A 113,765-nucleotide genomic window follows, 5' to 3' on the forward strand; every position below is an offset into this window, starting at 1 on the left:
GTGGCGGTCTCGATGTAGATGACGGCCGCGCCGGGGTTGGTGGTCTTGAAGGTGACGATGCCGGAGATCGTGACGTGGAAGTCGCCGGGGGCGGCGATGACCCGCAGCGTGTCGCCGATCTTCAGGTGGTGCTTGTCGGCGGTGTCGGCGTCGATCACCGCGTCGGTGGGCCCGCGCGGGGTGTTGCCCGAGGACAGCTCGACGGCCTTGGTCTCGGTCGGGTCCCAGTTGCTGACGATGGTCGGGGCGCCGCTGGTCGGGCTGATGCTCTTGTTGTTCGCGTCGGCGACCGTCACCTGGTCGCTGGTGACGTCGGGGTAGGACTTGGCGACGCCCGGCACCTTGAGCAGGGTCTGCTGGAGCGAGGCGGGCACGGTGTCGGGCCGTCCGGTCTCCTGCGCGTCGTCGACCTTCTTGGCGCTGATGGTGACGTCGGAGGCGGTGGAGCCGAAGAGCTTGTCGAAGGTGGCGGTCATGGTGTCGGTGAACACGAGCGTGCCGCACACGAACGCCACCGAGAGCAGGACGGCGACGGCGGACAGCGCCATGCGTCCCTTGTGCGCGAGGAAGTTGCGCACCGATGTCTTCAGGACGGTCACGAGGTCCTCCCGCGACCGTCGAAGGACTTCATGCGCTCCAGGACGCCGTCGGCGGTCGGGTTCTGCATCTCGTCGACGATCCGGCCGTCCGCCAGGTACAGCACGCGGTCGGAGTAGGAGGCGGCGACCGGGTCGTGGGTGACCATCACGATGGTCTGGCCCAGTTCGTCCACCGATTTGCGCAGGAAGCCGAGGACTTCGGCGCCGGCGCGGGAGTCGAGGTTTCCGGTCGGCTCGTCACCGAAGATGATCTCGGGACGGGCGGCGAGGGCGCGGGCGACCGCGACGCGCTGCTGCTGACCGCCGGAGAGCTGCGTGGGGCGGTGCTTGAGGCGCCCGGCGAGACCGACGGTCTCCACCACCCGGTCGAACCAGTCGCGGTCCACCTTGCGGCCCGCGATGTCCATGGGCAGCGTGATGTTCTCCGCCGCGTTGAGCGTCGGCAGCAGGTTGAAGGACTGGAAGATGAAGCCGATCTTGTCCCGGCGGAGCTGGGTGAGCTTCTTGTCCTTGAGGGTGGTGATCTCGGTGTCGCCGATCCAGATCCGGCCCTCGGACACGGTGTCCAGCCCGGCCAGGCAGTGCATCAGCGTGGACTTGCCGGAGCCCGAGGGGCCCATGATCGCGGTGAACCGGCCGCGCGCGATGTCGACGTCCACCGCGTCGAGCGCCAGGACGCGCGTCTCGCCGCTGCCGTACGCCTTCGTCACCGCTCGGCCTGCTGCGGCAACGGCCGGACGCTCTCCGCTGCCCCCGGACTTGGGAATCGTCACTGCCGTTGTCACGTGAATCTCCTGTGAGGTCGATGCGGGCCCTGACCAGGCCCTGTTGAGCCGGTGTGCTCAGCTTGTCGGAGCGGCGTCCCCCGGCACGATGGGGGAGGTCTCCGTCTTGTGGGTGGGGCTATCCCCACCCCGCCTCATGACCGTATGGAACGGACGGCCCGGGATCGTCATCCGCCGGTACGAACCGATGGCCACCAAAAGTAGGTACCTCCCCCTAGGGGTCTGCTACCTGAGGCTCATCCCCGTGTCGGGGACGTCGCCGCGACCGCGCGAAGGTGTCCTTTACACGTACGGGAGTTGAGGGGTCGTCATGGCCGGGGGGACGCCCGCGTCCACGGCCGCGGACGCGGGCGGTCCGTCGTGGACGGGTTCGCCGTGAGCCGGTCTTTCGCGGCTCAACCCGGCGAAGGTCAGTGCATCGTGAGGCGCACCGGGCGTACGCCGCCGATCAGGGCGGTCAGCGCGCGGTCGATGTCGGGGCCCACGTACCAGTCGCCGGTGTGGTCGACGGTGTAGACGCGGCCCTCGGCGTCGATCGCGAGCAGCGCGCCGGACGCGGGCTCCTCGCCGAGCGGGCTGATGTCGGTCTCCAGGGCGCGGCCGAGATCGCCGAAGGTCCGCGCCAGGTGCAGGCCGCGCAGCGGGTCGACGGCGATGGCCGTGGGGGCGATCTGCCGGCCGGGACCCGAGGCGCCGGGGATCAGCAGGCCGCCGAACTCCGCCCACGCCTCGACCGCGGCGGGGAAGACGGCGTGCCGGTGGCCGCCCGGCGACTCGTACGCCCGCAGCCGGTCCGCCCAGAACTCGGCCTGCTTGATGTCCCAGCGCCCCGGCCGCCAGCCCGCGGCGCGCAGCGCGGCGTCGACGCCGACCGGGAAACGGGTGGTGCCCGCCATCGGGATGCTCATACTCCTTCGGCCGCCGGATCCACCGGCTTGACCCCCAGGTGCGACAGCAGCGGCGCGCACGAGCGGCAGGGCGGGGCGTACGCGCCGTGCGTCGGGTCGCCGTCCTCCCGGATGCGCCGCGAGGTGAGCTTCGCCCCGCGCAGCGCCTTGCGGGCCTCACCCTGGGTGAGCGGCTTGCGGGACGCACGCTTGCCCCGGTTTGCCTCGACTGCCGTCAAGTGGCGTGAAATGAGCACCGGTTCGGGACAGCGCCCGGCGAACCGTTCCCGCTGCGCGACCGGCAGCGCGTCCAGGAAGTCCTGAACGATCGGGTGCAGTACGGGCGGTTGCTCACCTTTGGCGCCGGTGCAGGTCAGCACGTCGTCGCGGATCAGCAGCGCCGCGGCGACCGCGGGCATGATGCCGTCCCTGCGGTGCCGCAGCACCGGCGGGCCCACCGGATCGTCCGAACCGCTCCAGCTCAAGCGCGGATCGGCGGCCCCCGCCGCCTGGGTCTGACTTGTCATGATCTGTGTGCGTCCCTCCATCCGCCCGCCTGGGCGGGCGATCCCCCGTATGTCGTTCAGAGTGCCAAACAGGCCATGCGACGGGAAGCCGGACGCGGCACCGCGCCCATCGTGTGTGGGCCATGTCACCGTCGTGTGACGGAGCGTCGGCAACGCGGGCACAGCATGTGCACAAAACCGGCCGCCATACGGTCGCGGGCGATCGTCGTACGGGCGCGGACGGTCGACGCAGGGTGACGGCCGGTCCCCGGCGGGCGCTTCCCGAACACATGTCGGCGGCGGGGGCGCGCACAGCGGGGGGCGTCAGGCACGCACAGCCGCGGCACAGCTTCGGCGCGGCATGGACGCGCGCCCGACATGGCGGGAGTATCGGCAGTCGGTCCGCGCCCGCGGACCCGCTGCCGCCGATCAGGGAACGTGACCCCCCATGCGCAAGACCCGGCTCCGCCTGGCCGCCGCCGTGCTCCCCGCCCTCGTCCTCGCCGCGGCCTGCTCCGGCTCGTCCGACGGCTCCAAGGACGCCGACGGCAAGGGCGGCAAGGCCACGGGCTCCGCCTCGGCCTCCGCTCCGACGAGCGGCGCCGACAGTCCGTCGGACGGCTCGGCGCTCACCAAGGCTCAGCTCACCAAGGCGCTGATCGCCGAGGCCGACGTGCCCGGCTGGACGATCCAGGTCTCGCAGACCGACGACTCCGCCGACACCTCCACGCTGACCGCGGACAAGCCCGCGTGCCAGCCGCTCGCCGACATCACCAGCAGCAAGCCGAAGATCCCGCGCAAGGCGTTCGTCGGCGCGGCCTTCGCGAAGACGACGTCGAGCGCCACCCCCGACGCGATCAACCAGATGCTGGTCGCCAGTCACGCACCCGGTGACGCCGAGAAGGTCATCGAGTCGGTGAAGACGGCGCTGGGCACCTGCAAGAGCTTCACCGCGACGGACAACACCGGCACCAAGACGCCGTTCACCATCGCCAAGGGCCCCGCGGTGCCGACCGGCGACGAGGCCGTCTCCTATGTGATGGCCGACACCGCGGACAAGAAGTCCGGCGCGGCCCTGGTGAGCGTGGTGCGGACCGGCGACACCATCACCGCGTACCTGTCGGTGAAGTCGGCGGGCGGCGCGGGCACCCTGCCCATCGACGTCGCGCGCAAGCAGAGCGAGAAGCTGAAGGCGGCGCAAGCGAAGTGACCGTCCGCTGAAGGGCCTGCGGGGACCGTCTCGGGGCACACCCCGGGGCCGCTTTCGCGCGCCTCTTTGTGAGCGGCCCCACAGGCGAAATCGCGCCCCTGGTGCCGTAAAGTCGCGCGGCAACGGACCGTCGCCCGTGCGATCCCGGGGACGGACACAACACAGGGGAACACCAGATGCCGATACGTGCACGCAGTCGCCTACTGACCGGTAGCCGGGAGTCGGCCGCTGACCTGCGACGCGGCGGCCCGCACACGCGGACCGCCGTGCTGGCGGCCGCCGCCCTGGTGCCGGTGCTCGCGCTGACCGCGGCCTGCGGGGGCGGGGGCGGCGACGACAAGGCGAAGAAGGAGCCGGGCCCGGTCCGCGCGTCCGGCGCGGTGTCGACGGCCAAGCTCACCTCCGCGCTGCTCACGTCCTCCGACGTCCCCCACGTCCAGGTGCTGCCCGCGGGCAGCAAGACGCAGCTCCTCGGCCCGGCCACGACGGTCGACAACGCGGCCTGCCAGCCGGTCGCCGACCAATGGAGCAGCCGGCCCAAGCACACGCGGCAGGTGTACACCGGCGCGATGGTCACCGACACCGCGGACAAGGACAAGAACGCGAAGGCGATCAGCCTGGAGGTGATCGCCTCCTACGCTCCCGGCACCGCCGAGACCGTGCTGGACGAGCTGACCACGGCGCTGAAGACCTGCCGCGGTTTCAAGGCCACCCGCGACGGCGGGGTCACCTCCTACACCGTCCGGCCGGTGGCGCCGCCCGCGGGCCGGCCCGCGCTGGGCGACCAGGAGGTGGCGTACACGATCGCCGACACCGCGCGCGGCGCGGCGGGCGTCGTCTTGGTCACCGTGGTCAGGTCCGGCGGCGCCACGGCCGCGTACGAGACGGTGCGCGCCGACCACAAGACGGCGACGCTGCGGGCGGCGATCGCGCTGAAGCAGGCGGAGAAGCTGCGGGCGGCGGCGACCGGCGACTGAGCCCGGCGGCTGCCGACGCGGGGCCGACGCGGGGGCCGACAGCCGCAGACGCGGAGTCGAGGCGGAGTCGGCGCGGAGTCGACGGCTGCCGACGCGGGCCCGGCGGCAGGCGGATCAGGCAAGTTATCCACAGGCCCTGGCTCTGCCCTGGTGGTGAGGCCCTAGGCTGTGGTCATCAGCCAGACGCAGCAGGGGGCAACCGCCATGACGACAGGTCGGCAAGGGCTGGGCGCACCTCCCGGTCCGCGGGCCGGGGGACGTATCGTGCCGCCGCCGAACGCGGCCTACGCCGGACAGGTCGTGCATTTTCCCGACCCGGTACGCGCCGCCCGCCATCCCCAGGGTGTCTGGGTGGACGACAACGGGATTCCGGACTTCGCGCCGTACGCGCGGGCGGTGGCGGAGATCGCCGAGCCCCCCGAGGGCTTCGGGATAGACGAGCTGCGGCTGACCGACTACGTGTCGGCGAACGCGGCGCTGCACGCCTCGGGCCACGAGCTGTGGGGCAGCCTCTCCCCCGTCGCGACCCCGCACGGCTGGACCTGGCACCACGTCATCGGGACCCGCCGGATGGAGCTGATACCGGTCGAGGTCAAGGCGCTGCTGCGGCACCACGGGGGCCTCGCCGCCTCCTCCGCCGATCACGCCAAGCGCGGCACCCGGCCGCTCCAGGAGACCCGCCCGGTGCACTTCGGACTGCCGAAGGACCCGGTCGCGGTCACCGAGTCGCAGGTCCGTGACGTCGAGGAGGAGCTGGGCTACCGGCTGCCCGGCGGCTACCGCACCTTCCTGAAGGCGGCGGGCGGCTGCGCCCCGAGCGGCGTCGCGCTCGACCCGGACCTCGGCCTGCTGATCGACCAGCCGTTCTTCACCGTCCGCGACGACGCCGCGGTCAACGACCTGGTGTACGTGAACAAGTGCCTGCGCGACCACCTGACCAAGGACTTCCTGGCGATCTCCTACCTCCAGGGCGGCCTGCTCGCGGTCAAGGTCAAGGGCGAGCGGACCGGCTCGGTCTGGTTCTGCGCGTACGACGACGTCCGCGACGGCGACCGCTGGGCCGCCCCCGCCGACCGGGTCGCCGAACTGCTGCTGCCCTGCGGTGAGTCACTCGACGCGTTCCTGCTCCGGCTCGCGGGCAATCCGCCGGAATTGGAGACCGTCGCGAACCTGATGGTGGACGGGGGCTTCGCCAGCGCCGTCCCGGTGGAGGGATGAGGCCGGACATGGTCACTTTCGCGCAGGCCCAGGAGCGGGCGGAGCGCTGGATCAACGGCGACGTCCCCGCGTACGAGGCCCGGGAGATCCGGGTCCGCGAATTCGACCTCGGCTTCGTCGTCTGGTCGGAGCCGCGCGAGGGCGGCCCGTCCGCGGGCGACGGCGGCGACGTCCGCGTCGTCATAGCCAAGGACAGCGGCGAGGCCACCTTGTGGCCCGGCCTGCCCGTCGGCGAACTCATCAGGCGTTACGAGGAGGAGTACGGCCCGGTGCCGAACGACGCGGTGCCCGACCCGCCGCAACGCATCGACCTGGAGGCCACGTCCTTCCTGCTGAGCCCGCCGCAGTGGCTCCAGGACGCGGCCGACAAGATGGGCATCCCCGACAACCGCCGGTCGAGCCGGACCAACGGTGCCGGTATCGCCGCGGGCGCGGGAGCCGACGCTCCCGCGTGGCATGCCGCCGCCCCCGGATCCCACGGCGCCCCGGCCGACCGTGCCCCGGCGGCCGACGCCGACGGCGGGTACGGCCTGGCGGCGGCCTCGGGACCCGCCTCGGGACCGGGCGACGGTACGGGCTCCGCGCCCGGCTCCGGCTCCGGCTCCGGCTCCGGCTCCGGCTCCGGCTCCGGCGGGATCGACTACCGGCGGCCCGCCTCCTCCGGCGCCTCAACGCCCGCACCCGCACCCTCCCCCGCTGACAGCGCTCCCGTCGCACCGGCCGCGTCCGGCGGGATCGACTACCGGCGCCCGGCCCCGGCGGCCGACGCGCCCGCGACGCCCTCGGCGCCCGCGGAACCGGCCGTGCCCGGCGGCAGTTGGGCGGGCAAGACGACCAGCGACAGCGGCGAGGGCCAGTCGGTCCCGGTGCCCGCGACCGTCTTCGCGCCGCCGATCAGCGGCTCCGACCAGGTGGACGTCGCGCAGGACCCCGAGGCCGAGCAGGCCCGCACCGAACTGCTGCCGAGCGGCAGCGGGTTGCCCAAGACCCGGATCGCCCCGCCCGTGGAGCCGCAGGCTCCCGTGCCGCCCGCCAGGCCCGGCGTGCCGCACACCGTGGGGGGTTCGGAATTCCCGCCGCCCGGCGGACCCGCGGTGCCGCTGCCGCCGCCCGGCGGCCTCGGCGCCGGATCCGTGCCTCCGCCCGGTGGCCCCGGTCGCGGTGCCGCCGACATCGCCGACCTGGAGACGGCGAAGGCCGCCCGCGGCAATGTGCCGCCGCCCTCGGGCGGTCCGGTCCGCAGCCCGGACGCGCCGCCGCCCCCGCCGGGAGCCGCCGCTCCTGCGGGCGGTTACCTGCCGACGCAGCTCGTACCGCAGAATCCGCCGGGTGGTCAGAGCCCGCAGGGCCCGCAGGGACCGCCGCCGCCCGGCGCCGGTCGTCCCGGCGGCAACGACCCGCACTACGCGGCGACCATGCTCGCGGGCCCCGGCGGGCCGCCCGGACCTCCCGGACCCACCGGTCCGACGGGACCGCCCCCGCCGCCGCCCGGCCCCGGCATGTCGCCGCCCCCGCCGCCCGCGGGGAACAACGACCCGCACTACGCGGCCACGATGCTGGCAGGGCCTTCGGGTCCGCCCGGACCCCAGGCGCCCGGCGCGGGCCCCGGCGCGCCCGGCCGGCCCGGCGGCAACGACCCGCACTACGCGGCCACGATGCTCGCGGGTCCCGGCGGCGCGCCCATGGGGCCGCCGCCCCCGCCCGGTGGCGGCGGCATGGCCCCGCCCCCGCCGCCCGGCTACGGCTACCCGCAGCCGACGGCGGTGCCCACGGTCGGCCCCGGCTACATGGCGGTGCTCCGGTACCGCGGCCAGGACGGCAGCGAGCAGCAGCTCATCCGGCGTTCGGCGCCCGGCACTCCGCACCCGGAGTGGCAGATCCTGCACGAGCTGCGCTCGATGGGCGTGCGGCCCGAGCAGGTGCTCGAACTGCACACCGAGCTGGAGTCGTGCGACCTGCCGGGCGGTTACTGCACGCGGATGATCCGCGAGACCTGGCCGCAGGTGCGGATCAGCCACACCGCGCCGTACGGCAGGGACCACGCCAGCCGCCAGCAGGGCGTCCAGCATCTGCTGACGCACCAGGGCGAGCTGCACCAGGTGGCGGGCGCGCCCGCGCGCCCGCAGCCGCAGCGGGTGCCGATGCCCGACCCGCACAGGGTGCTGCGGGTGCCGCCGGTGCCGCTCGACGTGATCGGGCAGGAACTGGCGTCGGCCTTCGGGCCGCAGGGCTTGTTCCGCTTCGACCAGCGGGCGGTGTCCCGGCAGGGCGTGCCCGACATCGTGGCGCAGACCCTGGTGTGGGCCGGGCTGCCGGTGGACTTCGGCCCGTTCTTCTGGGCGCAGGCCCAGCCGGGCCAGCCGGTGCCGACGCTGGCGGAGCTGGCCCAGCAGCGCGGCGTGCAGGCGGCGTCGGACGCGGGCTCGTATCTGGTGATGGGCAATGACTTCGGCCGTCAGCTCTGTGTGCAGTACGGCACCGCGCACATCGTGGCGGTGCCGTTGGAGGCCGGTCCGGGCGGACAGCCCGCGCCGCCGCAGTTCGTCAATTCGAGCCTGCCGGAATTCGCCCGCTGCCTGGCGCTGCTGGGCCGGATGTGGCGGCTGCGGATCGGGCTGACGCCCGATCAGGCGGGCCGCTGGACGGTGGACTTCCAGGCGCAGCTCGCCGCGCAGGACCCGGCGGCCATCGCCTCGCCCGACCACTGGTGGTCGGTCCTCATCGAGCAGATGTGGGACGGACTGCTGTAACGGCCCCGCCAGGGCCCGGCCGACAGAAGTTCCGTCCCGCCGGGTCGTAGCAGAGGCGTCAGGGAACGGCCCCGCCGCGGCGGGGCCGTTCGCTGTGCCGTTCAGGCGGGCCGGTCAAGCGTGCCGATCCGGCGGGCCGGTCAGGCGTTCAGGGGTGCGAACAGCGCCTGGACGGTTTCGGTGGCCAGGTCGCGCAGCCAGATGTGGGCGCGGTCCTCGTCGTACCGCTGGTGCCACAGCAGGTACAAGGGGACGTCGGGCAGCGGGAGCGGCGTCGGCAGGGTGAGCAGGCCGAGGTGGTCCCTGGCCTCGCGGGTGACCGCGTCGGGCACGGTGACCACGAGGTCGGTGTCGAGGACCAGCCGCAGTGCGAAGGCGGCGGTGGGCCCGGCGGCGGCGACGCGCCGTTCGAGGCCGTGCGCCGCCAGGGCGTCGTCGACCGAGTCGCGCAGGCTTCCGCGCCGGGAAACGGTGAGGTGTTCCGCCGCCGCGTAACGCTCGGGGCTCAACGGGCCCTCGGCCAGCGGGTGGCCGGGCCGGACGGCGACGACCAGCCGGTCCCTGCCGACGAGGCGGTGGCGGATGTCGGGAAGCGCCGACCGGCCGGAGCTGGATTCGAGGTCGACCTCGCCCCGGTGCGACTCGGGCGTGTCCGTGCCGGGTTCGGCGGACAGGCGCAGCCGGGCGCCGGGCGCCTGCTCGCGGACGGCCGTGGTCAGGGCGGTGCCGCAGGCCGCGGTCAGCGCGTCGTGCCAGCGCACGGTGAAGACCCGGTCCAGAGCCGCCAGGTCGAGGCTCTGCCGGGCGGACAGCAGGCGGTGGGCCTGCTGCACGAGGGCGTGGACTTCGGCGCGCATGGCCAGCGCGCGAGGGGTGGGGAGCATGCCGCGCCCGGCGCGGACCAGGATCTGGTCACCGGTGACCTTGCGGATACGGCCCAGGGACCGGCTCATCGCAGGCGCGGTCACATGGAGGCGGGCCGCGGCGCCGGTGACGCTCCCCTCCTCCAGCAGCGCGTCCAGGGCCGTGAGCAGGTTCAGATCCAGTTGCATGACAGTAAATCTACAAGTGAAAAGCATGCACTTGTTGTTAATCCACGGGCGACCTACCGTCGAAGTGCGGGCGCGAGAAGAACCGCCCCGCGGCCATCGACACCAGGGAGCCCCCCATGAGCACAGCCATGCCTTTCGCCGCCGGCACGACCCTCCTGTCCGACGTGACGGCCGCGGTGCGGACCGCCGGTCGCACGTTGCGGGCCCGCCACACCACGCACGCCCGCGGCGTGAGCCTGGACGAGGTCGTCGCGGAGATCCACGCCAACGACGACGCGGTGCTGAGCGTGCTGCGCGAACCGCTGCTGCGGGCCCGGCCGGGATCGCGGTGGGCCGAGGACGAGTTGGCGGGCGGCGCGCTCCCGCCCGGGGAGTGGTGGGTGGTCGACCCCGCCGAGGGCAACATCAACCACGTGCACGGCATGGACGACTGGGCCGTCACCGCCACCCTGGTCCGCGACAACCAGCCGGTGCTCACCGTCGTCCACCTGCCGCTGACCGGTGACACGTACACCGCGGTGGCCGGCGGCGGCGCCCGCCTCAACGACCGGCCCCTGGCGGTGTCCGCCAAGACCGGTCTGGCCGCCTCGCTCATCGGCACCGGTCAGGCCAGGCCCGGCGAGGACGAGCGCACCTTCCGGCGGATCGGCGACTCCGTCACCGCCATGCTCGTCAACGGCCTGGTCGTACGCGTGTCCGTGCCAGCCACGATGCAGCTCATCCACGTCGCCGCCGGACGGATGGACGCCTTCTGGCAGTTCTCCGACGTCCGCTCGGGACTGGTCGCCGGCGCCCTGCTGGTCTCCGAGGCCGGAGGCACCGTCACCGACCTGGCGGGCGAGCCCTGGAGCACCCGCAGCCGCGACTTCCTGGCCGCGGCCCCCGGCGTCCACGCCGCCGCCCGCGAGGTCCTGTCGCCGATCGTCTGACCGGACGCCCGCCCTTACCCGCTCGACACCGCAAGGAGCATCACCTCATGACCACCATCGGCATCCTGGGCGCGGGCCGCGTCGGGACCCACCTCGCCAACAAGCTCTCCGCCGCGGGACACCAGGTCACCCTCGGCGGCCGGACCCCGGTGGAGACCGCCGCCCGCGCCGCCGGGGCCGCCCCGACGGTCGCCTTCGCCGACCAGCCCACCGCCGCCCGCGGCGCGGACATCGTGATCAACGCGACGCCCGGCGACACTTCGCTGGAACGCCTCACCGGCCTGCGCGCCGAACTCTCCGGGAAGATCCTCGTCGATGTCTCCAACGCCACCCGCGACGCCGAGGACGGGCTGCCCGGCGACCTGTGCTACCCCGGCAGCAGCCTCGCCGAGCACCTCCAGGCCGCGCTCCCCGACACCCGTGTGGTCAAGACCCTCAACACCATGCTGTTCATGGTCATGACCGCTCCCGAGATCCTGGCCACCCCGCCGACCGCCTATGTGTCGGGGGACGACGAGGACGCGAAGAAGACCGTCACCGGTCTGCTCGCCGACCTGGGCTGGCGGCCCGCATGGATCGAGGACCTCGGCGGCATTCGCACCGCCCGCGCCGCCGAGGCCATGATCCTGGTCGTGCCCCACGTCCTGCGCCGGAACGGCTTCACGCCGTTCGCCGTCTCCCTCGCGCGCTGACCCCCACCCCGCACGCGGCGAAGAGCCGGGTGACGAAGGGCACTTCCCTTCTTCACCCGGCCCGTCTGCGTTCGGGGCCATCGGGAAGGGAGTGGATGGGTAGGAGACAGGTCGGAGTGTCGCAGCCCGTACAATTCGGACATAAGCCAAAAATAGGCAGGACGGAACGGCCGACGGCGAGGGGCAGGGCATGAGCAGCAACACCGCATCGTCAGCCCGCAACATCGACACCGCGCGCGGACGCGGCTATCGGCCGGAACAGGTCGACCGTTTCCTCGACGAGTTGTCGGAGGACCGGGACGCCGCCTGGGAGCGGGCCGCCCGGCTGACGGTGCTCGCCAACGAGATGGACGCCGAGTGCGCCTCGTTGCGGCACCAGGTCGAAGCGCTCGGCGCCACCTCGTTCGACGCGCTCGGCGACGGCGCCCAGGAGTTGCTGCGGCTGGTCGAGGAGGAGGCCGCCGCCGTACGCGACCGCGCCGAGGCCGAGGCGCAGCACGCGCGCGACACCGCGGAGACCGCCCGCCGCACCCTTCAGGACGAGGCCCGCGCCGCCGCCTCCGCCCGGCTCGCCGCCGCCGAGGAGCAGGCGGAACGGCTCCTGGACGAGGCGTGCGGACGCGCCTCCGAGATCCTCGGCCAGGCCCGCGCGGAAGCCGAGGCCGTACGCGGCGAGGCGGGCCGCGCCCTGGACGCCATGCGGCAGGACGTCGGCCGGACCCTGGCCGAGGTCGACAAGGAGCGCCGCGAACGGCTCGACACCCTCGAACACGAGCTCGCCGAGCGCGAGGCCGGGGTCGACAGCAGGCTCGCCGACCTCCTCGGCGACGCCGAACGGCGCCTCCACGAGGCGCACCAGGAGCGTGCCGACGCCGAGGAGGCCCTGCGGGTGCAGCAGCAGGAGGCCGAGGAGCGGGCGTCCGAACTGCTCGCCCAGGCGCGCATGCACGAGGAGCGCACCCGCCGCGAGAGCGAGCGCTCGCTGCGCGAGCACGAGCAGCACCGCGACGAGATTCGCGCGCATCTCGCGCACGTACGGGCCACCCTCGCCTCCCTGACCGGCCGCCACCTCCCGCCCTCCGGGCCGGACCACCCCGAAGCCCCGGGCGCCCCCGGCCTCCCCGAACAAGCCGACCCGTCCGACCCGGCCTGACCCCCAGGGCGCGCTGCCCTTGCGCAGGGCGCTGTCTTGAGGGGCGCGGGGAAGGTGCCCTGCCCTTGCGCAGGGCGCTGTCTTGAGGGGCGCGGGGAACTGCGCGGCCCGCCCCCACCGGGCTGTCAGCCCGGGAACAACCGCGTCTGCCCCGCGGGGGCCGGTGGCCAAAGGCCGCGCCACCGTCGGTGGCTGAGCGCGCAGTTCCCCGCGCCCCTCAAGGATCGGCCAGCCGCCTTGGGAGAAGAACCGCCCAGGGCCCCGCCCCCGAAGAGCGGCTTACCGTCCGGCGCCAGGCGGGCGTCAGATCGGGCGGGCTGCCAGGGGCAACAGGGCGGAGACGCGGAAACCGCCGTCGGGGGTGGGGCCCGCGGCGAAGCCCCCGCCGTGGGTGGTGACACGTTCCTTCATGCCGACCAGCCCGTGCCCCCCGCTGGGAAGCGGCGTGGCCGGGGTGCCGTCGGAGGGCCCGTTGAGAACGAGGACGGCGATCTCGAGCTCGCGGTAGGCGAGCCGGACATGGGCCCTGGCGCCCCCGGCGTGCTTGTGGACGTTGGTGAGCGCTTCCTGCACCACGCGGTAGACGGTCTGTTCGACGCGGGCGCCGCAGGGCCGCTCCTCGCCCTCGACGGTGAACTCGACGGTCATCCCGGCGGCCTGGGACTGCTCGACGAGTTCGCCGAGCTGGTCGATGCAGGGCCCCTCGGGCTCCGGCTCCGGCTCCGTAGCCGTATCCGTATCCGGCTCCGGCTCAAGAACCCGCGGCGCGGGAAGCCGCGGCGCGGGCGCGGGTGCCCGCTCGGGCGCCGCCGTACGCAGCACCCCGAGCATCTGGCGCAGTTCGGTCAGCGCCTCGCGCCCCATGTCGCCGAGCAACTCCGCGGTGCTGGACGCCTTGGCCGGGTCCTTGAGGGCGACGGCCTTGAGGGCCGCCGCGTGGACGACCATCAGGCTCACCCGGTGGGCCACCACGTCGTGCATGTCGCGGGCGATCCGGGTCCGCTCCTCGGCGCGGGCCCGCTCGGCGCGCTCGGCCGCCTTCTCCGCGAGGAGTTCCAGCTCGCGTTCCAGGCCGTCGGCCCGCTCCCGCAGGCTCTCCACCAGCCGGCGCCTGGCCCGTACGTACAGACCGAGAAGGACCGGCGGGGCGGTGAGGCCGAGGGCGAGCAGGAGTGAGGTGCTCAGGACGATCGGCAGGGACATCGAGCGGTTGTCGTCCGCGTTGCGCAGGCTGTCGTGGAGGCGGATGAAGGAGACCAGGAAGGTGCCGAGGCCGTTCATGGCGGCGAGCGCGGCGGTGATCCGGCGCGGCACCTCGGAGACGGTCAGGGAGTAGAGGCCGACCACCGACAGCAGGAAGCCCAGCTCGGCGGGGCTCAGGGCGATGCCCACCAGGACCACGGCGATCGGCCAGCGGCGGCGCAGCAGCAGGGTGCCGCCCGCGAGCAGCCCGATCAGCGCCGCCACCGCGGGTGTCACCCCGGTCTTGTGGGCGAAGGTCACGCCCTCGAAGGCGCACTCCACGGCCGAGGCCACGGCCAGCGCCAGGTCCAGGAGGAAGCCGCGCCGCCGCGTCCACCACCACCAGCCGGACCCGGGCCGTCCTCCAGCCCCGTCGTCCGGTACGTGCGCCCCCGTCGTACTCATGGCGTCCAGACTAGGCGGTGCCCGAGGCGGCGTGGCGGCCGTGTCAGCCCCGTATCGGCGCGGTATCGGCCGACGGGACCGGTAAGGGTCTCCAGGGGTAAGCGCGACCGGGTGCCGTGTCCGCCAGATGGGCGGGCCGTCTCGCCGCGGAGGCGGCCACCTATCCTGGAGCGGTCGGACAGCGCGGTCCGCAGCCACGTCTTTCCCTACGCCTTGTATGCCGTCGTCCACTTCCACTGCACAAGGAGCCGCACCTGTGAGCAGCGCCGACACCGCCCCGGAGAGCAGTACCGCCCTGCGAGCCGACATCCGCCGCCTGGGAGAACTGCTCGGCGGCACGCTGGTGAGACAGGAAGGCCAGGAACTCCTCGATCTCGTCGAGCGGGTACGTGCCCTGACCCGCACCGACGGCGAGGCAGCCGCCACGCTTCTCGGCGACACCGACCTGGAGACCGCCGCCAAGCTGGTACGCGCCTTCTCCACCTACTTCCATCTGGCCAACGTCACCGAGCAGGTGCACCGCGGCCGGGACCTGCGCGAGCGCCGCGCGCAGGAGGGCGGCCTGCTCGCCCAGACCGCCGACCTGCTGAAGGACGGCGACCCCGAGCACGTACGCGAGACCGTACGGAATCTGAACGTGCGGCCGGTGTTCACCGCGCACCCCACCGAGGCCGCGCGGCGCAGTGTGCTGAACAAGCTGCGCAGGATCGCGGAGCTGCTGGACGACACCACCGGGCAGGGCACGGGCGACCGGCGCCGCGCGGACCTGCGGCTCGCGGAGAACATCGACCTGCTGTGGCAGACCGACGAGCTGCGGGTGGTGCGCCCTGAGCCCGCCGACGAGGCGCGCAACGCCATCTACTACCTGGACGAACTGCACGCGGGCGCGGTCGGCGACGTCCTGGAGGACCTGGCGGCCGAGCTGGAGCGGGTCGGGCTGCCGCTGCCCGCGGGGACCCGCCCGCTGACCTTCGGCACCTGGATCGGCGGCGACCGCGACGGCAACCCCAATGTGACCCCGCAGGTCACCTGGGACGTGCTGATCCTCCAGCACGAGCACGGCATCACCGACGCGCTCGACCTGGTGGACGTGCTGCGCGGCGCGCTGTCCAACTCGATCCGCAACTGCGGCGCGAGCACCGACCTGCTGGACTCGCTCGCCACGGACCTGGTGGCGCTGCCCGAGATCAGCCCGCGCTACAAGCGGCTGAACGCCGAGGAGCCGTACCGGCTGAAGGCGACCTGCATCCGGCAGAAGCTCGTCAACACCCGCGAGCGGCTGGCCGGCGGCACCCCGCACGTCCCCGGCCGCGACTACCTGGGCACCGGCGGTCTGCTGCACGACCTCCAGCTCATCCAGGACTCGCTGCGCGTCCACCGCGGCGGCCTGATCGCCGACGGCCGCCTGGACCGTACGATCCGGACCCTGTCCGCCTTCGGCCTCCAGCTCGCGACCATGGACGTGCGCGAGCACGCCGAGGCGCACCACCACGCGCTGGGGCAGCTCTTCGACCGGCTCGGCGAGGAGTCCTGGCGGTACGCGGACATGCCGCGCGACTACCGGCGCAAGCTGCTGGCCAAGGAGCTGCGCTCGCGCCGCCCGCTGGCGCCGACGCCCGCCCCGCTGGACGAGGCGGGCGCCAAGACGCTTGGGGTGTTCCACACCATCCGGGAGGCGTTCGAGCGGTTCGGTCCGGAGGTCGTGGAGTCGTACATCATCTCGATGTGCCTGGGCTCGGACGACGTCTTCGCGGCGGCGGTGCTGGCGCGCGAGGCCGGGCTGATCGACCTGCACGCCGGGATCGCCAAGATCGGCATCGTGCCGCTGCTGGAGACCACCGACGAGCTGAAGATCGCCGACCAGCTCCTGGACGAGATGCTGTCCGACCCGTCCTACCGGCGGCTGGTGTCGCTCCGCGGTGACGTGCAGGAGGTCATGCTCGGCTACAGCGACTCGTCGAAGTTCGGCGGCATCACCACCTCGCAGTGGGAGATCCACCGGGCGCAGCGGCGGCTGCGTGACGTCGCGCACCGGCACGGGGTGCGGCTGCGGCTGTTCCACGGCCGCGGCGGCACCGTCGGCCGCGGCGGCGGCCCCTCGCACACCGCGATCCTCGCCCAGCCCTGGGGCACCCTGGAGGGCGAGATCAAGGTGACCGAGCAGGGCGAGGTGATCTCGGACAAGTACCTGATCCCGTCGCTGGCCCGGGAGAACCTGGAACTGACGGTCGCCGCCACGCTCCAGGCGTCCGCGCTGCACACCGCGCCCCGGCAGTCCGACGAGGCGCTGTCGCGCTGGGACGCGGCGATGGACATCGTCTCCGAGGCGGCCCACGACGCGTACCGCAAGCTGGTCGAGGACCCGGACCTGCCGCCGTACTTCTTCGCCTCCACGCCCGTCGACCAGCTCGGCGAGCTGCACCTGGGGTCGCGTCCCTCGCGCCGCCCGGACTCCGGTGCGGGCCTGGACGGTCTGCGGGCCATCCCGTGGGTGTTCGGCTGGACGCAGTCCCGGCAGATCGTCCCCGGCTGGTTCGGGGTCGGCGCCGGGCTGAAGGCCGCCCGCGAGGCGGGGCTCGGCCCGGTGATAGACGAGGCGTTCGGACAGTGGCACTTCTTCCGCAACTTCCTGTCCAACGTCGAGATGACCCTGGCCAAGACCGATCTGCGGATCGCCCGGCACTACGTGGACACCCTGGTGCCCGACGAGCTCAAGCACGTCTTCGCCACGATCGAGGCGGAGCACGCGCTGACGGTCAGCGAGGTGCTGCGGATCACCGGGGAGTCCGAGCTGCTGGCGGGCAGCCCGCTGCTGGCGCAGACCTTCCACATCCGTGACCAGTACCTGGACCCGATCTCGTATCTCCAGGTGACGCTGCTGGCCCGGCAGCGGGCGGCGGCGGAGCGGGGCGAGAGCCCCGACCCGCTGCTGTCGCGCGCGCTGCTGCTGACGGTGAACGGTGTGGCGGCGGGGCTGCGCAACACCGGCTGAGCGATAGGAGAAAGGCGCCCGGCGGACCGATGATCGGTCCGCCGGGCGCCTTCTTCTGTACGCCTGTACGTCTGTATGCCTGTACGTCTGTGCGCCTATGCGCCTGTACGTCGTCGGCCGCCTCAGTTCTTGCGGTGGCCGATCAGCCGCGGCTTGGGCTCTATGCCCGCCAGGCCGTTCCAGGAGAGGTTCACCAGGTGGGCGACGACCTCGGCCTTCTTCGGCTTCTGCGCGTCCAGCCACCACTGGCCGGTGAGCGCCACCATGCCGACCAGCGCCTGCGCGTACATCGGGGCGAGCTTGGGGTCGAAGCCGCGCCGCTTGAACTCGTGGCCGAGGATGTCCTCGACCTGGGTGGCGATGTCGCTGATCAGCGAGGCGAAGGTGCCGGTGGACTGGGCGACGGGTGAATCGCGCACCAGGATGCGGAAACCGTCGGTGTACTGCTCGATGTAGTCCAGCAGCGCGAAGGCGGCCTGTTCCAGCAGCTCCCTGGGGTGGCCGCCGGTGAGGGCGCCGGTCACCATGTCGAGCAACCGGCGCATCTCACGGTCGACGACGACGGCGTAGAGCCCTTCCTTGCCGCCGAAGTGCTCGTACACCACCGGCTTGGAGACGCCCGCCTTGTGGGCGATCTCCTCGACCGAGGTGCCCTCGAAGCCGCGTTCGGCGAAGAGCGTGCGGCCGATGTCGAGAAGCTGCTCGCGCCGTTCCTTGCCGGTCATACGGACCCGGCGGGCGCGCCGGGCGGTGGGTCCCGCCACGCCTGAGGCCGTGGCCGGACGTGAGCCCGACTTCGCACCCGAATCCGTACCCGAGGCCCTGCCGCTTCCGCCGTCGCCGTTCGATCCGCTGCCGTCGCTCACGCGTCAATCATGCCGCTTCACTGATGTTTTCCTTACGGCGGGCCGCGATACGGTCCGCGCTCGGCCAGCGGACGTCGGTGGCCCAGCCGAGCTGTTCGCACCAGCGGATGATCCGGGCGCTGGAGTCGACCTGGCCGCGCAGCACACCGTGCCGGGCGGAGGTGGGGTCGGCGTGGTGCAGATTGTGCCAGGACTCGCCGCAGGACAGCACCGCCAGCCACCACACGTTGCCGGAGCGGTCACGGGACTTGAAGGGGCGCTTGCCGACCGCGTGGCAGATCGAGTTGATCGACCAGGTGACGTGGTGCAGCAACGCCACCCGAACGAGCGATCCCCAGAAGAACGCGGTGAACGCGCCGTACCACGACATGGTGACGAGGCCGCCGACCACCGGCGGGATGGCCAGCGAGATCACGGTCCACAGCCAGAAGTCGCGCGAGATGCGGCGGATCGCGGAGTCCTTGATCAGGTCAGGCGCGTACTTCGCCTGCGAGGTCTGCTCCTCGTCGAACAGCCACCCCATGTGGGCCCACCACAGGCCCTTCATCAGCGCGGGCAGCGTCTCGCCGTACCGCCACGGGCTGTGCGGGTCGCCCTCGGCGTCGCTGAACTTGTGGTGCCTGCGGTGGTCGGCCACCCAGCGCACGATCGGGCCCTCGACGGCCATCGATCCGGCGATGGCGAGCGCGATCTTCAGGGGGCGGTTGGCCTTGAACGAACCGTGGGTGAAGTGCCGGTGGAAGCCGATGGTGATGCCGTGGCAGCCGAGGAAGTACATGCCGATCATGAGGCCGAGATCCAGCCAGCTCATGCCGCGGCCCCAGGCGAGCGGGATGGCCGCCACCAGCGCCACGAAGGGGATGCTGATGAACAGCAGCAGCGCGATCTGCTCGATCGACCGCTTGCTCTCACCACCGCGGGTGGCGCTGTTCAGCGCGTCTTCCTGTCCCGAGGGCCCGGGTTCCCGGGACTCGGGCCTCACGTCCGTGTGCGTGGTCATGTCTGTCCCTTGGGGATCTGAGGGGGCTGGTTTCAGCCGGTCAAGCCGTAACTTACGCCGCCGTAAGTATTGCAGCGGCCGACGACGAGCGACAGAACCACTTCGCGCGGCCCGTCGTGCGATCTCTACCCCGGATCTACGTCGCGTCCACCCCGGCTCGTACGGCATGATGGTGAAGTCCAGCCCGCCCGGCTCGCCAACGGGTCGAAAGCGCGGCTTGATCCGCCGTGGTGTAATTGGCAGCACTGGGGCTTTTGGTGCCTTATGTCCGGGTTCGAGTCCTGGCGGCGGAGCACCTCACCGGGGCCCCGGCCGGTCCGGCCGGGGCCGCCCGGCGTCCATCCGGGAACCCGTCGGTATCCTGCGGATGTCCAGCACCCGAAGCCGAGGAGTCTCCTCACGTGAGCCCGAACCGTCCGGCTGCCGTCGTCGTCCTCGCCGCGGGTGAGGGCACCCGCATGAAGTCGGCCACCCCGAAGGTCCTCCACCCCATCTGCGGCCGTTCCCTGGTCGGCCATGTGGTCGCCGCCTCCCGCGAACTGGCGCCGCAGCACCTCGTGGTGGTCGTGGGCCACGCCCGCGAGCGGGTCACCGAGCACCTCAACGGCATCGACCCGCAGGCGCTCACCGCCGTGCAGCACGAGCAGAACGGGACCGGGCACGCGGTCAGGATCGGCCTGGACGCGCTGTCCGCGCAGGGCGTCGTCCTGGACGGCACCGTGGTGGTCACCTACGGCGACACCCCGCTGCTCACCGCCGAGACCCTGCACACCCTGGTCGGCGCGCACGAGGGCGACGGCAACGCCGTGACGGTCCTCACCGCGAAGGTGCCCGACCCCACCGGCTACGGCCGGATCATCCGCTCCTCCGACGACCGGGTCACCGCGATCGTCGAGCAGAAGGACGCCGGACCGGCCCAACTGGCGATCGCCGAGATCAACTCCGGGGTCTACGCCTTCGACGCGGCCCTGCTCGCCGACGCGCTCGGCAAGATCACCACGGACAACTCGCAGGGCGAGGAGTATCTGACCGACACCCTCGGCATCCTGCGCGAGGCCGGCCACCGCGTCGGCGCGTACGTCGCCCCCGACCACCGCGAGATCGCCGGGGTGAACAACCGGGTGCAGCTCGCCGAGGCCCGCCGGGTGCTCAACGACCGGCTGCTCCACCGCGCCATGCTGGACGGCGCCACGGTCGTCGACCCCGCCTCCACCTGGGTCGACGTCGACGTCCGCTTCGAGCAGGACTGCCTGGTGCACCCCAACACCCAGCTCCTGGGCGCCACCAGCGTCGGCGCGGGCGCCGAGGTCGGCCCCAACTGCACGCTCACCGACACCGCGGTCGGCCCCGGCGCACGGGTGTCCAACACCGTCGCCGACCAGGCCGAGATCGGCGAGCAGGCGACCGTCGGCCCGTACGCGTATCTGCGGCCCGGCGCCAAGCTCGGCCCGAAGGCCAAGGCGGGCACGTACGTGGAGATGAAGAACGCCTCGATCGGCGAGGGCACCAAGGTGCCGCACCTCAGCTATGTGGGGGACGCCACGATCGGCGAGTACACCAACATCGGCGCCGCCAGCGTCTTCGTGAACTACGACGGCGAGGCCAAGCACCACACCACCATCGGCAGCTACTGCAAGACCGGCTCCGACAACATGTTCGTGGCGCCGATCACCGTCGGGGACGGCGCGTACACCGCCGCCGGATCGGTGATCACCAAGGACGTTCCCGCGGGGTCGCTGGCCGTCGCCCGCGGTCAGCAGCGCAACATCGAGGGCTGGGTGGCGCGCAAGCGTCCCGGCAGCGCCGCCGCCGAGGCCGCCGAACGCGCACAACGAGGAGACACGCCGCAGGGCGAGTGAGGGACGTCTCATCCGGGCCTCTTGAGGTGCACAGATGCGCCGGTTGGGGCGTACCGTGTGGCTTGCACACAATTCCGCCAGCACGCCTAACCGAAGGCGACGCTGTGCCGAACACCAGTCGAAAACTCCAAGGAGACGGTGCAGTGACCGGGATCAAGACGACCGGTGAGAAGAAGCTGATGCTCTTCTCCGGCCGCGCCCACCCCGATCTGGCGGAGGCGGTGGCACACAGTCTCGGAGTCGGCCTGGTGCCGACCAAGGCTTTCGACTTCGCCAACGGCGAGATCTATGTGCGGTTCCAGGAGTCGGCCCGCGGCGCGGACTGCTTCCTCATCCAGAGCCACACCGCTCCCATCAACAAGTGGATCATGGAGCAGCTCATCATGCTCGATGCTCTCAAGCGGGCCTCCGCCCGGAGCATCACCGTGATCGTGCCCTTCTACGGCTACGCCCGGCAGGACAAGAAGCACCGCGGCCGTGAGCCGATCTCGGCCCGGCTGATGGCGGACCTGTTCAAGACCGCGGGCGCCGACCGCATCCTCACGGTCGACCTGCACACCGACCAGATCCAGGGCTTCTTCGACGGCCCGGTCGATCATCTCTTCGCCCTGCCGGTGCTCGCGGACTACGTGGGCGCCAAGGTCGACCGCGCCAAGCTCACGGTGGTCTCCCCGGACGCCGGCCGGGTACGGGTCGCCGACCGCTGGTGCGACCGGCTCGGCGCGCCGCTGGCCATCGTCCACAAGCGCCGTGACCCCGACGTCGCCAACCAGGTGAAGGTCCACGAGGTCGTCGGTGACGTCAAGGGCCGGGTCTGCGTCCTGGTCGACGACATGATCGACACCGGCGGTACGATCTGCGCCGCCGCCGACGCGCTGTTCGCCAACGGCGCCGAGGACGTCATCGTGACCGCCACCCACGGTGTGCTCTCCGGGCCCGCCGCGGACCGGCTGAAGAACTCCCGGGTGAGCGAGTTCATCCTCACCGACACCCTGCCGACGCCGCGCGAGCTGAACCTCGACAAGATCACCGTGCTGTCCATGGCGCCGACCATCGCCAACGCGGTGCGCGAGGTGTTCGAGGACGGCTCGGTCACCAGCCTGTTCGAGGACTCCGAGCACTGAGCTAGATCGATTTCTCCCGGGGCCTCCCCGCCGGTTACGCTGTCCGCGTTGCTCGGCGAGGGAGGCCCCGGTTTTTCCGGCGGACCTCCGTTATCGGCGCGCTCCTCGTAACGGTCTCCGCGCAAGCGGGGGTGAGTCGTGGAACGGCCCGTCGTGGGTCGGGCGACCGTATGACCCCCCTTTCGCGTACCGAGTTTTCCGTATCGAGGAGTTGAGCATCATGGCCGAGGTCAAGATCGCCGCAGAGCCGCGCACCGAGTTCGGCAAGGGCGCCGCCCGCCGCGTGCGCCGCGCCCACCAGGTCCCCGCCGTCATCTACGGTCACGGCGCCGACCCGCAGCACGTCACCGTCCCCGGCCACGAGCTGCTGCTCGCGCTCCGCACCGCGAACGTGCTGATCTCCCTCCAGCTCGACGGCAAGACCGCGCTGGTCATCCCCAAGGCGGTCCAGCGCGACCCGCTGCGCGGCACCATCGAGCACGTCGACCTGCTGTCCGTGAAGAGCGGCGAGAAGGTCACCGTCGAGATCCCGGTGCAGACCGAGGGCGAGCTGGCCGTCGGCGGCAACCTGCTGGAGCACGTGCTCAACACGCTGCCCGTCGAGGCCGAGGCGACCCACATCCCGACCGCGGTCACCGTCTCCATCGAGGGCCTGGAGGCCGGCGCCTCCATCCTCGCCAAGGACATCACCCTGCCCAAGGGCTCCACCCTGGCGATCGACGAGGACGCGGTCGTCATCCAGGTCGTCTCGGCCCAGGCCGAGGCCGCCGACGAGGCGGGCGACGAGGACGCCGAGGGCACCGAGGACGCCGCCGCCGAGGCGTAGTCCCCCGCGCTCCCCCGGTCCTCGCGCGCTTATGCGCTCGTGTGCTGACGTGCTCGTGTGCGTACGCTCACGTGCCCGCGCGCTCGCGTGCTGACGTGCTCGCGTGTGACCCCGGCCGCCGCCGCACCCTCACGGAGTGCGGCGGCGGCCGTTTTCCCGGTACGAAGTCGGCGACACGGAGTCGGAGACGTGGATGAGTGACACCTCAGGGCCCTGGCTGGTCGCGGGCCTCGGCAATCCGGGCCCCGAGTACGCGGGGAACCGGCACAACATCGGCTTCATGGTGGCCGATCTGCTCGCCCAGCGGGTCGGCGGCAAGTTCAAGCGCGCGCAGAAGGCGCAGGCCGTGGTCGTGGAGGGCCGGATCGGCCCGCCCGGTCCCGCGAACCAGCGGGTGGTGCTGGCGAAGCCCCAGTCGTACATGAATCTGTCCGGTGGCCCGGTGACCGCGCTGCGCGACTTCTACAAGGTGCCGACCGAGCGGATCATCGCCGTCCACGACGAGCTGGACATCGACTTCGGCACGCTGCGGCTCAAGCTGGGCGGCGGCGACAACGGCCACAACGGCCTCAAGTCGATGACCAAGTCGATGGGCCCCGACTATCTGCGGGTGCGCGCGGGGATCGGCCGTCCACCGGGCCGGATGGACGTGGCGGCCTTTGTGCTCAAGGACTTCTCGTCCACCGAGCGCAAGGAGCTGGACTGGTTCGTGGACCGGGCGGCGGACGCGGTCGAGGCGCTGATCACCGAGGGCCTGGAGCGCGCGCAGAGCACGTACAACACCTGACCGGACGCGCGACCGGTCAACCGCCGGACACGGCGCTCACCCTTGTCGAGGGCGGGCGCGTACCGAGGTTGACCGGACGGCATGCGATGGCCAAAGATCGCCCGCATGGTGAAACGCAGCCGTTCCCGCCGGATGGCCGAGGGCACCTGGGGGCTGGTCCTGCTGGCCCGGGTGGTGGGCGGGTGGGCGCTGGTGCTGCTGCTCCTGGCGTCCGGCGCCTGGGACTCGTGGAAGACCGCGCAATACGTGATGCTCACCAAGGGGCACGAGCACGGCACGATGACGCTGACGAACTGCGGCGACTCCACCTGCACCGGACCCTTCGCGCCGAAGGGGTCGGCCGTCGCCCGCCCGAAGGTGGTCATCAGCCTGCCGGTCACACACCATGTCGGCGACCGTGTGCCGGTCGTGGTGAAGCCCGGGACGAACACGGTCGTACGGTCCGACTGGGGCGGCCTGTTCTTCTCCTGGGTGCCGCTGGCCGGAGCCCTGCTGCTGGCCGCGGTCGTGGCCGGCGGGGCGCTGCGGATGCGGCGCACGGCGTGGACGCTGGCGGCGCTGGGGGCGGCGCTTATCGGTGCGGCCTTCTTGCTGCTGTAGGACGCGTGGGGGCGTCGGGCACGCTCGCCCGACGCCCCCGCGCGCGGACGTCAGGCTCTCATCGCCGTCGGCTCCAGGAACTCCAGCCGGTTGCCGACCGGGTCCTCGGAGTAGAAGCGGGAGTGGCCCGGCAGGTCGTCGTCCCAGACGACCTTGGCGCCGCGCGCCTGGAGCTCCTTGCCGAAGGCGTGGATCCCGGTGACGCGGATGCCCGGGTGGGCCTTGCGGGCGGGCCTGAAGTCCTCCTCGATCCCTAAGTGCAGCACCGCGTCCCCCGCCGCGAACCAGCAGCCGCCGCGCGCCGCGAGCACCGGCGGCTTGGTCAGCTCGGCCATCCCCAGCACCCCGACGTAGTACGCGCGCAGCGCCTCCTCGCTGCCGGGCGGCGCGGCGAGCTGGACGTGGTCGACCCCCGCGATCCCGAAGCCGTCGGCGCCCCCCGCCGTCCCCCCTGCCGCTCCCCGCGTCACGCCGCCGCCTCCTGCCCCTGTTTGCGCGCGACGGTGAAGATCCGCCGGAAGGGGAAGACCGTCCCGTGCGGGCCCGGCGGGTACGCCTTGCGCAGCAGGTCGCGGTACTGGCCGACGAATTCCGTCACCGCCCCCCGGTCGCCGTCCAGCGCGGTCAGCACCGGCCGCAGCGCGGTGCCCTTGGTCCACTCCAGCACCGGGTCCTCGCCCTGGAGCAACTGCACATACGTCGACTCCCACACATCGGCCGCGCAGCCCAGTTCGGTCAGCCGCTCCAGATAGTCGGCCGGGCTGAGGATGTGGACGTAGCGGCGGCCGTGTCCGTCGAGCCGGTCGCGCCACCGCGGGGTGTCGCACAGCTCGCCCAGCAGCGCGTGGCTGGGCGCGGTGAAGTTGCCCGGCACCTGGAAGGCCAGGGTGCCGCCGGGCGTGATGTGGTCGAGCCAGCCGGGGAAGCGGTCGGCGTGGCCGGGCACCCACTGGAGCGCGGCGTTGGAGACGATCAGGTCGAAGGACTCCTCGGGCGCCCAGTGCGCCGCGTCGGCCTGCCGGAAGTCCAGCTCACCGCCGCCCGCCGTGGGTCCCGCGTACCGCGCCGCCGCGTCCAGCATTTCGCGGGAGCTGTCGAAGCCGGTGATCCGGGCTCCGGGCCAGCGGTCGGCGAGCAGCGCGGTGACATTGCCCGGACCGCACCCGATGTCGGCGATCCGGGGCGCGTCGCCGCCCGGCAGATCCTGGATACGGGTGAGGAGGTCGAGGAAAGGGCGGGTGCGGTGGGTGGAGTGCCGGAGATACTGTTGCGGGTCCCACGTTGGCGCTGCGTGCATCGTCGTACTCCCTGGCTTTTCATAGCCGGCTGCGCACAGCCGCTACCGAAACGGAGGGCGAGGTTCTGCCCTCTGGTCGGTGTCCAGGCTCCTCCGACATATCTCTTGAAGTCAAGAGGCTTCATATCAAGAGACTTCATATCGACAGACCTACTACACTGAGCGCATGGAGGACGAGGTCGACCGGCTGGTCGCTGCATGGCGCCGAGAGCGCCCCGACCTCGACGTGGAGCCGCTGGAGGTGCTCAGCCGGGTCAGCAGACTCGCCCGGCACCTCGACCGCGCGCGGCGGCTGGCCTTCGCCGAGCACAGTCTCGAACCGTGGGAGTTCGACGTGCTCACCTCGCTGCGCCGCGCGGGACCGCCGTACCAGCTCTCGCCGGGCCAGCTCCTGACCCAGACGCTGGTCACCTCCGGCACGATGACCAACCGGATCGACCGGCTCGCCCAGCGCGGGCTCGTCGAGCGGCTGCCCGACCCCAGCGACCGGCGCGGCGTGCTCGTCCGGCTCACCGTGGAGGGCCAGGAGCGCGCGGACCAGTCACTGGCCGGACTGCTCGCGCAGGAACGCGCGATCCTGGGCGAGCTGTCCGCCCGGCAGCGCGGTGAACTGGCCGGGCTGCTACGACAGTTGACCGCGCCTTTCGACAACGTCCCCGGCTGACGGCACCAGCTCCACCGGCCCCACGCCCGCCCTGCGGGCCAGCGCGACCGCCGCCAGCGTCGAGTGCACGCCGAGCTTGCCCAGCACATTCTGCATATGGGTGCGGACGGTGTGCGGCGACAGGAACAGCCGCTCGGCGACGGCTTTGCGGCCCAGGCCCGCGACCATGCAGCGCAGCACCTCCTGCTCGCGCGGCGTCAGCGACTCCACCAGCCGTTCGCTCTCGGTGCGGTGCCTGCGGGCGGCCGTCAGCTCGCGCAGCACCCCGGTCAGCAGCGCGGGCGGCAGATGCGTCTCGTCGCGCAGCACCCCGCGTACGACCGCGAGCAGCCGTGACAGCGAGCAGTCCTTGGCGACCCACCCCGACGCCCCGGCCTGGAGCGCGCGGGCCGCCCTGCGGGCGTCGTCCCGCTCGGCCAGCACGACGGTACGGGTCCCCGGATACTCGGCCCTGACCCGTTCCACCAGCGCCAGGCCGTCCAGGACCGGTTCCTGCTCGACCGGGATGCGCGGCACCGCCGCGAGCGTCACCGGCGGTCGCGGACCGTCCCCCAGATCGGCGTCCACCAGCAGGACGTCGTAGCGCCGGTTGTCGGCCGCCGCGCGGTCCAGGCAGCGCTGAGCGGCCGGGCCGCTCCCCGCGGCCGAGACGTCGACGTCGGGCTCCGCCGCGAGCGCGGCGGCAAGCGACTCGGCGAAGATGCGATGATCATCGACGACGAGAACGCGGATTCGTCCCACGGGTACCACTCCCGGTGTTGGGCACTCCCCCAGTGGCGGGGCGGCATTCGCGCGGGATCCGGCACCCGGATCGGGACCGCCGCCCCTCCCCGGGTGCCGAACCCCTTGCGTCTCGCCCCCTGATGCACGCCGGCCCCCACCGGCGCTGTCTCAAAAGCGTAGGGCGTCGCGCCCCCGTTAACACCGTCTTGACGGAAGTTCTCCGTCGCGGAATTCCGGATTCCCTCGTCTTGTGGTACCGGAGTGACCACGGTGACGGGAGCGGCCCCGCGCGCGCCGAACGGGCCGGTCCGCGCGTGCCGAGCTTCACACGGACCGACCCGTCCGACAGCGGGGAACGGGAGTGGGGAACGGGATTTGAGCACGGGGTGGGAGAACGGGGTCTGGGAACCGGGTCTGGAAACCGGGTCTGGGAACGGGGTTTGAGATCCGGGCCCCGCTAAACCAGCCGGTGCGCTCCAGGGCCCGCCGTCGTCGGGAAGAGCCGGGCCGCCGGAAGGGCGGCCTGGATGGTCGCGGACAGCGCCGGGATGTCGGCGGCCTCCGCCAGGACGATGGCGGAGCCGCCGAAGCCGCCGCCGGTCATACGGGCGCCCAGGGCGCCGTTGGCGAGCGCGGTGTCGACCACGAGGTCGAGTTCGGCGCACGAGATCCGGAAGTCGTCGCGGAGCGAGACGTGCCCCGCGGTCAGGACGGGCCCGATCTCGCGGGTGCGCCCGGCGTCCAGAAGCGCGATGACCTCCTCGACGCGCCGGTTCTCGGTCACCACGTGCCGGGTGAGCCGCCGCAGCCGCTCGTCGGGGAGGGCGGCCAGCGCGGCGTCGAGCCCGTCGTAGGGGACGTCGCGCAGGGCGGGGACGCCGAGGGCCGCGGCGGCGGCCTCGCAGCCCGCGCGCAGTTCGCCGTACGCCCCGTCGGCGTGCGCGTGCTTGACGCGGGTGTCGACCACCAGCAGTTGCAGCCCCTGCGCGGCCAGGTCGAACGGCACCTGGCGCTGCGTGAGCCCGCGCACGTCGAGGTGGAGCGCGTGCCCCTGCGTACAGCAGGCGGACGCGGTCTGGTCCATGACGCCGACGGGCGCGCCGACGTAGGTGTTCTCCGAGGACTGGCAGAGCAGGGCCAACTCCTGACGGGGCAGGTCCAGGCCGTGCAGTTCGGTGAGGGCCAGGGCGGTGACGACCTGGAGGGCGGCGGAGGACGAGAGCCCGCCGCCGACCGGCACATTGCTGTCGTAGTGGATGTCGGCGCCGCCGATGGCGTGGCCCGCCTGCCGCAGCGTCCACAGGACGGCCGCGGGGTAGACGGCCCAGCCGCCGGTCGTACCGGGAGCCAGTTCGTCGACGCGCAGTTCGACGACGCCGCCGTCCATGTCGGCGGAGTGCACGCGCAGCAGCCCGTCGTCGCGGCGGGCGACGGCCGCCCGGGTGCGGTGCGGGAGCGCGAACGGCATGACGTAGCCGTCGTTGTAGTCGGTGTGCTCGCCGATCAGATTGACCCGGCCGGGCGCCGCCCATATGCCCTCGGGCGCGCGCCCGAAGATGTTCTTGAACGCGATCTCGAACGCGGCTTCCGTCGTGGCTTCCGTCATCGTCCGTCCTCCCCCTGCGTCGGCGAGTGGTCCTGCGACAGCGACCGGGTGAAATTCCATGCGTCGCGGATGATCTCCGCGAGGTCGGTGCGGCTGGGCTGCCAGCCGAGCCGCTGCCTGGCGCGCTCCGCGGAGGCGACCAGTACGGCGGGGTCGCCCGCGCGGCGCGGCTCGTCGGTGGCCGGGATGGGGTGGCCGGTGACCTGGCGGGCGGTCTCGATGACCTCGCGGACCGAGAAGCCGTTGCCGTTGCCGAGGTTGCAGATCAGGTGCTCGCGCGCGGGCGCCTTGTCGAGCGCCAGCAGATGCGCCTCGGCCAGGTCCGCGACGTGGATGTAGTCGCGCAGGCAGGTGCCGTCCGGCGTCGGGTAGTCGTCGCCGAAGACCGAGACCGCGCGGCGGCGGCCCTGCGCGACCTGGAGGACCAGCGGGATCAGGTGCGACTCGGGGTCGTGCCGCTCGCCGTGGCCGCCGTACGCGCCCGCGACGTTGAAGTACCGCAGGGAGACGGCGGACAGGCCGTGCGCCGCGCACTCGCTGGTGATCATGTGGTCGACGGCGAGCTTCGTCGCGCCGTACGGGTTGGTGGGCGCGGTCGCCGCGTCCTCGGTGATGGGAATGGCGGTGGGCTCGCCGTAGGTGGCGGCGGTGGAGGAGAAGACGAGGGTGCGTACGCCGGAGTCCCGCATGGCGGCGAGCAGTTCGAGGGTGCCGCCGACGTTGTTGCGCCAGTACTTCTCGGGTACGGCGACGGACTCGCCGACCTGCGAGGAGGCGGCGAAGTGCAGCACCGCGTCATAGGTGCTGTCGAGCACCTTGTCCGCGTCCTGGACGCGGCCCTCGACGAAGTCGGCGCCCTTGGGCACGCCCGCGAGGAAGCCGGTCGACAGGTCGTCCAGCACCGTCACCCGGTGCCCGGCCTCCAGCAGATGGGCGGCGACGACCCCGCCGACGTATCCGGCGCCGCCGGTGACCAGGACCTTCTTGGGCCGGGCGGCCGTCTCCCGCTGGGCGGTCGTCGACTCGGTGCCCGCTCGCTCGGTGCTCACTGACTCGCTACCTCTCGCAGTCGCAACGCCGCGGACTCCGGCGGCACATCGTTGATGAAAGCGCCCATTCCGGACTCGGAGCCCGCGAGGAACTTCAGCTTGCCCGATGTGCGCCGGATAGTGAAAAGCTCCAGATGGAGCGCGAAATCGCGGCGGTCCGGCGCGTTGAACGGCGCCTGGTGCCAGCCGGAGATGTACGGGGTACGCGGCTGGCCCTCGCCGAAGATCCGGTCGAAGCGGCGCAGCAGCTCCAGATAGACCCGCGGGAACTCGGCGCGCGCGTCCTCGTCGAGGCCGAGCAGGTCGGGCACCCGGCGGTGGGGATACAGGTGCACTTCGTACGGCCAGTGCGCGGCGTACGGCACGAAGGCGGTCCAGTGTTCACCCGTGAGGACGATTCGGCGGCCGTCCGCCCGCTCGTCGGCGAGGACGTCGTCGAAGAGGTTGCGCCCGCCGGTGCGCTCGCGGTGCTCGGCGAGCGAGCGCAGCATCAGGGCGGTGCGCGGTGTGACGAACGGATAGGCGTAGATCTGGCCGTGCGGGTGGCCGAGGGTGACGCCGATCTCCGCGCCGCGGTTCTCGAACGGGAAGACCTGCTCCACGCCGGGCTGCTGGCCCAGGTCGCGAGTGCGGTCGGTCCAGGCGTCCAGCACCAGGCGGGCGGAGCCGGGGCTCAGGTCGGCGAAGGACGCGTCGTGGTCGGGGGTGAAGCAGACCACCTCGCAGCGGCCCGCGTCACCGGCCAGCGAGGGGAAGCGGTTCTCGAAGACGACCACCTCGTAGTCGCTGTCCGGGATCTCGCTCAGCCGGCCCTCGCGCGAGGGGCACAGCGGGCACTCGTCGGCGGGCGGGTGGTACGTACGGCCCTGCCGGTGCGAGGCGACGGCGACGGTGTCGCCCAGCAGCCGGTCGGCGCGCAGCTCGGACTCGGTGGCGACGGGCTCCAGCGGACGGCGGTCCACGGCGTCGCGCACGACGTCGTCCCTGGAGTCGTAATAGATCAGCTCACGGCCGTCGGCGAGCCGGGTCGTCGTCTTCTTCACCCTTGAGGCCCCTCATCACAAGCACTCAACATAATCAAACACAAGGAACCACAAAATAACAGCCCGGTCAATGGGGACTCCGGGAAGATGCTTGAAACAGGTTGATTGTGGTGGTAAGTGTCCGCGCACGCGAGAGCGGGGCGGCACCTCCTGTCCGGAGGTGCCGCCCCGCGTGCGGAAGACGTGCGGAAAACGGGTGGGAAAAGGGGGTACTGGGGTCGGTGCGTCAGCCCGCCGCGCCGGGACCGGCCGCGGAGGACTGCGGGAACGGCGCGGACGCCGGGGCGCCTTCTGCCGCCGCGCGGTCCAGCAGGCCGGTGCGGGCCGCCAGGGCGGCGGCCTCCAGCCGGGAGCCGACCCCGAGCTTCATCAGGACGCGCTGCACATGCGTCCGCGCGGTGCTCGGCGCGATCCGCATGCCCGCCGCGATCAGCCGGGTGTCCTCGCCCTCCGCGACCCGCACCAGGACCTCGATCTCGCGCGGTGTCAGCATCTCCAGCAGCCGCGCGCCCTCGTCGTCCGGCTGCCGCGCGGGGTTGAGCAGTTCCGCGAAGGCGCCCTGGAGGAGCGTCTGCGCCACCGCGACCTCCCCGGCCCGCGCCTTGGCCATCGCGCGCTCCACGCCCTCGATGCGCTCGTCGTGGCGTACGTAACCGGAGGCGCCGGCCGCGAAGGCCGCCGCGATGCCGCGCGGGTCGGGCACCGGTCCGAGGACGACCACGGCGACCGCCGGGCGCTCCCGCTTGATCCTGGCCACCGCGTCGAAGGCGCCCGGCTCGGCCGGTGCGGCCGTGCCGTACAGGCACACCTCGGGAGACCTGCTCAGTACCAGTTCCGCCGCGCCCGCCGCGGGCGCCGCCGCCGCGAGCACCCGGTGCCCGCGCAGCTTCAGTGCCGAGGCCAGCGCCTCGGCGAGCAGGCGGTGGTCGTCAACGACCACGAGCCGTACGCCCATGTCGGGTATCCCCTATCCCCCCGGGGTCCGGACCAATGCCGACCCCGACCCCTACGCATACCGCCCTAGGCGGCGAAGCTACACGCATCCACCACCGGCCGCGCCCCCTATCGAACAGAAGGTTCCGGCGAATCCGGAATTACCGTAGCTCGTCAGCCGAAGGTCACCAGATAGGTCTGGTCGGACGAGGAGGCATACACCGTGCGGGTCGCGATGATGAAATGACCGTCGTGCCAGACGGGGTAGCTGCGCATCGCCGACACGTTCAGCTTCTGCGAGGCGTCAGTGTCGAACTGCGCGTAGGTGGTGAGCGCGCCGCTGGCCGGGTCCAGGGTCACCAGACGGCCCTGCACGTCGTAGTCGGCGGGCTCGTACGCGAGCAGCTTGCCGTCCTCGATCGCCAGGCCCTGGATGTCGTGCTTGCTGTCGGGCTTGGCGATCCACTTCTGCTTGCCGTCGCTCAGGTTGAACGCGACGATCCCGCTGAGCACCTGGCCGTTGCTGTCGTGCTTGCTCGTCAGCGACAGATAGAGGGTGTCACTGCTGACGATCACATTGTGCACGGCCTGCATCTCGGTGCCGTCCGTGCTGATGTCGTACTTGTCGGTGCCGAGCGAGACCCGCGACTGGAGACGGCCGTCGACGATCGTCGCCACGTCCGTCTGCCTCTCGCCCTCGGTGCCGAGCACCACCACCACCGGGTCGGTGGAGACGACGGCCGAGACCTTGGTGCCGACCGGCGCCGTCCACGACCATTTGGCGCTGCCGTTGTTGTCCGGATCGATGACCTGGACCTTGTACGTCTTGTAACCGCAGTTGACGATCGCCACGAACTGCTTGCCGCCCGCGTAGCCGTCGTCCTCGCAGTCACCGTTGCCCGACCGCCACAGCACCTTCTGGGTGCTCAGCCGGTAGCCGATCGAGCCCTCCAGCCAGTCCACGCCGAGCGTGTCGCCGCTGATCGCCATCTCGCTGTAGTCGAAGTCCGCCTTCTCCGAACTGCCGACCGGCAGCTTCGCCGTCCACACCGCCCTGCCCGCCGCGAGATCGATCACCATGACCTGCTCGCAGTTGGCGCCGAACTGGACGGCGGTCAGGTTGTTGTTGGAGTCGCGCGCGGCCGTGCAGTCGCCGCTCGACGGTGTCGGTACGGTCCACGCCACCGCGCCGGTGCCCAGGTCGTAGCCGACGACCTTGTCGATCTCGTTCTTCACCACGTACTTGTCGGTGAACCAGACGCCGAGGACGCTCTTCAGATTGTCCTTCGACGCCACCGGGTCCGCGGGCTTGTCCCACTTGTACGACAGTGTCGAATTGTGCGTCTTGGCGGTGTTCGTACCGCCGTTGGCGCCACCGGCGTTGGCCTGCGGCTTGGGCGCCGGGTCGTCGCCGCCGCCGCTCTTGGTCGCGAAGTACACACCGCCGCCGATCACCAGCACCGCGGCGACGACCGCCGCGACGATCACGATCAGCTTGTTGTTCGACGAACCGCCTGAGGGGGCGGGGTAGCCCGAGGGTCCGGGCCCGTACGGCGGCTGTTGCTGCTGCGGATAGCCGTACGCCTGCTGCTGCGGCGGGACCTGGCCGGGCTGCGGGTAGCCGTACTGCGGGGGCGGTGTCTGCCCCTGCGGCACCTGGCCGGGCGGCGGGGGCGGGGGCGGCACCTGGCCGGGCGGCGGCGGAGGTCCCTGTCGGCCGCCGTACTGCTGCTGCGGGAAGGCCGGTTGGGTGGGCGCCTGCGCGTACGGGTTCTGGCCGGGGGGCACCGGCTGCGCGTACGGGTTCTCGTTACCGGGAACCGGGCCCGCCTGGCCCGGGTATCCGTAACCACCGCCGGGCGGCGGCGGGTTTCCGGGGGGCGGCGGGGGCGGCTGCGACATCAACAGGTCCTTCGGGCACAGGTGAATCAGGGACGGATGAACGGAAATTCTTTCTATCACCCGCCCCCACCACCCCCTCGGGGAGCGGCCCGACCGTTACCTGGCCGCTACACGTCTTCACACGTCGAGGGATTCTGCTTCACCTGCGAAGGGGTGTTACCCGCCCCAGGTGAAGGGGTCTTACCCGCCTCATGTGAAGGGGTGTTACGCGTCCTCCGCCAACTCCAGCCAGCGCATCTCCAGTTCCTCGCGCTCCTCGCGCAGCGCGCGCAATTCGGCGTCCAGGGAGGCGACTTTCTCGAAATCGGTCGCATTGTCGGCGATGCCGGTGTGCAGCTTCGCCTCGCGCTGGCCGAGTTTGTCGAGCTGCCGCTCGATGCGCTGGAGTTCCTTCTTCGCCGCGCGGGTGTCGCCCGTGGGCTTGTCCTTGGCGGGCGCCGGGGCGGGCGCCGCGGCCTCGGCGACCCGGCGGCGGCGCTCCAGGTACTCGTCCACCCCGCGCGGCAGCATGCGCAGGCTGGCGTCGCCGAGCAGCGCGAAGACGCGGTCGGTGGTGCGCTCCAGGAAGTACCGGTCGTGGCTGATCACCAGCATCGAGCCGGGCCAGCCGTCCAGCAGGTCCTCCAACTGGGTGAGCGTCTCGATGTCGAGGTCGTTGGTGGGCTCGTCCAGGAACAGCACATTGGGCTCGTCCATCAGCAGCCGCAGGATCTGGAGCCGACGGCGCTCACCGCCGGACAGGTCGCCGACCGGCGTCCACTGCTTCTCCTTGGTGAAGCCGAACTTCTCGCAGAGCTGCCCCGCAGTCATCTCCCGGCCCTTGCCGAGGTCGACGCGCTGCCGCACCGATTCCACGGCCTGGAGCACCCGCCAGTTCGGGTCCAGCTCGGCGACCTCCTGGGAGAGGTAAGCGAGCTTCACCGTCTTGCCGACGACCACTTTGCCGGCCGCCGGCTGCTGGTCGCCGCCGGTCGCCGCGGCCTCGGCGAGCGCCCGCAGGAGTGAGGTCTTGCCCGAGCCGTTGACGCCGACCAGGCCGACGCGGTCGCCGGGGCCGAGCTGCCACGTCAGGTGCTTCAGCAGCACCTTGGGGCCCGCTTGGACTGTCACATCCTCCAACTCGAAGACGGTCTTGCCGAGGCGGGAGTTGGCGAATTTCATCAGCTCCGCGGTGTCGCGCGGCGGCGGCACGTCGGCGATCAGCTCGTTCGCCGCCTCGATGCGGAAGCGCGGCTTGGAGGTGCGGGCCGGGGCGCCGCGGCGCAGCCAGGCCAGCTCCTTGCGCATCAGATTCTGCCGCTTGGTCTCCTCGGTGGCCGCGATCCGTTCCCGCTCGGCGCGCGCGAACACGTAGTCGCTGTAGCCGCCCTCGTACTCGTACACCGAGCCGCGCTGCACGTCCCACATGCGGGTGCAGACCTGGTCGAGGAACCAGCGGTCGTGGGTGACGCAGACGAGCGCGGAGCGGCGGGTGCCGAGGTGGCCCGCCAGCCAGGCGATGCCCTCGACGTCGAGGTGGTTGGTCGGCTCGTCGAGGACCAGCAGGTCCTGCTCCTCGATCAGCAGCTTCGCGAGCGCGATCCTGCGCCGCTCGCCGCCGGAGAGCGGGCCGATGACGGTGTCCAGGCCGAGCGGGAAGCCGGGCAGGTCCAGGCCGCCGAACAGGCCGGTCAGCACGTCGCGGATCTTCGCGTCGCCCGCCCACTGGTGGTCGGCGCGGTCGCCGATCACCTCGTGGCGCACGGTCGCGGCCGGGTCGAGGCTGTCGCTCTGCGTCAAGACGCCCAGTCGCAGCCCACCCTGGTGGGTGACGCGGCCGGTGTCCGGCTCCTCCAGCTTGGCGAGCAGGCGGATGAGGGTGGTCTTGCCGTCGCCGTTGCGGCCCACGACGCCGGTGCGGTCGCCTTCGGAGACGCCGAGGGACACGGATTCGAGCAGCGCTCGCGTGCCGTATGTCTTGCCGACGGCTTCGACGTTGACCAGGTTGACGGCCACTCTCGTACGCTCCAGGGGTTCGCGGGGGTTCTGCTTCAGCGTAGTGCGGCGCGGTGAGGTGCCGGTTCCGGGTGGTGCCCCGGCGGTCAGGGGGCGGGGACGACGGTCGCGCCGGGGGCCGGGGAGGCGGCCGGGCGGGCGGTGCGGCAGGTGCCGGAAGCGGTGAGGGTGACCGCGATCTTGGCGGCGGTGTCGGCGTCCGGCGCGAGGAAGGCGCAGGTGGGTCCCGAGCCGGAGACCAGCGCGGCGAGCGCGCCCGCGTCCGTGCCGGTGGCCAGGGTGTCGGCCAGCGCGGGCCGCAGCGACAGGGCGGCGGCCTGAAGGTCGTTGACCAGGACGGCGGCGAGCGCGTACGGATCGCCGGTGCGCAGCGCGTCGATCAGGGCGGGGTCGGCGACGGGCGCAGGCACGTCGTCGGTGGTGTCGCCCGCGCCGGACTCGCGGCGCAGGCGGTCGCACTCGCGGTAGACGGCCGGGGTGGACAGGCCGCCGTCGGCGACGGCGAAGACCCAGTGGAAGGGGCCCGCCACCTCCAGCGGCGTGAGGATCTCGCCCCTGCCCTCCCCCAGCGCAGCGCCGCCGACCAGGCTGAACGGCACGTCGCTGCCCAGCTCCGCGCAGATCGCGAGCAGGTCGGCGCGCGGGGTGTTCAGGCCCCACAGGGTGTCGCAGGCGAGCAGCGCCGCCGCCGCGTCCGCGCTGCCGCCCGCCATGCCGCCCGCCACAGGGATGTCCTTGGTGATGTGCAATCCCACAACGGGATCGACGCCATGGTGCGCGGCGAGCGCGACCGCCGCCTTGGCCGCCAGATTGGTGGCGTCCAGCGGGATGCTGTCGGTGTCCGGGCCGGACGCGGTGATCGTCAACGCGTCGGCGGGCACTGCTGTCACATGGTCGTACAGGCCGACCGCCAGAAAGACGTTCGCCAGGTCGTGGAAACCGTCGGGACGGCGACCGCCGACCGCGAGCTGGACGTTGACCTTTGCGGGCACGCGGACGGTGACGGGTGCGGCGGTCACTGCTGGCTCCCTTGCGAGGGTGGTGCGTACGGAGGGCGGTCCGCCGGGCGCGGCGGATTCACGGGGTGGGGATTCGCGGGCTGGGGATTCGCGGGCTGGGGATTCGCGGGCTGGGGATTCGCGGGCGGCGGGTACGGGCGGCGGCGGGTTTACGGTGCGGCGGCGTCAGACCGCGGGCTTGTGCTCGGCGACGGCGGCGAATTCCTCCACCGTCAGTTCCTCGCCCCTGGCCTGCGGGGAGACCCCTGCGGCCACCAGCGCGGCCTCGGCGGCCGGGGCCGAGCCCGCCCAGCCGGACAGCGCGGCGCGCAGCGTCTTGCGGCGCTGGGCGAAGGCCGCGTCGACGGCGGCGAAGACCTCTTCGCGGGTGGCGGTGGTCTTCGGCGGGTCACGCCGGGTCAGCGAGACGAGACCGGAGTCGACGTTGGGCGCGGGCCAGAACACATTGCGACCGATGGAACCGGCGCGCTTGACCTCCGCGTACCAGTTGGCCTTCACCGACGGCACTCCGTACACCTTGTTGCCCGGCCCCGCGGCCAGCCGGTCGGCGACCTCGGCCTGGACCATCACCAAGGTGCGCTCGATGCTCGGGAAGGCGGCGAGCATGTGCAGCAGGACGGGCACCGCCACGTTGTACGGCAGATTCGCCACCAGGGCGGTGGGCGGCGGCCCCGGCAGTTCTGTCACCCGCATCGCGTCGCTGTGCACCAGGGCGAAACGGTCCGCCCGGTCCGGCATGCGCGCGGCGACGGTCGCGGGCAGCGCTGCGGCCAGCACGTCGTCGATCTCGATCGCGGTGACCCGGTCGGCGGCCTCCAGCAGCGCGAGGGTGAGCGAGCCGAGTCCGGGACCGACCTCGACGACCGGGTCCTCGGGGCGCACCCCGGCGGTCCTGACGATCCGCCGCACCGTGTTCGCGTCGATGACGAAGTTCTGCCCGCGCTGCTTGGTGGGGCGCACCCCCAGTGCCGCGGCCAGTTCACGGATGTCGGCCGGTCCGAGGAGGGCGTCGGGATCTGTCGTACTCACACCCGCAAGAGTACGGGGCGGCCGGGGCCGCCCTCGCGGACCGGACCTAGGGCCTGTCCGGCCCTAACCGCCCAGGTGCCGCCCGCAGACCGGCCAGGGGGCGGCGCCGCGCTGGACGTACAGCTTCTTGGCCCGGTAGGTCTGCTCGGCGGCGGGGGCGTCCTGGGGGCGGCCCTGGCCGCCGATGCTGTGCCAGGTGTGCACGTCGAACTGGTAGAGCCCGCCATAGGTGCCGGTCGCGTCCACCGCGTCGGGTCTGCCGCCCGCCTCGCACTGCGCGAGGCCGCCCCAGTTGAGGCCGTCGGCGCCCGTGACGGCGGTGGGCAGCGGTCTGGTGCCGACGCGTACGACCTCGGTGACCGGTTCGCGCGCGGTCACCGACTCCACGACGCGCGGGCGCTCCCGGACGCCGTTGACGGTGCGGTAGGCGTAGGTGACGCGGCGGACGCCGTCGCGGCCCGGCCGGTCCACGGCCTCGGTGCCCTGCGCGAGCGTCGCGTCGGTGTGCTTGCGGGTGCGGAAGGGGATCGGTTCTTCGCGGGTCTCCTGGTGGCCGGAGATCCGCAGCACCGAGACGGTCTGGCCGTCGCGGGGGAAGCTGTCGGCGTCCACGGAGGTGGCGTCCTGGCCGCCGAGGGTGACGCCCGCGTCCGCGACGGCCTGCCGGACGGTGGCGGCGTTGGTGCGCACGGTGTGCTCGCGGCCGTCGGCCAGGACGGTGACCGTACGTTCGGTGCGCACGTCGAGGAAGAGGCCGTGGCGGCCGATGGACGCGTCGCGGGAGGCGTTGAGATACGCGCCCTCGGCCCGTACGCCGAGCTGCCGCAGCGCTTCCGCGACGGTCTTGCCGGTCGTCCACACCCGCTGGTGACGGCCGTCCACGGTGAGCGTCAGCGGACGGCCGTAGCGGACCACCACGTCGTCGCCGTCGTGCAGCGCCTCGCCCGGCGCCGGCGCCACGATGTCGTGGTCGCCCACCTCGACGCCCTGCTCGTGCAGCACGTCGGCCACGTCGTCGGCGAAGGTGTGCAGCGTGCGCGGCCGGCCGTCCACGGTCAGCCGTACCGCCTTGTCGGCCAGCACGTACGCGCCGGTGCCGCCCGCCAGGACCGCCATCACCAGCGCCCGCGGCACGATCGCGCGGCCGGTCCGCCGGACGGCGGCCGCCGGATTGGCGGCGGCTCGGTGTGTGCCCTGCGTATTGCTCACGACGGCTCGCTCCACGGCTGCGGGGTTCCGGTGCGGGGAACCGGGAACGTAGCCGACTTGTCGCCACCGGCCAAGCGCTCGCCGTCACGTGGCGTCGTCACCTCCGGTCACGCGAAGTCACCTGTCCGGGTGAGCGCGTGGAAACGTCAGTAGGCGAACGCCCTGGCGGTGTTGGCCGCGACGGCCGTCGCGAGGGTGTCCTCGTCGATGCCGCGGGCCGCGGCCATCGCACGCAGCGTGACCGGAATGAGGTATGGCGCGTTCGGCCGTCCGCGGTAGGGCACCGGGGTGAGGAAAGGCGCGTCGGTCTCCACCAGGAGGCGGTCGAGCGGGGCGACGGCCACCGCGTCGCGCAGATTCTGCGCCGACTTGTAGCTGACGGTGCCGGCGAAGGAGAGGTAGAACCCTTGCGCCGCGCAGACTTCGGCCATCTCGGCGTCGCCGGAGTAGCAGTGGAAGACGACGGTGTCCGGGGCGCCCTCCTCGTCGAGGATGCGCAGCACGTCGGCGTGCGCCTCGCGGTCGTGGATGACCAGCGCCTTGCCGTGCCGCTTGGCGATGTCGATATGGCGACGGAACGAGTGCTGTTGGGCGGCGACGCCGTCGGGCCCGGTGCGGAAGTAGTCCAGGCCGGTCTCGCCGACGCCGCGCACCTGGGGAAGGGCGGCGAGCGCGTCGATCTCGTCGATCTCCCGGTCGAGCCCCTCGATGCCGCGCGGCGCCTGCGGGCCCCCGTAGGAGCCCTCGGGCGCTCCGTGGACGATGCGGGGCGCCTCGTTCGGGTGCAGGGCCACGGTGGCCCAGATCGCGTCGTGGGCGGCGGCCGTCTTCGCCGCCCAGCGGGAACCCGCGAGATCGCACCCCACCTGGATGAGGGTGTCGACGCCGACCGCGGCGGCCTGGGCGAGGGCCTGGGGAACCGTGCCCGGCTGCATGTCGAGGTGGGTGTGGGAATCGGCGACCGCGACCCGCAGCGGCTCGGGCGCCGGCGGGGCGGACTTCTTGTCGTCGGCCTTGGCGTTCTTGTCGGGCATGGCCCCGATCCTAAGGACGCGGGGCCGTCGTCCTGTCAGGCGGTGTCGGCTCCCCCGGACTGCTCATCGCACTGGAGGCCGGGCTGCGCTCCGGGCTGGGCGTCGGGCCGCCCGCCGTGCTTGCCGCGCTGCTTGGCGTGCTTGCCGCGCTCCCCGTGTTTGCCGCGCTCCCCGTGCGGCTTGCGGTGCAGGAAGTGCAGGACCGACCAGTGGTGCTCGCGGCGCACACCGCGGTCGCCCCGCGGGTGTGCCCATACGGAGGCGACGCCGGAGACCTGCCCCGAGCGCATGATGCGTACGTGCGTACCGCCGCAGTTCAGGCACGCCGGACGGGTGAGCGGTGACGGCACCCTCGCGCCGTCCGCGAGGTAGACGACGAAGGCGTGGCCGGACGCGTCCACATGGTGCTCGATCTCGTACGCCTGCTCCCAGCCGTGGCCGCAGTTCAGGCAGGCGAAGGCGTACGCCTCCGCCGCGTTCCGGCCCGACTCCTCGCGCGCGGCGGCCGCGCGGTCGGGTGCGGGAGCCGGGCCGTCGGGTGCGGGGGCGGTGACGGTCACCGTGACGGGTACGGCGGGCGCACCCGGTGCGGCGGCGACGGGACGGGGATCGCTTCCGATGGTCTCGCTCATGGCAGCTCCTGCGTGCCCTCCGGACACGGTGTCCGGAGCGGGACTTTGCACCTACCAGCGAACGCCCGATTTGCCCGCTCCGCAGGAGATGCGCCCGACTCTTGAGCCAGATTTGGGCGCGTATGTGGCAGATGGCGGATATTGCTTTGCCATGCATACGGTTTAGGTTCTTACGGCGTCAAAAGGGCGGCCCGCCGGGATTGTGCGCCCGGGAATCAGGGCATCAGGCGACGGATTCCGCGAACGGCGGTCGCCGGGCCGTCAGAAAACGGTCCTCGGACCGCAGGCCGCCGCGCCGTCAGAAAACGGTCCTCGGGCCGCACGCCGCCGGGCCGTGCGGGGTCCCGGTCCTCAGGCACCCGGGGGCAGTTCGCCGGTCCGCTTGGCGGCGACGACGGCGTCGAAGACCTCCCGCTTGGGCAGGCCCGCCTCGGCGGCGACCGCCGCGATGGCCTCCTTGCGCCGCTCGCCCGCCTCTTCCCTGGCCGCCACCCGGCGGACGAGTTCGGCCGGGTCGAGGTCGGCGGGGCCGGGTTCCGGCGCGCCTTCCACCACGATGGTGATCTCGCCGCGCACCCCCTGCGCCGCCCACAGCGCGAGCGCCTTCAGCGGCCCGCGCTTGACCTCCTCGTACGTCTTGGTCAGCTCCCGGCAGACCGCGGCCCTGCGCTCCTCGCCGAACGCCTCCGCCATCGCCGCCAAGGTGTCGTCGATCCGGTGCGGCGCCTCGAAATACACCAGGGTGCGGCGATCGGCGGCGACCTCGCGCAGCCGCGACAGCCGTTCGCCCGCCTTGCGCGGCAGGAAGCCCTCGAAACAGAAACGGTCCACCGGCAGCCCGGAGACCGCCAGCGCGGTCAGTACGGCCGACGGGCCCGGCACCGCGGTCACCTTGATGTCGCGTTCGACGGCCGCCGCCACCAGCCGGTAGCCGGGGTCGGACACCGACGGCATCCCCGCGTCCGTCACCAGCACGACCCGCGCGCCGCCCTCCAGCGCCTCGACCAGCTCCGGGGTGCGCCCGCTCTCGTTGCCCTCGAAGTACGAGACGACCCTGGCCGTCGGGTGCACGTCCAGCGCGTGCGTGAGACGGCGGAAGCGGCGGGTGTCCTCCGCGGCGATCACATCGGCGGCGAGCAGTTCCGCGCTGAGGCGGGGCGGGGCGTCGGCGGGGTCGCCGATGGGGGTTCCGGCCAGAACGAGGACGCCGACGGCTGAGGTGGTCACGCCCCCAGCCTCCCACCTGCCCGCCGTATCCCCTCAATCGCGCCCAGCGCCCCCCGCCCACCGCCCACCGCCTCCGCGCCCCCCGCCCCGCTCCTCGGAGCCGGCCGCACGGCGCGTGACCAGGATCACGCCGGGGCCCTCGCCCGCCCCCGCGGCCCCGCGCGAACGGCATCGGCCCCGATCCCGGCCGCCCCACCGCCCGGAAACCGCCCGGACACGGCCCGCGCACCCCTGGTTACCGGCCGGGATTGCGGACAAACCCGGGCGGTGAGCCCGGACCTCATCGCTTTCTCAGGGGGTTTCCCTACGATGGGCCGGTGACAAGTGAGACCGCGACGCAGGACCGGGCCGACGAGGGCTTTCGGGTGGAGGCGGAGTCGAGCGCGTGGGCGCGACGACTGCGCCGGTTCGGCTATGCGGAACGGACTCGGATCGACACCCGCGACCGCCTCGTACCGCCGTTCCCCGAGCCGGGCACCCGGATGTGGGAGGCGCTCGGCCTCGGCCCCGTCGCGGCCCACCGGGTGGCGAAGTGGAGCGGCTGGCTCGGCCCGCTGCTGGTCGCCGTCTTCGCCGGGGCGATCCGCTTCTGGCACCTGGGCAACCCGCGTGACGTCGTCTTCGACGAGACGTACTACGCCAAGGACGCCTGGTCGCTGCTGAAGCTCGGCTACGAGGGCACCTGGCCCGACGGCAAGGTCTCCAACCCGCAGATCCTGGCCCACCCCCAGGTGATCCCGCTCTCGGACGCGCCCGGCTATGTCGTGCACCCGCCGATGGGCAAGTGGGTGATCGCGGTCGGCGAGTGGATGTTCGGGCTCAACCCCTTCGGCTGGCGCTTCATGATGGCGCTGATCGGCACGCTGTCCGTGCTGATGCTGTGCCGGATAGGGCGACGGCTGTTCCGCTCCACGGCGCTCGGCTGCGTGGCGGGCACCCTGCTCGCGGTCGACGGACTGCACTTCGTGATGAGCCGGATCGCGCTGCTCGACCTCGTCATCTCCTTCTTCGCGCTCGCCGCGTTCGGCTGCCTGCTGATCGACCGCGACTGGTCGCGGGCCCGCCTCGCGCGCGCCCTGCCCGTCGACGAGAGCGGTTACGCGGGACCCGACCGGCAGGTCGGCGACCGGACGGGCATGGGCTGGCGGCCCTGGCGGATCGCCGCCGCCGTCTGCCTCGGCCTGGCCTGCGCCAGCAAGTGGAACGGCCTGTACTTCCTGGCGGTCTTCGGCATCATGACCGTCGTCTGGGACATCGGCTCACGCCGCCTGGCCGGCGCCCGCCGCCCGTACCTGGCCGTCCTGCGCAAGGACCTGGGCTGGGCCGCGCTGACGATCCTGCCGGTCGCCCTGGTGACGTATCTGCTCTCCTGGTCCGGCTGGTTCCTGTCCGACAACGCCTACGGACGGCACTGGGCGGACGCCCGCGGCGGCACCTGGTCGTGGATCCCGGCCCCGATCCGCAGCCTGTGGCACTACGAGGTGCAGGTCTACGACTTCAACGTCAATCTCCAGACCCCGCACCCCTACCAGTCCAACCCCTGGAGCTGGCTCGTACTCGGCCGCCCGGTCTCGTACTTCTTCCAGTCCCCCAAGAACGGCGAGGACGGCTGCCACGCGGCGGCCGGCTGCTCCCGCGAGATCATCGCGCTGGGCACGCCCCTGCTGTGGTGGTCCGCCTGCTTCGCCCTCATCTACCTCGTCTACCGCTGGGCGATGCGCCGCGACTGGCGCGCGGGCGCCATCCTGTGCGCGGCGGGCGCCGGTTACCTCCCCTGGTTCCTCTACCAGGACCGTACGATCTTCTTCTTCTACGCCGTCGCCTTCGTCCCCTACCTCTGCCTCGCGGTCGCCATGATGATCGGCGCCTTCCTCGGCCCACCGAGCGCGAGTGAGGGCAGACGTATGTGGGGCGCGGTCGGCGCGGGCACGCTTGTCCTATTGATCATCTGGAATTTCATCTACTTCTTCCCGATCTATACCGGTATGACGATTCCGTACAGCAGTTGGCAGGCCAGGATGTGGTTCGACTCCTGGGTCTGACCGGGGTCCGGGGGGCCGGGGTCCGGGCGCGGGGGCCGAGCGCCGGGGGGCCGGACAGTGCTACGGCGCCAGGCTGAGTTTTCCTGGGACGGGTGAGGGTCCCGGGAGGGCTGTTTCCGTACGAACCCGTGCCCGGACTGAGACCTTCCTCCGCACAGGGGTCCCGTAGGGTGCTACAGCACGCGTTCCTTGAACGCGTTCAAAGGGGAGGGGGAGGTCTCGTGCCCATGTCACGGGGTGTCAAGTCGGGGATCATCGGCACGGTGTTCGTCGGAATGCTCGTGGTCGCCGGGTACGGCGCCTACAACGTCTACGACTCGCTGGAGGGCGGCGGCGGGGGCGGCGGCAAGTCCGCGCGGCCCAAGCCGACGCCGGTCAACACCGCGCCGCCGAGCGCCGCCGAAGTCACCGACGTCGGGGACGACTTCCTGACCGCGTGGTCGTCGGGCGACATCACGCGGGCGGCGGCCCTGACCGACTCCGTGCGGACGACGACGGCCGCGCTCACCGCGTACAAGACGCAGGCCCATGTGACGTCCGTGCAGCTCACCCCCGGCACACCGGCGGCGACGACCACCACGACCATGCCGTTCACGGTGACCGCGCAGGTCACGTACGACGGCGTCACCACCCCCTGGAGCTACCGCTCGTCGCTGACCGTCGTACGCGGCGCGAGCGGGAAGCCGGTCGTGCGGTGGAAGCCGTCCGTGATCAGCCCGGAGCTGGGCGACGGCGACCAGCTCGTCACCGGTCAGGCCAAGGTGCCCGAGGTGGATGTCGTGGACCGCAAGGGGCGGGTGATGGACCCGGCCGACTACCCGTCGCTGAGCCGCATCATCCCCGACCTGCGCACGCGGTACGCGGACAAGCTGGGCGACGGCACCCCCGGCATCGAGACGTACGTCCAGAAGGCGGACGACTCGGCCGGCAAGACGCTGAACGTGCTCAAGAAGGGCAAGCCCGTACGGCTGGACACCACGCTCGACGCCACGATCCAGAAGGCGGCCGAGAAGGCGGTGGCGGGCAAGGACAAGTCCGGGGTGACCGCCGTCGACACCACGAACGGCGCCATCCTGGCGGTCGCCTACGGCCCGGCGTCCGGCACCGACTACGCGTTGCAGGACAAGGCCGCGCCCGGCTCGACGTTCAAGATCGTCACGGCGGCGGCACTGCTCCAGCGCGGTCTTACACCGTCCTCGCCCGCGAAATGCATCAATGGTGCGAACTACGGTTACGGCAAGGCGTACAAGAACGACGGCGGCATGAACAACCCCGGCGCCTCGCTGCAATGGGACTTCATGAAGTCCTGCAACACCGGCTTCATCCTCCAGGCGAAGACGCTCGGCGCGACCGGACTCGTGGACACGGCCGAGCAGTTCGGCCTGACGCAGGGGTGGAACATCGGCACCGTGTCCCAGGACCCGGTGGTGCCGGGCGGCACGGGGGACGAGCTGACGTCGGAGATGATCGGACAGGGCACTCTTCAGATGAGCCCGCTCATCATGGCGTCCGTCGCCGCGACCGCCAGCACCGGTGACTTCCACCAGCCGCGGATCGTCGCCAAAAGCCTCATCGAAGGCCCCATCGCCACCGCCTCCGGCATCCCGTCGAAGACGACGCAGTATCTGCGGCAGATGATGCGCGCGACCATCACCAGCGGCACGGCCAGCGGTGTGATGAGCGGATTCGGCCCCAACTCCGGTGCCAAGACCGGCTCCGCCGAGACCGACACCTCCGCGGAGGCCAACGGCTGGTTCACCGCGTACTCGGGCCATGTCGCCGCCGCCGCCGTCGTCCACAGCGGCGGTCACGGCAACCAGTCCGCCGGCCCCATCGTGGCGGCCGTGCTGCGCGCCTCCTGACCCGCCGATGCGTCCGTCGCACCGGCCGAACCGCCGCAGCCGTCTGAGCGGTCCGCACCGTACGAGCAGCCCCGGCCGTTCGAGCCGCGGATGACGCCGCTGGTCGTCGCCGTCGTCCTCACCGCCGCGATCACGCACGCCGCGTGGAACGCCATCGCGCACGGCATCAAGGACCAGGTCCTCGCCTTCACCCTCGTGGGTGGCGGCGGGGCCCTGTGCGCCCTGGCCCTGCTGCCCTTCGCGGCGGTGCCGCACGCGGGCGCGTGGCCGTATCTGATCGCGTCGGTGGTCATCCACCTCGCCTACCAGTACCTGTTGATGCGGTCCTTCCAGCTCGGCGAGTTCGGGCAGGTCTATCCGATAGCCCGTGGTATCGCGCCGCTCGCCGTCACCGTGCTGGCGGCCGTCTTCGTCGCCGAACGGCCGGGGCCCTGGCAGACCGCGGGCGTCATCACCTCCTGCGCCGGACTCGGCGGCGTCGCCCTGTGGGGCCTGCGCGGCAAGCGCCCCAACTGGCCCGCGCTGACGGCAGCCGCCGGTACGGGACTGACCATCGCCGGGTACACGGTCGTGGACGGCGTCGGCGTGCGCGCCTCCGGCAGCTCGCTCGGCTACATCGCCTGGCTGCTGCTGTTCCAGGGCCTGGTGATCCCGGCCGTGGCATTCTCTGCGCGCCGCAGAGAATTGGCCGCGCAGCTAAGACCCGTCGCCCTGCGCGGCCTCCTCGGCGGCGCCCTGTCCATCACCGCCTACGGCCTCGTCCTGTGGGCCCAGACCCGCGCGCCGCTGGCCCCGGTCGCCGCCCTGCGCGAGTCCTCGATCATCGCGGGCGCCGCCATAGGCGCGCTGTTCTTCAAGGAGCACTTCGGCCGTCCCCGTATGGTCGCCGCCGTGGTGGTCGTGACCGGCATAGGTCTGATGCTGCACGCGAGTTGACGCTCACCCGGACAGGCCGCGCAGCTTGTCGGGGTTGACCTGGAAGCGCAGTTCGTGGATGCGGCCGCCGGCGGCGAGCTCGAAGGTGAGGGCGCCGGCGGGCGCGCCCTGCAGGGTGAAAAGCACACCCGGCCGGCCGTTGACGGCGGCCGGTGCGGCGGTGATCGCGGCCAGGTCGGGCTTGCCCAGGACGCCGAGGACCCACCGGGCCACGTGGTCGGCGCCGCGCAGCGGGCGGGTGGCGGCCGTCACCTTGCCGCCGCCGTCGGACCATGCGGTCACGTCCGGGGCGAGCAGCGCCAGCACCGCGTTGAGGTCGCCGCCCGCGCAGGCCGCGAGGAACTTCTCGGTCACCGCCGCGCGGGTGGCGTCGTCGGCGTCATAACGGGAGCGGCGCGCCTGGATGTGCGCGCGGGCGCGGTGCGCGGTCTGCCGTACGGTCGGCTCCGCGCGCTCCACGGCCGCGGCGATCTCCGCGTACTCGTAGCCGAAGACCTCGCGCAGCACGAACACCGCGCGCTCCAGCGGGCTGAGCGTCTCCAGGACGACGAGCATGGCCATGGACACCGAGTGCGCCGTGTCGGTGCGGTCGGCGGCGTCGGGCCCGGTCAGCAGCGGTTCCGGCAGCCACGGGCCGATGTACGTCTCGCGGGTGGCGCGCGCCGAGGTGAGCCGGTTCAGGCAGAGCCGCGAGACCGTACGCACCAGGTAGGCGGTGGGGTGGCGGACGTCGGCGCGGTCGACGCGCGCCCACCGCAGCCAGGTGTCCTGGAGTACGTCCTCGGCGTCGGCGACGCTGCCCAGGAGGTGGTAGGCGGTGGAGAACAGCAGCCGCCGGTCGCGCAGGAAGGCGTCGTCCTCGCGCGCGCCGCCGAGGTCGCCCTGTGGGCGCTCGTACGTGCCGCCCGTGCGCCGTTCCCCCGTGTCGTCCGTCATCCGCTCAGGCTGGCAGCAGCGGCCCGGCCCCGGCAACCGGCCCGGCGGCGATCGCCCGCACGCCCTGCGCGCTGTCGCGGTACGACGGCCGCCAGCCCAGTTCTGCCGCCGCCTTCGCGCTGTCCAGTTTCAGCCGGGTCCCCATGATCGCGCGCATCAGCGGGGTGGCGCGCAGCACCCAGGCCGGTACGGTCAGCGGGCGCGCCACTCCGTACGCGTCGGCGACCGCGCGGATGTGGGTGGCGAAGCCGAGCGGCCGGTCGTCGGCGATGTTGTACGCCTGCCCCGGCCGCCCCGAGGTGACGGCGAGCGCGACCGCGCGGGCGGCGTCGCCGGCCTCCACCCACGACACCTGGCGGTGGGTGTCGTCGACGACCGGCATGGTGCGCTTGCGGAGCAGCGGCAGCATCAGGGTGTCGGTGACCCCGGCGCCGTAGAAGAGGCCGAAGCGCAGGGCGACGCCCTCGACGCCGTCCGCGCCCAGGACCAGCTCCTCGTTGACGCGCATGGCGGCGACGTGCCGCTCCAGGTGCTTGTCGTCGCTGTGCGGCCCGAAGGGCGTGCCCGCCTCGGTGACCGGACCCTCACCGTGGTCGCCGTACCCGTAGCCGAACATCATCGACTCCGTGACGCAGCGCCACGCGCCGGTCGTGCGGGCCGCCTCCAAGAGGTGCCGGGTTCCGGCCGTACGCAGCGTATTGGTGCCGTCCATGTCCCGGTGCCTGGTCATGGACTTGCCGGACAGCGCGGTCGCCGCGTGCACGACGACGTCGAAGCGGAGCCCGTCGACCGCGCGCAGCAGCGCGTCACGGTCGAGGAGGTCGGCGCGGATGTCGTGGGACGCGCCCCTGCCGAGCTGTACCACCTGATGCCCGGCGGCTGTCAACTCCTTCGCGGCGGAACGTCCCAGGACGCCGCTGCCGCCCGCCAGCAGAATCCGCAGGCCCCCGCCGCCCGTGCGCCGGTCGCTTCCCGTGTCCTTCGCAGCGTCCATGCCGTCCGTCCCTCGTCCCGTGCCGGGGCCGGACACACAAGCCGGCCGCCTCGTCGATGCCCATAGGACAAACGGCCCGGCGCCTGCGTGACAGAAGCGGAGGTGACCTGCGTCACTCTTTCCCGGCGGCGCCGACGGCGGCTCCCGCCGCGGCTCCTACGGCGCCTCGTCGTCGGCGGTCCCGGCCGACAGCGCGTGGGTGAACCCCGGATTCGCCGAGAGGATGCCGCCTTCGACCGGCAGGGTGACGCCGGTGATCCAGGACGCGTCGGCGGAGGCCAGGAAGGTGACGGCGGCGGCGATGTCGGCGGGTTCGCCGACGCGGCCGAGCGGGTACAGCCCCGCGGCGGTCTCCAGCATGGACTCGCGGCCCGCCCACGCGGGCGTGCGGATGGTGCCGGGCGCGACGAGGTTGACGCGGACGCCGCTGGCCGCCGCGTGCACGGCGAGCGTGCGGGTCAGGGAGATCAGTCCCGCCTTGGCCGCGCTGTAGGAGTGGTTGCCGAAGTACGACATGCCGTTGACCGAGCCGATGTTGACGATCGCGCCGCGCCCGCCGGTCGCGGCGGCCAGGTGCGGCAGCGCGGCGCGGGAACAGCGCATGGCGCCGGTCAGGGTGACGTCGAGGTCGCGCAGCCAGTTCTCGTCCGGCTCCTCGGTGAAGTCCTCGGAGTGATCGCTGCACGAATAGGCGTTGTTGACGAGGACGTCGAGGCCGCCGAAGGCCGCCACCGCGTGCGCGACCGCCGCGTCCACGGCCGTACGGTCGGCGACGTCGCACCCGACCGCCTCCGCCCGTCCGCCGTCCTCGCGGATCGAGGCGGCGGTGCGTTCGGCCGCTTCACCGTTGAGGTCCGCGAGGAGTACGGCGGCGCCTTCCGCGGCGAATCTGCGGGCCGTCGCCTCGCCGATGCCCCGCGCGCCGCCGGTCACCATGACGGTGTAGGTCGCGAATCGTTGCCCTGAATACGCCGCCGCAGCTGTCCCGTTACGCACCATCGGGTCAGCGTAGGCACTCCCGTACCGCCCTGACCAGGGCTTGGGCACGGGGATCCGCAGTGACGTTCTTCTGCATGCCGTTGGTGACGTAGCCGAAGCCGATTCCGCTCGCGGGGTCCGCGAAACCGAGGCAGCCGCCGCGGCCGGGATGCCCGAAGGAGCCGGGCGCCAGCAGCGGGGACGCCGGGCCGTGCAGCATGTATCCCAGGCCGAATCGAGTGTTGACGATCAATACTCGATCCGGCCCCTCGGACTCCACGGTCCGGGCGGCGGTGAGCGTGGCGGGCACGAACAGCCGCGGCCCGTCGGTCAGTTCCCCGATCAGGGCCGCGTAGAAGCGGGCCAGCGAGCGCGCGTCGGTGATGCCGTTGGCGGCGGGCAGCTCGCCCGCGCGATAGGCGGGGTCGTTCTCGTCGGGCCGCGGCGAGATCGCCCCGAAGGCGCGCATGGTCAGCGACTCGGGGTCGGCGTACGCGTCCTGCACGGACCGCTTGGGCCGGGCCCGCAGCGCGCCGGAGACGGCCGGTTCGGGCGTGACGGTCTCGGCGGTCCCGCCCACCCGGTGCGCCTGCCCCGGCGGCAGCCCCACCCACAGGTCGAGGCCGAGCGGCCGGGCGATCTCCTCCGCGACGAAGCGGCCGACCGTCCGCCCCGACGCGCGCAGCACCAGCTCCGCGACCAGCCAGCCGTAAGTGTGCGCGTGGTATCCGTGCGCCGCGCCCGGCGGGAACTGCGGCTTCTGCGCGGCCACCGCGCGCGGCCCCGTCGTGCCGTCGAGCGCCTGCTCCGGCGTCAACGGCGTGTCCAGCGCGGGCACTCCTGCCCGGTGCGCCAGCACGTCCCTGACGGTCACCCGCTCCTTGCCGTGTGCCTTGAACTCCGACCAGTACGCGCCCACCGGCGCGTCCAGATCCAACTGGCCGCGCTGGTGGAGCAGCAGCAGACAGGCCGCGGCCACGCCCTTGGTGGCCGACCGGACGATCTGCACGGTGTCCTCGGCCCACGGCTTCCCCGAGGGCTCCCCGGCCGCCGCGGCACCGCCCCACAGGTCGACCACCTTGCGGCCGTGCCTATAGAGCGCGAAAGCGGCGCCGACATCCCCCCGGCGGGTGAAATTCTGGGCGAAAGCGGTACGTACCGGCTCCCAGCCGTCCTCCGCCGTGCCGTGGACGTCCGTGAACGCGTCCATGAATGCCGCCTCCGCCTGCCGCTCCGCCGGTCCACCCGCTGCACCGAACTCTGCGGCACCCATGGTGCACGACGAAGATGCGCGTTCTGTAAACAGGCGGTGGGACGGGCCGTATACGCGGTCGAGCGCGGGCGGCGGGGCAGCACCCGTTCCCCGCGGCAGGAGCCGGAAAACCACCCGGGCCCGCGGCGGGCCCGCGACCCCGGCCGGAGATGTCCGGCCGGAGCGCGGGACCCGTCACGGGCCCGGTGGGGGGTCCGCTACGGGAGCGGCGGGTACGCGTTCTGCACGAGCTGGTGGAACTGCGCCGAGAACCAGGCACCCGCGAGCGGGGCGTTGGCCAGGGCACCGGTCGGGTTGTTGCCGTTGCGGGCGTTACCGGTGTAGGTCGGGTCGCACATCCGGTCGAAGCCCTTGCCCTGGTCGTTCGGGATCTGGGTGCTCGAACCGTCGGACTCACCCGGAGGCTTCACCCACACGTAGGCGTCGATACCGGCGGCGGGCGCCGCGGTCGGGCGCTCACCGATGCCGGCCCCGGACTGGTTGCACCAGTTGCCGGCGTGGATGCGGCGGTCGATACGGCCACCGTCGACGTAGGTGTCAACGGTCGTGGTCGCCCCGGGACCGGCGGGACGCGAGGCGCCGCCCCAGCCGTTGCGGGAGGTGTCGATCAGCATGCCGATGTTGGAGTTGAAGCCGTCCGACACCAGGAGGTTGCGCAGGGCCTGCGCGTAGCTCTGCTCATCGACGTATTGATTCCAGTCAACCCACTTGGACTGGCGAATGGTGGTGCCGTTCACGCTGTCCGTGACCTTGAAGTTCGGCTCCACGGTGGCGCTGTAGTTGGCCGTGTTGACGATGAAGCCCTGGACGTCGTTGACGGTGGCGCCACCGGTCTTCGCGGCCTTCAGGAACTCCTGCGCGGCGGGCGCCAGGTTGGTGTCCCAGCCGAGCCAGGCGTGGTGTCCGGCGTCGATGTAGTTGTACGTGTTGCCGATCGCGCCGAGCTTGGCGAGCGCGTAACCGACGCCGTTCTCGTAGTTGCCGTTGGCCTTCATCGTGGCGCAGGCGTCCGTCGAACCGGCGGTGCCGCCCGCGTTGGTGACCAGGTTGGGCAGCGAGTCGGGCTCGATGATGTTGACGATCCGCAGGCCCGCGTACTTCGGGTCCGACATGATCGCGGCGATCGGGTCGATGTACTCGGTCTTGTAGCGGCCGATCTCCGTCGCGCCCAGTTCGCCGTTGGAGGCGAGCGCGGCGCAGTCACGGCCGGGCAGGTCGTAGATGACCAGTTCGATGGTGAGCGGCTGGCCTGCGGCCTGCTGCACCGCCGCGTCCAGGTGGGCCTTGAGCCCCATGGCACCGTTGGTGCCCGCGATCGCCGCGATCCGGTCCAGCCACACCGCGGTGGACTGGTTGGCGATCTTCGATCCCCCGTCGGCCGCGGCCTTCGCGGACCAGTCCGGGTTCACGTAGCCCTTGGCGCCCGCGTACGGGTTGTCGACCCTGGTGCCGGGCGGCGGCGAGGTGGGCGGGGTGGTCGGCGGCGTCGTGGGGGGCGTCGTCGGCGGAGTGGTGGGGGGTGTGGTCGGGGGCGTCGTGGGGGGCGTCGTACCGGTGCCGCCGCCGCACACGACGCCGTTCAGGGTGAACGACGACGGCTTGGTGTTGGTGCCGCTGTACGAGCCGTTGAAGCCGAAGGTCGCCGTACCGCCGGTCGCCACCGCGCCGTTGTACGACAGGCTCGCCGCGGTCACGGCCGCGCCCGTCTGGCTCACGGTGGCGTTCCAGCCCTGGGTGACCTTCTGATTGCCGGGGAAGTTCCAGCCGAGTTGCCAACTCGTGATGGCCGGGCCGGTGTTGGTGATCGTCACCTGCGCGGTGAAGCCGGAATCCCACTGGCTCACGTCGTAGGCGACCGAGCAACCGGCGGTGGCCGCCGAGGCGGATGTCGTACTCATCGCGGCGACCACGCCGCCTGAGGCGACGACCATCAGGCCGGCCGCGAGCGCGGCGGTTCTGCGTCGGACTGTCGGGACTGCCATGTGCGAACAACCTCCATAGGGGGGATGGACCCCTCGAAACGACTTCGCGGGGTCATGGGAGGTGGTGCGGTGAAGCATGGTTCGGTTACACGCTCTTAACGTGGGAGCGCTCCCATAGTGGGCAGGCGGTCCGCTCCTGTCAATGCTTGGCGCTACGTCCATGGAGTTGGTCCCGGACGGGGGCCGGGCGCCAACACCTCTGAAACGCATGACGGTTGGCGGACCCGCCCGGACGGGCGGCCGGGCGCCGGGGCACGGAGGGAGCGCCGGGGGCGGAACCCCCGGCGCCCGCTCGCGCGTTATGCCGTCGCGGCCGCGGCGGCCCGCCCCGCCGCGCGCCCGGAGAAGATGCAGCCGCCGAGGAACGTCCCTTCCAGCGACCGGTATCCGTGCATCCCGCCGCCGCCGAATCCCGCGGCCTCGCCCGCCGCGTAGAGCCCGCTGAGCACCTCGCCGCGACCGGCCGCGCCGCCGTCCTCCGCGCCTTCCGACCCGCCGCGCAGGACGCGCCCTTCGAGGTCGGTCTCCAGGCCGCCGAGCGACTTCCGGGTCAGGATGTTGAGCCGCACGGCGATCAGCGGCCCCGCCTTCGGGTCGAGCAGCCGGTGCGGCGACGCGGTGCGAATGAGCTTGTCGCCGAGGTAGTTGCGGGCCCCGCGAATGGCGGTGACCTGCAAGTCCTTGGTGTACGTGTTCGCGATCTCGCGGTCGCGCGCCTCGACTTCGCGCCGTACGACCGCCTCGTCGACCAGCCCCTCGCCCGTCACGGCGTTCATCCCCCGCACCAGGGCGCCGAGGTCCTTCTCCACCACGAAGTCGACGCCGTGCTGCTTGAACGCCTCGACCGGCCCCGGCGCCCCCGGCAGCGCGCGCTTGAGCACGTCGCGCACGCTCTTCCCGGTCAGGTCCGGATTCTGCTCGGAGCCCGACAGCGCGAATTCCTTCTCGATGATCTTCTGGGTGAGGACGAACCAGGTGTACTCGTGGCCCGTCCCCATGATGTGCTCCAGGGTGCCGAGCGTGTCGAAACCGGGGAAGTACGGGACCGGCAGCCGCTTGCCGGTGGCGTCCAGCCACAGCGACGAAGGGCCGGGCAGGATGCGGATGCCGTGCCGGGCCCAGATCGGGTTCCAGTTCTCGATGCCCTCGGTGTAGTGCCACATCCGGTCACCATTGATCAACCTTCCGCCCGCCGCCTCTGTGATGCCGAGCATCAGGCCGTCCACGTGCGCGGGAACGCCGGAGAGCAGTTTGCCGGGCGGGGTGCCGAGCCGCTTGGGCCAGGCGGCCCGTACGAGATCGTGGTTGCCGCCGATGCCTCCGCTTGTGACGACCACGGCCTGCGCGCGCAGTTCGAACGCGCCCGCCGTCTCCCGCGAACTGGCCTCGCCGCGCGCCACGTCGCTGGCCACCAGGACCTCGCCGGTCACACCGTCCACGGCGTCGCCGGTACGGGTCAGGCCGGTCACCCGGTGCCGGAAGCGCAGTTCGACCCGCCCGCGCGCGACCTCGTCGCGCACCCGCTGCGCGAAGGGCGCGACGACGCCGGGCCCGGTGCCCCAGGTGATGTGGAAGCGCGGCACGGAGTTGCCGGGGCCGGTGGCCAGGAAGCCGCCGCGCTCGGCCCAGCCGACCACCGGGAAGAAGCGCATGCCGCGCTGGTGCAGCCAGGCCCGCTTCTCACCCGCGGCGAAGTGCACGTACGCCTCGGCCCAGCGGCGCGGCCAGTAGTCCTCGGGCCGGTCGAAGCCGGCCGTGCCGAGCCAGTCCTGGAGCGCGAGGTCGGGCGTGTCCTTGATCCGCATCCGGCGCTGTTCGGGCGAGTCGACGAAGAAGAGCCCGCCGAAGGACCAGAACGCCTGGCCCCCGAGGGACGCCTCGGGCTCCTGGTCGACCAGGATCACCTTCCGTCCGGCCTCCGCCAGCTCGACCGTGGCCACCAGACCGGCCAGCCCCGCGCCCACCACCACGACATCCGCGTCCAGCGCCATCCGACCGCTCCTTACTCGCCAGTAGTCAACGTAGTGACGAGCACGTTACGCGAGCGGCGCGCGCGGGTCAGCGGCATCGGGACCCCGCATAATCCGAGGCGCGGAGCGCCGACCCGGCTCGGTAGGATTCACGCCATGTCTGATGCCCCGCTCCGCGTCCGTTTCGCCCCGTCCCCGACCGGTATGTTCCACGTCGGCGGCGCCCGTTCCGCCCTCTACAACTGGGCGGTCGCCCGACAGTCGGGCGGCACCTTCGTCCTGCGCATCGAGGACACCGACGCGGCGCGCAACAAGCCCGAATGGATCGACGGCATCATCAGCGCGCTCGCCGCCATCGGCATCAGCGGCGCCGACCCCGCCTTCGAGGGCCCGTACTTCCAGTCGCACAACGCCGACCGGCACCGCGAGGCCGCCTCCCGGCTCCAGATCGAGGGGCGCGCGTACTACTGCGACTGCACGCGCGACATGCTCAAGGAGCGCACCGGCTCCGAACACCTCGGCTACGACGGCTTCTGCCGCGAGCGCGGGCTGGCGTACGAGCCGGGGCGGGCGATGCGCTTCCGCACGCCGGACGAGGGCGAGACGGTCGTGGTCGACCTGATCCGCGGCGAACCGGCCTTCCCCAACAGCTCCATCGAGGACTTCGTCATCGCCCGCGGCGACGGCTCCCCGGTCTTCCTGCTCGCCAACGTCGTGGACGACCTCGACGAGCGCGTCACGCAGGTCATCCGCGGCGAGGAGCACCTGTCCAACACGCCCAAGCAGCAGCTCCTCTGGGAGGCGCTGGGTGCCACCCCGCCCACCTGGGCGCACCTGCCGGTGATCGTCAACGAGAAGCGGCAGAAGCTCTCCAAGCGCCGCGACAAGGTCGCCCTCGAGGACTACCTCGCCGAGGGCTACCTGCCCGAGGCCATGGTCAACTACCTGATGCTGCTGGGCTGGGGCCCCGGCGACGACCGCGAGATCCTGCCCTACGAGGAGCTGGAGCGGCTCTTCCGCATCGAGGACGTCATCGGCTCGTCGGCCTTCTTCGACGTCAAGAAGCTCACCGCCTTCAACGGCGAGTACATCCGCGCCCTGTCCCCCGCCGCCTTCGTCAGCGCGTGCGCGCCGTGGCTGACCGCCCCGCACGCCACCTGGGACCCGCTGTCGTACGACGAGGCCGTCTTCGAGACCGTCGCGCCGCTCGCCCAGACCCGGATCGCCCTGCTGTCCGAGATCACGTCGTACGTCGACTTCCTCTTCCTCGACGAGCCGGTGCGCGACGACGCGTCGTGGTCCAAGGCGATGAAGGCGGGCGCGGCGGATCTTCTGCGCGACGCAGCCAATGAACTGGGCGCGCTTCCCGACTGGTCGGCCGAGCCCCTGAAGGCGGCTCTGGAGTCCATCGCCGCCGCCCACGGCCTCAAGCTCGGCAAGGCCCAGGCGCCCATCCGCGTCGCCGTCATGGGCCGCACCGTCGGGCTGCCGCTCTTCGAGTCGCTCGAAGCCCTCGGCCGCGAGCGCGCGCTGGCCCGCCTGGAGGCCGCCCGCACCCGGCTGGAGTCGGAGACGCCCGCCGAGTCGTAAGACCCGCCACCCTGGCGCGGCGGGTCTTACACCGCCGCGCCGGACCCGGCATCGGGACCGGCCGCCGGACGGCGTACGGTCGCCGCCGTGACCGTTTACGACACCGCCCGGCGGCTCCCCGCCATCCCCGTGCTCCGTGACCACTGCCGCGCGCTGGCCATGCTGGAGGCGATACTCAGCCCGTCGTGGGAGAGCCGCTTCTACTCCTTCGACGCGCACTGGTCGGACGTCGAGGAGATGGCCTCCATGAGCAACGGCTCGGGCGACGAATACTCCATCGTCTTCTCCCCCCTCGGCGCCTACGTCCGCGGCTTCGCCCACGAGTCCCGGATGAGCCCCTACGTCGAGGACGGCCCCTGGCCCGGTGTCCTCGACGACGTCCCCGCCGTCTTCCGCCCCTGCGTCGAGGAGCCCGCCTTCAGCGACGAGGACGGCATGCCCGTCGTCACCGCCTGCCTCTGGCGGCAGCCCGCCGACACCGCGTGGCGGACCGGCGGCGCCATCGAGTTCCCCGACGCGCCCGACGGCGACCCCGACGGCGCCGGGCTCCTCTTCCCGCTGCTCACCGACCGCGACGCCGACGCCTACCGCGCCTTCGCCGAGGACTACTACGAGGTCCCGGTCGCCCCCGCTCCCGTCCACCACGTCCTCGCCCTGCGCCCGCTGACCGCCGAGGTCGTCACCACGCTCAACCCCGACCTCACGCTCCCCGAACTGGCCGACGACATCGCGGCCATCGGCTACCCGCGGCCGTAGCCGTAGCCGTAGCCCCACCCCCTGACTACGTACGGCCGTCCGCGCCGCTCTCCGGGGCGGCGTGGGCCAGGCCCGTGCGGTAGGCGATGACGACGAGCTGCGCCCGGTCTCGACCGGGTCCTCCCGCACCACCCACCCCTGGCCCCCCGCATTACCCCTGGCTGCCCGCGGGCCCCGAAGCCACCCCCTTGAACCGCGCCCACACCACCTTCCCGAACGGCTCCCGCCCCTCGACCCCCCACCCGTCCGCGACCGCCGCGACGATCAACAGCCCCCGCCCCCGGACATCCGCCGCACCGGGCTCGCACACCCGCGGCCTCCGCTCCCCCTCCTCGTCACGACTGTCATGCACCTCCAGCCGTACGCACCCGTCCCCCACCACCACCCGCACCAAAAACCCGTGCCCCCGCCGCGTCCCGTGCGCCAACGCGTTCGGCGCCAACTCCGATACGCACAACCGCACGTCGTCAACGACAGGCGACAACCCCCATGCCCTCAGAGCCCCCACGGCGAATTCGCGTGCCAGCCCGACCGATTCGCGTTTCGCGTCGAAGAACTTCTGTGCTGACTCGGCCATGGCGGACCTCACGGTTCAGGTGGTGACGGGAAGTGCGGTCGACGCGTGGACCGGGAGGCCGCGCCGTATCCGATCCTGGGCGGGCCGCGATCTCCGCGAAATGTCTTCCTGTTGCACTTCCGTCGTACTTCCGTCCCCCTGTACACCTGCGCCGTGCTTCCATGGCGGGAAGAAGGGAGTGACGTGTGGCGACGGTGCACCACTGGACCGGGCTTGAGGCCCGAGCCCTGCGTAGCGCTTTACGGTTGAGCGTCCGCGCTTTCGCCGAACATCTGGGCGTCGGAATTCGCACGGTCTCCAAGTGGGAGAAGCTGCTCACCGAGACGGAACCTCGCCCCGACACCCAGGCCATTCTCGACACCGCCCTTGCCCGCGCGAGCGCCGACACCCATGCGCGCTTCGCGAGGAATCTCTCGGATGCCGTGACGACACGTTCACAACGGCACACACCGCCCGCCGTGCCGCAAGCGTGGGAGTACGAGTCGTGGGCCGATGATCTCGACCGGGTCATCATCGCGTTGTCGCATCAGGATTTCGCCGTCGCCGGGAATCTGCTCCATCGCCGGCTGGACCACTTCGTGGAAGGTGAGGCGAACGACCGAGGGCTGTATCTGTTTGCCCGGTCCACCGCCCTGCTCGGCGACCTGCGACGCGACCGGGGAGTTCTGTGGGGACCGCTGTCGGCCCGTCACGCGTACAGCATCGCGAACGGTCTGTTCTCCGGGCTCGATATCCCACGACGTCTGGCACAGACCGAGTTGTCGCTCGCGCTCGTGGACGAGATGTCGGGGAAGGTCGAGCAGGCCAGCCGGACGTACGAGCGGCTGACGTGCGACGGGCGCCTCAGCGGACGCGACCGGTCCCGGTCCCGGCTGTGGCTGGGCAGGTCGGCCAGCAAACTCGGTGACAACGATCGCGCCGTGAAGGTCATGACGGAGGCCGCCCGTGAATTCGAGGACCTCGCTGAACCCGGGGACTGGTCGGTGGCCCACCAGAAGATCGCACTCGCCCACCGCGCGAAGGGCGGTCTCACGAAGGCGCTGCGGCACATCGACATCGCGCGATCCGGCGGAAGCGGTGACTCCCCCTTGCAGCGCGTGCGGTTGAGCACCGCGCACGGGCACGTCCTCATGTCCGACCCGAACACCCGCGACAGCGGTCTGGCCATACTCAACGAGGCGGCGGAGGTGGCCGGCCGTTACGGCTTGGGACACCAACTACGTAGCATCGAGGGAATCCGGCGGTCGGAGGACGTCGTGCCGAACGTTGTGCCGCCACGGTCCCCGTGGCAATGAAACCGGGAGTACGTGTGCCGGAGCGCGAGCCGCGCGCCATCACCGATGGGCAGTGGAGCGACGCCAAGCTGATGTGGGACTTCCATCTGCTGAGGCACGAACCCCGTCCGTGCGACGCGGCGATCGGTCTCGGCAGTCATGACCTCGGGGTGGCGACACGCGCGGCCGAGCTCTACGGGGAAGGGCTGTTTCCCGTCGTCGTGTTCAGCGGCGGGAACAGCCCCACGACAGTCGCACGTTTCCCGCGCGGGGAGGCCGTCCACTACCGGGAGCACGCCGTCGGCCTCGGTGTACCGGACGACGCGATCCTCGTGGAGCCCAGGGCCGGGAACACCGGCCAGAACATCACCTTTTCGCGTGAGGTACTGGCAGCCGCCGGATTCAGCCCAAAGACGGTTCTGCTGATCTGCAAGCCGTACGCGGAACGCCGCTCGTATGCCACGACCAGGAAACTCTGGCCCGAGGTGGACGTGCTGTGCGCCTCGGAACGTCTGGAATTCGACGACTATCTGAAGAGCATCGGCGACGACAAACTCGTCGTCGACATGATCGTCGGAGACCTGCAGCGGGTGATCGAATACCCGAAGCTCGGATTCGCTGTCGCCCAGCACGTCCCGCGGAACGTACGCGCCGCATACGAACGACTGATCGCCGCCGGATTCGTCAGCCGCCTGGCGCGCGTCTGAGCGGACGGAGAGGACGCACGGCGACCGGACCGCACGTGGGGTCCGGGATCCTGGATGTCCATGGCGCGGTATTCGACGAGTCGACGCCGGAGCTGCTGTCCGCCGCATCGCACCTGCTGGCGGTGGGGACCGCCTGACGCCGGCCGCCTGGCCAAGGTCTGTGGGACGGGGTCCCCCGGGGCGCCCGGGGCGGGGCGCATGGGCGGCGGACGGGGGCGAGGCGGGGGCGCAAGGTGGCGAAAAGTTGCCGGGGGTTTCCGGGGGCCGAACCATGGGAGGGGTGAGCGACGGCGCGTACCTCCGATTCCCGCATCTCCACGGCGACCTGCTCAGCTTCGCCGCCGAGGACGACATCTGGGTGGCCCCGCTGGGGGCGGCCGGGGGGTCGCCCGGGCGGGCGTGGCGGGTGACGGCGGACCGGACGCGGGTGGGGCCGCCGCGGCTGTCGCCCGACGGTTCGACCATCGCGTTCACGACCTGGCGGAGCCTGGACCCCGAGGTGTATCTGGTCCCGACGGACGGCGGGGAGTCGCGACGGCTGACGTATTGGGGCAGCTCCGACACGCGGGTGTGCTCGTGGACGCCGGACGGCCAGGTGCTGGCGGTGTCGTCGCACGGGCAGCCGTTCGCGTACCACACGTGGGCCCACAGCGTGCCGGTGGACGGCGGGCCCGGCGGGCCGCTGCCGTGGGGGCCGGTGTCGGACATCGCGGTGTGCGACGAGAACGGGGAGCCGGGTGAGCGCCGCACCCTGCTGTTGACGGGGACGCCGCCGCACGAGCCGCACGCGTGGAAGCGGTACCGCGGCGGCGCGACGGGGCGGCTGTGGCTGCACGGCGAGCGGCTGGTTCCGGACATCGACGGTCACTTGGCGTCGCCGATGTTCGTGTCGGGCCGGATCGCCTTCCTCTCCGACCACGAGGGCATCGGCAATCTGTACTCGTGCCACCCGGACGGTACGGATCTGCGGCGGCACACCGACCACGCCGAGTTCTACGCCCGCAGCGCCGCCACCGACGGCCGGCGGGTGGTGTACCAGTGCGCGGGCGAGCTGTGGCTGGTGGAGGACCTGGCGGCGCCCGACGCCCGGCCGCGCCGCCTGGACATCCGGCTGGGCGGCGCGCGGAGCGGGCAGCGCCCGTACCAGGTGCCCGCGGCCTCGAATCTGGACAGCCTGGCCATGGACGGTACGGGCCGGGCCAGCGCCGTCTGCGTACGCGGCAGCCTCTACTGGCTCACGCACCGCGACGGCCCGGCCCGGACGATCGCCGACGAGCCCGGCGCGCGGGTCCGGCTGCCGGAGATGCTCGGCGACACCGGTCTGGTCGCCTTCGTCACGGACGCGGAGGGCGAGGACGGGATCGAGCTGGCGCACCTGCCGGGGCGGGCGTCGCGGACGGCGATCCGCGGCGGCGCGCGGGATTCCGCGGCGGCGGACGCGAAGGCGCAGGTGACGGAGGCGGAGGACGTCACCGAGGTGACGGAGGAGCTGACCGATGTGGTGCCGGTCGCGGGTGGCGACAAGGCGGACGACAAGGCGGACGGCAGGGCAGGCGGCGGGGCAGGCGACGGCGGCACAGCAGGCGGAGGCAAGGCCGGTGGCGGGGTGGGCGGCGGGAGCAAGGCCGGTGGCGGCAAGGCCGGCGCGGACCTCAGCCGTTCGAGCACGGTCTACACGGACCCCGCGGCCGGCCGCGGCAAGGGCGAAGGCCCCACCCGTACCCCCGGCTCGGACGGCCAATCGCCCGACACCGATGTGTACACGGACGACGACGTCACCGGCGGCGGCCACGAGCCGGACCGCCCCACCCGCCTCGCCGTCGGCAAGCTCGGCCGCGTCCTGGAGCTGGTCTCCTCCCCCGACGGCGGCACGCTGGCCGTCGCCACGAACGACGGCCGCCTGCTGCTGGTGACGACCGGCGAGGCGGAGGACGACTCGGACGGTGACGAGGGCGATGACCCGTACGGCCTAGGGGACGACGTACGGGCCGACGTACGCGACGTGCGCGAGATGGGCGATGCGGGCGACGAGCCCGGCGGCGCGGGTGACGGCACGCGAAACGGCGTACGCCGCGTACCGCTGGACGATCACACAACCGACGGCCGCACCATGGCGGGCGCTGTCGACGAGCTGATCCGTTCCACCAACGGCCCCGTCCGCGACCTGGCCTTCTCCCCCGACTCGGCGTGGCTGACCTGGTCGCACCCCGGTATCGGCCGCAGTCTGCGCTCGGTGAAGATCGCCCGCTTGTCGGACCAGTCGATCATCGACGTCACCAACGGCCGCTTCGAGGACGAGCAGCCCGTCTTCACCCGCGACGGCCGCTACCTCGCGTTCCTGTCGTGGCGCGGCTTCGACCCGGTGTACGACGTTCATACCGGCGACCTGTCGTTCCCGCTCGGCTGCCGCCCGTATCTGGTGCCGCTGAACTCGGCGACGCCGTCACCCTTCGCGCTGCCGGTCGACGGCCGTCCCATCGGCGGCGGTCTCGACCCGGGCGAGAGCGGCGGCGGCGACGGCCCGGTGGTCGTCGAGGTGGAGGGCCTGGCGAACCGGGTGACGCCCTTCCCCGTCCCCGCGTCGAAGTACTCGGCGCTGGAGCCCGTGCACAACGGCCTGGTCTGGCTGCGCTGGCCGATCTCCGGCGCGCTCGGCGAGACCTTCGCCAACCCCACCGACCCCTCCGCCCGCCCGACGCTGGAGTACTACAACCTGACCAAGTCCAAGCGGACCGAATTGGTCCACCACATGGACTGGTACGCGGTCAGCGGCGACGGCCAGCGCCTGGCGGTCTTCGATGAGGGCGAGTTGGCCGTCCTGCCCGCCACCGAACGCGGCGACGACGACTCGACGGTCTATGTCGACATGCGCCGCATCCTGCACGAGGTGGACCCGACGGCCGAGTGGCGGCAGTCGTACGCGGAGGCCGGGCGGCTGATCCGCGACTACTTCTGGGCGCCCGACATGTGCGGCGTCGACTGGCCCGCGATCCTCGACCAGTACCGCCCGCTGGTCGAACGCGTCGCCACGCCCGACGAGTTCGCCGACCTGCTGCGCGAAGTCCTCGGCGAACTGGGCACGTCGCACGCGTACGTCGCCCCCGCCCGCCGCAACGAGGGCCCGCCGCACTACCAGCGCCCCATCGGCCTGCTCGGCGCCGACTTCCAGCACGGCAAGGACGGCACGTGGTCGGTCGTACGGATCCTGCCGGGCGAGTCGTCGGACTCCAAGGCCCGTTCGCCGCTGGCCGGTACGGGCATCCGCGAGGGCGCGGTGCTCACCCACATCGACGGGCGGCCGGTCGACCCGGACGCGGGACCGTATCCGCTGCTGGCGGGCGCGGGCGGCACCACCGTCGAGCTGACCTTCGTCGGACCGGGCCGCCGCGGCGCGCCCCGCCGCGTCGCCGTCGTCCCGCTGATCGACGAACGCCCGCTGCGCTACCAGCACTGGGTGGCCAAACGCCGTTCGGTCGTACGGCAGTTGAGCGGCGGCCGGTGCGGTTATCTGCACATCCCCGACATGGGCGGCTCCGGCTGGGCGCAGTTCAACCGCGACCTGCGGATGGAAGTCGCCTACGACGCCCTGCTCGTGGACGTCCGCGGCAACGCGGGCGGTCACATCAGCGAACTGGTCATCGAGAAGCTGACCCGCACCATCCTCGGCTGGGACCTCACCCGCAACGCGCAGCCGGTCTCCTACACCGGCAACGCCCCGCGCGGCCCGGTCGTCGCCATCGCCGACGAAGCGACGTCGTCCGACGGCGACATGATCACCGCCGCCTTCAAACTCCTCGGCATAGGGCCGGTCGTCGGCTCCCGCACTTGGGGCGGCGTCGTCGGCATGACCGGCCGCCACCGCCTCGGCGACGGCACCGTCATCACCGTCCCCATGAACGCCGCCTGGTTCGACGCGTACGGCTGGTCCGTCGAGAACCACGGCGTCGACCCCGACATCGACGCCCTCCGCACCCCGCTGGACTGGGCCGAGGGCCGCCACGGCCAGATGGACGTCGCGGTCCGCACCGCCCTCGCCCTCCTGGCCGAACACCCCGCCGCCACCCCGCCCGACCTCACCACCCGCCCCAACCGCCAACGCCCCCCACTCCCCCCGCGCTGAACACACCGCGAAACGGGCGGGGCGGACAGAAACGGGCGCGGCGGACAGGAGAACGGGCCGCGGGCACAAGGGAGAAGGGGCACCCCCGAGGGGGTGCCCCTTCTTTGTCACGGTGTTCGCGTGACGTCAGGCCCAGTCGTCCTGGTCCGCGTCGCTCGACTCGGAGCCGAGGCGGTCCTGCGACGGGTCCTCGACGTCGGAGCGACGGTCCCGCTGCCCCTGGTCCTGCTGGGTGCCGCGCTGCATGTTGTCGCGCGCGTCGTCCGCGGACTCGGCCGCCTTGTCGCGCTGGTCGCCGGCCGCGCCCTTGGCCTTGTCGGCGAACTCGCTGGCCTTGTCCTTGAACTGGTCGAAAGCGCCCATGATCACTCCTCCTGGAGTCTGTGGGGATGGGGCCTCGACCAGACTTACACGGGTGCGCGAAGTGCGCATCTCGGGACGAAAGGCCCAGCGCGGCAAGGACTTTGGGGTCACGGAGCGTGAGGCTCAGGCGTTCGGTCCCGTGGTCGCGCCGGCCGAGCGGGCCGTCTCGTCGGCGGCGCCGCCCCGGCCGACGAGGCCGCGGTGGGTACCGGCCGCGCGGGCGAGGGCGGGTTCGACCTGCCGCATCTGCCGCTGCCCGAGGGCGCCGCCGATGACGGACGGGAGATAGCCGCGGATGGACTGCATGCCGCGCAGCCACGCCTGCCCGTAGACGTGCGGGGAGCGGCGCACGATCCCGGCGGCGATACGGTCGACGGCGGGTTCGAGCGGATAGGTGCGGTTGGTGGGCCAGGGCAGCTTGGAGCGCAGGTCGCGCAGGACGTCGTCCTCGTCGGCGCCGCGCACCATGTCGGTGTCGGTCCAGCTCAGGTATCCGACGCCGACCTTGACACCCTTGTGGCCCACCTCCCCGCGCAGGCAGTGCGCGAAGGCCTCGACGCCCGACTTGCTCGCGCAGTACGCGGCCATCAGCGGCGCCGGGGTCAGCGCGGCCAGCGAGGCGATCTGGAGCAGATAGCCGCGCGACCGCAGCAGCGCGGGCAGGAAGGCGCGGGCGGTGGTGATGCTGCCCAGCAGATTGACCTGGATGACGCGGTCGAACGCCTCGGGGTCGGAGTCGAGGAAGGGGCCGCCGGTGGCCACCCCGGCGTTGGCGACGACGACGTCGACCCGGCCGAAGCGCTCGGCGACCTCCTCGGCCACCGCCGCCATCGCGGCCCGGTCGGTGACGTCGGCGGTCCACCAGCCCGCCCGCGCCCCGATCGACTCGGCGACCTTCTTCAGCTCGTCCGGCTCCAGGCCGACCAGCGCCAGCGTCGCCCCCCGCGCGGCGAGCTTGCGCGCCAGCAGCGCCCCCACCCCGCGCGCGGCCCCCGTGACCACCACGACCTGCCCGTCGAGCGAGCTGTCCGTACGGCTGCTCATGCGCTCTTCTCCTCTGTCCGTGTGTCGGTGAGCGGGTCAGTAAGTGTGCCGGTACCTGTGCCGGTACGCGGGTCGGTGCGCGGGTCGGTGCGCGGGTCGGTGCGCGGGTCGTCCACCGCGCGCGCGTCGCCGGACGCGGCACCCACCCGCAGATAAGCCGCGGCCAGCTTCCGTACCGCCGCGACCACCGCGTCCGCGTCCTCGATCGGGGTCATGTGGCCGAGCCCGGGCAGCTCGATCAGGTCGGTGCAGTTCGGCAGGGCGGCGGCCATGCCGCGCGCGTGCACCGGAGGGGTGAGCTTGTCGGCGGTGCCGACCAGCACGGCCGTGGGCGCGGTGAGCGCGGCCAGTTCCGCGTCGAGGTCGAGCGCGGCGAGCACCCGTCCCCACTCGGAGCGCTGCCGCGCACCGCAGGCGTGCACGATACGGGCGGAGAAGGCCACCTGCTCGCGGGTCGAACCGGACGCCAGCACGCCGTACTTGAGCGCCGCGCGCGAGACCGGGGTGACCGGTCCAAGCGGCAGCCGGGATACGAGGAGCTGCCGGTGGAAGGCCCGCCGGACGCGCCGGGAGCTGAAGCGGGGCGGCAGCACCTGGGTCGAGCCGAGCAGCCGGGCGCTGCCGGTGCTGGTCATGAGGACGGCGGCCGTACGCTCCTGGACGGCGGTACGCCCGGAGGCCGCCATGATCGTCATACTGCCCATGGAGTGGCCGACCAGCACGGCCTTCTCACCGTCGTAGCCGTCACCGGTGCCGTCGCCAGCGCCGCCGCCGTCAGCGGCTCCGAGAGCGCCGGCTCCCGAAGCGCCCCCCGGCAGCACAGCCCTCACCACCGCCTCCAGATCGTCGGCGAGCTGCGTCGTCCCGTACCCCGCCCGCGACCGCGGCGACGCGCTGCGCCCGTGCCCGCGCTGGTCGTACGCGATGACCCGGAAGTCGGCGGCGAGCGCACGGACGACCGGGGCCCAGAAGAGGGTGGAGCAGGTCCAGCCGTGGGCGAGGACGAGCGGCGGCCCGTCCGCGCGGCCGTACTCCTCGACGTGAATCCGGGTGCCGTCGGCGGAGACGACGGTCAGCTCGCGGCGGGCGCGTACCGCCTCGTAGGGCACCGTCATGACACGGCCTCCACAGCCTCGCGCCGACCCGCGACCGGGGCCAGCACCTCGTATTCGGAGAGCTTCAACTGCCTGGTGGCGCGCCGGAATTCGGCGGTGGTGCCGGGCCAGGCGGTGGTGTTGCGCCCGTTCGCGTCGAGATACCAGCTCTCGCAGCCGCCGGTGTTCCAGACCGTACGGGCGGCGCGGCGCTGCATCTCCTCGTTCCAGGCGGTGACGGCCTCGGGCCTGGCCTGGAGGGCGGCGGCGCCGGTGGCGTCGAGGGTGCGCATGAAGTCGGCGACGTAGTTCAGCGACGACTCGATCATCAGGATCATCGAGCTGTTACCGAGGCCGGTGTTGGGGCCGATGATGAACAGGAGGTTGGGGAAGCCGTCGACCGCGCAGCCGCGCAGCGCGGCCATGCCGTCCTTCCAGTGCTCGGCGAGCGTGCGGCCGTCCGCGCCGATCACCCGGTCGCCGATCGGCATGTCGGTGACGTGGAAGCCGGTGCCGAAGACGATCGCGTCCACCTCGCGCTCGGTGCCGTCGGCGGTGACGATCGTCGAGCCGCGGACCTCGCTGAGCGCGGAGGTGACGACCTCGGTGTTGGGCTGCGCGAGCGCCGGATAGTAGGTGTTGGACAGCAGGATGCGCTTGCAGCCGATGGTGTAGTCGGGGGTGAGGCGGGCGCGCAGCTCCGGGTCCTTCACCGACCGCTTCAGGTGGTTGGCCGCGATCCGCTCGGCGGCCTTGAGCAGCTTCGGGTGCCGTACGAAGGCGCCGACCTGGAACTCCCTGATCAGCCAGAGCAGGCCGCGGCGCGCCTTGGCGGTGGCCGGGACCTTGCCGTGCAGCCAGCGCTCGGCGGCGCTGACCCCGCGGTCGACGCGCGGCATCACCCACGGCGGGGTGCGCTGCACGACGGTCAGCCGCGCGACCTCCGGCTGGATGGACGGCACGATCTGGATCGCGGACGCGCCCGTGCCGACCATGGCGACGCGCTTGCCCTTGAGGTCGAAGTCGTGGTCCCAGCGCGAGGAGTGGAAGACGCGCCCGGGGAAGTCCTCGATCCCGGGGATGTCGGGGATCTTCGGGTCGGACAGCGGCCCGGTCGCGGAGACGACGACATCGGCGGTCAGCTCGCCCGTCGCGGTCGTCAGGTGCCAGCGGTTCGCCTCGCCGTCCCAGCGGGCCTGCCGCACCTCGGCGCCGAACCGCAGGTGCGGGCGGAGCCCGAAGGTGTCGGTGACCCGCTCCAGATACGCCCGGATGTGCTCCTGCCCGGAGAAGGCGCGCGGCCAGTCGGGGTTGGGCGCGAAGGAGAACGAGTACAGGTGCGACGGCACGTCGCAGGCGCAGCCCGGATAGCTGTTGTCGCGCCAGGTCCCGCCGACCGAGTCCGCGCGCTCCAGGATCACGAAGTCCGTGATGCCCTCGCGCCGCAGCCGTACCGCGGCCCCCAGCCCGCCGAACCCGGACCCGATCACCGCCACCCGCACGTGTTCGAGCTCGTCCATGGCACCGCCTTCCGCCGAATTGTGCCCCCGTCGATCATGCCAGCAATCACTGGCACGGTTCGGACTGTAGACCATGCCGGGTTACCTCCGGTAGGGGTAGGGGCGGAAGTCGTCCGTACGTGGGGCGCGGGGTGGGGCGCGGGGTCCCGGACGACGGGGCGCGCGGTGGCGGACGACGGGCGCGCGGTGGGGCGTACGGGCCAGGACACGGGGCGTACGGCGGGGGCGTACGCGTCCGGGCGGCGGGGCGCGCGACGGAGCGTACGGGTCCGGACACGGGGGCGTACGGCCAGGCGCGCGGCGGCGGATGTCACGACGGAATACCTGCCCAGGGGCGGGGTCGGACAGCCCCGAACAGCACATAGGCTGGCCGCGTGGACGACAACGGAAGCGGCGGCGCGGGGGACCACGGCGCGGGCGACGGCTCCGGCAGCGGCTCAGCGGCCGAGCGCGAGTACCGCGTGGAGGAGCTGGCCAAGGCGGCCGGTATCCCCGTCAGGACGCTGCGGTTCTACCGTGAGCGGCGGCTGCTCCCGCCACCGCGCCGGGACGGCCGGATCGCCTGGTACTCCGAGGCCCACCTCGCCCGGCTGCGGACCATCGCGGGGCTGCTGGAGCGCGGCCACACCCTCGGCGGCATCGCCGAACTGATCGGCGCCTGGGAGAACGGCCGCACGCTCGGCGGCGTCGCCGAACTGCTCGGCCTGGAGGGCGCGCTCACCGCGCCCTGGTCGGAGGAGACCCCGGTCCGCCTCACCCCCGAGGAGCTGGCCGACTACTTCGGCGAGGACGTCACCCCGGAGAATCTGACGACGGCCCTCGACATCGGCTACATCGGCGTCGACGGCGAGAACGTCATCCACATCAGCCGCCGCCTGCTCGACGCCTCCGCCGCCCTCGTCCACGAGGGCGTGCCGCTGGCCGCCGTCCTCGCCGCCGGACGCGGCGTACGCGCCCACACCGACGCGCTCGCCGACCTCTTCACCCAGGTCATCCGCACCCACGTCATCGGGCCCATGGACGACCTCCCGCCCGCCGAGGCCCACCGCATAGCCGAGTCCCTGCAACGCCTGCGGCCCCTCGCCAAGAACATCGTCGACGCCGAGATGGGGCTGGCGATGGAGCGGCGGGTACGGGCCGAGATCGACGCCTGGCTGCGGCAGCAGGCGGAGCGGGCGGAGGGCGACGCGGGCTGCGGAACGGACGGCGGTACGGACGGCGGCGCGAAAGCCGATGTGGGCGGCGGCGCGGAGGCCGGTGTGGACGGCGGTACGAAAATCGGTACGGACCCGGCCGAACCCACCGCCGACGCCTGACGTACGCACCGCGCCCGACGTACCGGCCGCGTCTGACCCGTCACATCACCCCGCACATCGCGAGCGCGCCGCCGCACGACCTGCGAGAGTGGACCACAAGGCCGTACCGACCCGGGAGGTGCCCCGTGCAACAGCCCAACGACTCCTCGGCAGACCAGGCCATTCTGGGCCGGATCAGCGCGATGGTCGCGGACGAGAAGGCGCTGCGCGACCTGCTCGCCGCAGGCAGCATCGACGGCGCGACGGAACAGGAGCGGCTCGCCGCCCTGGAGCGCGAGCTCGACCAGTGCTGGGACCTGCTGCGGCAGCGCCGCGCCCTGACCGACGCGGGCGAGGACCCCGGCGACGCGAAGGTCCGCCCGGCCTCCACCGTCGAGAACTACCGCTCATGACCGACGGCGCCGCCTCCGTCCACGGTGACGTCACGGTCACCGACGCGCCCGAGAGCAAGCGGTACGAGGCACGTATCGGCGACGACATCGCCGGGGTGGCCGCGTATCTGCGCACTCCGGACATGATCGCGTTCATCCACACCGAGGTGAAGGACGCCTACGAGGGCCGCGGCGTCGGCTCCGCGCTCGCCCGCACCGCCCTGGACGCCGCCCGCGCGCAGGGCCTGCGGGTCCTGGCGATCTGCCCGTTCTTCGAGGGCTGGCTCGGCAAGCACCCGGAGTACGCGGATCTGCTCTACGTACCGGCGAGCAACGTCTCCGACTGAGCCCCCGTACGTGCGGGCGTCCCCAACCCGCCCGTACCGACCCGCCCGCAGCGCCGCGCCCGTACCGCCGCCCCCGCACCGCACGCGCCCCGACGTCCATGTCGGATTTCCGCCAGACCGGAAGCCTGACGACGGGCGATGCTGGTGGGGTGGACACGGATACGGACAGGGCTGGGGCTGCGGTCGCGGCTGCGGGCAGGGCCGCGAGCGGGAACGCCGCCGGGGGAACGGTCCGGGACTCCGGGTCGGCCGCGGCCGTCCCGGACTTCGACACCTGCGTACGCGCCGTCCGGTCGAAGGACGCCCGCTTCGACGGATGGTTCTACACCGCGGTGCTGACCACCGGCATCTACTGCCGCCCGAGCTGCCCCGTGGTGCCGCCGAAGGCCGAGAACATGACCTTCCACCCGAGCGCCGCCGCCGCGCAGCAGGCCGGTTTCCGGGCCTGCAAGCGGTGCCGCCCGGACGCCAGCCCCGGCTCGCCGCGGTGGAACGAGCGGGCCGACCTGGTGGCGCGCGCGATGCGGCTGATCGCCGACGGGGTGGTGGACCGCGACGGGGTGCCGGGCCTCGCGGCGCGGCTCGGCTACAGCGCCCGGCAGGTCGAGCGGCAGCTGCTGGCGGAGCTGGGCGCCGGGCCGCTGGCCCTGGCGCGTGCCCAGCGCGCGCAGACCGCGCGGCTGCTGATCGAGACGAGCGCGATGCCGATGGGCGAAGTGGCCTTCGCGGCGGGCTTCGCCAGCATCCGCGCCTTCAACGACACCGTGCGCGAGGTCTTCGCGCTGTCGCCGAGCGAGCTGCGGGCGCGGGTCGCCAAGGGGCGTCCGGCCGCGGGGACCGGCACTCTGTCACTGCGGCTGCCGTTCCGCCGGCCGCTCACCCCGGACAATCTCTTCGGGCACCTGGCCGCGACCGCGGTACCGGGCGTCGAGGAGTGGCGGGCGGGCGCGTACCGGCGCACGCTGCGGCTGCCGCACGGCACCGGGATCGTGGCGCTGCGGCCCCAACCCGACCACATCGCCTGCCAGTTGTGGCTCACCGACTGGCGTGACCTGGCGCAGGCGATCAGCCGCTGCCGCCGGTTGCTCGACCTGGACGCGGACCCGCGGGCGGTGGACGCGCTGCTGTCCGCGGACCCGGTGCTCGCGCCGCTGGTGGCGAAGGCGCCGGGGCGGCGGGTGCCGCGGGTCACGGACGGGCCGGAGTTCGCGGTCCGCGCCGTCCTCGGGCAGCAGATCTCGACGGCGGCGGCCCGTACGCACGCCGCCCGTCTGGTGCTCGCGCACGGCGAGCCGGTCACCGACCCCGGCGGCGGCCTCACCCACCTCTTCCCCGCTCCCGCCGCGCTCGCCGGACTCGACCCCGCCGCCCTCGCGATGCCGCAGACCCGCAGGAACACCCTCGCCGCGCTCGTACGGGCCCTGGAGAGCGGCGAGTTGGACCTCGACGTCGGCAGCGACTGGGTACGGACCCGCGCCCAGCTCTCGGCGCTGCCCGGATTCGGGCCGTGGACGGTCGAGACGATCGCGATGCGTGCGCTCGGCGACCCCGACGCCTTCCTGGCCACCGACCTCGGCGTGCGGTACGCCGCCCGCGACCTCGGCCTGCCGACGACTCCGGCGGCGCTGGTACGGCACTCCGCCGCCTGGTCGCCGTGGCGGGCCTACGCCACGCAGTACTTGTGGGCGACGGGTGACCACCCGATCAACGTCCTGCCCCCCAACACCACTGATGAGAAAGGGACTTCACCCTCATGACCGCCAACCGCCCCGCCCCCTCGGCGGAGCACCCGGTCCACACCGTCGTGGACAGCCCCTGCGGCGAACTGACCCTCGTCGCCCGCGGCTGCGCCCTCACCGGCCTCTACATGACCGAGCAGCGGCACCGCCCCGCGCAGGAGACCTTCGGCCCGCGCGCCGACAGCCCCGTCTTCGCCGCCGCCCGCGCCCAGCTCGACGCCTACTTCGCGGGCGAACTCACCCGCTTCGACCTGCCGTTGGCGATGTCGGGCACGCCCTTCCAGCAGCGCGTCTGGTCGGCGCTGCGCGACATCCCGTACGGCGAGACCGTCTCGTACGGCGAACTCGCCGCGATCCTCTGCCATCCCACCGCCTCCCGCGCGGTGGGCCTGGCCAACGGCAGGAATCCGATCGGCGTCATCGTGCCGTGCCACCGCGTCGTCGGCGCGGGCGGCGACCTGACGGGCTACGGCGGCGGGCTGCCGCGCAAGCGGTGGCTGCTGGCGATGGAGAACGGCGTCCAGCAGCCGGTGCTGCTCTGAGGCGCGGGAGCCGCCGGTGCCGCTCTGAGGTGCGGAAGCCTCCGGTGCCGCTCTGAGGTGCGGAAGTCTCCGGTGCCGCTCTGAGGTGCGGGAGCCTCCTCAGCTCTCGACCAGCGCCGCGGGCACCGGCCGTACCGGTTCGCTGTCGCCGTCCTCCTCGGGGCGGCGCCGCCCGCGCCACCAGCCGAACGCCGCGAGGGCCGCGACGCCGAGCAGTGAGGCGCCCCCGATCGCCTCGCCGAGGTGGAGGCCGGGCGGGGTGAAGGAGCAGGAGACCGAGGTGGCGCCCGCGGTGACGGGCACGGAGATCAGCCCGAGGTAGGAGCGCGCGGGGTGCCTGGAGCCGTTGTCGGTGGCGCAGCTCCAGCCCGTGATGGCCGGGGCCGCGACGACCGCGAATCCGTGCGCGCCGGAGGGGAGTTGGGCGCTGATGCCGTCGTCGGTCACCTGGACGCGGGTGGCGGCGCCCGCCGCCAGCTTCCGCTCGGCGGCGGCGAGCCTGCCCCGGTCGAGGCAGCCGACGCCGTCCGAGGAGAGGGTGCCGGGCTCCAGGGCCCGTACCTTCAGGGCGAACCTCCCGCCGCCGCGCGGCACATCGCCCAGGCGCTCGACGGCGGCGCGGTGGGTGGGCATCCGGCCGAGGAAGTCGACCGGCGCGGCGCCCGGGAGCGTGACCTGACCCTTGAAGTCCGGTGACCAGAAGTACACTTCGCTGCCCGCGGGGCAGGACGTCCGCAGCGAGTACGTACTGGTCCGCGGATGCCGTACGTACCCGGTGACCCGGTACCCCTTCGGGGTGCGCGGCATCAACCGGCCCTTGCTGTCGCGCAGTTCGGCGCTGGTCGGGGTGTAGACGGCGGAGCCGAGCAGCAACTCCTGGTTCCGGTACGGCGAGAGGCCGTAGCGCCCTGCCGGTGCGGCGTCGCGCATCGTCACCAGCGGCGGTACGTCCTGCCGGGTGACAGTCGGCGGCACGTTCGGCGGCGGGTTCACATGCACCTGGTGCGGGTCGCGGCGCGAGTGGACGCGCGCGCCGACCGAGAAGATGACGTCGGTGACGGGGTTGTCGAGGCTCTGCAACGACCGGCCGCGCGAGGTCCAGCCGCCGCCGAGCGCCATCAGGGTCTTCGTCCACACATCGGCGGTGAGGCTGCTGTAGTACTGCGCGCCCTGGCCGTCGACCATCAACGGGTCGTTCCCGACGGTCTGTTCGCGTCCGGGATCGGTGCGGTAGTCCGGCCAGCCGTCGGCCTTCGCGACGGCGTCGTACTGGTACGTCTCGCGCTGGCCCCACTGCCCGTAGTCGTCCATGGTCGCCAGCCGCTTCCTGACGTCCCAGGCGTTGGTGAACGCCGACTGCCCGATCTGGGCGCCGATCAGCAGCGTGGCGGCCAGCACCACGGGCAGCGTGGCGGTCGCGGAAGCCTTGGTGGGCGCAGAAGCACTGGTGGCCGCGGAAGCACTGGTGGCCGCGGTAGCCCCGGTGGGCGCGGCACCGCCTTGCGACCGGTCCGCCGCCCAGCGCAGCAGCAACAGGGCGCCGATCGTGGCCACCAGGCCGAGCGCGAGCAGCGGATACGTGCCCTGCCCGGTGACGCCCTTCTCCGCACCGAAGCGCGTAACGGCCACCAGCGCCGCCATCACGCCCGTGGCCCACGCGAGTTGACGCCGGCCGGGCAGACCGTGCGCGAAGGCGAACCACCCGGCGATCACCATCATCCCGCTGAGCACGAACGTCTCGCGGTACGCGCTGCCGTTGGGCGTGGTGAAGGCGTGCCACAGCAGATGCGTCGGCTTCCACTGGAACGACGCGGTGACCACCAGCACCAGCACCGTCCACACCGTGCGCGTGCGGCGCGGCACCGCCGGGTGGAAGGGCAGCGCGAAGGCCAGCAGCAGCGCCGCGGTGTCGATGTACGTGGACGGCGTCGTGAAGCCGTACGTGCCGGGGAGCATCCGGCCGAGCAGGTCCGACCACGGCTTGGGTTCGAACTCCTGCACCAGGCCGGGGTAGGCGAGCTTCGTCCCCTTGAAGATGGTCAGCACCAGCGGCGCGGACAGGCCGATGCCGAGCACCATGCTGCGCGCCGCCCTGCCGAGCGCGCGCAGCCACTCGCGCGGCGCACGCGTACCGCCGGGGCCGCCGACGCCCGGTGCGGTCCCGTCCTGTGCGGTCCCGTCCTGTGCGCCCGCGTCCGGCGCGGTCGTGTCGCCGCGGTCGGACTCGGTCAGCAGCCGGGCGATGAGGACGAGCCCGGCGCCGATCGTCGCCATATACGCGGTGTAGAAATTCGCGATCCAGCACAGGGCGACCACGAGGACGCTCAGATACGGCCGCCGCGCGGTCCGCGCCCACTCCCCCACCAGGCACAGCAGCGGAAACGCGATCAGGCCGTCCAGCCACATCGGGTTGTACGACGCGAGCATCACCGTCCAGCCGCACAGCGCGTACGACGCGCCGAGCGCGCCCGCCGCCCACCAGCGGCCTGGGCGCAGCGCCAGCAGCAGTACGGCCATCGCCGCGGCGGCGGCGCCGATCTTCAGCACGGTCACGGCGTAGACGGCGAGGTCGATCCGGTCGCGCGGGAAGAAGGCGACCAGCAGCGCGAAGGGGCTGGAGACATACGTGCCGAGGTCCGGCAGGAAGCTGCTGCCGTAGCCGGACTGCCAGTTGAGCAGGAGCCCGCCGTCGGCCCTGCCGTGCAGCAGGTCCCACAGGTGCGCGTGGTACGGGACGAACTGATTGCCCAGGTCATTGACGCTGCGCGTGCGCGAGCCGAACGGGTAGCTGCCCGCGACCGCGTCACCGATACAGAAGGCGACGGCCGCGACGCCCGCGGCGAGCAGCGCCGCCCGTGTGCGCGCGGCGAGGAACCATGACCTCACGCGCCCGACGGCTTCCGGAGGGACTTCTTGAGGTGCCATCGGTTCCCCCGGTACGCATGTTCTGTGAATGTCGCCAGATATTAGGCATCCCCGACAGACAGGAACGCGACATTCCACCGACTCCGAGGTGAACGTCAAACACCCGCCCGGTGCCCGAAGGCAACCGGACGGGTGGCGGATCACACAACGGACGGCGTCACCTGGTGCCGCGTCCGACTGGACGAAGCCACAACCGACGGCGTCACATGATCAGACGCGTACGGGGTCGTGCTCCTCCTCCGAAGCACCGGTCCCCGAGGCGCCGCCGCCGGTAGTCACCGTGTCACCGAGGCTCTTGCGGAGCTGCTCACCCTCGACGTCCACATTGGGCAGCGCGCGGTCGAGCCAGCGCGGCAGCCACCAGGCGGAACGCCCGAGCAGCGCCAGCACGGCGGGGACGATGGTCATACGAACGATGAACGCGTCGAAGGCGACCGCGATCGCGAGGCCGAAGCCCATCATCTTGATCATCGACTCGGAGGAGCCGATGAAGCCCGCGAAGACGCTGATCATGATGACCGCCGCGGCGGACACCACCCGCGCACCGTGGTTGAAGCCGGTGACGACGGCCTGGCTCGGCGACTCCCCGTGGACGTACGCCTCCCGCATCCGGGTGACGAGGAAGACCTCGTAGTCCATCGCGAGACCGAACACCACACCGATCATGAAGATCGGCATCATGCTCATGATCGGCCCGGTCTGCTCCACGCCCATCAGGCCGGACAGCCAGCCCCACTGGAAGACCGCCACGACCGCGCCCAGTGCCGCGAGCACCGACAGCAGGAAGCCGAGCGCCGCCTTGAGCGGCACCAGCACCGACCGGAACACGAGCATCAGCAGCAGGAACGCCAGGCCGACGACCAGCGCCAGGTAGGGCACCAGCGCGTCGTTCAGCTTCTGCGACACGTCGATGTTCATCGCCGTGGTGCCGGTGACCAGGACGTGCGCGCCGGTCGTACCGGTGAACTCACCCTGATGCCCGCGGATCGCGTGCACCAGGTCCTCGGTCTGCGCGCTGCTCGGCTTGGAGTCCGGCACCACCGAAAGGGTGGCCGTGTCGCCCTTGGTGTTGAAGGCGGGCGCGTTGACCGTCTTCACATCGGGGAAGCCGGTGATGGTCGTCTTGATCCGGTCGACCGCCGCCTTCGGGTCGTCGCTCGCCGCGGCGTCGACCACCACCATCAGCGGCCCGTTGAAGCCCGGCCCGTAACCGTCGGACAACAGGTCGTACGCCTTGCGCTGGGTGGTGCTGACCGGCTGCGAACCGTCGTCGGGCAGGCCCAGTTGCATGCTCGTCATCGGGATCGCGGCCAGGCCCAGCGCCACGACGCCCGCGACCAGGACCGGCACCCGGCGGCGTACCACCATGCGCGCCCAGCGGGTGCCCATGTTCGGCTTGCCGGTGTCGACCGCGCGCCCCTTGCGGACCTTGCGGCTGAGCGCCTTCGGTCCCGCGAAGCCGAGCAGCGCGGGAATCAGGGTGAGCGCGATCAGCACGGCGATGGCGACGGTGGCCGCCGCGGCCAGCCCCATCTTGGTCAGCATCGGGATGTTGACCACGGCCAGGCCCGCCAGCGCGATCAGCACGGTCAGACCGGCGAAGACCACCGCGGAGCCCGCCGTGCCGACCGCCCGGCCGGCCGCGTCCTCACCCTCTCGGCCCTCCATCAGTTCATGCCGGTGCCGCGACACGATGAACAGCGCGTAGTCGATACCGACCGCCAGTCCGATCATCGACGCGAGCGTGGACGACGTGCTGGACAGACCGAGCGTGCTGGCCAGCGCGGTGATCGACGCGATACCGATACCCACACCCATGATCGCGGTCAGCAGCGGGAGCCCCGCCGCGACCAGCGAACTGAACGTGATCAGCAGCACGACCGCCGCGATGCCGACACCGATGATCTCGCTGTTCCCGGTCTCCACCGACGCCTGGAGCGCCGTACCGCCGGTCTCCACCGTCAGCCCGGCGTCCCTGCCGTGCTGCGCCGCGTCCTCCAGCGCCGTGTGCGTGGCGTCGGTGATGTCGGAGGACTTGGCCGTGTAACTGACCGACGCGTAAGCGGTGGTGCCGTCCTTGCTGATCGCGTCACCGCCGGCGGCGAACGGATCGGCGACCGTCGCCTTCTGCGGTGTGCTCTTCAGCTCGTCGACGACCTTCTCGACCGCCGCCTTGTTCGGTCCCGCGGTGATCTTCTGACCGTCGGGTGCCTGGAAGACCATGCGCGCGCTCGCGCCGTCGGCGTTCGTGCCGGGGAAACGCTCATGCAGCAGGTCGAACGCCTGCTGCGCCTCGGTGCCGGGCACCGTGAAGTTGTCGCTCGGCGCGGACGGCGCGGTCGCCGCGCCGACACCGGCGAGCGCCAGCAGCGCCACCCATATCAGTACGACGAACCGCCGTCGCCGGAAAGCGAGCCGGCCCAGCTTGTAGAGGAATGTGGCCATGGGGGCATGGGCTCCCGTCAGGAGGATGGAAATGTGGGCGTGAGGAACCAGCCCGACGACGAGAGCGGCGTGTCAGGTGGAGCGGTGGTGCGGGGAATGTCGTGCTGAGGAAGTCGTGCTGAGTCGTGCCGGGGCGCCGAGTCGTGCTGAGTGGCGCGGGGAAAGGTCAGATCACATCAGTGGTCACTGCGCTTCGTCACGACAGACGCAGGGCGGGGACGACCACCGCGTCGATGTATCTGTGTGAGAAGTCGGGGTCGGGGTCGAGACCTTCGATGATGGGCCGCGCCAATGCGGCCCCGAACAGCAGGTGCGGGACGAAGTCGCGTGCCGGATTGTCGGCGGCCAGCTCACCGCGGTCCACGGCGCGCTGCACAAGAGCCCGGAAGCTGACCAGCTCCGGCTCGATGAGCAGCTCCCGCAGGGCGCGGAACAGGTCCTCGTTCCTGAAGGCCGCATGAGCGAGCCCGCGCATGAGTTCCTGGTCCCGCTTGGTCTCGTCCTGGTCGTGACAGCGGATGAGTTCGTGCAGGTCACCGCTGAGCGAGCCCGTGTCGATGTCCGCCGTGGACACCGACTTGGAGTGCCGCAGCGCGGTGGCCACGAGTTCCGGCTTGCCCTTCCACTGGCGGTAGAGGGTCGCCTTGCTGGAACGCGTACGGGACGCGACCGCGTCCATCGTCAGCGCCTCGTAGCCGACCTCACGCAGCAGCTCGACCACCGCCGCGTAGAGCTCGTGCTCGCGCTCGGGGGTCAGGCGCGTACGACGCGTGGCGGAAACCTCAGCCGTCATGTCGCCCTGCCCTCCGAGTCGAAACGATGTCGTACACATAACCATAGACGGCCCGCGATCGAAACGCCACCGTTTCGATCGTGGGTCGAATCACGTTCACGACGCTCAACCGTGCCCGCGCCCTCGCGCGTACGGATCCGCACCGCCGATCTGCTGTGCCGCGGTCGACGTCGCGTCCCGGCTCAGGCGGGAAGCGCCAGCGTGTGACCGGTGTGCTCGACCTTCGCCCGCAGGTAGCTGACATTCGCCGCCGACACGTGGACGGCGGTCGGAATCCGCTCGACCACGGCCGTCCCGAGCGCGGTGAGCTGCCGCGCCTTGTCCGGGTTGTTGCTCAGCAGCCGTATGCCGTCGACCCCGAGCGCCGCCAGCATCTGGGCCGCCGCGGTGTAGTCCCGCTCGTCCTCGCCGCGCCCGAGCGCGCGATTCGCCTCGTACGTGTCGAGGCCGTCGTCCTGGAGCGCGTACGCGTCGAGCTTCGCGTACAGACCGATCCCCCGGCCCTCCTGCCGCAGATACAGCAGATACCCGCCGGTCTCCGCGATCCGCTCGACCGCCTCGCGCAACTGCGGCCCGCAGTCGCACCGCTGCGACCCGAACACGTCCCCCGTCAGGCACTCCGAATGCGGTCTGACCAACGGCGACTCGGCGCCCTCGTAGTCCCCGAGTCCCAGCGCCAAGTGCTCCTTGCCGTCCACCAGACCGGTGAACGTGAACACGTCCGCCGTCGTCCCCCACCCGTCCGAGAACCGCAGCGGCACCCGCACCTTCGTCCGTATCCCGGCGGCCGGCAGCGGATTCTCCCCGCCCCGCGCCGCGTTGACCGCCGTGCCCGACGCACTGGTCGACACCTTCGACGCCATGCTGACCCCCTCATAAGATCTTGAAACATCAAGCTCTTTCGGCGGTCGGATTATTTCCCTCACCCCGAGATGTGTCCCAGGCCACACATATGAGTCGCCGTCCCCGATCCCCCCTCGACCCGCCCGATCGGCCGCCCCCGGGTCCGCCATGCGCACTGACCGTCAGCCGCAAGCTGTTCCGGCACCGCCAGGCCGACCAGGCGATCGGCGCGATGTGCGCGTCCTACGTCAACTCCGCCAACCTCGGCATCCCGGTCGCCGTCCACGTCCTGCACGACACGTCCTTCATCGTGGCCGCCGCGCACTTCCAGATGCTCTTCGTCACCCCGCTGATCCTCGTCCTGATCGACCTCGACACCCACCGCGGCGTCGGCGCGCTGTGGCGGCGCATGCTCCGACTCCCCTTCCGCAACCCGGTGATCGCCGCCTCCGCCACGGCCCTGGCGGCGGCCGCCACCGGACTGACCCTGCCCGCCGAAGTGGTCTCCCCCGTCCAACTGCCCGGCGGCGCGGGCGTTCCCTCCGCGCTCTTCGCCCTCGGCATGTCGCTGCACGCCCGTTCCCGCCCCGCCCCGGCCGCACGCACCGAACGCCGCCTGCTGGCCGGCCTCAAGACCGTCGTCCACCCCCTCCTGGCCTATCTGCTGGCCCGCTACGCCTTCGCCCTCTCCGGCCACGCCCTCTTCGCCGCCGTCCTGTGCGCCGGACTTCCCACCGCGCAGAACGCCTTCATCTTCGCCTCCGAATACCGGCTCCCCACCGACCTCCACCGCGACACCGTCCTGCTCAGCACCCTGCTCTCGATGGTCACCCTCACCCTGATCGCCTACGCGCTCGGCTGACCCCCGCCCCCACCGGCGGACGGCGTCACCGGCTGCCCCACCTCGTACGTGAGATAGGCGAATTGGCCGACCCGCTCCACGTCCGTCAACCGCAGCCGCCCCCCGTCCAGCCGTCTGGGCAGCAGCGGCGCGCCCGCTCCCAGCGTCACCGGCGCGACGCCGAGGATGATGTCGTCCAGCAGCCCGGCGTCGGCGAAGTTCCCGACCAACTCGCCGCCGCCGAGCAGCCACACGTTCTCCCCGTAGCCGCGGCTGCCACGACTCCCCTCCCGCGCCGCGGCCACCATCTCCCCGTGCACCGGCCGTACGTCACCCTGGACGAAGCGGATGTCCGCCCCCGGCACGGCGGGCAGATCGTCCCGGTGCGTGAAGACCCAGCACGGCCGGTCCCCGTACCAGCGCCGCCACTCCTCCGGCCGGTCCACCACCTTCTCGTGCTCCAGCACCCAGCGGTACGTCGTCGCACCCATCGCCAGCACCCCGACGCCCGCTATGAAGCGCTCGAACGGCTCTCCGGGTTCGGTGTCCACCTCGAAGAGCCAGTCGAGCGAATTCGCCTCATCGGCGAGGAATCCGTCGAGCGTGGTCGCTGTGTAGTACTGAGTCCTGGTCACGGTCACAGCCTGCCACCCACCACTGACAATTGCCCCTCAAGCGGACATCGGCGCAGGTCGGCCGCGCTCAACACCGCGGCAAACGGCGGCCCGTCCCGGTCCCGGGCCCTCACACCCCGAGCTGGCGTGCGGCGGCGTCCACCGTCTGCGCCAGCAGCACGGCGATCGTCATCGGCCCGACCCCGCCCGGCACCGGCGTGATCAGCCGCGCACGACCGCGGGCCGTCTCGAAGTCCACGTCGCCGACATTGCCCGCGTTGTACCCGGCGTCGATCACCACCGCGCCCGGCTTGATGTCCTGACCCCGGATCAGCCGGGGCCGCCCCACCGCCGCCACCACGACGTCCGCCTCCGCGACCACCGCGGCCAGGTCCTCGGTACGCGAGTGGCAGTACGTCACCGTCGCGTCCTTCCCGAGCAGCAGCATCCCGACCGGCTTGCCCAGGATCGCGCTGCGGCCCACCACGACCGCGCGCTTCCCCGCGAGCCCGACCTCGTACTCCTCCAGCAACCGCATGATGCCGCCCGGCGTGCACGACACGAACCCCGGCAGACCGAAGCTCATCGCGCCGAACGAGCTGACCGTGACGCCGTCGACGTCCTTCTCCGGCGCGATGGCCTCGAACGCCGCCCGCTCGTCGATGTGCGGGCCCACCGGATGCTGCAACAAGATGCCGTGCACCTCGGGGTCGGCCGACAGCGCGCCGAGCGTCTCCACGAGTTCCGCCGTACTGGTCCGCGCGGGAAGCGCCACATGGCGCGACAGGATTCCGGCCTTCGCGCTGCGCGACTGCTTCATCCGCACATACGTCACCGACGCGGGATCCTCACCCACCAGCACCGTCGCCAGGCACGGCGCGAATCCTGTGCGCCGCGCAAGGATCGACGCCTTGGCGGCGGTCTCCCCCATGATGCGCCGGGCCAGACCGGCCCCGTCCATGAGCCGCGCGGTATGTGTCGATGCCACCGTTGCCTCCAGGCGTGTTCAGTCCACTCGCCCAGGCGCACGGCACCGACGTATGCGTCAGGCCGCTCCCCGGTGGTACTCCACCTCAGCGCCAGTCACGGCCCACCCGCACTCTATCCGCCCCCGCCGCCCCCGCCCCGTATCGCCGGTGCCGGGCCGGGGCCGCAAGCCGCCCTGAAAAGCTCCGCCGCCCTGAACCGTCGCGAACGGACCCCGTAAAACGACAGAAATCCCGTCCGATCATGAAGACCGGCGGGATTCCGTCAAACGTTCCCGAAATCGCCCAGGAACGGCCCTGTTGTGGGGTGTTGACGGATACCTCTGATCAGGCACACGTGGCGCCCGTGAAGATCGCTTCCCGCGGCAAGGTTGATCGTTTCCCGCGCGAGGTGTCAGCGAGGGGCCTCAGTCCCACCAGAAGTCCCAGTTGTGGACACCGGTGAGCCGCTCAGCGTACGCGCCCAGTGTGTACGGGCGTCTGCCCTGCCAGATGTTGTCAGGGCAGAAGGCGAAGTGCTCCGCAGCGACCAGGAGGGCGTCCTCCTCAGTTGTGGGTGGGGCTGCGACGCTGAGATGCAGGGTGGAGAAGCCGACAGCGACGACACGGGCGCCGAACCGGTTCTCCCAGTCGCCGACGATCGCGGAGAACTTCGCCGTGTCGTTGTCGTAGTTGGCGGGACCGGACCATCCTGCCGTTGTGAGGGCTTCTGCGCCGGATGCGGCGGTGACCAGCCCGAGACGCGACTTGGGGTGGTCGGAAAGGAACACCTCGGCGTACTCGGCGGCCAGTTGGTCAGCGCTCAACACGGCTTCTCGGCTGGGTGCGCGTCCAGGCCAGCTTTGCTCGAAGGGGGCGGTGACGGCGAGGCGCCGATCGGCCGACAGCATGTCGTCGTCTTCATCGACGGCGGTATACGTCGCCCACCACTTCGCGAGAAGGGCGGTTGGGTCGTGGCTCGTGGCAGCGGACATCTGCTGTGGAAAAACCTCGCCCGATCCCCAGGGGCGGAATTCGGCATCCTCGGGGTCGAGCGCGTCCAGCAGCAGGGGCCACTGGCCGGAGCCTCTGTGTTCGGCGTGCATCCGAGCCCACAGCCCGGCTGCGGCCGGCTCGTCGCTGAGCCATAGGGGTTGGGAATCCCCATCGCCTTCACTGGACGTGATCATCCGGCCGGGCGGCATCACTGAGCGGATCCGAGCACACCGTCACGGAACTGTTGGAAGGTGTGCCAGCCCGACGTCTGTCCCGGATTGATCAGGTCCCCTTCGGCGAGATCGAGCACCTTGCACCGCAAAGCCTCTGCAAGGCGGAAGACGGGTGCCAACACGTCGTCGCCGGAGCCCCGAATGTGAAGCATGATCGAGTCCACCGGGTCTTCTGAGCCGATGCTGAGTTCGATGGACCAAGTGGGGCCGGACAGGTCGCCCCACGTGGGGTCCGAGAGATCAACTTCGGGAACGGCCCGGGTGACAGCCGCGAGCACGTCGCATCGCCGGCCGAGCGGTTCCGACGAGTAGTCGTCGGGAAGCTCGTGCATCGAGGTGACCTCGTCGGGCAAGCGGAGGAGGAGCACATCCCAGCTCATGGTGGCCTTTCAGGCAGGACTCAAGTAGCGGTCGCGGTCGGTCAGATCAGGCTGAACTGCTCTCCAGGAGGCTGTGGCAGGAGCACGTTCTGCAACTGGGACGTTCGCGCGCCAGGAGGCGCCACTCGGCTCGGCCCACAGCTCCATCAGATCGGACGGCTCGGTCATGACACGGCCGAGGGCCTGACGTGCCAGATCGCGCAGGCCGGTGAGATCAGGAAGGAGCTCTTCCGGCCCATAAACGGGATCAGCAGGCTCACCCCCGGGACACTGCGCCGCGACGATGGCGGCCGCGGCCACGGCTACCTCTGATTCTGGCGCTTCGTGGTAGTCCACGGTGTCGATCACACGGGTGAGAGCGCCGCGGACGAGGCCCTCGCGTTCGCCTGCGGCAGCCTCGTCAAGGTCGCCACAGAAGTCCGCTGCGGTGTCGTTGTCGAAGGGGCCGACGTCCCAAGTGCCCATAGCTCTCTCCCGATCACGGTGCTGATCGAGGAATCCTGACAGAGGCCACTGACAGCGGCCGCACGGACCGGACAGCGTGAAAGTACGCCGGGGTCGGGAACGGCTGCCAGACGTGGGTCTGACCAGCACATCCAACGCCTTTGGAGATCGCTTCCCGAGTGGTGATCGCTTCCCGGGAGAAGCGTGGGCCGCCTATGGGGCGGAAATGTCGTGCAGGTTGCCGCATGCGTCCTCTCGGATGTGCAGCCGACGCAGGTCTTGCAGTGCTGCGGCTGGGAAGGGGTGTTGCACCCACTTTGCTCGGTAGCCCTCTTCGCCGTGAAGCCGCAACACTGACTGCGCGGCCTCGATGACAGCGTGACTCAGGGCGCTACGGCTTTGCGTCGAGGTCCATACGAGCGTGCCGGCCTCGTCGTTCGCGTCGAAGCTCGCGGACATGTCTGGGAAGCGGTAGATCGTTATGTCCACGTCCGGCCCCAGACGTCGGAGGACCCACCTGACTTCGGCCGGTTCGAGGTCGAAGGAAAACCGGTGGACGGAGTTCAGGCTGTAGAGGCCGGCAACGCTGTGAAGCAGGTCGGCAAGGGCATCGGTGAGGTAGCTGACGATGTCCTTGCGCTCCGACGAACCGTCTGCGATGCGGCAGGTTGCCCAGCCGGACCCGCTGAGTTCCCAGCTGAACTGGAGATCAGGCACCGGCCTCGTCCTCCCACCTTCGGCGTCCGACTTGGCGAAATTGGGCCAGCAGCCGGAAGAACTCCTCGACCGGTGTGGAGTCCGCTGGTGTCGCACGCTCGATGCCTGCTGCCCAGCTGAGGGAACCGGAGATGCCCTGCTGCTCACGAAGCCAGTAGGTGAAGTCCCCGTCGGGCCAGAAATCGAAGGGTTCGTTGATGTGGTGCACGCCCAGGGCGACTCGGTAGCCGATGAGGATGGAGTGCAGGTGCTGGAGTGAGCCGCCGGGAAGCCGCATGCCAGGTCGCAGAAGGACCTGCTCCAGGAAGTCGTAGACGCTGGTGCGCTCCTGCCAGTGCTTGACGCTGTTCTGGGGGCTGTCCTCTGCCGGCACGAGATGAGCTTACGGCGCGGACGGGAGTTGTCGTGGGGCGACGCGGCGCGGGCGGAAGGCAGGCGTGTGTGGTCGTTTGGCGGCATGAGCGGTCACCTTCTGCGATCTTGGTGCGCTCCCTTCTACGGTTGCCTGGAGCTTCGGAGGCCGTGGAAGCCGGCTGTCGGCTGCGGGCGATTGGCGGGACGAGATGACATCGCTGTTTCAGCGTCTCGATGAGGAAGAAGCCATCGTGCGCGGCGAGTTGTCCGCGTTGCGGGAGAAGATCACCGTCGCCGAGGAACGGCTGGCGCGGTTGACCATCACCCGGGAGACGGCGGAATCGCTTCTGGGCGGCGGTGCTTCCACCGAGGGTCCTCAGGCAGCGTCGGAAGAGGCCGGGCAGGCGCCGCCCGCCAGCAGTTCGCCCCGCGGTTCGGCCGAGGTCTCAGCTTCGGCTGATGGCGATAGCTCAGGTGCTTCTGCTGCGTCCGGGACCCAGTTGGACTGGGAGGTGGCACGCGAGCAGATGCTGGTGCTTCTGGCTGGGGCTGGGCGGGCGATGAAGGTGCAGGACATCTGCGCGACGATCGGCGAGGACGTCACGAGCACGCGGTGGGTGGAGACGACCCGTTCCCGGCTGAAGCGGATGGCGAAAGAGGGCCGGGTGGTTGAAGGCCCGACGGCGTATTTCGCGATCGCGCCCACGGCTGGCGGACACCGTCAGGAAGGAGTGGGCATGAGGTGACGCGACGGCCGCCGGTGCGGCCGGGGAGGGTGGCACCACCGAGGGTTCAGCTCGGCGGTGCCGAATGTGCGTGAGCGCCCAAGTGAACGGTGGCTCCCGCGTTTCCGAGCGTAGTAGATGCCTTTCCCCCCTCAAAGCGTGGAGCCGCGAAGTCGTCATGCCCGGTCGCCGTTGTGCGGTTCCGGGCGCGAATCGAGGCTCAATGCGTCCCAGTTCGATCGGTCGTGGAATTTCGCGGCCACAGCCGCCCTCCGGTGAACGCGCCCAGTCGGGCGACAGTGGCCACGTCGGGCCAGGACCGGCCCGGCGAGCAGATCCGCGATGGCCTGCCGGTTGACTCCGGAACCGGCCGCCGCCGCCCGCAGACTCAGTCCCTGATCGGCCAGCGCCCGGGTGAGGGCGTCAGCGATCTGTCGAACCGCCTCGGCCGCGGGGTCGGGGCTGGTCTGTTCGGGCCAGGCTTCCGGATCGCGGGTCATCTGCCGGGGGGAGCGTGCGCGGGCGCGTCCGCCGACCATGCGCGCACCATCCTGTCCGTCGAAGTCGATCACGCTTGGAATGGCTGCTTGTCCAGCCGGTATGTATGGCCGTGGTCGTTGATCCCGATACGTCTGCGAAGATCGCCCGCTACCGCCCCCGGCAGGCTCCACCGCTCTGGGACGAGGTCGCGCCACTCGTCAGCTCGGTGGCCGCTGCCACGGTGAGCTCGGTTCCCTACGAGGTGGAGAGGCTGCTGCACGTCCTCGGGCGCCTGGCGTTGTGGGCCGAGTCGGCGGGGCTGGAACGCGATCCGGATACGTGGTTGCGCAATGAGGTGATCGACGCGTTCGTCCTGTCGCGGGCAGGAGACATCGAAACGTCGTCGGTGCGGACCTACCGGACGTGGCTCCTGCGGGTGCGGGATGCTCTGGCCTTCAGCGAGCGCGGAGAGGCAGCCCCGTCGCGGATGCACGCGGAAGCGTCTCCGCACCCGCCCTACACGGCAGCCGAGTTGGCGGGTCTGCGGCAGTGGGCCGATCACCTGCCGGGCCAGCAGCGGACCGATGCCCTGGCACTTCTGGCCCTGGGCGCGGGGCTGGGGCTCACGCCCAGGGAGGTGGCGGCCAGTCGCGGCGTCGATCTGCGGCGTCCTCGCCAAGGCGGGCCGCTGCTGCACAAGGGCGTCAAGCGTGTGGTCCCGCTCGTCGCCCGAGCCGGCTGGGATGCCCTGCTGGGCGAACTGGCGGAACGGGCGGGCAGCGGGTACGTGTTCCGGCCCGGGCGGACCGTCGAATACTCCAAGAACCTGATCGGCTCCTGGTCCCTGATGCACCGGCCGCCGGGGAATACGCCCGCGGTGTCCGTGGGCCGGCTGCGAGCGACGTGGATCGTCGAGTGATGCGCGCGCATATTGATCACCACCTGATCGCCCAAGCGGCCGGACTGGCTTCCGCCGCCTCCCTGGCCCGCTGGCAGCATCTGGTGCCGCCCGTGGACGAGGCGACCGCAGCCCGGCTGTTGCGGGGCCCGGAGCAGCGGTGACCAAGCCCCGGGCCTGGCGGAACCCGGAGAAGATCAAGCGCTGCCGACCCCGGCCGGTGACCGACGCCCCCTTCGAGATCCCCGATTCCAAGGTCGGCCAGCTCGATGCCGTCCTGCACCAGTCCGGGGTGCTGGAGCTGATTGACGCCGAGTTGGCGGGCCGCCCGGGACCGAAGGGGCTGCCAGTGCGGACCGTGCTGGTGGGATTGCTGCTGGCGCTGCATCACCACCGCAGCGCGAGCCTCGCGGACGTCTGCCGGGTTCTGCTCGATGAGCTGCGGGCCCCACCCGCTCCTGGCTCGGCATCCCGGACAACAGCAGGGCTGACGGCCACGCCAGGGTCGCGTTCTCCCGCCGCGTCTACCGGTCCTTCGACCGCCTGACCACCGCCCTGGACCCGCAGCGCTGCGACCGGCGCCGCCAGCTTCCCGCCGAAGAGGCCGGGATCGTGGCCGACGCCTGGGAGGACACGGACGCCGAGCACTAACGGCGCCTGGAGCTGCTGCAGGAGATCAGCGATCGTCTGATCCTGATCACCGTCCGCCTCGCTCACCGCCGGGGCCTGCTCAAGGGCTGGCGGGGCGAAATCGGCGCCGACACCACACCGATTCCCGCCTGGCACCAGCCGCCCCGCGAACGACGGGGCCTGGCCTCCGTCGAGCTCACCGCGGGCTGGCACTACTGCGGAGGCTCCGAGGAAGGAATCTTCGGGCACTCCGCCAGCCTCCTGGTCGCCGCCAGCCGACGGCACCCCGCAGGTCACCCGCAGGCCGGTGAACGTGTCAGTCGGCATCCGCAACTCGCCCTCGGCCTGGACACCCCGGGCAAGCGCATCGGCCCGAACGCCGTTCACTCCCTGGCCCAGCTCGCCCCGTTCGGTTTCCCGACGGGACTGCTGGCAGCCGACCGCGCCTACACCGACCAGACCACCGAGAACGTCGCACAGCCGGTCCGCACCATGGGCTACCAGTTGGTCCTCGACTACAAACAGCAGTACCCGGCGTCCAAGGCACCCACCAGGGCGCCCTCCTCGTCGACGGGTCCCTCGCCTGCCGTAACCTGCCCCCGCTTCAACCACTCCCACCGCGTCCCCGCGCCGCAGCCAGCCGTCGTCGACCTCACCAACAAGCGAGCCACCGCCGCACACACCGCTGCCAAGCCCACCGTCCCGATCCCGCAAGGCGAACGGCTGCGGCCCTTGCCCATGAACGAGCTGCCGCGGATCTGCCTGAAGCCGACGATCACCGTCCGGCCAGGTGGCCTCGGCAAACTCGACAAATTCCGCCAGGACCGCCATTACCTCCACCCCACCTGGCAGGACGTCTACCGGCCCGAGCGGGCGAACATCGAAGGTCTCAAAGGCAGAGCCAAGAGCCACGGCCTCGACATCTCCGACCCCGCCAAACGGCTCGCCCACGGGCAAGTCGCGCAGACCATCCTGCTCGCGCTGATGATCTGCAGCATCAACATGCACATCCTGTTCACCTGGCAGCAGACCACCGGCACCGAGCGAGCCCTCACCACCCTCTGCGAAGCCGGCGCACCCAGCAATCCAGCACTCTCGCCTCCCGCCGCGACCAGGGTTCCTCCGCCCGCACGACCGCAGATCCGCACCGTCACCTGAGAGCTCAGCACCACACGCGATCACGCACGCCCGGCTAAGGCCCCGGAACACCTTCCGCACCCGACCCACCCCGGCCCCACAGGCTGACGACCACCGGACAGATGTCACGACGCCTGCCGCGTTCGGACAGCACATCGAACAGACTCCAGAAACGACGAGATCCCGCCCGATCAATCAGATCGGACGGGATCTCGTCAACCGCTCACCAGACAACTCGTGAACAGTTGGTTGTGGACCTGAGGGGATTCGAACCCCTGACCCCCTCGATGCGAACGAGGTGCGCTACCGGACTGCGCCACAGGCCCTTGCAACGAGGAAAACTCTAGCATCCCGAGACGGGTGGTCGTGAACGCGATTCACGCTGGTCCGGATGGCCGGGAAGCCTGGCGGCACTACTCGTTGGCGGCGCGGGGGCGGTCGGAGGGGTCGGCGTACTGGTCGAAGAGCGGGGTGCGGGGGGTGCGCGGGCGCGGGCGGCGCGGCTGGGGGGCGGCCGGGGCGGACTCCTGCGCGGCAGCCGCCGGGGCGGATTCCGCGGCGGCGGTGCCGGACCTGGCGGCGCTCCATGTGTCGGGCGCGCCGGGGTCGACGCCGCCCGGCGTACGGGGAGCGACCGGAGCCGTCACATAGGTGGGCAGCGGGACCGGTACGGGCTCCCAGCCGTCGTCGTTGTTCTGCTGCGCGCGCTGCTGGTCGACCCACTCGGCGTGGTCGGTCTGCTCGACGAGGGCGCGCCGGTCGGCCGTACGCGGCGAAGGCGCGGGGCGTTCGGCGGGCGCCGCCTGGTGCTGGTGCTGGTGCTGGTGCTGGTGCTCCTCGGCGGCCGGTTCGGGGCGGGCGCGCAGGCGTCGGGCGGCCTCGGCGGCGTACCGCTGGTCGATGCGCACCTCGAAGCGACGCCGCTCCTGGCGACGCATCTGGCCGATGTAGACCGTCAGCAGAACGGCCGGGATGGCGGGCGCCCAGAGCAGCGCGACGCCGCCGACGGCCGCCGCGACGGCGCCGACGGTGAAGCCGAGGAAGAGCAGTGTCGTGGTGCGGCGACGGCGCGCGAGCACCTTGGCACGCGGATTGGGCACGCCGGGGCGGGCACCATGCGCGGTGTGCGCACCATGGACGCCGGCCGCGCCCTGAGTACCGCGTGCTCCGTGGACGCCGTGGGCGCCCTGCGGGATGCCCGGCCGCACCTCGGTCGCGGGCACGGCGAGTCCGCGGACGTCCACCGCTCCGGCGAGGTCGTCCTCGGATACGTCGTCGGCTGCGTCTTCCGCGGGTTCGACGCTCTCACCTCGCGCCTTCGCGACACGCCGCTCCATCGCCGCGCGCCCGGACAGAAGCCGGATGGCGGTGCTGAAGCGTTCCGTCGGACGCGCTTCGTTGAGCTCATCCTGCCTACGGAGCCACATGGGCACCAAGTAGGCAGCCCAGGCCCCGACGATGACTGCGTAGATGAGGCCACTACTGCTCACGCGTTACACGGTAGGGGTGATCGAGACACGCCATACGCAATTTGGCCCGGTGTGTCGCACGATCTGGCTGATATGCCGAGATTTTTTTGCGATTGGCTTCATTTTCGAACAATTGTTTTATTTCTGGTGCGTCCCGGGCCTGGCCTGCCGCCAGCGGTTCAGCAACCCCTCGGGGACTTCTTCCGCCGTCAGCGCGTAGACCAGATGGTCCCGCCATCCACCGTCGATATGCAGATAGCGCGGACGCAGCCCCTCCTCCCGGAAACCGAGCTTTTCGGCCACCCTGCGGCTGGGACCGTTCTCCGGGCGAATGCACACCTCGACGCGGTGCAGTCCGACGCGCCGGAAGCAGTGGTCGACGGCGAGCGCCACCGACGTCGGCATCACACCGCGCCCGGCGACCGCCTCGTCCACCCAGTAACCGACGTGCGCCGAGCACATCGACCCCCAGGTGATGCCCGCGACGGTGAGCTGCCCCGCGAGCCGCCCCTGGTACTCGATCACGAACGGCAGCATCCGGCCCGCGCTCGCCTCCGAGCGCAGGTGCCGCACCATCTGACGGTACGTGGGGCGCTGCGCGACATGGCCGGGCGGGGCGGGCGGCACGGTGGCCTCCCACGGACGCAGCCAGTCGCGGTTGCGCCGGTTGACCTCGCGCCAGGCGCGCTGGTCACGCATCCGGATCGGGCGGAGGGTGATGTCACCGTCCACCAACTCAACCGGCCAGGACCCGTTCAGCTCGGTCTCCCAGGGACTGAAGTCGTTTGGTCATTCAAGTGATCGCCGCCATGGATCTGGTCGACGGCGTGCACCAGGAGCGGGGCGAGTACGGCGAGGCCGTCCTTGACCCCGCCGCTCGAACCGGGAAGGTTCACCACCAGCGTGCGCCCGCACACCCCCGCCACGCCACGGGAGAGCACGGCGGTCGGCACCTTCTCCCGGCCCGCCGCGCGGATCGCCTCGGCGATACCGGGGATCTCGTAGTCGAGCAGTTCCCGGGTGACCTCGGGAGTACGGTCCGTCGGCGAGATACCGGTGCCTCCGGTGGTCACCACCACGTCGTACGCGGCCTCGGCCGCCTCCCGCAGCGCCTCGCCGACGGGCGCGCCGTCGGGTACGACCCGCGGGCCGTCCACGGTGAAACCCCACTCCCGGAGCGCGGCGACGATCAGCGGGCCGCCGCGGTCCTCGTACACCCCCGCGGAGGCGCGGTTGGACGCGGTGACGGCGAGCGCGCGCAGGGTGCGGCCCGGCGCGGCCTGCGGTACGGCGGGCGCGGTCATGCGCGGTGCCAGTCGCCGGACTTGCCGCCGGTCTTCTCCTCGACCCGCACATCGGTGATGACCGCCGCCTTGTCGACGGCCTTCACCATGTCGATGACCGTGAGCGCGGCGACGGTGACCGCGGTCAGCGCCTCCATCTCCACCCCGGTGCGGTCGGTGGTCTTCACGGTGGCGGTGATCTCCACGGCGTCGTCGGCCACCACCAGGTCGACTGTCACACCGGACACCGCCAACGGGTGACAGAGCGGGATCAGGTCAGGGGTGCGCTTGGCGCCCATGATCCCGGCGATCCGCGCGGTGGCGATGGCGTCGCCCTTCGGAACGCCTGCGCCGCGCAGAAGTTTGATGACGCCGGGATCGACCAGGACCCGTCCTGTCGCCTTGGCCGTGCGCGCGGTGACGTCCTTGGCGGAGACGTCGACCATTCGGGCCGCGCCTGCCTCGTCGAGGTGGGTGAGGTGCTGCTGCGCGCTGCTCATCGTTCTCCCGGTACGGTCTCTTGGGCAGACACCGTACCGGCAGGGACCTCCGCGCGGCCCGCGGGTCCGCGCCGGTGTGCGCGCGGACCGCCCGGCGGCCGATCGCCTACGGCTCCAGCACCACCACTTCGACATCCGCTCCGGCCTCGACCGAGGTGTCGGCTTCCGGTACGACAATCAGCGCGTCGGCATGCGCGAGCGCCCTGACCAGGTGCGACCCGGAACCGCCGACCGCCGTGACCGTACCGGACGCCCGGTCGTAGTGACCGCGCAGGAACTGCCGCCTGCCTTCCGGCGACCTCTCGATCGCGGTGACGCACACCGCGCGCACGACCTCCCGGTGCACCGACCCGGCACCCATCAGCGTGCGGATCGCGGGGCGGACGAACAGCTCGAAGGACACGTACGCGCTCACCGGATTGCCGGGCAGCGCGAGCAGCGGTGTGCGGTCGGGGCCGATCCGCCCGAAGCCCTGCGGCTTGCCCGGTTGCATCGCGAGCTTGCGGAAGTCGACATGTCCACTTGGCGCGGAGATGTCACCCTCACCGTCGTCGCCGTTGACGTTCATCTCACTGCCGTCCGCGATCGACGACAGCGCTTCTTTGACGACGTCGTACGCGCCGACGCTCACCCCGCCGCTGGTGACGATGATGTCGGCGCGGATGAGCTGGTCCTCGATGGTGGCGCGAAGCGTCTCCACCTCGTCGGCGACGGCGCCGACGCGATACGCGATGGCGCCCGCCGCCCGCGCGGCGGCGGTGAGCGCGAAACTGTTGGAGTCGTAAATCTGACCGGGTCCGAGGTCCTCACCCGGCTGCACCAACTCGCTGCCGGTGGACACCACGACCACCCGCGGCCGGGGGCGCACCTTGACGGCGCCGCGCCCGATCGCCGCGAGCAGCCCGATCTGCGCCGGACCGAGAATCGTACCGGCGGCCAACGCCAACTCCCCCGCGGCGACATCACTGCCGCGAGCCCGCACGAACTGCCCGTGCTCCACCGGCCGGTGCACCCGCACCTCACCCGCCGCGCCGGCCGGATCGGTGCTGTGCGCGCTCATGCTCGCCGCCGGGCCGCCACCGGTGCCGCCGTCGGTCCACTCCACCGGCACGACACCCTCAGCGCCGGGCGGCAGCGGGGCGCCTGTCATGATCCTGGCGGCCTGGCCCGGTCCCACCGTGGGCAGTTCACCGCTCCCCGCCGCCACATCGCCGACCACGTCGAGCACCGCCGGGTGCTCCTCGGTCGCCGCCTTGGTGTCGGCGACCCGCACCGCGTAGCCGTCCATGGAACTGTTCTCGAACGGCGGCAGCGCCACCGGCACCGTGACGTCCTCGACCAGCACACACCCCTGCGCGTCGAGGATCTGCAACTCGATCGGTTCCAGCGGGGTCAGTTGACCCAGGATGCTGTCGAGATGTTCGGAGACGGACCACACCCGGTCAGCGTCATGGCTCACTCTTGCATCTCCTCGGTGACGTACGAACGCAGCCAGGTCCGGAAATCTGGCCCCAGGTCATCACGTTCGCATGCCAGTCGGACAATCGCACGCAGATAGTCACCGCGGTCACCGGTGTCGTAACGCCGCCCGGTGAACACCACACCGTGCACCGGCCCGCCGGTGTGGTCCCGGTGCGACAACTCACGCAACGCGTCGGTGAGCTGGATCTCGCCGCCACGCCCCGGCTCGGTCTTCTTCAGCACGTCGAAGACGGCGGCGTCGAGCACATAGCGGCCGATGACGGCATACGACGACGGTGCCTGGTCGGGGTTCGGCTTCTCCACCATGTCGGTGACGCGCACGACATCGTCGTCGCTCGTCGGCACCACGGCGGCTGCACCATAGAGGTGGATCTGCGAGCGATCGACCCGCATCAAGGCGACGACACTGCCGCCGTGCCGTTCCTGCACCTCCACCATGCGCGCCAGCAACGGGTCGCGGGGGTCGATGAGGTCATCACCGAGCAGCACGGCGAACGGCTGGTCACCGACGTGCGGTTCGGCGCACAGCACCGCGTGACCGAGGCCCTTCGGGTCACCCTGGCGCACATAGTGCATGGTCGCCAGACCGCTGGATTCGCGTACCCGCGCGAGCCGGGACTCGTCACCCTTGCGGGTGAGCGCTTCCTCCAGCTCGTAGTTGCGGTCGAAATGGTCCTCCAGGGCGCGCTTGTTGCGACCTGTGATCATGAGCACATCGGAGAGCTGTGCGGACACGGCTTCCTCGACCACGTATTGAATGGCCGGCTTGTCGACCACGGGAAGCATTTCCTTGGGCGTCGCCTTGGTCGCCGGCAGGAAGCGGGTACCAAGACCGGCGGCAGGGATCACAGCCTTGCTGATCCGGGTACGAGGATGTGATTGCGTCATGCCGTGCACCATAGCGGGCAAGTATTTGCCCGAAGACGAAGGTACGACTGGTTGTGACGGATTGGTGACGGATGTGTGTGGTATGAGCGACGCCCGCGAGCGAAAAGCAGCACTGCGGACCCGGCTCCTGCGCACCCGACGCGACCTTACCGCCGCCGAGCGTGCCGCCGCAGCGACAGCGCTCTCGCAGACCGTACGCGGCCTGCCCGAACTGGCCGCCCCCGGACCGGTGGCCGCCTATGTGTCGATCGGCGCGGAGCCCGGCACCCGGGAGTTGATCGACACCCTGCGGAACGCCGGTACGCGCGTCCTACTGCCCGTCCTGCTCCCCGACAACGACTTGGACTGGGCCGCATACGACGGCCCCAACGCCCTGCGACGCACCGGACGCGGCCTGTTCGAGCCGACCGGCGAGCGCCTCGGCCCCCAAGCCGTCACCACGGCGCGGGCCGTTCTGCTGCCCGGCCTCGCCGTGGACGCGCGCGGTGTACGTCTTGGCCGCGGCGGCGGCTCGTACGACCGGGTCCTCGGCCGGCTGAGGGAGGCCGCGGTCGATCCTCTTCTCATGGTGCTGCTCTACGCGCACGAGGTGGTCGAACGGGTTCCGCAGGAACCGCACGACCACCTCGTAGACCTGGCGGTGACACCGGAAGGAGTGCACCACTTCACCAGGTGATGTCATTCGCGCGTGACGTTTTCCGTCACCAGGTGCGCGATTACCGGTGTGATTTACGGAGTGAGTGCCATCTTCGCCTTGGTGGCCTCGTCCACCTGCTCGGCGGAGAACACCCAGGGGAGAAGTTCGCCGTTCGCCCACATATTGGTCTGGTCGGTGTAATGCGCGTTGTAGACGTGACCTGACGCACCGGTCAGATTGATCCACCGGGACTTGTCGAGGTCCTGGAGATTGACGATCATCCGCATGGACGGGACCCAGACGACGTCGTAACCGCCCGCCGCGTTCCAGCCGGTCGCGTTCACGGCCGCCTCACCGCCGCCGAGCTGCCAGGGGCCGCGGTTGAGCAGCCACTTGAGCACGGCGGGGCCTTCGGTTCCCAGCGTCTGGTTCTTCAGCTCCAGCTTGTGGAGGCGGCCCCAGCTCCAGGTGTCGATGTCCTTGCCGAGCTTGGCGGTCAGTTCGTAGCGGGCGTCCTTCATGGCCTGCTCAAGGAGCTGGTCACGATCGCTGTGGTGCTTCTTGTCGGGGTCACCGCTGAAGAACGCCGTTGTCGACATCGTCCACCAGGGGCTGTTCTGCTGCGGCAGCATCTTGCGAACGACCTCGAACCACCGGTCGCCGCCGTCCGGCTGCGCCTCGTCGGCATCCCGCTCGCCGCACTCGTGGACCGTGCCGCTGCTGCCGTCGAGATTGTCGACCGGCCCGGTCTGCCCGGCCGGGGGCACCCGCAGGCACTGACCCTCGGGACGCAATTCCTTGGGCAGCTTGTTGCCGAAGGCCAGCTTCAGGACATTGCGCCACACCGCGTTGAAGTACGCGGCGGCGGCGGAATCGGCGTCCTGGTTGAAGTCCCAGCCCTCCAGCAGTTGCTGCGCCTTGCGTACGTAGTCGCCCTTGTCGTTCGTGATGTTGATCTTCAGAAGATATGGAACGAGGAGCTTGGCGATCTCACTGCTGCTGTCGCCCTGCATCGACTGCATGTCGTCCATGGAGACCTTGCCGCCGTCCTTGATCTTGGACGCGATGAGGTCGTTGATGCGCTGGCTCCTGGTGCCGTATCCCCAGTCCTCGGTCAGCAGGTACGGGTACTTGCTCTGATCGATGACGGCCTGGTTGGCGGTCACGATGTATCCGCGGGAGGGGTTGTACTCGTACGGCATCGACTTGAACGGGATCGTGCCCGTCCAGTCGTAGTGCGAGTCCCAGCCGGGCACCGGGTACGTACCGTCCACACCGTCGGCGCGCGTCGGCACCTGGCCCGGCGCCTGGTAGCCGATATTGCCCTTGGTGTCGGCGTAGATCAGATTCTGCGACGGGACCGCGAAGTCGGCGGCGGCGGCCCGGAACTGGTCGAAGTCCCTCGCCTTGTCGAGTTCGAAGACGGCGTCCATGGTCTTCGAGGGCTCAAGCGCCGTCCATCGCAGAGCGACGGCATAACCACTGTTGACGCCGCCCGGTGGATCGGTGACGGGTGCGGTCTGTCCGACGGTGCGGATCTCGTCGCTGCGGTCGGAGATCACGGGGCCGTTGTTGGTTTCGCGCACCGTAATGGTGCGGCTTTTACCACCCGCGACCTTGATGGTTTCCTGGCGCGTCTTGAAGGGCAGTTGCTTGCCGTCGTAAAGGTAGGTGCCCGCCGTGACCTTCTCCAGGTAGAGGTCGGTGACGTCCGCACCCAGGTTGGTCATTCCCCAGGCGATGCTCTGGTTGTGGCCGATGACGACCCCTGGCATTCCTGAGAAGGTGTAACCGGCGACGTCGTACGGGCAGGCGGCGTTCACCACCCGGCAGTGCAGGCCCATCTGGTACCAGAGGGAGGGAAGCTGCGGCGCCAGGTGAGGGTCATTGGCCAGCAGCGGCTTGCCGGTGGTGGTGTAGGTGCCGGACACCACCCATGAGTTGGAGCCGATGCCGTCACCCGACGGACCGAGCAGCGCGGGCATCTGGTCGATGATCTGCGAGATACCCGAAAGCTGTGTGTTGACCGAGCTGCTGAGTCCCTGCGGGCCGCCGGACGACGCGGGCTCGTACGCGCCGGTGATCTTGTTGACGGAACCGCCGTCCACGATCGGCCGGTTGCGGTCGTACGGATACGCCGGGTAGAGCTGCTTGATCTGCGCCTGGCTGAGGCGGCTGGTCATCAGGGCGCGGTCGATCTCGTCCTGCATGTTGCCGCGCAGGTCCCAGGCCATCGCCTTGAGCCAGGCGACGGAGTCGACCGGCGTCCAGGGTGCGGGTTTGTAGTCGTTGCTGAACGACAGCGCCGCGTACTCGACCGACAGTCCGGCGCCGCTGTGGTCCTTGAGGTAGGCGTTGACACCGTCGGAGTACGCCTGGAGGTACTTCTTGGTGGTGGCGTCGAGCTTGGTGTCGTATTCCTTCTGCGCGACGCCGCGCCAGTTCAGGGTGCGCAGGAAGGCGTCGGTCTCGACCTGGCCCTTGCCGAACATCTCGGACAGCCGTCCCGAGGTGAGATGGCGGCGTACGTCCATCTCGTAGAACCGATCCTGCGCCTGGACGAAGCCCTGGGCGCGGAAAAGGTCCTCGGGGCTGTCGGCGTAGACCTGGGGGATCCCGTTCGCGTCGCGCATGACGTCGACGGGCCCTGACAGGCCCTTGAGCTTCAGCGAGCCCGATGTCTGCGGGAAGGAGGCGCGGACGGTGCTCACGCTCCAGTAGGACCCGAATCCGATGCCCGCTACGAGCAGCAGCACGAACGCGATCACGATGAAGCGTACGCGGCGGGATTTCTTCCGTGCGGGCATCGCTGTCCTTCGAGGGGCAGGGCGGACCGGTGATCAAGGTGCTCGTTGTGCAAGGGCAACCATAGGGGCAGCCCAGCGGTCGGCGGCCGGTGGGCCGTGGAATGTCAAGAGAGCGTAAAATGTTAGGTAAGGCAACGAAGTTGAAAGGACCGGCACCCTGACTGTCCACCATCTCAACGAGATCCTGCTGGTCGGCGCCTCAGTACTGCTGGTCGCGGTCGTGGCCGTGCGCCTCGCCTCACGCAGTGGCCTTCCCACCCTGCTCATCTACCTGGGCATTGGCGTCATCATGGGCCAGGACGGCGTCTTCGGCTTCACCTTCAACGACGTCCAGCTCACCCAAGTCCTGGGTTATGCCGCACTGGTGGTGATCCTCGCCGAAGGCGGACTTGGTACGAAATGGCAGGAAATCAAACCGGTACTGCCCGCCGCTGCGGTGTTGTCGACATTCGGCTTGATGCTGAGCGTCTTCGTCACCGCCGGCGCCGCGCACTATCTGGTGGGCCTCGACTGGCGGCAGGCGCTGATCATCGGCGCGGTGGTGTCGTCGACGGACGCGGCCGCCGTCTTCTCCGTGCTGCGCAATGTGGCGCTTCCCAAGCGCGTGACCGGCGTCCTGGAGGCCGAGTCCGGCTTCAACGACGCCCCTGTCGTGATCCTGGTGGTCGCCTTCTCGGCGGCGGGTCCCGTCGACCACTGGTACCACTTGGTGGGCGAGATCGCGCTGGAGTTGGTCATCGGTGCCGCGATCGGGCTCGCGGTCGGCTGGTGCGGCGCCTACGGCCTCAGACACGTCGCCCTGCCCGCTTCCGGCCTCTACCCGATCGCCGTCATGGCGATCGCCGTCACCGCCTACGCGGCAGGTGCCATGGCGCACGGCTCCGGCTTCCTCGCCGTCTACATCGCCTCGCTCATCCTCGGCAACGCCAAACTTCCACACCGGCCCGCGACTCGCGGTTTCGCCGAAGGGCTCGGCTGGATCGCTCAGATCGGCCTGTTCGTCCTGCTCGGTCTGCTCATCACACCGCACGAACTGGGTGACGATGTCGTCCCCGCTCTGATCATCGGACTGTTCCTGACCGCGGTCGCCCGGCCCGCCTCCGTGATCGCAAGCCTGCTGCCCTTCCGCATCCCCTGGCGCGAACAGGCACTGATGTCCTGGGCGGGGCTGCGCGGCGCGGTGCCGATCGTGCTCGCCACCATCCCCATGGTGGCGGGAATCACCGACAGCAAGCGGATCTTCAACATCGTCTTCGTCCTGGTGATCGTCTACACCGTGGTGCAGGGCCCGACCCTGCCATGGTTCGCCCGCCGACTGCGGCTGTCCGGCGACAGCAACGGCGACGCCGCCGACCTCGGCATCGAATCCGCGCCGCTGGAACGGCTCCAGGGCCACCTGCTGTCCGTCGCCATCCCCAACGGCTCGCGCATGCACGGCGTCGAGGTGGACGAGCTGCGGCTGCCCACCGGCGCCGCCGTCACCCTGGTGGTACGCGAGGGCGCCAGTTTCGTACCGCTGCCGTCGACCGTGCTGCGGCGCGGCGACGAACTGCTCGTGGTGACCACCGATCCGGTACGGGATGCGGCCGAGGCCCGGCTGCGGGCCGTCGGGCGCGGCGGCAAGCTCGCCGGGTGGCTCGGAGAGAAGCCGCCTGGTCGGCAACGCAGCCGACCAGGTGACCGATAATCCGATCAACGTCCGGACCGCGCCAGGTGCGCAAAAACGGCTCCGGTCTCCGCGTATCATGGTGAGGTATTTGTCGAGTTCAACCTCTGTCTGACGCAGAGCCGGCGCGGATTCCCGCGCTGAGCGGACGGCTCTCGGCGCGGTCATTCGCGGACCTGGATCCGCGTCCGCGCTACCAGGCGGCAGAAAGACCAGGCTGTGGCATCCAAGGTGCCCACCTCCCCACCCGGGACAACGCCCACGCCCGCCGCTGTCGACGCAAAGACCGGCTACCGGCAACTGCTGAGCACCCCCGGCGCCTGGGCCTTCCTGCTCCCCGGCTTCGCGGCCCGGCAGCCGTTCGCGATGCTCACCATCGGCATGGTGCTGCTCGTCGAGCACACCACCGGCTCCTACGGCACAGCGGGAGCCGCCGCGGCCGTCACTGGGGTCTCGATGGCCCTGTGCGCCCCGAGGAGCGGCCGACTGGCCGACCGCTTCGGGCAACGTGCCGTCCTCATACCAGGCGTCGCCCTGCACACCGTCTCCGTCATCGGGCTGGTGACGCTCGCGCTGACCCATGCGCCTACCTGGACGCTGTTCGCGGCGGCCGTGCCCGCTGGTGCCACCGTGCCGCAGATCGGGCCCATGGTGCGCGCCCGCTGGGCGGTGGCGTTGAACGGCTCGGCAACCGCCCCGTCCAGCGCCGCCTCCCCCTTGATGACAACGGCCGCGGCCTTCGAGTCAGTGACCGACGAGTTCACCTTCGTCATCGGCCCTGTGCTCGCCACCGCACTGTGCACCGCGGTGCACCCGGCGGCCGGGCTGATCACCGAGGCGGCGCTGACCCTTGCGGGAGGAATCCTCTTCGCCGCGCAGAGAAGTACCGCACCCGTTCCGCACCCCACCATGGGGAGCGTCAGCGGAAAACCCGCCTCAGCCTTGTCCGTACCCGGAGTGCGCGCGCTCGCCGTCGCCTTCCTCGGCATCGGCGCCGTCTTTGGCGGCATGCAGGTGTCGCTGACCGCCTTCACCCAGGAAATCGGCCGGCCCGGCATCAGCGGCCTGTTGTACGGGACCTTCGCCGCCGGAAACATGCTGGCGGGCGTCGTCTACGGCGCGGTCGCCTGGCGCCGCAGCCCCCGTACCAGGCTGCTCGCGGCGTACGCGGCCCTGACACTCGCCTGCGCCCCGTTGTGGGCCGTGCACGCCGTGCCGGTACTGGCACCGCTCGGACTGCTGGTGGGCCTGTGCATCGCACCCACCCTCATCACCGGCTACACGATGGTGGACGCCCTGGTACCGGGCGAGTCCCGCACCGAGGCGTTCACGTGGCTGACGGGGGCGGTCGCGCTCGGGCAGGCGGCCGCCGTGACGACGGCCGGGCTGCTGGCCGACCACGCCGGCTCGCACGCCGGTTTCACGGTGCCGTTGGCCGGTACGGCGCTGGCGCTCACGGTGCTGGTGGGGCTGCGCGAGAGGTTGGTGCCACAATCGCGCGGAGTGGTCGCGTCGGGTGTGATCGGTCACCGTGCGGCGGTCCCGGTGGACTGACGCCGGGAAATACTGCACTATTGAGCGTCGTTAGCACTCAATGAGTGAGAGTGCCAGGAGGAGCAAGTGCCGACGTACCAGTACCAGTGCACCGAGTGCGGCGAGGGCCTCGAGGCGGTGCAGAAGTTCAGCGATGACGCGCTGACCGAGTGCCCCAACTGCGGCGGACGCCTGCGCAAGGTCTTCTCCGCCGTAGGCGTGGTCTTCAAGGGCTCCGGTTTCTACCGGACCGACAGCCGCGGCTCGTCCACGAGCAGCGCGCCTGCCGCCAAGAGCAGCAACTCGGACAGCAAGTCCGACAGCAAGCCGTCCTCCGGCTCGTCGTCGGGTTCATCGTCCGGCTCCTCTTCGGGTTCCGGCACGGGCTCCTCGTCCTCGAACAGCACGTCGGCGGCCTGAGCCCTTCCGAGGCTTTCGCGGACCTTACGAAACCCCCGCCGTTTTCACGGTGGGGGTTTCGTCGTGTGCCCGGCGTCGCAATAGGGTGATCGACATGGTGCAGAGCAGCAGTGCGGCGGACGCGCAGGCCGAGATCGGCGTCATCGGCGGATCCGGTTTCTACTCCTTCCTCGACGATGTGAGCGAAATCACGGTCGAGACTCCCTACGGCCCGCCGAGCGACTCGCTGTTCGTCGGCGAGGTAGCGGGGCGCCGGGTGGCGTTCCTGCCCCGGCACGGTCGCAAGCACCATCTGCCACCGCACAAGATCAATTACCGCGCCAATCTGTGGGCGTTGCGGTCCGTCGGCGCGCGCCAGGTGCTCGGTCCGTGCGCGGTGGGCGGTCTGCGCACCGAGTTCGGCCCCGGAACGCTGCTGGTGCCCGACCAACTCGTGGACCGTACGAAGTCGCGCGCCCAGTCGTACTTCGACGGCGAGACGCGAGCCGACGGTCAGGTGCCGAACGTGGTCCATGTGACCTTTGCCGACCCGTACTGCCCGGTGGGCCGGAAGGCCGCCGTCGGCACGGCACGGTCGGGTGGCTGGGAGGCGGTCGACGGCGGGACGCTGGTGGTGGTCGAGGGTCCCCGCTTCTCGACGCGCGCGGAATCGCTCTGGCACGCGGCGCAGGGCTGGTCCGTGGTCGGGATGACCGGCCACCCCGAGGCCGTGCTCGCCCGCGAACTGGGGCTTTGCTACACATCGTTGACGCTGGTCACCGATCTGGACGCGGGCGCCGACACCGGAGAGGGCGTCTCCCACGAGGAGGTGCTGGAGGTCTTCGCGGCCAATGTCGGCCGGATGCGGGACGTGCTCTTCGACCTGATCGGCGAGCTGCCGGACAACGACGCGCGGGACTGCCTGTGCGTGGACTCGCTGGGGGGCCAGGACCCGGGGATCATTTTCCCCTAGCACGCGGACTCCCGTATCCCTTGGCTCCTGCCTTCCGCGAAGCGGTAATTCACGCCTCCGGGTGGCCGAGTTATCCACAAGTCGGGAGTTGTCCACAGGGATCGGAGCGCTGTCGGCGCCGTGCGCGATGGTGGATGCATCGACCGGACATACCGGTATCGAGCACCTCACGTCAGGCGGTGGTCCGTCATGTCCTGCTCCCCCACTCCCTATTCGGCTCCGGCGTGCCCCGAGCCGTACACGCCGCCGCGTTGCGCGGTGGCGGACTTCCCGCCGATCCGAGCGGGCGGCCGACGGCAGCTCCTGCGGCGGTCGCCGGGGCGCCGACGGCGCTCATTGGCCTTCGGTCTGGCGCTGACGGCGGCCGCGCTGGCGGCGGCCGCGGCCCACGGGACCGGCCCGCGTCATGACGCGGCGGCCCCACGCGGACCCGCACCGGCCGGCGACACCACCCGCGCAGCGACCGTACGGGCGCCCTATGACGTGGCCGAGGTGCTGGTCAGGGTGCCGGTGCGGATCGCCGACGCGGCGGCCGTCGCGCTGCTGCGCCCTGGTGACCGGATCGATGTGCTGGCCAGTTCGCGGGTGGTGGCGTCGAACGCGACCGTTGTGGCCGTACCGGGCCGCGCGGACGACTCGAAGCCCGCAGGAGAGTCCGCCCCACCCGATGTCAGTGGCGGTGGAGGCGGCGGGGCGCTGGTCGTGCTCGCCGTGCCACGCCGTACGGCGGCGGCGCTCTCCGGAGCGGCCGTCTCGTCACCATTGGCGGTGACATTGTGCTGAATCACCCGTTCGTGGACGGCGATTGGACACGCCGAACCCGCATTGCCTTCTATGGCGGAACCCATCATTCCGCCACATCGGCGTCACGGAAGAGGCATAGCGGTGACCGACAAGAACAAGCCGGGCGTGCTGGCAGGCTTCAAGGAATTCATCACGCGCGGGAACGTGATCGACCTCGCGGTCGCGGTCGTCATCGGTGCCGCGTTCACCAACATCGTGAACTCCGTGGTGAACGGCGTGATCAATCCCCTGGTCGGTGCCTTCGGTACGAAGGATCTCGTTGGGTACTCGTCCTGTCTGAAAGGCCCGTGCGTCGTCAACGAAAAGGGCGAGACGATCAGCGGGATCCACATCCTGTGGGGCTCGGTGCTGAGCGCCGTCCTGACGTTCCTGATCACCGCGGCGGTCGTGTACTTCCTGATGGTCGTACCGATGTCCCGCTACCTGGCGCGGCAGGCGAGCAAGCGCAAGCACGACGAGGTGGTGGAGAAGGCGGCCGAGGTCGAGGAGATCACACTGCTGCGCGACATCCGCGACGCGCTGGTCTCGCCGCGCAGCGGGGGCGGGAACTGATCGTCCGCTCGGCTCAGAGGTGGTGCGGCGGCTTCTCGTTGAGGAAGCGCGTGAAGTCGTCGTCACCGGCCGCCGAGCCGGAGGGCCGGTCGCCCCAGCCCCGGTCGGTGTCGTCGGCCGAGGGGCGGTCGAGCGGATCGTCGAAGACGAGGCCCGAGGGGCCCACCGGGGGTACGACCGCCGGGGCGGGCTCGTCGCCGGGGTTCTCGGCCGGGGTGCGATCGGGGGCGCTGCTCATGCCTCCAGGGTACGGCGGGGCGTCGGTGGCCGGGCTGTCGTCCCTGCTCAAGCGGCCGGAGGGAGATACCCCAAGTGTCCGTTTGAGGCAGTCGGCCGGATATACCTGGCCGCATGCAGACACCGGACCCGACGCCCTCGCCCGCACCGGCAGCCGTACGCCCGGACCCGGAGAGCGTGGAACAGCGACGCGCACAGGCACACGTACCGGAGCGGGAGCACGTAGAGGCGCAGGCGCGGGAACAGGATCTCGACCGAAGCGACCTCGCGTACCGTCGCTGGTTGAGCGAGGCTGTGGGGAAGGTCCATGCCGACGCCAACCGGTCCGCCGATACCCATTTGCTGTCAGTTCCGCTCCCGGCGGACTGGGGCGTCGACCTCTATCTGAAGGACGAGTCCACGCATCCCACGGGCTCGCTGAAGCACCGCCTGGCGCGCTCGCTGTTCCTGTACGCCCTGTGCAACGGCTGGATCCGGCCGGGGCGGCCGGTGATCGAGGCGTCCAGCGGGTCGACGGCGGTCTCGGAGGCGTACTTCGCCCGGCTGATCGGTGTCCCCTTTGTGGCCGTGATGGCGCGCGGGACAGTGCGGTCGAAGATCGAGCTGATCGAGTTCCACGGGGGCCGATGTCATCTGGTCGACGACCCGTGCGAGGTGTACGGGACGGCGGCACGGCTGGCGCGGGAGACCGGCGGCCACTACATGGATCAGTTCACGTACGCGGAGCGGGCGACGGACTGGCGGGGCAACAACAACATCGCCGAGTCGATCTTCCGGCAGATGGCGGTCGAGCGGTTCCCGGTCCCGACGTGGATCGTGGCGACGGCCGGTACCGGGGGGACGTCGGCGACGCTGGCCAGGTACGTGCGGTACGCCCAGGCGACGACGGGGATCTGCGTCGCGGATCCGGAGAATTCGGCGTTCTTTCCGGGCTGGCGGGATCACGATCCGGCGGTGACGACCGGAGCGGGGTCCCGTATCGAGGGGATCGGCCGCCAGCGGGTGGAGCCGAGTTTCGTGCCCGGTGCGATCGACCGCATGATGCGGGTCCCGGACGCCGCTTCCATCGCGTGCGTGCGCGTCCTGGAGCGCCTGCTCGGCCGCCGGGCGGGCGCGTCAACCGGCACCGGGCTGTGGGCCGCCTTCCGGATCATCTCCGAGATGCGCGAACGCGGTGAACAGGGCAGCGTGGTGGGTTTGTTGTGTGATCCGGGTGAGCGGTATCTGGAGAAGTACTACTCGGACGGCTGGCTGGCAGAGCAGGGCATCCGGATCGGCCCTTACGTGGAGCGCGTCGAACGCTTCCTGACCACGGGGGAGCTGGCGCGGGCGGATTCGCCGAGCGGGCAGGCGAGTCGGGGCTGAGCGGCCTGGAATTCCGCGCGGCGCGCTGCGCGTAGTGCCTGCCGTACTCCATGGTGTCCTCCATGACTGAACCGACGACTCCGGCGGGTCCGGTGGCCAGGACCAGCGGCGCGTTGCGCCGGATGACGGCACGCAGCCGCGACGAGGAAGACCGCGCGTCCACGCCACTTGAGCTGTTCTTCGACCTGTGTTTCGTGGTGGCGGTCGCGCAGGCGGGCGTCCGGCTGGTGCATGCCGCCGCGGAGGGGCATCCGGGACACGGCGTGACCGGTTACCTGTTGGTCTTCTTCGCCATCTGGTGGGCGTGGGTCAACTTTTCATGGTTCGCCTCCGCATACGACACGGACGATGTGCCGTACCGGATCACCACGCTGGTGCAGATCGTCGGTGTGCTGATGCTGGCAGCGGGTGTGCCGCGCGCCTTCGACACCGGCGACTTCCGGTTGGCGGTGTGCGGATACGCGGTGATGCGGCTGGCGTTGGTGACGCAGTGGCTGCGGGCGGCCGGGGCGGAGACGGGCGCGGCCCGGGGGACGGCTCTGCGGTACGCGTTCGGGGTGACGTTGTGCCAAGTGGGCTGGATGGCGTTGCTGTTGCCGCACGGTGCGCCGCCGGTGTGGGCGTTCGTGCTGTTGGCGGTGGCGGAGATGTCGGTGCCTGTGCTGTCGGAGCGGGCGGCACCGACGACGTGGCATCCGCGTCACATCGCGGAGCGGTACGGGTTGTTCACGATCATCGTGCTCGGGGAGTCGGTGTCCTCGGCGACCATCGCCGTACAGTCGGCGGCCGACGAGCACGACGCGCTCGGTGAGTTGTTGCCGATCGCCATCGGCGGGTTGCTGATTGTCTTCGCCGCGTGGTGGATCTACTTCGCGGTGCCGATCCATGACTACCTGGTGTCGAACAGGCAGGCGTTCCTTTGGGGTTACGGCCACTTCGCGGTGTTCGGTTCGGCGGCGGCGATCGGGGCGGGGATGGAGATCGCAGTCGAGCAGGCGGTCGGGAAGGCGGAGATCTCGACGCGGGTGGCGGCGGCCTGGGTCACGGTTCCCGCCGCGGTGTTTCTCATCACTGTCTGGCTGTTGCACTCACGGCACTACAAGCGGGGTCTCGCGCAGCAGCTCACGCTGCCGGTCTCGGGGGTGGTGGTGTTGGCGTGCACCTTCACGGGGTCGCACGCCGTGTTGTGGGCCGGGTTGGTGTGTGCGGTCACGGTGGGGGTGGGGGTGACGTTGCAGGCGCGGGGTGGTAGTCAGACGGCGCCGGTCGCGCCGAGGAGCTCGCCGACGGCGTAGGTGATGGCCATCGCGATGGCGCCGCCCGCGGCGTTGCGGAGGATGGCGGGGCCGGTCGGTGCGCTGCCGAGGCGGGCGCTCGCCCAGCCGCAGCCGACGAGGGCCAGCAGGACGGAGACGACGGTGACGGCCAGGCGCCACGAGGTGGGTGGCAGGACGATGGCCAGCAGCGGGAGCAGGGCGCCGATGGTGAAGGAGACGAAGCTCGCGCCGGCCGCGTGCCAGGGGTTGGCGAGTTCGTCGGGGTTGATGCCGAGTTCGACGCGGGCGTGGGCGCCGAGGGCGTCGCGTTCGGTGAGTTGCTCGGCGACTTCGCGGGCGAGTTCCTGGCTGATGCCGCGGTCTTCGAGGAGGCCGGTGAGTTCGTCGAGTTCGGCTTGGGGGGTGGTGGCGAGTTCTTCGCGTTCCAGGGCGAGGGCGGCCTGTTCGGAGTCGCGTTGTGTGCTGACGGAGACGTATTCGCCCGCCGCCATCGACAGGGAGCCCGCGAGGAGTCCGGCCATGCCCGCGGTCAGGAGTGTGGAGCGGGAGTCGGTGGCTCCCGCGACGCCGACGACCAGGCCCGCGGTGGACACGATGCCGTCGTTGGCGCCGAGTACGGCGGCGCGCAGCCAGTTGAGCCGGGTGCCGAGTCCGTCGTGGTGGGGCTCGTTCTTGTGGGGCCCGGCTTGGGCGTCGGTCTGGTCGTCCATAGGCGGAAGCGTCTCACCTGGGGCGGTCGTGCCCGATCAGGTGGTTGTGGGTGTCGCGGACAGGCCGAACCCCGGTGCGGGGGGGAATGCACCGGGGTTCGGGTCTGTGGGGAAGCGCGCCGGTCAGGCGGCTTCGTATTGGTCGAGGCCGGTCGCGCGGGCCATCCGCTTGAGGTCGGCCAGTGCGTGCTTCTCGATCTGCCGGATGCGCTCGCGCGTCAGTCCGTGCTGCTTGCCGACCTCGGTGAGGGTGCGCTCGCGGCCGTCGACGATGCCGTAGCGGGCGCGGATGATGGAGGCGGTGCGGTCGTCGAGGCGGTCGATCAGCCCGTCCAGTTCCTCGCGGCGGAGCATCACGAGCACGGAGTCCTCGGGTGACGGCGCGGCGCCGTCTTCCACCAGGTCACCGAATTCGGTCTCGCCCTCGGCGTCGACGGACATGTTGAGCGACACCGGGTCGCGGGCCCAGTCGAGGACGTCGGTGACGCGCTCGGGGGTCGAGGCCAGTTCGGTGGCGATCTCGGCGGGCTCCGCGTCGCGGCCGTGCTCGCGGTTGAACTCGCGCTGCACGCGGCGGATGCGGCCCAGTTCCTCGACGAGGTGGACGGGCAGCCGGATCGTGCGGGACTGGTCGGCGATGGAGCGGGTGATGGCCTGGCGGATCCACCAGGTCGCGTAGGTGGAGAACTTGAAGCCCTTGGCGTAGTCGAACTTCTCGACGGCGCGTACCAGGCCGGCGTTCCCCTCCTGGATCAGGTCGAGGAGCGGCAGTCCGCTGCGCGGGTAGCGGCGGGCCACGGCCACGACGAGCCGGAGGTTGGAACGGATGAAGACGTCCTTGGCCTGCTCGCCCGCGGCGACGATGGCCTCGAGCTCCTCGCGGCGGGCGTCACCGCCGGCCTTTGCGGGCAGTCCGGGATCGGCTGCGAGTATGCGTTCTGCGTAGACGCCCGCTTCGATGTCGCGGGACAGTTCCACTTCCCTGGCGGCGTCGAGCAGCGGGGTGCGCGCGATCTCGTCCAGGTACATGCCGACGAGGTCGCGGTCGGCGACTTCCCCGCCTGCGGCGCGAACGCTACTGGTCCCGCCAGCGTGACGACGGGCGACGGCACGGGTTGCCATGCGTGCTCCCTTACGAAGGTGCGGTCGGGTCTCGGTCGGACCGGGCGGTCGGGCCGCTTGCCGGATGGTTCCGTCAGGTGCGGCTCTTGCCTTGCGGTTGCCCCGTCCTGATCGGGATAACGATTGGAATCCGGACACAATTCCCATCTCGTGACCTGAATTTTGTGATCATGCAGTACCCTGTCTCGCCACACAGGGAGGCCAAAGGGTGCCGGAACGTCCAGAAGTCCAGGTCAGACCAGGTAGCGAGGGCGATCTGGCCGCTCTTACCGACATCTACAACCACTACATCCGTGAAACGTCGATCACGTTCGACGTAGTTCCCTTCACCGTCGAACAACGTCGTCCGTGGTTGCTCTCCCACCCGAAAGACGGCCCGCACCGGCTCTTGGTTGCTCACTTTCCCGGCCCGTCGGGACGAATCCTGGGTTATGCGACCAGCAGCCCCTTCCGGCCGAAGGCCGCGTACGCGACGTCGGTGGAGACGACGATCTATCTCGCGCACGACGCGGGCGGGCGCGGCATCGGCACGCTGCTCTACACGGCGCTCTTCGAGGCCCTCGCGGAGGAGAACCTGCATCGCGCGTACGCGGGCGTCACGCTGCCGAATGCGGCGTCGCTGCGCCTGCATGAGCGTTTCGGCTTCCGGCCAGTCGGGGTGTACGAGGAGGTCGGCCACAAATTCGGCGATTACCACGATGTGGCGTGGTTCGAGAAGCGCCTGGGCTGACGCCGTTCTCGCACGCTGATACGCGCGGACAGCGCGGACAGCGCGACACGTGCGGACACGTGCGGCTTATTTGAAGGTTCAAGCATATGGGGTTACGGTGGTGCTCCCGTACGCTTGAAACTTCAAGGAGGGTGCGCGATGACCACGGCAACCCCGGAGCGCATGCCCGCGCTCTACCTCTCGCACGGCGCCCCGCCGCTCGCCGACGACCCGGTGTGGCCCGCAGAGCTGGCGGCCTGGTCGGCCGACCTGCCGCGGCCCAAGGCGATCCTGATGGTCTCGGCGCACTGGGAGGAGGCCCCGCTGGCGATCGGCGCGACCACCACCGTCCCCCTGGTGTACGACTTCTGGGGCTTCCCCGAGCACTACTACCAGGTGCGGTACGCGGCGCCCGGCGCGCCCGCGCTCGCCGACTCCGTACGGAAACTGCTGCGCGGCGCAGGTAATCCCGTGCAGGACGTGCCCGACCGCGGTCTCGACCACGGCGCGTACGTACCGCTGGTGGAGATGTTCCCCGCCGCCGACATTCCGGTGCTCCAGGTGTCGATGCCGACGCTCGACCCGGAGAAGCTGCTGGACATCGGACGCAAGTTGGCGCCGTTGCGCGACGAGGGCGTGCTGATCGTGGGCAGCGGATTCTTCACGCACAATCTGGCGGCGCTGCGCAACGCGGGTCCGCGGCCGCCGAGCTGGTCGGCGGAGTTCGACGACTGGGGTCACCGGGCGTTGGAAGCCCAGGACGTGGACGCGCTGCTGGACTTTGAACACACCTCGCCCGCCGGGCGGTTGGCGCACCCGCGGACCGAGCACTTCGCCCCGCTGTTCGTTACGCTCGGCGCCGCCGAGTCCGAGCTCGGCAGCCAGCGCAGCATCATCGACGGTTTCTGGATGGGGCTCGCCAAGCGTTCCGTCCAGTTCGGCTGAACAGGGAGACCCCACGCTCATGCAGAAACGACGCATCGGGATCGGCGTGGCCGTAGTGGTCAGCGCGGTGACGCTGGCCGCCTGCGGCTCCGGCTCCAGCTCCGCCAGCGGCAAGGGAGCGAGCGACACGGCGACGACTACCGCGGGCGGCGGTGACAGCAAGCCCGCGGCCAGTTCCGTCTCGTGGCCCGCGCCCGCCGACGCCTCCGCGCAGGTCAAGGCGGCGGGGCTGCCGATGCTCGGGCAGGAGGGGCAGGTGCTGCACATCCACAGTCACCTGGATGTGTTCGTGGACGGCAAGGCCGTCGTCGTGCCCGCCCTGATCGGCATCGACGAGGCCAAGCAGTCGATCAGCCCGCTGCACACGCATGACACCAGTGGCGTCGTGCACATCGAGTCGCCGGTGCAGGCCGACTTCACGCTCGGCGAGTTCATGACCGAGTGGAACGTGCCGCTCACAAAGGACACGCTCGGTTCGCTCAAGACCGGCGGCGGCAAGGAGCTGCACGTGTATGTGAACGGCAAGGAGCAGACCGGTGACCCGGCGGCGATCAAGCTGGGCGCGCACGAGGAGATCGCGCTCGTGTACGGCGTGCCTTCGGACAAGGTGACGGTGCCCAGCTCGTACAAGTGGCCCGAGGGGCTCTGACGGTCGCCGCGCGGGGCTGCGTATGGAATGACGAATGACCAACGGCAGGGCCCCGCCTCATGCTTCACGAGGCGGGGCCCTGCCGTTTTCACGCGCTCACCCCATCGGGTGAGTGCCGTGCCGGGTCAGTGTGCGATGACCGGGATCGGGATGTCCTCGAAGTCGCCTTCGGCGACCCTCTCTCCGGTGTTCTGGACGCCCGCGTCGACCAGGACGAAGGCCAGGACGGCGGAGAGCACCAGGATGGCGGTGGCCCAGTAGATGGCGACCGAGTAGCCGTGGACGGCGGCCTGGTTGACGAACAACTGGTTCTTCAGGTCGGCCGGGCTCTTGGCGTGCGAGCCGATCCACGTGGTGGTGGCGCTGGCCGCGAGGGTGTTCAGCAGGGCGGTGCCGATGGAGCCGCCGACCTGCTGCGAGGTGTTGACCATGGCTGACGCGACGCCCGCGTCCTCGGGGCGCACACCGTGCGCGGACAGGCTCATGGCGGGCATGAACGCCGTACCCATGCCGAGGCCCATCAGGACCAGGCCGGGCAGCAGGATTTCGGCGTAGTTGGAGTCGACCTTGATCTGGGCGAGGATGCCCATGCCGACGGCGGCGACCAGGAAGCCGGGCGCCATCAGGAAGCGCGGCCGGACCCGCAGCATCAGCCGGGTGCCGATCTGCGTGGAGCCGATGACCATACCGCCGACCATGGGCAGGAACGCGAAGCCCGACTTGAGCGCCGAGTAGCCCATGACCTGCTGGAGGTAGTAGGTCAGGAACAGGAACAGGCCGAACATGCCGATGATGGCGAGGCCCAGCGACAGGTAGACGCCGCCCCGGTTCCGCTCGGTGATGACGCGCAGCGGCAGCAGCGGGGCCTTGACGCGGCCTTCCACGGCCACGAACGAGGCGAGCAGCACCACGGAGGCGACGAACAGGCTGATGGTCACACCGGACGACCAGCCGTCGGACTCGGCGCGGCTGAAGCCGTAGACGAGCGCGACCAGACCGGTGCTGGCGAGGACCACGCCGGGGATGTCCAGGCGGTTGCGGTTGCGGCCTTCGGCGGGTTCGCGGATGAAGGCGATGGCGCCGAGGACGGCGGCGACGGCGAAGAAGATGTTGACGAACAGCGCCCAGCGCCAGTTCAGGTACTCGGTGAGGACACCGCCGAGGATGAGGCCGACCGCGGCGCCGGCGCCGGCGATGGCGCCGTAGATGCCGAACGCCTTGGCGCGTTCCTTGGCGTCGGTGAACATCACCGAGATCAGGGACAGCGCGGCGGGCGCGAGCAGGGCGCCGAAGACGCCCTGGAGGGCGCGGGCGCCGAGCAGCATCGCCGTGTTGACAGCGGCGCCGCCGAGTGCGGAGGCCGCGGCGAAGCCGAGCAGACCGACGATGAAGGTGTTCCTGCGTCCCCACAGGTCCGCGATCCGGCCGCCGAAGAGCAGCAGGCCACCGAAGGCGAGGGTGTAGGCCGTGACGACCCACTGGCGGTTGCCGTCCGAGATGCCGAGGTCGGCCTGGGCGGAGGGAAGTGCGATGTTCACCACGGTCGCGTCGAGCACGACCATGAGCTGAGCGATGGCGATGAATATCAGCGCTGTCCAGCGCTTCGGATCGGGCAAGCGTGTTTCAGGCATAACTGATCTCACTAATGGATGCGGAGTGACAGGACGTGGGGACGTGTGTCATCGAGCAGGCGCCGGACGATGCGGATCGTGGTCCGGGATCCGGTCGCGGTGTTCATCGGTCGAGCGGCCGAGAACTGCGCTTCGGTATGTCGGCGAACTTCCCTACGTTATCGCCCGGTTCATGGGCGTTGCGAACTATTTGTTTCCGGCTTTGAGGTCCTCCAGGGTGGCCGCCGTCCCGACGAGTACGGATCCGGCGGGGGCGCGCAGCCCGTCGAGGAAGAGCTGCAGGTGGCGGTGGACGAAGCGGTCGAAGCCCATGCAGCCGGTGCCCGGCAGCGGCCGGGTGAGCTGCGTCAGGGCGACCATCAGGTCACCGACGGCGATGTCGGTACGGAGCAGGCCCGCGCTCTGGGCGCGTTCCATGATGGCGTTGACCGACCGCTCCAGCCGTTCCATCTGCTGGGTGACGGCGGGGTCCTGGCGGTCGAAGGCGTCCGACAGCATCGGGCACAGCGCCCCGATCCGCTCTTCGGCCGCCTCGAAGACGAAGCGGCGCAGCGCGGCGAAGGCGTCGGGCTCCTGAGCGAGGGCGTCTTCGGCCCGCTCGGCGGTCGTGGCCATGACGGTGAGCGTGACCTGGCGGATCAGTTCGGCGCGGTCGGTGAAGTGCCGGTAGAGCGTGGCGTTCCCCACTCCCGCGCGGCGCGCCACGTCGTCGAGCGGCACGTCCGGGCCGAACTCCACGATGGCCTCGCGGGCGGCGGCGACGATGCGCTCGCGGTTGCGTGTGGCGTCCGCGCGCAGCCGCACGGCGCGCGGCCTGGTGCTGCTGGTGGGTGCGGTGGCGCTGGTCGTACCAACAGTGTCGAGGCTCACGGCGGGCGGCTCCTTCCGATCGATCCAGCGGTCGTTCACGGGGGTACGGGCCCCGTCGTTGAAACGGACAAGCACTCCCCGTTTCGCGGTCACCTGATCTAAACGGGGAGCGCGTCCCCGGATATTTCCCGTCACGCTTGTGACCTGCGTCACGCGATTGGCGGGGTTGGCGGGAGGCTTCACCAAAGAGGCGTCCGGTCGTACGAGCCGGACGAGCCCGGTCGCGAACCGACGGCGGGACACGCCATTTTATTGAAGCTTCAAGAAGTGCACGTACCATGAACGCCATGACATGGCTGACCGAAGACGAGCAGGCGACCTGGCGGGCGTTCCTGCACGCCACGACGTTGCTGGAAGACCACCTCGACCGTCAGCTCCAGCGCGACGCGGGCATGCCGCACATGTACTACGCGTTGCTCAGCACGCTCTCCGAGACGCCCGGCCGCAGTATGCGCATGACGGAACTCGCCGAGCGCGCCAAGATCACCCGTTCCCGGCTGTCGCACGCCGTCGCCCGCCTGGAGGGGAACGGGTGGCTGCGCCGCGAGAACTGCCCCTCCGACCGCCGCGGGCAGATCGCGGTCCTCACCGACGCCGGCTACGACGAGGTGGTGCGTACGGCGCCCGGTCATGTCGCCGCCGTCCGCTCCGCGATCTTCGACCGGCTCACTCCCGAGCAGACG

At 71.2% G+C, this 113,765-nt stretch carries 104 protein-coding genes, 2 tRNA genes, 1 pseudogene and 1 riboswitch (2 of these 108 cut by a window edge); of the genes and pseudogenes, 48 read left to right on the top strand and 59 right to left on the bottom strand.

Annotated elements, in window-relative coordinates; all coding sequences use genetic code 11:
- The 4 genes from ACIP4Z_RS21435 to ACIP4Z_RS21450 form a co-directional block, all read right to left on the bottom strand.
- Positions 1–599 carry the start of an FtsX-like permease family protein gene (locus ACIP4Z_RS21435; protein WP_355346857.1) on the bottom strand. It extends 1,969 nt beyond the left edge of the window, so 599 of the gene's 2,568 nt are visible here — the first part of the coding sequence; it begins with the start codon at positions 597–599; its stop codon lies beyond the left edge, outside the window.
- On the bottom strand, positions 596–1,384 hold the full coding sequence (locus ACIP4Z_RS21440; protein ID WP_188285264.1) for an ABC transporter ATP-binding protein: 789 nt from the start codon (positions 1,382–1,384) through the stop codon (positions 596–598). The genes ACIP4Z_RS21435 and ACIP4Z_RS21440 overlap by 4 nt, the downstream gene beginning before the upstream one ends.
- 410 nt (positions 1,385–1,794) lie before the next feature.
- On the bottom strand, positions 1,795–2,292 hold the full coding sequence (locus ACIP4Z_RS21445) for an SUKH-3 domain-containing protein (RefSeq protein ID WP_355346853.1): 498 nt from the start codon (positions 2,290–2,292) through the stop codon (positions 1,795–1,797).
- The gene (locus tag ACIP4Z_RS21450) at positions 2,289–2,798 is read right to left on the bottom strand and encodes a YwqJ-related putative deaminase (protein WP_355346850.1); all 510 of its coding nucleotides are present in this window, start codon (positions 2,796–2,798) and stop codon (positions 2,289–2,291) included. Before ACIP4Z_RS21450 ends, ACIP4Z_RS21445 begins: the two co-directional genes overlap by 4 nt.
- A 427-nt stretch (positions 2,799–3,225) precedes the next feature.
- Between ACIP4Z_RS21450 and ACIP4Z_RS21455 the strand changes: the two genes are divergently transcribed.
- From ACIP4Z_RS21455 to ACIP4Z_RS21470, 4 genes are all read left to right on the top strand, one after another.
- Positions 3,226–3,987, top strand: coding sequence for a hypothetical protein (locus ACIP4Z_RS21455; RefSeq protein WP_355346847.1), 762 nt, complete (start codon positions 3,226–3,228; stop codon positions 3,985–3,987).
- A gap of 176 nt (positions 3,988–4,163) precedes the next feature.
- A complete protein-coding gene (locus ACIP4Z_RS21460) occupies positions 4,164–4,964 on the top strand; it encodes a hypothetical protein (protein ID WP_401310312.1) in 801 nt (266 codons plus the stop codon).
- Between the two features lie 204 nt (positions 4,965–5,168).
- Positions 5,169–6,182 carry an HNH endonuclease gene (locus ACIP4Z_RS21465; RefSeq protein ID WP_355346841.1) on the top strand — a complete coding sequence of 338 codons (1,014 nt, stop codon included), beginning with the start codon at positions 5,169–5,171 and terminating at the stop codon, positions 6,180–6,182.
- Positions 6,183–6,190: 8 nt separating this feature from the next.
- Positions 6,191–8,932: an SUKH-4 family immunity protein gene (locus ACIP4Z_RS21470; RefSeq protein WP_401310316.1), complete on the top strand. Its 2,742-nt coding sequence runs from the start codon at positions 6,191–6,193 to the stop codon at positions 8,930–8,932.
- A 140-nt stretch (positions 8,933–9,072) separates the two neighbouring features.
- On the opposite strand, the gene ACIP4Z_RS21475 is transcribed toward ACIP4Z_RS21470, so the two are convergent.
- Positions 9,073–9,984 carry a LysR family transcriptional regulator gene (locus ACIP4Z_RS21475; RefSeq protein ID WP_355338022.1) on the bottom strand — a complete coding sequence of 304 codons (912 nt, stop codon included), beginning with the start codon at positions 9,982–9,984 and terminating at the stop codon, positions 9,073–9,075.
- Between the two features lie 116 nt (positions 9,985–10,100).
- Here ACIP4Z_RS21475 and ACIP4Z_RS21480 point away from each other — a divergent pair, with 116 nt between their 5' ends.
- From ACIP4Z_RS21480 to ACIP4Z_RS21490, 3 genes are all read left to right on the top strand, one after another.
- The gene (locus ACIP4Z_RS21480; protein ID WP_391162309.1) at positions 10,101–10,913 is read left to right on the top strand and encodes an inositol monophosphatase family protein; all 813 of its coding nucleotides are present in this window, start codon (positions 10,101–10,103) and stop codon (positions 10,911–10,913) included.
- A gap of 47 nt (positions 10,914–10,960) precedes the next feature.
- Positions 10,961–11,605, top strand: coding sequence for an NADPH-dependent F420 reductase (locus ACIP4Z_RS21485; protein WP_401310319.1), 645 nt, complete (start codon positions 10,961–10,963; stop codon positions 11,603–11,605).
- Between the two features lie 190 nt (positions 11,606–11,795).
- The gene (locus ACIP4Z_RS21490; RefSeq protein WP_355338013.1) at positions 11,796–12,758 is read left to right on the top strand and encodes a DivIVA domain-containing protein; all 963 of its coding nucleotides are present in this window, start codon (positions 11,796–11,798) and stop codon (positions 12,756–12,758) included.
- A gap of 303 nt (positions 12,759–13,061) precedes the next feature.
- Here ACIP4Z_RS21490 and ACIP4Z_RS21495 read toward each other — a convergent pair whose 3' ends face one another.
- The gene (locus tag ACIP4Z_RS21495; RefSeq protein ID WP_401310322.1) at positions 13,062–14,405 is read right to left on the bottom strand and encodes a sensor histidine kinase; all 1,344 of its coding nucleotides are present in this window, start codon (positions 14,403–14,405) and stop codon (positions 13,062–13,064) included.
- 256 nt (positions 14,406–14,661) lie between these two features.
- Here ACIP4Z_RS21495 and ppc point away from each other — a divergent pair, with 256 nt between their 5' ends.
- Entirely contained in the window at positions 14,662–17,397 is a 2,736-nt protein-coding gene (ppc, locus tag ACIP4Z_RS21500; protein WP_355338007.1) for a phosphoenolpyruvate carboxylase, read from the top strand.
- A 122-nt stretch (positions 17,398–17,519) separates the two neighbouring features.
- Here ppc and ACIP4Z_RS21505 read toward each other — a convergent pair whose 3' ends face one another.
- Together ACIP4Z_RS21505 and ACIP4Z_RS21510 are read right to left on the bottom strand one after the other, a co-directional pair.
- The gene (locus tag ACIP4Z_RS21505) at positions 17,520–18,122 is read right to left on the bottom strand and encodes a TetR/AcrR family transcriptional regulator (protein ID WP_188282429.1); all 603 of its coding nucleotides are present in this window, start codon (positions 18,120–18,122) and stop codon (positions 17,520–17,522) included.
- A 148-nt stretch (positions 18,123–18,270) separates the two neighbouring features.
- A complete protein-coding gene (locus tag ACIP4Z_RS21510) occupies positions 18,271–19,263 on the bottom strand; it encodes a fatty acid desaturase (protein ID WP_391051661.1) in 993 nt (330 codons plus the stop codon).
- Positions 19,264–19,484: 221 nt separating this feature from the next.
- Between ACIP4Z_RS21510 and ACIP4Z_RS21515 the strand changes: the two genes are divergently transcribed.
- From ACIP4Z_RS21515 to ACIP4Z_RS21540, 6 genes are all read left to right on the top strand, one after another.
- Positions 19,485–19,556: transfer RNA gene (locus ACIP4Z_RS21515), tRNA-Gln, on the top strand.
- A 108-nt stretch (positions 19,557–19,664) separates the two neighbouring features.
- On the top strand, positions 19,665–21,122 hold the full coding sequence (gene glmU / locus ACIP4Z_RS21520; RefSeq protein ID WP_391051663.1) for a bifunctional UDP-N-acetylglucosamine diphosphorylase/glucosamine-1-phosphate N-acetyltransferase GlmU: 1,458 nt from the start codon (positions 19,665–19,667) through the stop codon (positions 21,120–21,122).
- A gap of 143 nt (positions 21,123–21,265) precedes the next feature.
- Positions 21,266–22,246 carry a ribose-phosphate diphosphokinase gene (locus ACIP4Z_RS21525; RefSeq protein WP_355337998.1) on the top strand — a complete coding sequence of 327 codons (981 nt, stop codon included), beginning with the start codon at positions 21,266–21,268 and terminating at the stop codon, positions 22,244–22,246.
- Positions 22,247–22,466: 220 nt separating this feature from the next.
- A complete protein-coding gene (locus ACIP4Z_RS21530) occupies positions 22,467–23,072 on the top strand; it encodes a 50S ribosomal protein L25/general stress protein Ctc (RefSeq protein WP_401310328.1) in 606 nt (201 codons plus the stop codon).
- A 193-nt stretch (positions 23,073–23,265) separates the two neighbouring features.
- Positions 23,266–23,859: an aminoacyl-tRNA hydrolase gene (pth, locus tag ACIP4Z_RS21535; protein ID WP_355337992.1), complete on the top strand. Its 594-nt coding sequence runs from the start codon at positions 23,266–23,268 to the stop codon at positions 23,857–23,859.
- Between the two features lie 108 nt (positions 23,860–23,967).
- Positions 23,968–24,459 (top strand): hypothetical protein, encoded by a 492-nt coding sequence (locus tag ACIP4Z_RS21540; protein WP_401310690.1) that lies wholly within the window; start codon positions 23,968–23,970, stop codon positions 24,457–24,459.
- A gap of 50 nt (positions 24,460–24,509) precedes the next feature.
- On the opposite strand, the gene ACIP4Z_RS21545 is transcribed toward ACIP4Z_RS21540, so the two are convergent.
- Both ACIP4Z_RS21545 and ACIP4Z_RS21550 read right to left on the bottom strand, forming a co-directional pair.
- Positions 24,510–24,929 (bottom strand): glyoxalase, encoded by a 420-nt coding sequence (locus tag ACIP4Z_RS21545; protein WP_391162315.1) that lies wholly within the window; start codon positions 24,927–24,929, stop codon positions 24,510–24,512.
- Positions 24,926–25,756: a trans-aconitate 2-methyltransferase gene (locus ACIP4Z_RS21550; protein ID WP_355337986.1), complete on the bottom strand. Its 831-nt coding sequence runs from the start codon at positions 25,754–25,756 to the stop codon at positions 24,926–24,928. Before ACIP4Z_RS21550 ends, ACIP4Z_RS21545 begins: the two co-directional genes overlap by 4 nt.
- A gap of 166 nt (positions 25,757–25,922) precedes the next feature.
- On the opposite strand from ACIP4Z_RS21550, the gene ACIP4Z_RS21555 reads away from it, so the two are divergent.
- Entirely contained in the window at positions 25,923–26,420 is a 498-nt protein-coding gene (locus ACIP4Z_RS21555; protein ID WP_355337983.1) for a MarR family transcriptional regulator, read from the top strand.
- Here the strand turns inward: ACIP4Z_RS21555 and ACIP4Z_RS21560 are convergent.
- From ACIP4Z_RS21560 to rsmI, 13 genes are all read right to left on the bottom strand, one after another.
- Positions 26,379–27,161 (bottom strand): LuxR C-terminal-related transcriptional regulator, encoded by a 783-nt coding sequence (locus tag ACIP4Z_RS21560; RefSeq protein ID WP_188282377.1) that lies wholly within the window; start codon positions 27,159–27,161, stop codon positions 26,379–26,381. The genes ACIP4Z_RS21555 and ACIP4Z_RS21560 overlap by 42 nt on opposite strands.
- 439 nt (positions 27,162–27,600) lie before the next feature.
- Complete coding sequence (gene galK, locus ACIP4Z_RS21565; protein ID WP_355337980.1) at positions 27,601–28,749, bottom strand: galactokinase; 1,149 nt, start codon at positions 28,747–28,749, stop codon at positions 27,601–27,603.
- On the bottom strand, positions 28,746–29,726 hold the full coding sequence (galE, locus tag ACIP4Z_RS21570; protein ID WP_401310693.1) for a UDP-glucose 4-epimerase GalE: 981 nt from the start codon (positions 29,724–29,726) through the stop codon (positions 28,746–28,748). Before galE ends, galK begins: the two co-directional genes overlap by 4 nt.
- Before the next feature lie 68 nt (positions 29,727–29,794).
- A complete protein-coding gene (galT, locus tag ACIP4Z_RS21575) occupies positions 29,795–30,841 on the bottom strand; it encodes a galactose-1-phosphate uridylyltransferase (RefSeq protein WP_401310334.1) in 1,047 nt (348 codons plus the stop codon).
- A 226-nt stretch (positions 30,842–31,067) separates the two neighbouring features.
- The gene (locus tag ACIP4Z_RS21580) at positions 31,068–31,796 is read right to left on the bottom strand and encodes a LuxR C-terminal-related transcriptional regulator (RefSeq protein ID WP_391162317.1); all 729 of its coding nucleotides are present in this window, start codon (positions 31,794–31,796) and stop codon (positions 31,068–31,070) included.
- Between the two features lie 152 nt (positions 31,797–31,948).
- The gene (locus ACIP4Z_RS21585) at positions 31,949–33,676 is read right to left on the bottom strand and encodes a hypothetical protein (protein WP_401310337.1); all 1,728 of its coding nucleotides are present in this window, start codon (positions 33,674–33,676) and stop codon (positions 31,949–31,951) included.
- A gap of 204 nt (positions 33,677–33,880) precedes the next feature.
- Positions 33,881–35,671, bottom strand: a complete 1,791-nt coding sequence (locus ACIP4Z_RS21590; protein ID WP_355337968.1) for an ABC-F family ATP-binding cassette domain-containing protein — start codon at positions 35,669–35,671, stop codon at positions 33,881–33,883.
- Between the two features lie 86 nt (positions 35,672–35,757).
- Entirely contained in the window at positions 35,758–36,690 is a 933-nt protein-coding gene (locus tag ACIP4Z_RS21595; RefSeq protein ID WP_391162321.1) for a 4-(cytidine 5'-diphospho)-2-C-methyl-D-erythritol kinase, read from the bottom strand.
- Between the two features lie 165 nt (positions 36,691–36,855).
- Entirely contained in the window at positions 36,856–37,719 is an 864-nt protein-coding gene (gene rsmA / locus ACIP4Z_RS21600) for a 16S rRNA (adenine(1518)-N(6)/adenine(1519)-N(6))-dimethyltransferase RsmA (RefSeq protein ID WP_401310342.1), read from the bottom strand.
- Between the two features lie 63 nt (positions 37,720–37,782).
- A complete protein-coding gene (locus tag ACIP4Z_RS21605; protein WP_401310345.1) occupies positions 37,783–38,928 on the bottom strand; it encodes a ubiquitin-like domain-containing protein in 1,146 nt (381 codons plus the stop codon).
- A 146-nt stretch (positions 38,929–39,074) separates the two neighbouring features.
- Positions 39,075–39,962: a TatD family hydrolase gene (locus tag ACIP4Z_RS21610; protein WP_401310348.1), complete on the bottom strand. Its 888-nt coding sequence runs from the start codon at positions 39,960–39,962 to the stop codon at positions 39,075–39,077.
- A 35-nt stretch (positions 39,963–39,997) separates the two neighbouring features.
- Positions 39,998–40,594, bottom strand: coding sequence for a hypothetical protein (locus ACIP4Z_RS21615; RefSeq protein ID WP_401310351.1), 597 nt, complete (start codon positions 40,592–40,594; stop codon positions 39,998–40,000).
- A 351-nt stretch (positions 40,595–40,945) separates the two neighbouring features.
- Entirely contained in the window at positions 40,946–41,821 is an 876-nt protein-coding gene (rsmI, locus tag ACIP4Z_RS21620) for a 16S rRNA (cytidine(1402)-2'-O)-methyltransferase (protein WP_355337951.1), read from the bottom strand.
- A 317-nt stretch (positions 41,822–42,138) separates the two neighbouring features.
- Between rsmI and ACIP4Z_RS21625 the strand changes: the two genes are divergently transcribed.
- The 3 genes from ACIP4Z_RS21625 to ACIP4Z_RS21635 all read left to right on the top strand — a co-directional run bounded on the left by ACIP4Z_RS21625 (position 42,139) and on the right by ACIP4Z_RS21635 (position 46,661).
- Positions 42,139–43,863: a phospholipid carrier-dependent glycosyltransferase gene (locus ACIP4Z_RS21625; RefSeq protein WP_391043451.1), complete on the top strand. Its 1,725-nt coding sequence runs from the start codon at positions 42,139–42,141 to the stop codon at positions 43,861–43,863.
- A gap of 227 nt (positions 43,864–44,090) precedes the next feature.
- Positions 44,091–45,725: a penicillin-binding transpeptidase domain-containing protein gene (locus ACIP4Z_RS21630; RefSeq protein ID WP_401310354.1), complete on the top strand. Its 1,635-nt coding sequence runs from the start codon at positions 44,091–44,093 to the stop codon at positions 45,723–45,725.
- Between the two features lie 90 nt (positions 45,726–45,815).
- Positions 45,816–46,661, top strand: a complete 846-nt coding sequence (locus ACIP4Z_RS21635) for a DMT family transporter (protein ID WP_355337945.1) — start codon at positions 45,816–45,818, stop codon at positions 46,659–46,661.
- A gap of 3 nt (positions 46,662–46,664) precedes the next feature.
- Here ACIP4Z_RS21635 and ACIP4Z_RS21640 read toward each other — a convergent pair whose 3' ends face one another.
- The 6 genes from ACIP4Z_RS21640 to ACIP4Z_RS21665 form a co-directional block, all read right to left on the bottom strand.
- Entirely contained in the window at positions 46,665–47,597 is a 933-nt protein-coding gene (locus ACIP4Z_RS21640) for an RNA polymerase sigma-70 factor (RefSeq protein ID WP_401310358.1), read from the bottom strand.
- 4 nt (positions 47,598–47,601) lie between these two features.
- Positions 47,602–48,591 (bottom strand): NAD-dependent epimerase/dehydratase family protein, encoded by a 990-nt coding sequence (locus tag ACIP4Z_RS21645; RefSeq protein WP_401310361.1) that lies wholly within the window; start codon positions 48,589–48,591, stop codon positions 47,602–47,604.
- 156 nt (positions 48,592–48,747) lie between these two features.
- On the bottom strand, positions 48,748–49,590 hold the full coding sequence (locus ACIP4Z_RS21650) for an SDR family NAD(P)-dependent oxidoreductase (RefSeq protein ID WP_401310364.1): 843 nt from the start codon (positions 49,588–49,590) through the stop codon (positions 48,748–48,750).
- A gap of 4 nt (positions 49,591–49,594) precedes the next feature.
- Positions 49,595–50,779, bottom strand: a complete 1,185-nt coding sequence (locus ACIP4Z_RS21655) for a serine hydrolase domain-containing protein (RefSeq protein ID WP_401310367.1) — start codon at positions 50,777–50,779, stop codon at positions 49,595–49,597.
- Between the two features lie 260 nt (positions 50,780–51,039).
- Complete coding sequence (locus tag ACIP4Z_RS21660; protein ID WP_391162332.1) at positions 51,040–52,824, bottom strand: glycoside hydrolase family 6 protein; 1,785 nt, start codon at positions 52,822–52,824, stop codon at positions 51,040–51,042.
- 299 nt (positions 52,825–53,123) lie between these two features.
- The gene (locus ACIP4Z_RS21665; RefSeq protein WP_391162333.1) at positions 53,124–54,815 is read right to left on the bottom strand and encodes an FAD-binding dehydrogenase; all 1,692 of its coding nucleotides are present in this window, start codon (positions 54,813–54,815) and stop codon (positions 53,124–53,126) included.
- A gap of 183 nt (positions 54,816–54,998) precedes the next feature.
- Here ACIP4Z_RS21665 and gltX point away from each other — a divergent pair, with 183 nt between their 5' ends.
- Both gltX and ACIP4Z_RS21675 read left to right on the top strand, forming a co-directional pair.
- Positions 54,999–56,384 carry a glutamate--tRNA ligase gene (gene gltX / locus ACIP4Z_RS21670; RefSeq protein ID WP_401310696.1) on the top strand — a complete coding sequence of 462 codons (1,386 nt, stop codon included), beginning with the start codon at positions 54,999–55,001 and terminating at the stop codon, positions 56,382–56,384.
- Positions 56,385–56,471: 87 nt separating this feature from the next.
- The gene (locus tag ACIP4Z_RS21675; RefSeq protein WP_401310372.1) at positions 56,472–57,140 is read left to right on the top strand and encodes a hypothetical protein; all 669 of its coding nucleotides are present in this window, start codon (positions 56,472–56,474) and stop codon (positions 57,138–57,140) included.
- Positions 57,141–57,291: 151 nt separating this feature from the next.
- On the opposite strand, the gene ACIP4Z_RS21680 is transcribed toward ACIP4Z_RS21675, so the two are convergent.
- Positions 57,292–57,717, bottom strand: coding sequence for an ATP-binding protein (locus ACIP4Z_RS21680; protein ID WP_401310375.1), 426 nt, complete (start codon positions 57,715–57,717; stop codon positions 57,292–57,294).
- Positions 57,718–57,902: 185 nt separating this feature from the next.
- Between ACIP4Z_RS21680 and ACIP4Z_RS21685 the strand changes: the two genes are divergently transcribed.
- The 3 genes from ACIP4Z_RS21685 (at position 57,903) to ACIP4Z_RS21695 (ending at position 63,818) form a co-directional block, all read left to right on the top strand.
- Positions 57,903–59,012 (top strand): helix-turn-helix domain-containing protein, encoded by a 1,110-nt coding sequence (locus ACIP4Z_RS21685; protein ID WP_401310378.1) that lies wholly within the window; start codon positions 57,903–57,905, stop codon positions 59,010–59,012.
- Positions 59,009–59,698: a YdcF family protein gene (locus ACIP4Z_RS21690; RefSeq protein ID WP_401310381.1), complete on the top strand. Its 690-nt coding sequence runs from the start codon at positions 59,009–59,011 to the stop codon at positions 59,696–59,698. Before ACIP4Z_RS21685 ends, ACIP4Z_RS21690 begins: the two co-directional genes overlap by 4 nt.
- Positions 59,699–59,969: 271 nt before the next feature.
- Positions 59,970–63,818: a S41 family peptidase gene (locus ACIP4Z_RS21695; protein WP_401310384.1), complete on the top strand. Its 3,849-nt coding sequence runs from the start codon at positions 59,970–59,972 to the stop codon at positions 63,816–63,818.
- Between the two features lie 126 nt (positions 63,819–63,944).
- Here the strand turns inward: ACIP4Z_RS21695 and ACIP4Z_RS21700 are convergent, their stop codons facing one another.
- The 4 genes from ACIP4Z_RS21700 to ACIP4Z_RS21715 all read right to left on the bottom strand — a co-directional run bounded on the left by ACIP4Z_RS21700 (position 63,945) and on the right by ACIP4Z_RS21715 (position 67,839).
- Positions 63,945–64,181: a hypothetical protein gene (locus tag ACIP4Z_RS21700; RefSeq protein ID WP_355337909.1), complete on the bottom strand. Its 237-nt coding sequence runs from the start codon at positions 64,179–64,181 to the stop codon at positions 63,945–63,947.
- Positions 64,182–64,304: 123 nt separating this feature from the next.
- Complete coding sequence (locus ACIP4Z_RS21705; protein WP_391121038.1) at positions 64,305–65,225, bottom strand: short-chain dehydrogenase/reductase; 921 nt, start codon at positions 65,223–65,225, stop codon at positions 64,305–64,307.
- Positions 65,222–66,340, bottom strand: a complete 1,119-nt coding sequence (locus tag ACIP4Z_RS21710; RefSeq protein ID WP_401310388.1) for an alpha/beta fold hydrolase — start codon at positions 66,338–66,340, stop codon at positions 65,222–65,224. The genes ACIP4Z_RS21705 and ACIP4Z_RS21710 overlap by 4 nt, the downstream gene beginning before the upstream one ends.
- Positions 66,337–67,839, bottom strand: coding sequence for an NAD(P)-binding domain-containing protein (locus ACIP4Z_RS21715; protein WP_391043417.1), 1,503 nt, complete (start codon positions 67,837–67,839; stop codon positions 66,337–66,339). The genes ACIP4Z_RS21710 and ACIP4Z_RS21715 overlap by 4 nt, the downstream gene beginning before the upstream one ends.
- A gap of 461 nt (positions 67,840–68,300) precedes the next feature.
- Here ACIP4Z_RS21715 and ACIP4Z_RS21720 point away from each other — a divergent pair, with 461 nt between their 5' ends.
- The 5 genes from ACIP4Z_RS21720 to ACIP4Z_RS21740 all read left to right on the top strand — a co-directional run bounded on the left by ACIP4Z_RS21720 (position 68,301) and on the right by ACIP4Z_RS21740 (position 72,154).
- A complete protein-coding gene (locus tag ACIP4Z_RS21720; protein WP_401310699.1) occupies positions 68,301–69,155 on the top strand; it encodes a MerR family transcriptional regulator in 855 nt (284 codons plus the stop codon).
- Positions 69,156–69,280: 125 nt separating this feature from the next.
- Entirely contained in the window at positions 69,281–69,547 is a 267-nt protein-coding gene (locus tag ACIP4Z_RS21725) for a DUF2630 family protein (protein WP_355337897.1), read from the top strand.
- Positions 69,544–69,873: a GNAT family N-acetyltransferase gene (locus ACIP4Z_RS21730; protein WP_401310391.1), complete on the top strand. Its 330-nt coding sequence runs from the start codon at positions 69,544–69,546 to the stop codon at positions 69,871–69,873. Before ACIP4Z_RS21725 ends, ACIP4Z_RS21730 begins: the two co-directional genes overlap by 4 nt.
- Positions 69,874–70,022: 149 nt before the next feature.
- Entirely contained in the window at positions 70,023–71,630 is a 1,608-nt protein-coding gene (locus ACIP4Z_RS21735) for an AlkA N-terminal domain-containing protein (RefSeq protein WP_401310394.1), read from the top strand.
- Positions 71,627–72,154 (top strand): methylated-DNA--[protein]-cysteine S-methyltransferase, encoded by a 528-nt coding sequence (locus ACIP4Z_RS21740; protein WP_401310397.1) that lies wholly within the window; start codon positions 71,627–71,629, stop codon positions 72,152–72,154. The genes ACIP4Z_RS21735 and ACIP4Z_RS21740 overlap by 4 nt, the downstream gene beginning before the upstream one ends.
- A 99-nt stretch (positions 72,155–72,253) precedes the next feature.
- Here the strand turns inward: ACIP4Z_RS21740 and ACIP4Z_RS21745 are convergent, their stop codons facing one another.
- From ACIP4Z_RS21745 to ribA, 4 genes are all read right to left on the bottom strand, one after another.
- Positions 72,254–75,079, bottom strand: coding sequence for a YfhO family protein (locus ACIP4Z_RS21745; protein WP_401310400.1), 2,826 nt, complete (start codon positions 75,077–75,079; stop codon positions 72,254–72,256).
- Positions 75,080–75,289: 210 nt separating this feature from the next.
- On the bottom strand, positions 75,290–77,524 hold the full coding sequence (locus tag ACIP4Z_RS21750; protein WP_401310403.1) for an MMPL family transporter: 2,235 nt from the start codon (positions 77,522–77,524) through the stop codon (positions 75,290–75,292).
- Between the two features lie 196 nt (positions 77,525–77,720).
- Positions 77,721–78,317 (bottom strand): TetR/AcrR family transcriptional regulator, encoded by a 597-nt coding sequence (locus ACIP4Z_RS21755; RefSeq protein ID WP_188282412.1) that lies wholly within the window; start codon positions 78,315–78,317, stop codon positions 77,721–77,723.
- A gap of 182 nt (positions 78,318–78,499) precedes the next feature.
- Positions 78,500–79,078, bottom strand: a complete 579-nt coding sequence (gene ribA / locus ACIP4Z_RS21760; protein ID WP_401310702.1) for a GTP cyclohydrolase II — start codon at positions 79,076–79,078, stop codon at positions 78,500–78,502.
- On the opposite strand from ribA, the gene ACIP4Z_RS21765 reads away from it, so the two are divergent.
- Both ACIP4Z_RS21765 and ACIP4Z_RS21770 read left to right on the top strand, forming a co-directional pair.
- Positions 79,029–79,196 carry a hypothetical protein gene (locus ACIP4Z_RS21765; RefSeq protein WP_391162576.1) on the top strand — a complete coding sequence of 56 codons (168 nt, stop codon included), beginning with the start codon at positions 79,029–79,031 and terminating at the stop codon, positions 79,194–79,196. The two genes, ribA and ACIP4Z_RS21765, sit on opposite strands and share 50 nt — an antisense overlap.
- A gap of 73 nt (positions 79,197–79,269) precedes the next feature.
- Positions 79,270–80,022 (top strand): AEC family transporter, encoded by a 753-nt coding sequence (locus ACIP4Z_RS21770; RefSeq protein ID WP_401310406.1) that lies wholly within the window; start codon positions 79,270–79,272, stop codon positions 80,020–80,022.
- Here the strand turns inward: ACIP4Z_RS21770 and ACIP4Z_RS21775 are convergent.
- From ACIP4Z_RS21775 to ACIP4Z_RS21805, 7 genes and pseudogenes are all read right to left on the bottom strand, one after another.
- Complete coding sequence (locus ACIP4Z_RS21775; protein WP_401310409.1) at positions 80,007–80,636, bottom strand: dihydrofolate reductase family protein; 630 nt, start codon at positions 80,634–80,636, stop codon at positions 80,007–80,009. The two genes, ACIP4Z_RS21770 and ACIP4Z_RS21775, sit on opposite strands and share 16 nt — an antisense overlap.
- 109 nt (positions 80,637–80,745) lie before the next feature.
- Positions 80,746–81,576, bottom strand: coding sequence for a bifunctional 5,10-methylenetetrahydrofolate dehydrogenase/5,10-methenyltetrahydrofolate cyclohydrolase (locus tag ACIP4Z_RS21780; protein WP_401310709.1), 831 nt, complete (start codon positions 81,574–81,576; stop codon positions 80,746–80,748).
- 49 nt (positions 81,577–81,625) lie between these two features.
- Positions 81,626–81,712, bottom strand: a riboswitch (ZMP/ZTP riboswitch).
- A gap of 296 nt (positions 81,713–82,008) precedes the next feature.
- A complete protein-coding gene (locus ACIP4Z_RS21785) occupies positions 82,009–82,686 on the bottom strand; it encodes a DUF4253 domain-containing protein (protein ID WP_401310412.1) in 678 nt (225 codons plus the stop codon).
- 98 nt (positions 82,687–82,784) lie between these two features.
- Positions 82,785–83,189 (bottom strand): hypothetical protein, encoded by a 405-nt coding sequence (locus ACIP4Z_RS21790; RefSeq protein WP_401310415.1) that lies wholly within the window; start codon positions 83,187–83,189, stop codon positions 82,785–82,787.
- Positions 83,190–83,230: 41 nt separating this feature from the next.
- Positions 83,231–83,654: pseudogene (locus tag ACIP4Z_RS21795) on the bottom strand (DUF4259 domain-containing protein).
- A gap of 192 nt (positions 83,655–83,846) precedes the next feature.
- Entirely contained in the window at positions 83,847–84,350 is a 504-nt protein-coding gene (locus ACIP4Z_RS21800; protein WP_391043395.1) for a hypothetical protein, read from the bottom strand.
- Positions 84,343–84,723, bottom strand: a complete 381-nt coding sequence (locus ACIP4Z_RS21805; RefSeq protein WP_401310418.1) for a hypothetical protein — start codon at positions 84,721–84,723, stop codon at positions 84,343–84,345. Before ACIP4Z_RS21805 ends, ACIP4Z_RS21800 begins: the two co-directional genes overlap by 8 nt.
- Positions 84,724–84,913: 190 nt before the next feature.
- On the opposite strand from ACIP4Z_RS21805, the gene ACIP4Z_RS21810 reads away from it, so the two are divergent.
- Entirely contained in the window at positions 84,914–85,450 is a 537-nt protein-coding gene (locus tag ACIP4Z_RS21810) for a hypothetical protein (protein WP_391162363.1), read from the top strand.
- A 155-nt stretch (positions 85,451–85,605) separates the two neighbouring features.
- On the opposite strand, the gene ACIP4Z_RS21815 is transcribed toward ACIP4Z_RS21810, so the two are convergent.
- Entirely contained in the window at positions 85,606–86,001 is a 396-nt protein-coding gene (locus tag ACIP4Z_RS21815; protein WP_391162365.1) for a hypothetical protein, read from the bottom strand.
- 32 nt (positions 86,002–86,033) lie between these two features.
- Here ACIP4Z_RS21815 and ACIP4Z_RS21820 point away from each other — a divergent pair, with 32 nt between their 5' ends.
- From ACIP4Z_RS21820 to ACIP4Z_RS21835, 4 genes are all read left to right on the top strand, one after another.
- Positions 86,034–86,828: a hypothetical protein gene (locus ACIP4Z_RS21820; protein ID WP_401310422.1), complete on the top strand. Its 795-nt coding sequence runs from the start codon at positions 86,034–86,036 to the stop codon at positions 86,826–86,828.
- Positions 86,828–86,971: a hypothetical protein gene (locus ACIP4Z_RS21825; protein ID WP_391043386.1), complete on the top strand. Its 144-nt coding sequence runs from the start codon at positions 86,828–86,830 to the stop codon at positions 86,969–86,971. Before ACIP4Z_RS21820 ends, ACIP4Z_RS21825 begins: the two co-directional genes overlap by 1 nt.
- Positions 86,968–87,354 (top strand): hypothetical protein, encoded by a 387-nt coding sequence (locus tag ACIP4Z_RS21830; protein ID WP_401310427.1) that lies wholly within the window; start codon positions 86,968–86,970, stop codon positions 87,352–87,354. The genes ACIP4Z_RS21825 and ACIP4Z_RS21830 overlap by 4 nt, the downstream gene beginning before the upstream one ends.
- 575 nt (positions 87,355–87,929) lie before the next feature.
- Positions 87,930–88,595, top strand: coding sequence for a hypothetical protein (locus ACIP4Z_RS21835; protein ID WP_401310430.1), 666 nt, complete (start codon positions 87,930–87,932; stop codon positions 88,593–88,595).
- Positions 88,596–88,826: 231 nt separating this feature from the next.
- Here ACIP4Z_RS21835 and ACIP4Z_RS21840 read toward each other — a convergent pair.
- The 7 genes from ACIP4Z_RS21840 to galU all read right to left on the bottom strand — a co-directional run bounded on the left by ACIP4Z_RS21840 (position 88,827) and on the right by galU (position 94,196).
- A tRNA-Ala gene (locus ACIP4Z_RS21840) sits at positions 88,827–88,900 on the bottom strand.
- Between the two features lie 87 nt (positions 88,901–88,987).
- Positions 88,988–90,064, bottom strand: a complete 1,077-nt coding sequence (locus ACIP4Z_RS21845) for a hypothetical protein (protein WP_401310433.1) — start codon at positions 90,062–90,064, stop codon at positions 88,988–88,990.
- Positions 90,065–90,181: 117 nt separating this feature from the next.
- On the bottom strand, positions 90,182–90,802 hold the full coding sequence (locus tag ACIP4Z_RS21850) for a GNAT family N-acetyltransferase (RefSeq protein ID WP_401310712.1): 621 nt from the start codon (positions 90,800–90,802) through the stop codon (positions 90,182–90,184).
- Positions 90,799–91,347 (bottom strand): molybdenum cofactor biosynthesis protein B, encoded by a 549-nt coding sequence (locus ACIP4Z_RS21855; protein ID WP_401310436.1) that lies wholly within the window; start codon positions 91,345–91,347, stop codon positions 90,799–90,801. Before ACIP4Z_RS21855 ends, ACIP4Z_RS21850 begins: the two co-directional genes overlap by 4 nt.
- Positions 91,344–91,826, bottom strand: coding sequence for a cyclic pyranopterin monophosphate synthase MoaC (gene moaC / locus ACIP4Z_RS21860; protein ID WP_401310439.1), 483 nt, complete (start codon positions 91,824–91,826; stop codon positions 91,344–91,346). The genes ACIP4Z_RS21855 and moaC overlap by 4 nt, the downstream gene beginning before the upstream one ends.
- Before the next feature lie 106 nt (positions 91,827–91,932).
- Complete coding sequence (gene glp / locus ACIP4Z_RS21865; protein ID WP_391162371.1) at positions 91,933–93,285, bottom strand: gephyrin-like molybdotransferase Glp; 1,353 nt, start codon at positions 93,283–93,285, stop codon at positions 91,933–91,935.
- The gene (gene galU, locus ACIP4Z_RS21870) at positions 93,282–94,196 is read right to left on the bottom strand and encodes a UTP--glucose-1-phosphate uridylyltransferase GalU (protein WP_401310442.1); all 915 of its coding nucleotides are present in this window, start codon (positions 94,194–94,196) and stop codon (positions 93,282–93,284) included. The genes glp and galU overlap by 4 nt, the downstream gene beginning before the upstream one ends.
- Before the next feature lie 82 nt (positions 94,197–94,278).
- On the opposite strand from galU, the gene ACIP4Z_RS21875 reads away from it, so the two are divergent.
- Complete coding sequence (locus ACIP4Z_RS21875; RefSeq protein ID WP_401310445.1) at positions 94,279–94,872, top strand: 5-formyltetrahydrofolate cyclo-ligase; 594 nt, start codon at positions 94,279–94,281, stop codon at positions 94,870–94,872.
- Positions 94,873–94,925: 53 nt separating this feature from the next.
- On the opposite strand, the gene ACIP4Z_RS21880 is transcribed toward ACIP4Z_RS21875, so the two are convergent.
- Complete coding sequence (locus ACIP4Z_RS21880; RefSeq protein WP_401310448.1) at positions 94,926–97,640, bottom strand: penicillin acylase family protein; 2,715 nt, start codon at positions 97,638–97,640, stop codon at positions 94,926–94,928.
- A gap of 157 nt (positions 97,641–97,797) precedes the next feature.
- On the opposite strand from ACIP4Z_RS21880, the gene ACIP4Z_RS21885 reads away from it, so the two are divergent.
- From ACIP4Z_RS21885 to mscL, 6 genes are all read left to right on the top strand, one after another.
- Positions 97,798–99,327 carry a potassium/proton antiporter gene (locus ACIP4Z_RS21885; protein ID WP_401310715.1) on the top strand — a complete coding sequence of 510 codons (1,530 nt, stop codon included), beginning with the start codon at positions 97,798–97,800 and terminating at the stop codon, positions 99,325–99,327.
- 210 nt (positions 99,328–99,537) lie between these two features.
- Positions 99,538–100,860, top strand: coding sequence for an MFS transporter (locus tag ACIP4Z_RS21890; RefSeq protein WP_401310718.1), 1,323 nt, complete (start codon positions 99,538–99,540; stop codon positions 100,858–100,860).
- 66 nt (positions 100,861–100,926) lie between these two features.
- Entirely contained in the window at positions 100,927–101,259 is a 333-nt protein-coding gene (locus tag ACIP4Z_RS21895; protein WP_391043359.1) for an FmdB family zinc ribbon protein, read from the top strand.
- Between the two features lie 94 nt (positions 101,260–101,353).
- Positions 101,354–102,211, top strand: coding sequence for an S-methyl-5'-thioadenosine phosphorylase (locus tag ACIP4Z_RS21900; RefSeq protein ID WP_401310451.1), 858 nt, complete (start codon positions 101,354–101,356; stop codon positions 102,209–102,211).
- 336 nt (positions 102,212–102,547) lie between these two features.
- Entirely contained in the window at positions 102,548–102,994 is a 447-nt protein-coding gene (locus ACIP4Z_RS21905) for a hypothetical protein (RefSeq protein ID WP_401310454.1), read from the top strand.
- A 102-nt stretch (positions 102,995–103,096) separates the two neighbouring features.
- On the top strand, positions 103,097–103,567 hold the full coding sequence (gene mscL, locus ACIP4Z_RS21910; RefSeq protein WP_391162377.1) for a large conductance mechanosensitive channel protein MscL: 471 nt from the start codon (positions 103,097–103,099) through the stop codon (positions 103,565–103,567).
- 13 nt (positions 103,568–103,580) lie between these two features.
- On the opposite strand, the gene ACIP4Z_RS21915 is transcribed toward mscL, so the two are convergent.
- A complete protein-coding gene (locus tag ACIP4Z_RS21915) occupies positions 103,581–103,805 on the bottom strand; it encodes a hypothetical protein (RefSeq protein WP_401310457.1) in 225 nt (74 codons plus the stop codon).
- Between the two features lie 281 nt (positions 103,806–104,086).
- Between ACIP4Z_RS21915 and ACIP4Z_RS21920 the strand changes: the two genes are divergently transcribed.
- Complete coding sequence (locus ACIP4Z_RS21920) at positions 104,087–105,169, top strand: PLP-dependent cysteine synthase family protein (RefSeq protein WP_401310460.1); 1,083 nt, start codon at positions 104,087–104,089, stop codon at positions 105,167–105,169.
- A gap of 62 nt (positions 105,170–105,231) precedes the next feature.
- Positions 105,232–106,464, top strand: coding sequence for a low temperature requirement protein A (locus ACIP4Z_RS21925; protein WP_401310721.1), 1,233 nt, complete (start codon positions 105,232–105,234; stop codon positions 106,462–106,464).
- Here the strand turns inward: ACIP4Z_RS21925 and ACIP4Z_RS21930 are convergent.
- Together ACIP4Z_RS21930 and ACIP4Z_RS21935 are read right to left on the bottom strand one after the other, a co-directional pair.
- Entirely contained in the window at positions 106,422–107,156 is a 735-nt protein-coding gene (locus ACIP4Z_RS21930) for a VIT family protein (protein ID WP_355337831.1), read from the bottom strand. The two genes, ACIP4Z_RS21925 and ACIP4Z_RS21930, sit on opposite strands and share 43 nt — an antisense overlap.
- Before the next feature lie 123 nt (positions 107,157–107,279).
- Positions 107,280–108,278: a sigma-70 family RNA polymerase sigma factor gene (locus ACIP4Z_RS21935; RefSeq protein ID WP_355337827.1), complete on the bottom strand. Its 999-nt coding sequence runs from the start codon at positions 108,276–108,278 to the stop codon at positions 107,280–107,282.
- Between the two features lie 208 nt (positions 108,279–108,486).
- Here ACIP4Z_RS21935 and ACIP4Z_RS21940 point away from each other — a divergent pair, with 208 nt between their 5' ends.
- The 3 genes from ACIP4Z_RS21940 (at position 108,487) to ACIP4Z_RS21950 (ending at position 110,581) form a co-directional block, all read left to right on the top strand.
- Positions 108,487–109,008: a GNAT family N-acetyltransferase gene (locus ACIP4Z_RS21940; protein WP_401310464.1), complete on the top strand. Its 522-nt coding sequence runs from the start codon at positions 108,487–108,489 to the stop codon at positions 109,006–109,008.
- 138 nt (positions 109,009–109,146) lie between these two features.
- Positions 109,147–109,932: a dioxygenase gene (locus ACIP4Z_RS21945; RefSeq protein WP_401310467.1), complete on the top strand. Its 786-nt coding sequence runs from the start codon at positions 109,147–109,149 to the stop codon at positions 109,930–109,932.
- Between the two features lie 19 nt (positions 109,933–109,951).
- Positions 109,952–110,581 (top strand): hypothetical protein, encoded by a 630-nt coding sequence (locus tag ACIP4Z_RS21950; protein ID WP_401310470.1) that lies wholly within the window; start codon positions 109,952–109,954, stop codon positions 110,579–110,581.
- 125 nt (positions 110,582–110,706) lie between these two features.
- On the opposite strand, the gene ACIP4Z_RS21955 is transcribed toward ACIP4Z_RS21950, so the two are convergent.
- Together ACIP4Z_RS21955 and ACIP4Z_RS21960 are read right to left on the bottom strand one after the other, a co-directional pair.
- Positions 110,707–112,212, bottom strand: coding sequence for a DHA2 family efflux MFS transporter permease subunit (locus ACIP4Z_RS21955; RefSeq protein WP_391162381.1), 1,506 nt, complete (start codon positions 112,210–112,212; stop codon positions 110,707–110,709).
- Between the two features lie 186 nt (positions 112,213–112,398).
- Positions 112,399–113,082 (bottom strand): TetR/AcrR family transcriptional regulator, encoded by a 684-nt coding sequence (locus ACIP4Z_RS21960; RefSeq protein ID WP_401310474.1) that lies wholly within the window; start codon positions 113,080–113,082, stop codon positions 112,399–112,401.
- A 278-nt stretch (positions 113,083–113,360) separates the two neighbouring features.
- Here ACIP4Z_RS21960 and ACIP4Z_RS21965 point away from each other — a divergent pair, with 278 nt between their 5' ends.
- On the top strand, positions 113,361–113,765 hold the 5' portion of the coding sequence (locus ACIP4Z_RS21965) for a MarR family transcriptional regulator (protein ID WP_391043331.1). The gene runs 81 nt beyond the window's last position; the window shows 405 of its 486 coding nt (coding positions 1–405); it begins with the start codon at positions 113,361–113,363; its stop codon lies beyond the right edge, outside the window.

Source organism: Streptomyces sp. NPDC088910 (assembly GCF_044749865.1).
Taxonomy (GTDB): Bacteria; Actinomycetota; Actinomycetes; order Streptomycetales; family Streptomycetaceae; genus Actinacidiphila.

Bases quoted from the DNA above. Each gene is read 5' to 3' on its own strand.
- ACIP4Z_RS21445 (WP_355346853.1), bottom strand. From the start codon at position 2,292: ATGAGCATCCCGATGGCGGGCACCACCCGTTTCCCGGTCGGCGTCGAC.
- ACIP4Z_RS21450 (WP_355346850.1), bottom strand. From the start codon at position 2,798: ATGACAAGTCAGACCCAGGCGGCGGGGGCCGCCGATCCGCGCTTGAGC.
- ACIP4Z_RS21455 (WP_355346847.1), top strand. From the start codon at position 3,226: ATGCGCAAGACCCGGCTCCGCCTGGCCGCCGCCGTGCTCCCCGCCCTC.
- ACIP4Z_RS21460 (WP_401310312.1), top strand. From the start codon at position 4,164: ATGCCGATACGTGCACGCAGTCGCCTACTGACCGGTAGCCGGGAGTCG.
- ACIP4Z_RS21465 (WP_355346841.1), top strand. From the start codon at position 5,169: ATGACGACAGGTCGGCAAGGGCTGGGCGCACCTCCCGGTCCGCGGGCC.
- ACIP4Z_RS21470 (WP_401310316.1), top strand. From the start codon at position 6,191: ATGGTCACTTTCGCGCAGGCCCAGGAGCGGGCGGAGCGCTGGATCAAC.
- ACIP4Z_RS21475 (WP_355338022.1), bottom strand. From the start codon at position 9,984: ATGCAACTGGATCTGAACCTGCTCACGGCCCTGGACGCGCTGCTGGAG.
- ACIP4Z_RS21480 (WP_391162309.1), top strand. From the start codon at position 10,101: ATGAGCACAGCCATGCCTTTCGCCGCCGGCACGACCCTCCTGTCCGAC.
- ACIP4Z_RS21485 (WP_401310319.1), top strand. From the start codon at position 10,961: ATGACCACCATCGGCATCCTGGGCGCGGGCCGCGTCGGGACCCACCTC.
- ACIP4Z_RS21490 (WP_355338013.1), top strand. From the start codon at position 11,796: ATGAGCAGCAACACCGCATCGTCAGCCCGCAACATCGACACCGCGCGC.
- ACIP4Z_RS21495 (WP_401310322.1), bottom strand. From the start codon at position 14,405: ATGAGTACGACGGGGGCGCACGTACCGGACGACGGGGCTGGAGGACGG.
- ACIP4Z_RS21505 (WP_188282429.1), bottom strand. From the start codon at position 18,122: ATGACCGGCAAGGAACGGCGCGAGCAGCTTCTCGACATCGGCCGCACG.
- ACIP4Z_RS21510 (WP_391051661.1), bottom strand. From the start codon at position 19,263: ATGACCACGCACACGGACGTGAGGCCCGAGTCCCGGGAACCCGGGCCC.
- ACIP4Z_RS21530 (WP_401310328.1), top strand. From the start codon at position 22,467: ATGGCCGAGGTCAAGATCGCCGCAGAGCCGCGCACCGAGTTCGGCAAG.
- pth (WP_355337992.1), top strand. From the start codon at position 23,266: ATGAGTGACACCTCAGGGCCCTGGCTGGTCGCGGGCCTCGGCAATCCG.
- ACIP4Z_RS21550 (WP_355337986.1), bottom strand. From the start codon at position 25,756: ATGCACGCAGCGCCAACGTGGGACCCGCAACAGTATCTCCGGCACTCC.
- ACIP4Z_RS21555 (WP_355337983.1), top strand. From the start codon at position 25,923: ATGGAGGACGAGGTCGACCGGCTGGTCGCTGCATGGCGCCGAGAGCGC.
- galK (WP_355337980.1), bottom strand. From the start codon at position 28,749: ATGACGGAAGCCACGACGGAAGCCGCGTTCGAGATCGCGTTCAAGAAC.
- ACIP4Z_RS21580 (WP_391162317.1), bottom strand. From the start codon at position 31,796: ATGGGCGTACGGCTCGTGGTCGTTGACGACCACCGCCTGCTCGCCGAG.
- ACIP4Z_RS21585 (WP_401310337.1), bottom strand. From the start codon at position 33,676: ATGTCGCAGCCGCCCCCGCCGCCCCCCGGAAACCCGCCGCCGCCCGGC.
- ACIP4Z_RS21610 (WP_401310348.1), bottom strand. From the start codon at position 39,962: ATGCCCGACAAGAACGCCAAGGCCGACGACAAGAAGTCCGCCCCGCCG.
- ACIP4Z_RS21615 (WP_401310351.1), bottom strand. From the start codon at position 40,594: ATGAGCGAGACCATCGGAAGCGATCCCCGTCCCGTCGCCGCCGCACCG.
- ACIP4Z_RS21630 (WP_401310354.1), top strand. From the start codon at position 44,091: ATGTCACGGGGTGTCAAGTCGGGGATCATCGGCACGGTGTTCGTCGGA.
- ACIP4Z_RS21635 (WP_355337945.1), top strand. From the start codon at position 45,816: ATGACGCCGCTGGTCGTCGCCGTCGTCCTCACCGCCGCGATCACGCAC.
- ACIP4Z_RS21640 (WP_401310358.1), bottom strand. From the start codon at position 47,597: ATGACGGACGACACGGGGGAACGGCGCACGGGCGGCACGTACGAGCGC.
- ACIP4Z_RS21645 (WP_401310361.1), bottom strand. From the start codon at position 48,591: ATGGACGCTGCGAAGGACACGGGAAGCGACCGGCGCACGGGCGGCGGG.
- ACIP4Z_RS21650 (WP_401310364.1), bottom strand. From the start codon at position 49,590: ATGGTGCGTAACGGGACAGCTGCGGCGGCGTATTCAGGGCAACGATTC.
- ACIP4Z_RS21655 (WP_401310367.1), bottom strand. From the start codon at position 50,779: ATGGACGCGTTCACGGACGTCCACGGCACGGCGGAGGACGGCTGGGAG.
- ACIP4Z_RS21660 (WP_391162332.1), bottom strand. From the start codon at position 52,824: ATGGCAGTCCCGACAGTCCGACGCAGAACCGCCGCGCTCGCGGCCGGC.
- ACIP4Z_RS21665 (WP_391162333.1), bottom strand. From the start codon at position 54,815: ATGGCGCTGGACGCGGATGTCGTGGTGGTGGGCGCGGGGCTGGCCGGT.
- gltX (WP_401310696.1), top strand. From the start codon at position 54,999: ATGTTCCACGTCGGCGGCGCCCGTTCCGCCCTCTACAACTGGGCGGTC.
- ACIP4Z_RS21680 (WP_401310375.1), bottom strand. From the start codon at position 57,717: ATGGCCGAGTCAGCACAGAAGTTCTTCGACGCGAAACGCGAATCGGTC.
- ACIP4Z_RS21690 (WP_401310381.1), top strand. From the start codon at position 59,009: ATGAAACCGGGAGTACGTGTGCCGGAGCGCGAGCCGCGCGCCATCACC.
- ACIP4Z_RS21695 (WP_401310384.1), top strand. From the start codon at position 59,970: ATGGGAGGGGTGAGCGACGGCGCGTACCTCCGATTCCCGCATCTCCAC.
- ACIP4Z_RS21700 (WP_355337909.1), bottom strand. From the start codon at position 64,181: ATGGGCGCTTTCGACCAGTTCAAGGACAAGGCCAGCGAGTTCGCCGAC.
- ACIP4Z_RS21705 (WP_391121038.1), bottom strand. From the start codon at position 65,225: ATGAGCAGCCGTACGGACAGCTCGCTCGACGGGCAGGTCGTGGTGGTC.
- ACIP4Z_RS21710 (WP_401310388.1), bottom strand. From the start codon at position 66,340: ATGACGGTGCCCTACGAGGCGGTACGCGCCCGCCGCGAGCTGACCGTC.
- ACIP4Z_RS21715 (WP_391043417.1), bottom strand. From the start codon at position 67,839: ATGGACGAGCTCGAACACGTGCGGGTGGCGGTGATCGGGTCCGGGTTC.
- ACIP4Z_RS21730 (WP_401310391.1), top strand. From the start codon at position 69,544: ATGACCGACGGCGCCGCCTCCGTCCACGGTGACGTCACGGTCACCGAC.
- ACIP4Z_RS21740 (WP_401310397.1), top strand. From the start codon at position 71,627: ATGACCGCCAACCGCCCCGCCCCCTCGGCGGAGCACCCGGTCCACACC.
- ACIP4Z_RS21745 (WP_401310400.1), bottom strand. From the start codon at position 75,079: ATGGCACCTCAAGAAGTCCCTCCGGAAGCCGTCGGGCGCGTGAGGTCA.
- ACIP4Z_RS21750 (WP_401310403.1), bottom strand. From the start codon at position 77,524: ATGGCCACATTCCTCTACAAGCTGGGCCGGCTCGCTTTCCGGCGACGG.
- ACIP4Z_RS21755 (WP_188282412.1), bottom strand. From the start codon at position 78,317: ATGACGGCTGAGGTTTCCGCCACGCGTCGTACGCGCCTGACCCCCGAG.
- ACIP4Z_RS21770 (WP_401310406.1), top strand. From the start codon at position 79,270: ATGAGTCGCCGTCCCCGATCCCCCCTCGACCCGCCCGATCGGCCGCCC.
- ACIP4Z_RS21780 (WP_401310709.1), bottom strand. From the start codon at position 81,576: ATGGACGGGGCCGGTCTGGCCCGGCGCATCATGGGGGAGACCGCCGCC.
- ACIP4Z_RS21785 (WP_401310412.1), bottom strand. From the start codon at position 82,686: ATGCACGCCGAACACAGAGGCTCCGGCCAGTGGCCCCTGCTGCTGGAC.
- ACIP4Z_RS21790 (WP_401310415.1), bottom strand. From the start codon at position 83,189: ATGAGCTGGGATGTGCTCCTCCTCCGCTTGCCCGACGAGGTCACCTCG.
- ACIP4Z_RS21810 (WP_391162363.1), top strand. From the start codon at position 84,914: ATGACATCGCTGTTTCAGCGTCTCGATGAGGAAGAAGCCATCGTGCGC.
- ACIP4Z_RS21820 (WP_401310422.1), top strand. From the start codon at position 86,034: ATGGCCGTGGTCGTTGATCCCGATACGTCTGCGAAGATCGCCCGCTAC.
- ACIP4Z_RS21825 (WP_391043386.1), top strand. From the start codon at position 86,828: ATGCGCGCGCATATTGATCACCACCTGATCGCCCAAGCGGCCGGACTG.
- ACIP4Z_RS21835 (WP_401310430.1), top strand. From the start codon at position 87,930: ATGGGCTACCAGTTGGTCCTCGACTACAAACAGCAGTACCCGGCGTCC.
- ACIP4Z_RS21855 (WP_401310436.1), bottom strand. From the start codon at position 91,347: ATGACCGCGCCCGCCGTACCGCAGGCCGCGCCGGGCCGCACCCTGCGC.
- moaC (WP_401310439.1), bottom strand. From the start codon at position 91,826: ATGAGCAGCGCGCAGCAGCACCTCACCCACCTCGACGAGGCAGGCGCG.
- galU (WP_401310442.1), bottom strand. From the start codon at position 94,196: ATGACGCAATCACATCCTCGTACCCGGATCAGCAAGGCTGTGATCCCT.
- ACIP4Z_RS21875 (WP_401310445.1), top strand. From the start codon at position 94,279: ATGAGCGACGCCCGCGAGCGAAAAGCAGCACTGCGGACCCGGCTCCTG.
- ACIP4Z_RS21880 (WP_401310448.1), bottom strand. From the start codon at position 97,640: ATGCCCGCACGGAAGAAATCCCGCCGCGTACGCTTCATCGTGATCGCG.
- ACIP4Z_RS21900 (WP_401310451.1), top strand. From the start codon at position 101,354: ATGGTGCAGAGCAGCAGTGCGGCGGACGCGCAGGCCGAGATCGGCGTC.
- ACIP4Z_RS21915 (WP_401310457.1), bottom strand. From the start codon at position 103,805: ATGAGCAGCGCCCCCGATCGCACCCCGGCCGAGAACCCCGGCGACGAG.
- ACIP4Z_RS21925 (WP_401310721.1), top strand. From the start codon at position 105,232: ATGACTGAACCGACGACTCCGGCGGGTCCGGTGGCCAGGACCAGCGGC.
- ACIP4Z_RS21930 (WP_355337831.1), bottom strand. From the start codon at position 107,156: ATGGACGACCAGACCGACGCCCAAGCCGGGCCCCACAAGAACGAGCCC.
- ACIP4Z_RS21935 (WP_355337827.1), bottom strand. From the start codon at position 108,278: ATGGCAACCCGTGCCGTCGCCCGTCGTCACGCTGGCGGGACCAGTAGC.
- ACIP4Z_RS21945 (WP_401310467.1), top strand. From the start codon at position 109,147: ATGACCACGGCAACCCCGGAGCGCATGCCCGCGCTCTACCTCTCGCAC.
- ACIP4Z_RS21950 (WP_401310470.1), top strand. From the start codon at position 109,952: ATGCAGAAACGACGCATCGGGATCGGCGTGGCCGTAGTGGTCAGCGCG.
- ACIP4Z_RS21955 (WP_391162381.1), bottom strand. From the start codon at position 112,212: ATGCCTGAAACACGCTTGCCCGATCCGAAGCGCTGGACAGCGCTGATA.